Raw genomic sequence first — 115,343 nt, 5'->3', positions numbered from 1 at the left:
TACATAAGTTCTATCTAAATGATAAGTATGTAGTCTTAGACATATATAGTGGTGCTGTACACGTAGTAGATGAGATTATATACGACTTAGTTGATTACATGTCTAAGGGCTTAGATGAAGCTGTTAAGGCATTATCTACTAAGTATGAAGCTTGTGATATTAAAACTGCTTTTAAGGAAGTAGAGGAATTACACAAAGAAGAGTTGTTATTTACTGAGCCTATAGAGGCAACTCAGCTGGACTTAAGTAAATACAACATAGTAAAGGCTCTTTGCCTACATGTTTCACATGACTGTAACCTAAGATGTAAGTATTGTTTTGCGTCACAAGGCGATTTTAAAGGCAAAAGAGAGCTTATGAGCGTAGAAGTAGGTAAGAAAGCTTTAGAGTTTTTAGTACAAAACTCTGGCAATAGAAGAAATTTAGAGGTTGACTTCTTTGGAGGAGAACCACTAATGAACTTTGATGTTGTTAAAGAGCTTGTTACTTACGGAAGAAGTTTAGAAAAAGAATACAATAAGAATTTTAGATTCACTTTAACTACAAACTGTGTTTTATTAAACGATGAAATTATTGATTATTTAAATGAAAATATGTCAAACGTAGTTCTAAGTATAGACGGTAGAAAATCTGTTAACGATGAGATGCGTCCAACTACTAATGGAAAAGGTTCTTATGATATAATCGTTCCAAAGATTAAACGCTTTATTGAAAAAAGAGGCGATAAGGACTATTACATTAGAGGTACGTTTACATCAGAAAACTTAGATTTTTCAGAAGACGTATTGGATTTCTACAGAAACGGTTTTAAAAAGACATCTATGGAACCGGTTGTAACAGACCAAAAAGAACCTTATGCCATAAGACCAGAACATGTAGAGAGAATTAAGAAAGAGTATGAAAAATTATCAAAAGAATACATCAAGATTAAGAAAAAAGATGATGATTTTCTATTCTTCCACTTTATGATAGACCTTGATCAAGGACCATGCTTAATCAAAAGAGCAATAGGATGCGGAGCAGGATGCGAATATCTTGCTGTAACACCAAAGGGCGACCTTTTCCCTTGTCATCAGTTTGTAGGCGAAGAACAATTTAAAGTTGGTAATGTTTTTGAAGGCGTTACCAAAACTGATTTAAGAGAAGAATTTAAAAAATCAAACGTATTTAATAAAAAAGACTGCCAAGAATGCTGGGCAAAATTCTATTGTTCAGGAGGCTGTCATGCTAATTCATACTACAATACAGGCGACATAAACGGTGTATTTGAGATAGGCTGTGAATTAGAAAGAAAAAGAATAGAATGTGCAATCTCAGTTATTGCAAATTTAGATTAGGAGGCCAAAATGAAAAAGTTAAGCACACTTAAGATTGTGATAACAGTCATTTTAATTGCCTGCTTCGGATTAGTAGCTGTATTCGGCTTTGATTTTGCTGGATATCAAATTAAGAGCGCTAAAGACTCTATCAACTTAGGTCTTGACTTAGCTGGTGGGGTATATGTACTTCTTGAAGCTGATACAGACAAAACAGGAGAAGAGCTTAGCAAGGCTATGGAACAATCCAAGGCAATTATTCAACAAAGAGTTGACGGTTTAGGAATTTCTGAACCAAACATATCTATCGAAGGTTCAAACAGAATCTCAATCGAACTAGCTGGTGCTAAAAATGCACAAGACGCTATCGAAACAATAGGTAAAACAGCTCAATTACAATTTATCGATCCAGATAACAATGTAATTTTAACAGGTAAAAACATTAAAGAATCAAAAGTTGTTTATACACAAGATAACTTAGGTAAGTCAACACCAGTTGTTTCAATGGAGTTTGACGAAGAAGGAACAAAGAAATTCGCTGAAGCAACAACAAAGCTTTATAATGAAACAGTTCCTGAAAAGAAAATCTTAAAGATAGTTCTAGACGGTGAAGTAATTTCTGCACCTATAGTACAAAATTCACCAATTACAGATGGTAAGCCTATCATCGAAGGTGGTTCAAAAGGATTCTCAGTAGAAGAAGCATCAAAATTAGCTACATTAATTAGAGCCGGTGCACTTCCTATCGAACTTAAGGAAGTTAGATCAGAAATCATCGGAGCTTCACTAGGTATTGACGCTTTCCACAACTCAATGATGGCTATACTTATATCAATACTTTTAATCAGTTTACTATTAATCGTAGTATATAAGATTCCAGGTCTAGTAGCATCAATTTCATTAATTGCGTATACACTATTAGTTTTACTAGCATTTATAGTATTCCATATCAAGTTATCATTACCAGGCATATGCGGTTTACTATTATCAATAGGTATGGCAGTAGATGCTAACTGTATTATATATGAAAGAATTAGAGAAGAATTAATCAATGGTAAGACAGTAAGATCAGCTGTTGATGCAGGCTTTAAGAAAGCTATCGCAACTATCATGGACTCAAACATCACAACTATCATAGCTGGTGTTGTACTTTATGTTTATGGTATCGGTTCAATCAGAGGTTTTGGTATTACACTTATCATAGGTATAGTAATTTCATTATTGACAGCAGTTGTATTGACAAAATTCTTACTAAAGAACTTTGCTCAAATAACATCTAATGAAAATAAAAAGGCATATGGAGCATAGGAGGTAAATATGATTAATTTTAACAAATTGAAAAAGTTTTTTGCTCCAATACCATTCATAGTTATCATCGCAGGTATCATAGGATTCTGCATTCATGGTTTTAACTACGGTATCGACTTCTCAGGTGGTACTATCATGAGAGTTAATGCTGGACAATTTATTGAAGAAGCAAAAGTTTATGACATAGTTGGTAAAGTTGATAAGGGCGCAAGCGTTGTTTATGCTGGTGCTAACAAAGAAACTATCGTTATCAAGTCTACACTTGCTTTAACAAACGAGCAAAAGAATCAAATCAGCCGTGCATTTGAAGAAGAATACAAGGTTGACAGAAACAATATCGAAGACACAACTACTGGTCCATCAATCAGTAGAGAAATTAGACAAAAAGCTGTTATATCCATCATCATCGCATCAATCTTAATGCTTATCTATATAACATTTAGATTTGAATGGAAATATGGTGTTGCAGCTGTATTTGCTCTAATCGTTGACGTTTTAGTTATAGTATCCGCATACGGCATATTTAACCTACAAATCGATTCATCACTAATCGCAGCAGCACTAACTATCGTAGGTTATTCAATCAACGCAACTATAGTTATCTTTGATAGATTCAGAGAAAACAAGAGAATGCATCCAAGGATGGATAATGCTGAGCTTATTGAGTCATCACTTAACTCAACATTCAGAAGAACAGTATTAACAACAATTACAACACTTATCGCAGTTGTTGTTCTATACGTTCTAGGTGGTCACGTAATCGAGGCACTTTGTATTCCACTACTTGTTGGTATCGTTGAAGGTATGTTATCATCTACATTCATCGCACCATACACATGGGGATTACTTGAAAAGAACTTTGGCCACGGCGCAAAAAACAAAAGAGCTTAATTAATTTATATAAGGGGAGATGAGATGTCTCCTCTTTTTTTATAAAAATATAATATGGTATTAAAATTATTGTGATTTGGGTATGAATGTATTAAGTAAATGAATAATAAATATTTTTAATATAAGAAAAATTTATATCATAAGGAGGTTATTATGACAGAAATTTTAAAAGGTAAACCAGTTGCAGACATGATTAAGGTTGACATGACTAAGAAGATTGAGGCTTTTCGTGCGAAAGGCATTGCTCCAAAGATTGCCGTAGTTAGACTAGGCGAGGACCCAAGCGATATATCATACGAAAAAGCAATACTTAAGGTTAGTGCAAGCTTAAACATTGATTCAGAAGTATTTAATATACCTAGAGAATCAACAACTGAAGAGCTTCTTGCGCTTATGGATAAGCTAAATAATGATACTAAGATACATGGTATACTTGTGTTTAGACCGCTTCCTAAACAAATTGATGCAGAAAGAGTTGTTAATTTTATCAATCCAGATAAGGATATTGACTGCATGAACCCAATTAATCTTGAAGCTATATTTGAAGGAAAGAAAGATAGCTTTGAACCAGCTACACCAAGAGCAGCTGTTGAAATTTTAGGAAGAACTGGATATGATTACAAAGGCAAGAATGTTGCCATAATCAACCGTTCCATGGTAGTTGGTAAGCCACTTGCTATGATGCTACTAAATGAAAATGCCACAGTTACTATCTGTCACTCAAAGACAAAGGATTTAAAAGCTGTTTGTAAGAGTGCTGATGTAGTATTCACAGCGCTTGGCAGAGCGAAGATGCTTGACAAATCATATTTCAATGAAGACTCTATAGTTATAGACGTTGGTGTAAGTATGGATAAGGAAGGCAAGATTAGTGGCGACGCTGATTACGATGCTCTAGTTGATTACGTTGCAAAGATTACACCAGTACCTGGAGGAGTAGGCAGCATAACAACTACAATACTTTTAAATCAAGTACTAAAGGCAGTAGAAAAACAAAATAAATAAAAAATAAATAGCAGAATAAAAAATAAGTGCTAAGCAAAATTACATGCTTAGCACTTTTTATATGCAGAATAAATTATTTAAACGAGAAAAGATATATTTCTTCGCTAGTCACATCTTGATTTACTGCCATAGTGACTGCATATACCTTGTTTAACCCATCTTCTTCTTTTGTTAATATTTCCTTTAAGGCTACTGGATTTGCATCATATATACTTATTCTATCTTTATTGTCTGTAGAAAATTTCTGCTTTGCAAGCTTATATTCACCTCTGTTTTTCCAGTATATAGTGCCGTAGTAAGTACCGCTATCATCGACTCTTACAGTTTTCACATATACACTTGGTCCTCCAAGACTATTTCTAAGATCAATACCAGCATCATGTTCAAGCGGCTTAGTAATATCTACGTAGCCCTTCTTTACAAATTTATCTATGCTTGGCTCTTCAAGTGAGGCAAAGTCTTTCATCTCCTTCGAAACTCTAGCATAATCTATTTTATTTGATTTTGATATAAAATATATAGCTATCGCAGCAACAATCAGCACTATTGCAAGTACTAGCCAATATTTTCTTAATGATTTCCGACTATTCATAAGTCCATCTCCTTTATAAAAATAATTCTTTCTTATTAAATTATACCCATAATCTTAATGCATTATCATTGTAAATTTTTATATAAAAAGCTAAAAGTATAGATAAAAAAACAAGGCCTAAATTAAGCCTTGTTTATCTCTTTTAATCTATGGTAATATTTTTACCTCATTATCATCATTTTTCTTTTCTTCTTTTTTATCATCTTTTTTCTCTGGATTAATCAAATCTGTTATGACATCGTTCCAATTAGTACCTTCTTCGTTAAGATCAATGCCATGTTCTTGATTATAATTATTCAAATCTTCTTGAGTATCTGATTGAACTGGAGGGTAGTAACTGTAGTCTTTTGGCAAGATACCGTTGTGTTCGGAAGGCTTATAAGCAGGATTTAGAGCAGTGAATACCTTAGTAATTTTTAACTCTTCTGGAGTAAATTCAGTTGCTAGCTTATTGTTTGATGAGTTAACTTCTAAGGCTACGTGCACTTTACAAGTTTCAGTAGGCTCAGTTCCTTTAGCAAATATCTCCTCTCTGACGACGCCTCTTGGGTCAGATGAACAAAATTGATTTGGTTTTTTACCAGATTTAGTACATACATAAGCCTTTACTATGCCATCTGGCTGAGCAAATTGAGGTTTGCTTTCTTTGTCTTGATGAATTTTCGTCATTATGTGACCCCAAAGTTTTGCTGCTAACCACGAGTTTTGAGTTATGGTAATCTTCGGTGAGTCATTACCCATCCAAGTGGCTGCTGTATAGTAATTAGTGAAGCCAACGAACCAGAAGTCAGCATTGTAGTCAGTTGTACCAGTTTTACCAGCACTTGCTTGACCTTTTATGATGGCGTTTTTGCCAGTGTGTTCATAAGCAGTCGATCTAAGTATATCCTTCATTACATAAGCAATTTGTGGGCTAACAACCCTTCTTTGCTTAGCTTCTTTCTCAAGAACAATGTTTCCATCCTTGTCTAAAACTTTAGTGTAAATAATCGGTTCATTGTAAACACCATCGTTTGCGATAGCACTGTAGGCAGCAGTCATATCAAGAGGGCTAACACCCTTTGTCATACCACCAAGAGCTAAAGAAGCAAGGTTTTCATCGTTGTGAGTTTTGTTTTCACTAGATTGAACAAAATTATCCTTAGAAGGATTTTCTTCATTTATTATACCTAATTTTTTCAAATATTTTATTGATGTTGGTATACCAATCTTTTTCAAAGTTCTGGCAGAACTTACGTTTATGGAGTAGATTAGTGATTCTCTAAGAGTTGTGATACCTTTAAAACCAGTATAAACGTTGTTTGGCCATACCTTTCCATCAGCTGTAATCATCGGTATATCAAGTATAGGTGAGGCAGCTGTAAAGCCATTATCAAGAGCAGGTAAGTATACCGCAAGTGGTTTCATAGATGAGCCCGGCTGTCTAGCTGTGTCAGTTGCTCTATTTAAAATTCTTGAACCCTTTACATCACGTCCACCAATCATGGCAACGATGTGACCAGTTTTGTAATCCATAATCACAGTTGCTGATTGTGGCTGAACCAAACCAGTTTTATTATTATAGAAATATTCTGGATTTATAAATAAGTTTCCAGTTTCATTAACTTTGTAGAATTTATCGTTCTTTTCAAAAAATTCAGCTTTTATTATAAGGCTGTGTCTTGCTTGTCTTAAATAATATGCATCAGGAACTGCAAGACCGCCAACCCTGTGAGTTAGAAGGTTTTTCGAACCATCAATAGTATAGTAATCTTGTATGTCAGTTGATTTTTTATATGCCAATATTCTTGAGCTAGTAATGGCTAAGTCACCGTTGGCATTTATACTAAACTCACCCTTTGGAATAAATAGATAACCATCGTTAGTAAGTAGATTTTCTTTTTTGTAATAAACTAAATTGCCATCTTTATCAACGATATTACCAGCTTTATCTAAGTTTCTATCTACAAGTAGAGGAGCTTTGTATCTTTTAAGATCGCCTAAAAGTATCCCGTTAAAATTCCTATTGACCTCGTCAAGATCCTTTTGTACTTTTGTATCGATTGTTGAGTATATTCTTAAACCGCCTGTAAATAATCTTTCTTGAGCCTTTTGCTTAGTGATTTGATACTTTTCCATGAGGTCTTCAACAACTTGATTCTTAACATAATCAGTCGCATAGCTTGTAATTTCGGTTTCTTTCTTTGCACTTGGCTTTAAGCTTGCAACAATATCAAAATTTATTGCTTCATCGTATTCAGCTTGATTAATCTTGCCAAGTTCACGCATCTTTTTAAGTATAACTTTTTGTCTTTGAACAGATTTTGTGTTAAATACAAGAATATATTTTTCACCTAAAATTTCAGTCTCACCAATCTTTCTCATAGTAGCCTCATCAAACTTAAGAGGACTAACCCTGTAGAACGGTTGATAGATGTTAGGACCCTTTACGATGCCAGCAAGTAGAGCAGCTTGAGCGATATTGATCTCGTCAACATTCTTAGAGAAATATGTTCTTGAAGCCTCTTGAACACCGTATGAGTTTTGTCCTAAAGAAATCATATTTAGATAAGACTCAAGAATTTGATCCTTGCTAAGTTTAGTCTCTAAATTAAGAGCTAGATAAATTTCTTTAAGTTTTCTTGTGAGAGTTTGTTCATTAGATAAAAATGTATTTTTAATTAGCTGCTGAGTTATAGTTGAAGCACCACGAACAACGCCGCCAGCCTTAAAATTCTCGTAAAGCGATGACAAAATACCCTTAGGGTCAACGCCAGGGTGCTCGTAAAATCTTTCGTCTTCAATACTTATAAAGGCATCCTTCAAAAATTGAGGTACCTTATTTAATTTAACAAAAGTTCTGTACTCAGCAGTTTCTACTTTTTCTAGCAAATTCTTATCCTTATCAAAGATAAGAGAAGTTTCTTCAAAGCCGCTGTTAATTGAGTATGGATCAATCTCAGGGGCAGTAGTAAGTATATTAACAAAAGCAAGACCCACGCTACCAGCAAATAAAGTTAAGGATATAAGCACAGTCATCAGCGTGATGACCAAAAGCTTTTTCAGCGTAAACCTCGGCTTTCTTCTATATTTATTATTAGACATATTATCACTCCTAATATTAAGTATACTTGTATTATACCACATATAAGAGATTTTAGTATATATTTTAATAAAATATTAATATAATTATCTTCTTTATGATATAATATTTATTAATTTAGGAGGAAATATATGATAAACACATATAAAAATCATTTTCATAATCAAAATATATATCTAGAATTTGATATTGAAGATATGAAAAATATTAATACAGATACATTTAAAACGATTAGCAAAGAAAATCATGCACCCTTGCAAATGATGATAGATGGTAGTGAGACAGAAAAGAGAAATTTTATTCAAGAACATGGCTTTAAGAGGGCAAGAGTTTGCTATAGCATGACAGTAAGAAAAACTGATATGCTCTCAAAAGATATCTCGGGGCTAAAACTTCTTCACGCAAAAGAAGGTGAGGCAATTTACGATGAATTAGCAAAGATATATTTTGATTATTATAAAGAGACACACAAGAGCATAAATCCACTAAGCGTTGATTTCGACGAATTTAAAGAAATTTTAACAAAAGAACTTTATTATAACGATGAAAGTGGGATGAGCTTAGCTTTTGTAGAAGATAATGAAATTGCCTATGTTTACACAAGCGATTTGGATAAGGCAGGTGAATTTTTTAAAAGCCTTTGCGAAAAACTTTTTAATGATTACGAAGAAATATTTTTCGAAGCAGATGATGTAGATGAAAGTGCTATGCATTTGAAAAATCTATTTAATGGCGGTGTAGATGAGATTACAGAGACGTGGATATATAAATTAGATGATAAATAGTTTTGCACAAGAAAAACGATTAGCGTAGATAAATTTGTCTACGCTATTTTTATAAATAATAAATATTTTGACATTTAACACAGGCTTTGATATAATTACAAAGAGGTGCTATATGGAGAGAGCAATTATATATACAATTGAATTTGATTCAAAGACTGATGAGTATCTTGATGAGCTTGAGGCGCTTCTTGAAGCGTGCGACGCTGAGGCCATTGTCAGAGTGAAACAAAGTAAGGACGTTTTAAACCCTCGCTACTATATGGGCAAGGGTAAGCTTGACGAGATAAAAACACTTATCGAAGCGAATGATATTGACTTACTTGTTGTTAATGACGAGCTAAGTGGTGTTCAAACGAGAAACTTAGAGGACGAACTCGATATAAAAGTGGTTGATAGGACTAATCTTATACTTGATATATTTGCTCTAAGGGCTGAAACTGTTGAAGCGAAACTACAAGTTGAGCTTGCTCAGCTATCATATAGACTGCCAAGGCTTGTTGGTATGAATAATTATCTATCAAGAGAAGGCGGCGGCATCGGGACAAGAGGACCTGGTGAGCAAAAACTTGAAACTGACAGGCGTCACATACAAGAGCAAATTGATAGAATTAAAAATAAATTAAAGGAAGCTCAAAAATCAAGGGACAATATTTCTAAAAAAAGAAATGAAAGCGATGTTCCTTATGTGAGTATCATCGGTTATACTAACTGTGGCAAATCTACTATATTAAACAGCATGATTAGGCTATCTGAGAGTGGTGCTAAGGAAGTTTTGGCTAAGGATATGTTATTTGCCACGCTTCAAACTTTTGTTAGACAGATAAAATTCTCCTCTGGCTCTGAATTTATTGCCTCAGATACTGTTGGTTTTGTATCAAATTTACCTACAAAACTAGTTGAAGCATTTAAAGGCACTCTAGAAGAGCTAAAATATGCGGATTTAATTTTACACGTGGTAGATATATCTGATGAGAATATGCATCTACAAATTGAGACTACACTTGATTTAATGAAGTCTTTAGGACTTATGGACAAAAAAGTTTTAAGGGTATATAATAAGGTAGATAAACTTGATGAGCATAGAAGATCATCCTTAAAAGATGCTGATGATACAATTTATATATCAGCAAAAAATGATGACGATGTAAAAAAACTTATTGATAAGATAGAGGCAATCATTAAAGAGGATTATAAAGAGGTAACGATGAGGCTTGCTTTTAAGGATAGTGCCATCATCGATAGGCTTAAAAAGAGCTATGCTGTAGAAGTTACAAAGTACGACGAAGCTTCGATGTACATAAAAGTGAAGCTTTCTCAAAAAGATTACAATAAATATAAAGAATATGTGTGCGAATAAAGAGTATAGATCGGTCCTGGAGCAAGTAAGCGCCGAGGAACTGATAAATAAATCAAAGTTCATAGCAAACACAAAGCATGTTCTGAGCGAGGAAGAGGCCATAGCCTTCATTAACGAGATGAAGGATAAATACAAGGATGCGACTCATAACGTTAGCGCTTATATTATTAATAGTAATATTCCTACAAAGCGCTACGATGAAGACGGCGAGCCACAAGGTTCATCTGCAAGACCCATACTTTCAGTTATGGAGATGGAGGGGCTTTCAAATATCGTCTGCGTTGTGACTAGATACTTTGGAGGCATTAAGTTAGGCGTTGGAGGCCTTGTAAGAGCTTACTCAGGCGCGTTTAAGAAGAGCATTGAAGGCCAAATATATGACTATGGCAGCTTTCTTAAGTATAGATTGACTTTTCCATACGCAGAATTTGATAAAATTAAAAACTATTTATCACATACAGTCTATGATTTAGATAATTTAGAATACATGGAAAATATTAGTGCGGACATATACATAAAGGAAGAGGACAGCGAAGAACTTTTAGAAACGCTTAAAAATCTTTCGAATCGCGAGCTCGATTATGAGTTTGCAGATGAATATATAAAAGCGCATATTGATAAAAGGATTGTGAAATAATTGAAAGATTATGAAAAAATAGTTCAAGACATGGTATCTTGGCTAAGAGATAAAAGGGATAAAACTGGTTTAAAAGGAGCGGTTTTCGGGCTTTCAGGTGGAGTCGATTCAGCAGTTGTCGCAGGCCTTGCAAAACTTGCTTTTGGCGATGATCACTTAGCTATAGTCATGCCGATACACTCACTTGAAGAAGACGAAGTAGATGCAAAATTAGTCGCAGATAAGCTTGGTATAAAAACTACAAGGGTTGATTTAACAAGTACTTATGACGATTTTGTTAAAAGTGCTAAGGCAGATGACTTTTCTAAGATGAGTTTATCAAATATAAAACCAAGACTTAGGATGACAAATTTATATCTATATGGACAAAATTTATCATACATGGTACTTGGCTCATCAAACAAAAGTGAGTACTTAGTCGGCTACTTCACTAAGTGGGCAGATAGCGCATGCGATATATATTTATTAAGAGATTTTTATAAAAGAGAAGTTTATGAAATCGCCAAAGTTTTAGGCGTGCCAGATGAGGTAATAAACAAAAAACCATCGGCAGGACTTTGGAAAGGCCAAAGCGATGAGGACGAATTAGGCGTTTCTTATGATGATATTGAAAAATATTTCGAAGGCGAGGCCATTGCCAAAGAAAAAGAAGAAAGAATAAAAAAGCTATATAATTCAACCGAACATAAAAGATCGGATATAGATTATTTTAAAAACATATATTAGGAGGAATAAAATGTCAGGACATTCAAAATGGAAAACAATAAAGGCTAAGAAGGGTAAAGAAGACCAAAGGAGAGCCTCGGTATTTACAAAACTTGCAAGATACATCACTGTGGCGGTTAAAGAAGGAGGATCAAATCCAGAGTTTAACCCATCACTTAAATCAGCGATAGAAAAAGCTAAGGCTGAGAACATGCCTAACGACAACATTGAAAGAGCAATCAAAAAAGGTGAGGGCGGTGAAGGTGATGCAAACTATGAAAACGTTGTATATGAAGGATACGGCGTCGGCGGTGTTGCTGTTATAGTTGACTGCTTAACAGACAATAGAAACAGAACAGCTTCAGACGTAAGACATGCCTTTGATAAACACGGCGGAAACTTAGGTACAACAGGCTGTGTATCATATCTATTCGATAAAAAAGGCTTTATTGCTATAGAAAAAGATGATTCAGTTGATGAAGACACATTAACAATGGACGCAATCGACTTAGGTGCAGAAGATTTTAAAGCTTTTGAAGAAGGCTATGAAATTTACACATCAGTTGAAGATTTTAACAAGGTAGTTGAAGGCCTAAAAGATAGAGGCTACAAGCTAAGTGACTTTGACATAGCAAACATACCTCAAACAACAGTAAAACTTGACGAAGAACAAGCGATTAAGTTTGAAAAGATGGTTGACGACCTTGAAGAATCAGACGACGTTCAAAGCGTTTCACATAACTTAGAAGATTAAAATGAAGAATATTAAATTATCAGTTGCTATTATATTAACCCTTAATATAATAGCACTTATATTATGTCAAGCAATTCAAACAGTTTCCTATGACGAAAACGCTGTTTATATGAACGCAAAGCACTTAGATGACTTTGATTATATCGATAGATCAGAGGAAGAAGTCTTAGTTGCTTCAAAAGTTATAGCGGGCTACCTAAGAGGACAAAATGCAGATGAGCACCTAAGCTTAATTGGCTTAAACGAAAAAGAAATAAGCCACATGAGAGATGTAAGACATATATATAAAGTACTAAATATTATTAAAATTATAGCTGCAGCAATAACTTTATTTATAATACTCTTATACGCTTGGAAAAAGATTAACGTATTTAAGTTTAAAGAGCTAAGAAATACCTTGTTTATAGGATACTTAGTGCCAATAATTTTTGGAGCTCTATATTTAACAGACTTTTCTGGAGCCTTCGTAAAATTTCATGAGATATTCTTTAATAATCAACTATGGCAGCTCGACCCAAGCACAGACCTACTAATAAGACTAATGCCAGAAGAATTTTTTATAAGTGGCTTTATAAAAATCTTGGCTTATTATACAATATCGATATTCGTTATTCATATTTGTAGCTTTTACTATGTAGCAAAATGCAGAAGTAAAATGGAGAAGAAGGGAGTATAAAATTCATAAATGTTAGATATAGCTAAATTTTTAGATCAAACCAATTTAAAACAAGACGCAAGTGAGTCTGATATTATAAAGCTTGTAGAAGAGCAAAGAAAATATAATTTCAGATCACTATGCATAGCACCCTCATTTTTGCAAGTTGCTCGTAAAAACTTGCAAAATATTTACTTAAGTACAGTGATAGCATTTCCTAACGGTTATGCTACGACTGAATCAAAAATATTTGAAGCAAAAGATGCGATAAAAAATGGAGCAAATGATTTGGATATTGTTTCGAATATCGGAAGAATCAAGATGAGAGACTATGAATATCTGAGTAAAGAGGTAAATTGTTTAAGAGAAGCTTGTAAAGACCATATAATCAAATTTATTATAGAAACATCCTTTCTTAACAAGGAAGATATATATTTTATAACAAATATTTTAGTAAAAGAAGGGGCTGACTTTGTGAAAACATCAACAGGTTTTACGAAGTCCGGAGCAAATTTAGAAGACATAAAATTTATAAAAGAAAATTTTGGAGAGAAAATAAAAATAAAAGCCTCCGGAGGAATTTCTGATTATAAAACTGCGATTGAATTCATTAGCGCAGGTGCTGATGTTATCGGCACTTCACACGGTTTAGACATAATAAATTATAAAGAAAATTAAAATTTTTTTATTTAAAACATAAATCTAAATATGAATTTTTAGAAATAAAGCTTGCATTTTTATAAAAAATAGTGTAATATATATGTAACATATAGCCGTTATTATATGAAAAAAATTTTAAGGGGGAATATTAATGAAACTTAAAAAGACATTAGTGTTTTTATTAGTACTTTCTATGGTATTATCAGCTTTCGCATTCGCATGCGGTAAGAAGACTGACGAACCAGCAGAAAATGATACTGAAACAGAAGCACCAGCAGATGACGAAAATGCTGAAGAACCAGCAGATGACGAAACAGCCGAAAGACCAACTGAACCAAGTGGCCAATTAATCATTGGTACTACTACTGAAATGAGTGGAGACTTCTCAGGAGTATGGCAAAACAACGCATCAGATGCTGACGTTAGACGTTTAGTATCAGGATACGGTACAGTTGATCAAACTGACGAAGGTGAATACGTAATTGATGATTCAATCGTTGAAAAGTATGATACTAAAGAAAACGATGATAAGTCAAAAACTTACACTTTCACAATCAAACAAGGTCTTAAATTTGCTGACGGTAAAGAAATCACAGCAAAGAACTATGTAGCAGGAACATTACTATGGGCTTCAAAACTTATTGGACCAGACTTCTGCGGTGGTAAAAACACAGCAGGTATCGACCTAGTAGGTTATGATGCATTTAGCAAGGGAGAAAAGAAAGAATTTACTGGTATTCATCTAATCGATGATTACACTTTCTCAGCAACAATCAATCCTGATAATACTCCATATTTCTACGAATTAAACTCTGTATCAGCAGGTCCAGAAGATCTAGAATTTTGGTTAGGCAAAGATGTAGACATTAAAGATGACGGCGATGGATGTTACTTTGTTGAAGATATTAATACTGAAGAGTTCAAAAACGCAGTTAAAGCTGCAAGAGATAAAAAGACTCTACCTTCAAGCGGTCCATATATGTTAGAAAAATACGACGAAGCACAACAATTAGCAACTATGGTTATAAACCCTAACTATCAAGGAGATAGAATAGGTAGAAAACCACTAATTTCAAAAGTTATCCTTAAGAAGATAACTTCAGCTACTCAAATCGACGACTTAAAAACTGGTGGTGTTGATATAATCAAAAAAATCGGTGATGGTAAGACAATCAACGCTGGTATGGACTTAACAGAAGGCGAAGGATTTGCTTACACTGACTATCCAAGAGCTGGTTATGGTAAGATCGCATTCTCTTGCGATGTAGGACCAACTCAATTCGTAGAAGTAAGACAAGCACTTGCTTACTTACTAGACAGAAACGACTTCGCTAAACAATTTACAGGCGGATACGGTTCTGTTGTAAACGGACCTTATGGTACAGCTCAATGGTTCTTCCAAGAAACAAAGAAAGAACTTGATGAAAAGCTTAACTCTTATCCATATGACCCAGCTAAGGCTGTAGAATTATTGGAAAAAGCTGGCTTCACTCTAAACGAATCAGGCGCTGAATTTAAAGAAGGCGACGGAATCAGATACAAGAAGATGGATGATGGTAAGTTAATGCCACTAGAAATCAAATGGGCATCTACTGAAAACAACGAAGTATCTGACCTACTAGTTGTTAAACTAGCTGAAAACCCTGACCTTGTAAAAGCAGGTGTTAAGATTCAAAGAGATGCAATGAGCTTTGACGAATTACTAAACTGGTTATACAGAGACGCATCACAAGATGCTAAATACGGAGTTCCAACATATAACATGTTCAACCTAGCTACAGGATTCACTCCATGGTATGATCAAAAATACACTTACTCAACAAAAGAAGAAATGATCAAGATGGGTTACAACACTAACTTCATCTTCGATAAAGAACTAGAACAAGCTGCTACAGACATGGTAATGATCTCTCCAGATCAAAGAGACGTATTTAAGGACAACTTCGTTAAATTTGTAACTAGATGGAACGAAATGCTTCCTGACCTACCTCTATACTCTAACCAATATCATGATTTCTACAACTCAAGACTTAAACATTGGGTTACTTCAGAAATGAAGGGATTAACAGCAACTATACTAGATGCTTGGGTAACAGAATAGTAAAGATTAAAATTAAAAAAACATTTTGTGGAAGGCAATAGAAATATTGCCTTCTATAAAAATACAGATAAGGTGGATGATGATGGGAAAATATGTTATAAAAAGAATACTTTACATGGTATTCGTATTCTTTGTTATGTCTATTTTACTTTTCTTCTTATATAACATGATACCTTCTGACCCGGCTAGAGCAGAGCTTGAACCAATGAAGGCAAAATTAAAAGTAGAAGAGTATAATAAGAGATACAAAGACTTAAGAAAACAATATGGTCTTGACGATCCTATGATAGTTAGATATGGCAAGTGGCTTGGTAGATTACTACAAGGCGACTTAGGAGACTCAAGAGTATATAAAGACAAGGTTGTAAACGTTGTACAAGAACCTTTAAAACTTACTATATTTATTAATATTTTTGCAATAATTATAGGTCTAGGCATTACTATACCTTTAGGTATTGCGTGTGCCGTTAAAAAGAACTCAGTTTTCGACCAAGTAACACAGGTATTAACTGTTATAGGTTATTCTATACCAGTATTTATCACAGCACTATTGTTTATATATGTCTTTAGTGTTAAGTTACAGTGGTTCCCAGTTAGTGGTATGAGAACTGCAGGTAAGAACTATACAGGTATTAAGGATACACTTGATATCTTTAAGCACATTGCACTTCCTCTAATAATCATGACAGTTGGCTCACTTGGCGGTATGACAAGATATGTCAGAGCTGCTATGGATGACGCATTAAGCATGGATTATATTAAGACTGCAAGAGCAAAGGGCTTAAAGGAAAAAGCTGTAATTTATTCACACGCATGGAGAAATGCACTTTTACCAGTAGTTACACTAATTGTTGGCTGGTTTATGAGTATATTCTCTGGATCACTAATTATTGAGTCAATGTTTAATTTAAATGGTATGGGTAAGTTCTACATAGATGCTTTAAACAAAAAGGACTATGACTTAGCACTTGCAATTCAGTTATTCTATATAATAATAACTCTTATCGGAAACTTAGTTACTGACTTGACATACGGCTTAGTTGACCCTAGAGTTAGAGTAGAAAATTAGGAGGTTAAAATGGAAAAAGATAAAAAAGATCTAAAAGAAACAAAGCAAATACCTCCAAAGAAAAAAGGATTTAGTTTATTCAAGAAAAAGAAAAAAGACGTTATGGTTGAGGATGACATCCAAACTCCTTTTAGAACCATATTAAACGTATTCCTTTCAAACAAGGTAGCGATGACTGCATTTTTCATTTTCTTTGGTATATTCTTATTAGTATTAATAGGACCTTTATTTAATCCTTTAGATTTATCATATGTTGAAACAACACAAGCAAACATTGCTCCAGGTTTTGATATACTTCCTTTACCAAATGGACTTAAGAATATCAAGACACTAAGTGTTGGATCTACATTTAGTACTGCTGTTGATGAGAATGGCAAGCTTTTTGTTTGGGGTAAAACTAATATCTCAAAGAAAGTTGATATTAGAAAAGTACCTAAAGAAGTAAAGAAGGCTGGAAAAAATATCATTAAAGTAGCTTGTGGTACTGACCACGCTATAGCTCTTACTGATGATGGTAAAGTTCTTGGTTGGGGTAACAACAGACTACAACAAGCTAAGGCACCAGCAGAATTACTTGGAACAAAAATTGTTGATATCGCTGCTTCTGACCAAGTTTCTTATGCGCTAGATGAAGATGGATACGCATATGCTTGGGGTAATATGGGTGTTAATGACTACAAAGAAAACCACGACTATCAAGGAAATATAGCTAAGATAGTTCCAAACCCTAATACAGCTTGCGCTATCACAAAAGATGGTAAAGTTGTTCACTTAGGTGCTCAAGAGTCAGGTTTATCAAAGATACCTGAAATAAATGAAAAAGTTGTTGACCTAGCTTCAGCTTACAATACATTTGTTGCTGTTGGTGAGTCAGGCAAGATTTATATGTGGGGTAACCCAACTACAACTGGTGAGTGGGACGTTCCTGAAGATATACAAGGTAAGGTTAAGAATATATATGGACAAAGATATTCATACCTTGCTAAGTTAAACGATGATACTATCATTGAATGGGGTTCTAACTCATTAGGACAACTTAATGTGCCTCAAGAACTTAGAGGTAAAAAGGTAGATAAAGTTTATACTGGTTTCTATCAAACACATGTTGTTGATCAATCTGGAAAGGTATATAGCTATGGTCACAAAGGTTACCTACTAGGTACTGATGACCTAGGCAGAGATATCTGGAACAGAATTCTTAACGGCGGTAGAAAATCTATGACTATAGGTGCTATCGCAGTTATAATCTCGACTATCATCGGCGTAATCGTTGGTGGTATTTCAGGCTTCGTTGGAGGCTGGGTTGATAACGTATTACAAAGGGTTGCTGAAATGATAGGTTCACTACCATTCCTACCATTTGCGATGATATTATCAGCACTTGTTGGCCAAACAATGACTGCCGACCAAAAGATCTTTATGATCATGATTATACTTGGTTTACTATCTTGGACAGGACTTCAAAGACTTGTTCGTGCTCAAGTACTTTCAATTAGAGAGCAAGAATACGTTGTTGCTGCAAGATCACTAGGTATTAAAGAAAAGAACATTATATTTAAACATATATTACCAAACACTATATCTATAATTATAGTTAACGCTACACTATCATTCGCATCAAGTATGCTTACTGAAGCATCACTATCATTCCTAGGTTTTGGTGTTCCAGCACCATATCCAACTTGGGGTAATATGCTTAACGGTGCTAACAACTCTATAATTATTCAAAGATACTGGTGGAGATGGGTATTCCCTTCTATCATACTAGGTGTTTGTGTAATTTGTATTAACTTAATAGGTGATGGCCTAAGAGATGCTATCGACCCTAGATCAGCTGAAAGATAGGAGGTAAGATTAATGGCATTATTAGAATTAAAAGACTTGCATACCTTTTTTACAACAAAAAAGGGAATAATCAAAGCTGTTAATGGCGTTTCCTATTCAGTAGAACAAGGTAAAACATTAGGAGTAGTAGGAGAAAGTGGTAGTGGTAAGAGTGTTTCTGCCATGAGTATCATTAAACTACTTGATGGTAATGGATATATTGACAGTGGTGAAATTTGGTTTAACGGAGAAAATATTACTGATATACCTAAGAACAAGATGGGTCATATCAGAGGTAATGATGTTTCTGTTATATTCCAAGAGCCAATGACTTCACTAAACCCAGTATTTACTGTTGAAAGACAAGTTAGTGAACCGTTCATTATTCACCAAGGTATGGATAAAAAGCAAGCAGCTGAAAAAGTTGTTGAAATGCTTAGCATGGTTAAGATACCAAATCCAGAGACTGTTGCTAAACAATATCCTCACCAATTATCAGGTGGTATGAGACAAAGAGTTATGATTGCCATGGCGCTTGCTTGTGTTCCTAAGCTTCTTATAGCTGACGAGCCAACAACTGCTCTTGACGTTACTATTCAAGCTCAAATACTTAGATTAATGAATGATCTTAAGAAGAGAATCGGTACTTCAATACTATTTATCACTCATGACCTTGGCGTTATTAACCAAATGGCTGACGACGTTGCTGTTATGTATTGTGGTCAAGTAGTTGAAAAAGCACCAAGAGATATTATCTTCGAAGGAAAGAGTAAATTCATGCATCCATATACAGAAGGACTTATGGTATCTATACCAAGATTGGATACTCCTCAAGGCATGAAGCTAGATGCAATACCTGGCGCTGTTCCACATCCACTAAATTTACCTAAGGGCTGTAAATTTGCACCTAGATGTAAATATAGAACTGAAAAGTGTGACAACTATCAACCAGATTTAGTTAAAGTAGATGACAATCATGAAGTAAGATGTTTCTATCCTGAAAAGGGGGTAAGATCCGATGGAAAATAGAGAATTACTATTTAGAATACAAAACTTAAAACAATACTTCCCTGTACAAAAAGTAGGTAAGGAAGTTAAATATGTAAAGGCTAATGATGACATCTCATTGGATATTTACAAGGGTGAAACTATCGGCTTAGTTGGTGAATCTGGTTGTGGTAAATCTACTTTTGGTAGAACATTACTACAATTATACAAACAAACTGACGGTAGAACTATTTATTATGGTAGAACTAGATGGGAAGTAAATCCTAAATATGTATATAAATTAATAAATGGTTTCGCTAGCCATAAGAATAAACTAAAAGAGCTTAAAGCTGAGATTGAGAAGGATACAACAGCTTATGAAGCACTTGCTGAAGGCAAAGAAAAGGGAGAAGCGCTTAATAAGCTTAGAGAAGCTGAAAAGCAATATAAACTTCTTTACAAAGACCTTGCACAAATAGCTGGAGCTTTAATATATCATGACAATGAAAGTGAAATTAAATCTTTACTTTCAAAGGAACAAGAATTAAATAACAAAATATTTCTTGCTAAGAAAGATGGAAAAGAAGATTCAGCATCTGAGAGCGAATTAAAAAATGTTGAAGCAAAACTTGATTCTCTTAGAGAAGAAGTTAAGGGACATGCTGAATACGAAAAAGCTGAGGGATATAGAGATGCTGGTGTAAACCTAGCTGAACTTGAATATGAAGAGATGAGACACTTAAGAAAAGATATGCAACTTATCTTCCAAGACCCATATTCATCACTTAACCCTCGTATGACTGTAGGTCAAATTATATCTGAAGGTTTAGTAGCTCACGATATCTACAAACAAAAAGATAAGGCTCTACAAGATTATGTTGTTAAGGTTATGCAAGACTGCGGTCTAGCTCATTACTTTATTCACAGATATCCTCACCAATTCTCTGGCGGTCAAAGACAAAGAATTGGTATCGCTAGAAGTGTTGCTTTAAAGCCAGACTTCATCGTTTGCGACGAAGCAGTATCAGCTCTAGACGTATCTATTCAATCACAAATTATTAACTTGTTGATTGATTTAAAAGAAAAAGAAAATCTAACATATCTATTCATATCACATGACTTGTCAGTTATTAAATACATTTCTGATAAGGTAGGTGTAATGTACTTAGGAAATATAGTTGAATTTGCTGACTCTAAGGAGTTATATGCTAGACCAGTGCATCCATATACAGAAGCACTTTTAGGCGCAATACCAACTACTGATTCTAAGAAAGAAATACAAATTCTAGAAGGAGATATACCAAGTCCTATCAATCCACCTAAGGGCTGTAAGTTCCACACTAGATGTAAATATGCTACTGAAGAATGTAAAACAGTTGTTCCAGTATTCGAAGAAGTAAGACCTGGACACTTTGTTGCATGTCATCATAAGCTAAATTTGGATAAGTAATGTTTTTTCAAAAGAAAATTGATCGTTCGTTCGAAGAGCTAAAGAAAAAATCTGGCAAGTATGATGAAAAAGGAAACTTAATTCATACTGAGCAAGAAGAAACTGAAAAAGGCGATGTTTCTGCTATGTTTTTAGCGGCAGCCAAAGTATTCGGACCAATCTTTATAGTTTTGATTATAATTTTAATATTAACTAGACCAAGATAAAGAGTAAAGCTACGAGTGATCGTAGCTTTATTTTTTATCTATATAAGTATTATCAAAGCTATATAAACGAATAAATAATTTAATAATTCTTGTTTAGTTTAACGCGCTTAAGGGTAAATAAAGAATAAGAATAAAGGAGGTTTTCTTATGAAAAGGAAAGTATGTTTATTATTAATATTATTACTTATGTTTACGAACGTAGCTTATGCTGCTGATCTTAAAGTTAGCGTGCCGAATGGCTATGTGCTAAATGATGCAGAAGTAGAAAGACTTAACTTAGTCATTAACAATAAGATGAAAGAAGAAAACAACGAAAGAGAAGATTTAGTTGGATATGTAATACCAGTTTATAATCTTTCTACAGAGTACTTATTTAATAATGCTAACAAGACTTTAGAAGATTCCTTTGTCAATAAAGGAAACGCCATTATGATAATAAAGGACAAGATTGGACCATTTATGCAAGTTGGCCTTGTTAAGTCAAACAAGGGACTTATAGTTGAGACATATTCAGACATAAGTGATGGTCTACTTGAAGCCATAACTTTAGTTAAATCAAAAAACATGAGTAATGTTAGATATCTAAGCATTGATCAAACAAGCAAACCAAGCATACTACTTGCAAGCGAAGGCAAGGTCAATAAGGCGATAGCAGTTGATTTATTAAATGATAGAATAAAAAATAATACAAAGGCCGAAGATGCAATACTTGAAACAAAAGATGTCTATGAGCAAATTAAGCAAAATAAGATAGCTGATATGGAATTAACTGTTGAAAATCTTAAGAAAGGCGAGCCATATAAGACTGATCAAGTGCCATTATTTAAGCCAGTAGAAGCTAAAAAATCTGATAAAAAGAGCCCGGTTAAGCTAATAATCATACTTATACTAGTAGTTTTATTAGTAGTAGCTGCTTACTTTGTTTTAATGAAGATGTCTTCAAAGAAAAGTACAATAAAGAAGAAAAAAGCAAAAAAGACAGATGATGATTATGATGAAGGAGATTTTTAGCCTAAACTAGTCAAAGAATTTACAAGGGGTGGGTAAGTACATGTTTTTATACAAGTTAATTATGCTGATATCTACAGCTTTTATTCCACTTTTACTGATAGTAATAGGAAAGATATTTGCAAAATATCCAAGCAAAGAGCCAAACATAGCTATAGGTTTTAGAACAAAGCTTGCTATGATGAACAAAGAAACTTGGGACTATGCACAAAAACTTTTCCCGATAGTATGGATAAACTTAGGAAGAAGATTACTTTTCCTTAGCCTTGTTACATTATTTTTGTTTTATAGTAATGACAACGACTACACAGGAAGGCTAGTTATTATAGTCATGCTAGTTCAAGAGGCACTAATGCTTGCATCAATATTTTATGTAGATTTAAAGCTAAAGAAAACTTTCAATAGCGACGGAAGCCGCAAACAAATTAATTAAAAAATTAAGGTCAAAGTTTATTTCTTTGACCTTTTCTTGTGGGTTGACCACAATAAAACCCCCAGCTATGCTGGGGGAATCAGTAGCTTTAGCTTCAAGTTAAAACTCCTTTCATGATATAATAAAAATAGTCTACCAAACTACAATAAATATCAGAAAGGAGTTAATCCAATTGGATAAGAATATTTTATCACATACAACTTGGGATTGTAAATACCATATTGTATTTGCGCCAAAATATAGAAGGCAAATAATTTACGGAAGAATAAAAGAAGATATAGGAAAAATATTAAGAGACCTTTTGTCAAGAAAAGGAATAGAGATAATAGAGGCAGAACTGTGTCCAGACCACATTCATATGTTAGTAAAAATACCACCAAAATTTAGTGTTTCAGAAATTATGGGATATTTAAAAGGAAAAAGTAGTCTAATGATATTCGATAGACATGCCAGTTTGAAATATAAATATGGCAACAGAAATTTCTGGTGCAGAGGCTACTACGTAGATACAGCAGGAAAAAATGCTAAAAAGATACAAGAGTATATACGCAATCAACTTAAAGAAGATTTTACAAAAGATCAAATAAGTCTTAAAGAATATATAGATCCATTCACTGGAGAAAAGACAAATAAGTAAAAAGAAGTAAAGAGGCGCTTTAGCGTCAGTTGAGAAAGTAGTGCAAGTGGTAGACTTTCAGCGTGCACAAGGTGCACAGCAGGTAAAAGCCCCTTGCAGGGGCAGAGCAAACCACCGGCTACGCCGATGGTTATGATTTTTGTTTTATCCCTTAATTTCATTTATAAATGGACTTATATCGTAGTCCGTGTTGTTTCTCTCTTTAAAAGCGAAGATATTTAAATTTTCTTTCGCTCTAGTCATTCCAACATAGAAAATTCTTCTTTCTTCTTCAAGTTCTGCATCGCTCGCATTATTTGAGCCAGGTATTTCATCATCAACTATATCAATCAAAAACACTGTGTCAAATTCAAGACCTTTAGCACCGTGTATTGTTGACAGTATCACATTCGATTCATTTTGTGAGTAAATTTTATTTTTCAAAACATTGAGCCTTAGCTTAAGCTCATCCATATTTTTAGTATAAAGAGCTATTTGCTTTAAAAAGTAGAGCATAGTTAAAAGTTTGTTGAAAGACTCACTGTTGTCACGGCCCTTTGTTCTCAAGTAGCCTCTGTAATTCATGTCATTTTCAATATAATCAATGATATTTGATGGCTTCATCTTTCTTATGGCTTTGAAGTCCTTCATCAGTTCAAGAATATAATCTTTTTTATAGCTTTGAATCGATTCGGATCTATACAGAGTCTTTAAAACATTGACATCAGTTAATGTGTATATCTCATTTATGTCTTGCTTTGATAAATATCCTTTAATTTTATAATAAATCTTTCTAAATAGACTAGCGTCATTCATATTTTGAGAAAAATTATATATATCAAAGATGTCTTCAATAATCCAGTGACTAAAAAATCTATCTTTTTTATCATAAGAAGTAAAATTAATCATGTAGCGCTCTAAATACTCAGCAAGCGGTATTTGAGAAATATTATTTCTATATAAAACTGCTACAGTACCAGACGCGTCCTTCAAGTACTTTGCTATATAGCGGTACTCGTCGAGGTCTTTGCCAAAGAGTTTCACATTGACAGGAGCACTTCCTCTTTTAGACGCATTTAATTCTTTTACATATCTTAGCTTATTGTTCTTAATCAGTCTATTAGAAGCAGTGATTATGCTTGGCGTAGACCTATAATTTTCGCTAAGCCTATAGATGTAGGCGCCTTTATAATGCTTTTCAAAATTTAGTATCCTCTCAGGGCAAGCGCCTCTAAACCTATATATAGATTGGTCATCATCAGCAACAACGAAAAAATTATTATCTTTATTAATAAGCTTATCAAGTATCATAAACTGTATGGACGAGGTATCTTGGCCTTCGTCAAGAAGAATGTATTCGTATTTGTCCTTAAATTTTGAAATAATATGTCTATCTTTTTCAAGTAAATCATTTGCCATCACAAGCATATCGTCAAAATCGATGAGACGCTTTTTCTTTTTATAAGCTTCAAAATCATCGACCACGATCTTATATTCAAAAGGTCCATCTGCATCGATATAGTCTTCGTTGGTGTTTTTAATATAACCAAGTATTGACTGTATCTGATCAAGCTCTTCTTCGCTTGGAAATGTTTTTAGCTTATCCACATATATCTTTCTAAGAATATTTCTCGATTTAGGTGCATTTTCAACATCAAGTAGGGTGTATTTAATTTTTTTATATCTCTCAAACTCTCTAATAATCTTGTATGACAGGGCATGAATGGTTAAAACGCCGACCTCTTTTGAATAATTTTCGTCAAGCGCTTCAAGTATTCTTCTTTGCATATCAAGCTGCTGGGACTTAGCAAAGGTTATAGCAAGAATCTTATATGGGCTAATGCCTTTATCTTCGATAAGATATTTAATACGATTCACTATAACAGTAGTTTTGCCAGAGCCAGGAACAGCTAGGACAAGGGCGGGGCCTTTATCATGTCTAGATGCTTCGAGCTGATTTGGATTTAATTTCATTTAATCACCATAGATATTATATAACAAATTTAAAGAAAAATAAAGGTTTGCTAAGTAAGTCCACATGTGGTATAATAAAAGCGTAAGTCATAATTTTACATATTATTTTAAGGGGGAGATATATTTTGTTAATGAATAATTTTCTAAAAACTAGAAAATCAGTGAGAGATTTTAAACTTAAGCCGCTAAGCGATGATACACTTGTTAAAATCAAAGCTATATGCTCTGAAACATCTAAGGAAGATGGACAAAGCTCTGTAAGCTTTAACATTGTTAAGGACGGAAAGATGGTTTACGAAGCTTTAGATGGTCACGCTGGCTACTCAGGTGTTATGATTAAATCACCTCACTATATCGTTATCAATAGAAGCGATGACTCAGCAAAATCAATGATCTTGCAAAGTTATTACACAGAAAGTTTAATCACAAAGCTACATGGTCTTGACATTGCTACTTGCTGGGTTGGTTTATTTGGCGTATCCGAAGATAAAAAGAGAGAAGTTTTTGATATGTATGCAAACAATTCAGACTTCGTTCTAGCTATTGGATATGAAAAACCATCAAACCCATTCGACCTTGATAAATATTCTGAAAGAAAACCAGTTGAAGAAATCGTTTTCGATGGCAGTTTTGCTAACAGCATGGATATAGAAATGCTTGAAAATTTAGGTTTAGACGATGTTTTCTATTATGCAAGATTTGCACCATCAACATCAAACCTTCAACCATGGAGATTTATAATCAAAGGAAGCTATGTTTATCTATATATTGACGATAACAATGGAAAGCCATCATATGTTGACGCAGGTATCATGATGTACTACTTAAGAAGTATGCTGCTTATGAGAAATGACAAAAACATGTGGGAACTAGCTGAAGACGAAGAGATTGTTGACGGCTTTAGATTGATAGCAAAGATTAGGCTATAGGAGGAAATATGAAACTATTTATTGATACAGCTAATGTTAATGAAATTAGAGAGATCGCTAATTGGGGCGTAGTTGATGGAGTTACTACAAACCCAAGCCTTATCGCTAAAGAAAAAAGAGATTTTAAAGAAGTTGTTACTGAAATAACTGGCATTGTAGATGGACCTATATCTGCAGAAGTTGTTTCACTTAAACATGATGAGATGGTAGAAGAAGCAAAAGAACTTGCTAAGATACACAAAAACATAATTATAAAAGTACCTATGACTGAAGAAGGACTTATAGCTGTTAAAGAATTACACGCTATGGGCATAAAGACAAACGTAACACTTGTATTTACTTCAACACAAGCACTTCTAGCTGCAAAAGCTGGAGCTAGCTATGTAAGCCCATTCTTAGGTAGACTTGATGATATATCAACAGACGGACTTAATTTAATCGAAGAAATCATGGATATATTTGATAACTATGATTATGATACTGAAGTTATAGCAGCATCTGTAAGACATCCAATGCATGTAGTTGAATGCGCTAGACTTGGCTGTGACATAGCTACAGTGCCATATAAGGTATTTAAACAAATGCTTCACCACCCATTAACAGATAGTGGTATAGAAAGATTCTTAAAAGATTGGGAAAGTGTTAAATAGGAGAGAATTATGGATAGAAATTTAGTAATGAATTTAGCCAGAGTTACTGAAGCAGCAGCATTAAGCTCTGCTCCATGGCTTGGAAGAGGCGAAAAGAACGCTGCTGACGGAGCTGCAGTTGAAGCTATGAGAAGGATGTTCGATACTGTTGACATAGACGGAACTGTAGTTATAGGCGAGGGCGAGATTGATGAAGCGCCTATGCTATATATAGGCGAAAAGATCGGTGATCGCAAGGACGGAGCAATTAAAGTTGACATAGCTGTAGACCCACTAGATGGAACAAATTCCATTGCCAATGGTATGCCAAATGCTATATCAGTTGTAGCTGTTGCACCAGCTGGTTGCCTTTTACACGCTCCTGACATGTATATGAATAAAATTGCTGTTGGACCTAAGGCTAAGGGCGTTGTTGACATAGAAAAGTCTGTTACAGAAAATTTAAAAGCAGTTGCTAAGGCGCTTAACAAAGAAGTTTCTGAAACAACTGTAGTTATGTTAAATAGACCAAGACACGACGCTATAGTTAAAGAGCTTAGGGACAATGGCGCTAGAATTAAATTTATAAATGATGGCGACGTTATCGCTGCAATACAAACTTGTTTTGAAGATACTAACGTTGATATGCTTCTTGGTAGCGGCGGTGCACCAGAAGGAGTTTTAGCTGCAGCAGCACTTAAGTGCATGGGCGGCGAAATGCAAGGTAAACTTTTACCAAAAGATGAGAAAGAAAAAGAAAGATGCATCAAGATGGGCATAAATCCAGATAAAATACTTCATCTTGACGATCTTGTTAAAGGCGATGAAATTGCTTTCTCAGCAACAGGTGTATCACACGGCGAATTACTTGATGGAGTTAAATTTATCAAGAAAAACGTTTGCGAGACAGAAACACTAGTACTAAGAGCTGAAACAGGCACAATTAGATTTATCAAAGCAACTCATATACTAGATAAAAAGCCGGAGTACGCTAAATGATTGTAGATAATCACTTAGATGATTATAAATTAGTAGAGCTACAAAATTTTGCTAAAAGCTATGGGCTAAAAAACTTTACTAAGTTAAAAAAACTTGAGCTTATCGAATATATTCTTAAGAGCATCCGCACAAATCATGATGAGGATGCTTTTAAGTCGTGTAAGAATTTGGATGAATTTTTTAAAAAAATTAATAATGGCAGCGCATGTATTGAAAAAAATAAATCAAAAGAAGACAAAACTGATTCAAAAACAAATAAGGATAACTCTATAGATGGTATTGAAACTGTTGAAGTAACGGGCATCTTAGAGATACTTCCAGATGGTTTTGGATTTTTAAGAAGAGAAAATTATTCACAAAGCGACAATGATTATTATGTTTCGCCAACTTATATAAAAAAGTTTTTATTAAGACAAGGCGATGAAATTACTGGTAAGGTCAGAAAAAAAGACGAATCAAATGAAGAAAATTCTAAAAATGCCATAGTTTATATCAATAAGGTCAATGGCGATAGTCTTGATACTTGCTTTAAGAGAGCGGACTTTGATGATTTGGTTCCAGAGTATCCAGATGAGCTTATTAAGCTTGAAACGACTAAAGATGAACTATCGACAAGGTTTATTGATTTAATCTCACCTATAGGCAAGGGACAAAGAGGACTTATCGTTGCGCCACCAAAGGCTGGTAAGACTACTTTAATCAAAAAGATAGCCAATGCCATTAATATAAATCATCCAGAGATAAAACTTATAGTTCTTTTAATTGATGAAAGACCAGAAGAAGTTACCGATCTTAAGAGAAGCATTAATGGCGATGTGATTTACTCGACTTTTGACGAAGATCTTGAAAATCATATAAAGGTATCGCAAATGACGCTTGAGAGAGCGAAGAGACTTGTCGAGCATAAAAAGGATGTAGTTATACTTCTTGATAGCATCACAAGACTTGCCAGAGCATATAACATGATGATAACGCCAACAGGTAGATCACTGTCTGGCGGCTTGGATCCAGGCGCTTTATTTGGACCGAAGAAGTTTTTTGGAGCGGCAAGAAACTTCAAGGATAAAGGCAGTCTAAGTATACTCGCAACTGCTTTGATTGATACTGGCTCGAGGATGGATCAAGTTATTTACGAAGAGTTTAAAGGCACTGGTAACATGGAGCTCTACTTAGATAGAGACCTATCAAACATGAGACTCTTCCCAGCCATTGACATATTAAATTCGGGCACAAGGAAGGACGAATTATTATTAGATGAAAAAACTTTAAAGATTCAAAGAAAGTTTAGAGCTATGATGAATAAGAACGGAAATGAATACGCGGTTGAATATTTACGTAAATTCATGACAAATACATCATCTAATAAGGAACTTGTTAACAGTTTAGACAAAGCTTTAATTAAGAATGATTAATTTTATAAAAGACTTGTAAATAGTCTTATTATATGATATAATATATAAGGTAATATTTTGCATTGAAGAGTGGCTCGCCACTCTTTATTTTATAATGAGGGGTGAGAGGTATGAATTACAAAAGTTTAAAAGAAAAACTTAGTCCAAGTGTAGCTAAGGCGCTTGAAGATTTAAAGGCGGAGCTAGTTGATATTGCTTTTACAAGACAAAAAGGCGAGATGACGGTAACTGTATTTGTATACAAGAAGGATGGTCTTGATATAGATCTGCTTCAAGAGGCATCAGAAAAGCTAGATCCAATTTTTGAAGCAGAAAAAGAACTCAAGGACAAGTATTATTTAGAAATATCATCTCCGGGTATAGATAGACCTATAGAGACGGATGATGATTTTAGAAGAAACATGGACATAAAACTCGATGCAAAACTAAAAAATAACGAAAAGCACATAGGCATACTTAAAAATTACGATGAAGAGTCATTCACACTTGATTGTGATGGAAAAATTATTGAAATCAAAAGAGTCGATGTAAGAAAACTTACGCAGGCTATAGAATTTTAGGAGGGTATGATGAACAAAGAGTTTATAGAAGCTTTAGATGAATTAGAAAAAAGCAAGGGTATATCTAAAGATGTTATTTTTGATGCTTTGGAGACTGCATTAGTATCAAGCTTTAGAAAAAATTTCCAAACTGAGCAAAATGTTGTAGTTGACATCAACAGAGAGACAGGAGATATAAAACTTTATTCGCAAAAAACTGTTGTTGACGAAGTAGAAGACGATGTCAATGAAATATCATTAAAAGATGCTAAGAAAATTAGCTCCAAATATAAAGTTGGTGATACAGTTAATTTTGAAGAAGCTCCAAAGGAGTATGGCAGAATAGCTGCTCAAACAGCTAAACAAGTTGTAATACAAAAGATAAAGGACGCTGAAAGAGAAAAAATTCACGATGAATTTATAGTAAGACAAGGCGAAATTATTACAGGACAAATACAAAGAATATCAAATAAGAACATCTTCATAGACATGGGTAAGGTAGAGGGCATAATTCCACCAAGCGAACAAATCCCAAATGAAGTCTATAAGATGGGAGACAGATTAAAGCTAGTTATATCAGAGATTAGAAAGACTAGTAAAGGACCACAAATAGTTCTTTCAAGAGCTAAGGCTATACTAGTTAGAAGACTTTTTGAACTAGAAGTTCCTGAAATAACTGAAGGACTTATCGATATCTACTCAATCGCTAGAGAAGCAGGATCTAGATCAAAGATTGCTGTTTACGCAAAAGATGATAGCATAGATCCACTAGGCGCTTGCGTTGGACAAAAGGGTCAAAGAGTTAACTCCATAGTTGAAGAGCTAAATGGAGAAAAGATAGACATAATTATTTACAATGAAAATCCAGAGATATTCATAAAAAATGCTCTATCACCAGCAGATGTAGTTAGCTGCGAAATTAACGAAGAAGAAAAATCAGCCATCGCCATAGTACCTAACTCACAAATCAGTTTAGCTATAGGTAAGCAAGGACAAAACGTAAGACTCGCTGCTAGACTTACTACTTGGAAGATAGATATTCACCCAGAAGATCCTAGCACATTTACAGGACCAACAAGTGAGCCGTACTACGATGCTGACAATCAAGAGATATTAAATGATTCATTAATTGATTTATTTAGAAATGGCGAAGAATAAAACATTTGAGAGAAAATGCGTCGCATGCAGGTCATTTCACAATAAATATGAAATGCTTAGACTAGCTAAGACTGAGGAGGGCGTATTTATTGACAAAGATCAAAAAATACAAGGCCGCGGAAGCTATGTGTGCAATAACGAAGAATGCATTAATCATGCAATTGAAAAGAATTTATTTAAAAAATCTTTAAAATGTAATATAGATAATGAAACCTTAGAGGAGCTAAGAAATGTAAAGAAGGAGTGATTATATGAAGACAAGAGTTTACGAATTAGCGAAAGAATTGAATATGGAAACAAAAGAACTACTAGATAAACTCCAAGAACTAAATCTACCGCCAATGACTCACTTAAGTGGTGTAGATGAAGAAACAGCTAATATGATAAGAGATCTTTTTATAGAAGAAGATAAAATAGCTGTCAAAGAAAAACCAAAGAAAAAGATACACAAAATTAAAGAAGAAAGTGAAATAATAGATAAAAAAGCAAGTGATAAAAAAGCTAATAAAGCAAAGAAGGGCGCGAAAACTGAAGAAAAGCCTGAATTAAAGAAGGCGGAAGCAAAAAAGGAAGAGGTTAAGAAGCCTGAAGCAAAAAGACATGAAATAAAGAAAGAAACAAAGCAAGAAGCAAAAAAGGAAAGCGCTGAGAATAAGAATAAAAATAAGGATAATAAAAACAATAATAGACAAGCAAACGCTGGAAACAAGAAAAACGCAAACAAGAACACAAGTAAGCAAAACAAGAAAAATGACAATAAAGCTCAAGAAGTAAAAGAAGAAAAAGTAGAAGCTAAAAAAGCTAAAGATGAAGTGGTTTATATCACTGATCCTATCGTTGTTAAGGACCTTGCTGAAAAGCTTGGTGTTGGTGTAAATCAATTAATTACTAAGCTTATAATGCTTGGACTTATGCTTAATCAAAACCAAAGTATTGACTTCGATACAGCATCACTTATGGCTGATGAATTTGGCGTAAAAGTTGAATTAGAAGTACCTCAATCAGAAGAAGAAGCACTAGAACTTGATTTTGAAGACAGTGAAGACACTTTAGTTACTAGACCACCAGTAGTTACAGTTATGGGACACGTTGACCATGGTAAAACATCACTTCTTGATGCGATTAGACAAACTAAGGTACAAGCTGGAGAAGCAGGTGGTATTACTCAAAGAATTGGTGCCTACAGCATCAATGTTAAAGGCAAAAAAATAGTTTTCCTAGACACACCTGGCCACGAAGCTTTTACGCAAATGAGAGCTAGAGGAGCGCAAATCACTGATATATCAGTAATAGTTGTCGCAGCAGATGACGGTATCATGCCACAAACAAAAGAAGCCATATCACATAGTAAGGCAGCTGGCGTACCTATCATAGTAGCGATAAACAAGATAGATAGACCAGAAGCAAATATTGAAAAAATATATCAAGAGCTAGCAGATAACGATTTACTTCCAGAAAAATGGGGTGGATCAACTATTACAGTAGAAGTATCTGCAAAGAAGAGAATCAATATAGATGAACTACTTGAAATGATCACACTAGTTGCCGAGATGGAAGACATCAAGGCAAATCCTAACAGAAGAGCAATGGGTACAGTAATTGAAGCTCAACTTGATAAAGGACAAGGACCTACAGCGACTGTTCTAGTACAAAAGGGAACTCTTAAGAAGGGCGACTACGTTGTATCAGGAACATCTTGCGGTAAAATTAGACTTATGGTTGATGATAACGGTAAGGGCATCATGAAGGCGACACCAAGTACACCAGTTAAGATCATGGGCTTAAGCGAAGTTCCTGAAGCAGGCGAATTTTTCTACGCAGTTGAATCCGAAAAGAAGGCTAGAGCCATAGCTGAGATGAGAAAAGAAAAGCAAAGAGAAGAAATGATTACAGCTACTCAAAAAGTTTCTTTGGACAATCTATTTGACAGAATCAAAGAAGGCGAGCTAAAAGATTTAAATGTAATCATTAAGGCAGACAACAAGGGTTCAATCGAAGCCATCGCTTCATCACTTACTAAACTTTCAAACGAAGAAGTTAAGGTAAGCGTTATACACAGCGGTGTAGGCGGAATCAGTGAGTCTGACGTAATGCTTGCTAGCGCATCAAACGCCATCATCATAGGCTTTAACGTAAGACCAAACAATGGTGCGATGGACTTAGCAAACGCTGAAAGCATTGAAGTTAAGACATATAGAGTTATTTATGACATCATAGATGATATCAAAAACGCTGTTAAGGGTATGCTTAAGCCAAAGACTAAGGAAACTGTTTTAGGTAGAGCAACTGTACGTGCTACATTTAGATTACCTAATGGACAAAGCATTGCTGGTATCTATGTTGACAACGGTAAAATTACAAGAAATTCAAGCATAAGACTTCTTAGAGACGATGTGGTTATTCATGACGGAGGCATTTCTTCATTAAAGAGATTTAAAGATGACGCTAAAGAAGTAGCTACTGGATATGAAGCTGGTCTAGGTCTTGAAAATTACAACGATATCAAGGAAGGCGACGAAATGGAAGCCTACATCATAGAAGAAGTTAAAGCTTAATAGGTGATATTATGGACAAGAGAAGATTATATAGAGTACAATCTGAAATACAAAGAATTATCTCTGAGTTACTAATCGAAGGACTTAAGGACCCTAGAATTGATCAAATGACTAGCGTATCTAAGGTTGAGCTATCTAACGATACTTCTGTGGCTACTATATATTTCTCGATTTATGGCAGCCAAAAAACTAAAGAAGATACCTTAAGCGCCTTAGAAAATGCTAAGGGCTATATCAGATCACGTCTTGCAAAAGTTTTAGAGATCAGACAAGTTCCTGAACTTAGATTTAAAATTGATGAAAGCGTTGAATATAGTATAGAAATTCAAAAGATACTAAATAAATTAAACTTAGAGAGCGAAGAAAAATCAAACGAAGAGCAAAAAGAAGATGAAGAGTAATAACAGTATAAAAGATATTGGTCTAGCGATTGAAAATGCATCTAGCGTAAACATTATTTCTCACAAATCTCCGGACGGGGACAACATGGGGTCAACGCTTGGCCTTTATCTCTCACTTAAAGAAAAATATAAAAATAAAACTATAAATATAATTAAGCCAGATGATATTCCTAGTAAATACAAGTTTATCGAAGAAACAAAGTTTTATGACGATGACATGAGCGAGTGCGATGTGCTTTTAGTAATTGATTGCGCTGACGAGAGAAGACTTCTTAATGAAGATAATTTAAAATTTGCGAAAAAAATTATCAACATAGATCATCACAAGAGCAATAAGTATTTTGGCGATATAAATTATGTTCTAGAAGAGTATTCATCAAGCGCTGAGATAGTTTATGATATCATAAAAGAACTTGATCTTCCTATGAATAAAGAAATTGCCACTATGCTCTACATCGGCATAGATACTGACACAGGAAGGTTTATGTACTCGTCGACAACAGATGAGACTATGCAAAAAGTTTCTAAACTTATGAGCTATGGCATTGATATAAATGAGATAAATATAAAGCTTTATAGAAGCATGAGTAAAAATATTTTTGATTTATATAAACTTGCTATTAATAAAATAAATTTCTATAAAGATTTTGCTTATTTAGTTTTGGAGAATGATGATTTTTTTAAGACTAATACAAGCAGGGACGATACTGACGATATACTTGCATTTTTACAAGGACTTGAAGATTATGACATGATTGCCATAATCAAAGAAGTTAAAGATATTTACAAAGTTTCTTTAAGAAGCAAGTACAAATACGATGTAGGTAGCATTGGAGAAGACTTTGATGGCGGCGGACATAAATACGCTGCTGGATTAACTTATAAAGGCAGTTTAGATGAGCTAGTTAAGAGATTGAAGGGATATGTTGACAATGCAAACTAGCGGAGTAGTCAATGTTTTTAAGGAAAAAGGCAAGTCTAGTAGATATTATACAAATAAGGTAAAGCATCTGAGCAAGATGAAGACAGGACATATAGGCACCTTAGATCCTATGGCTTTTGGCGTGCTTCCCATAGCAGTCGGTGAAGCAACTAAGTTTATAGATTTTCTGGATTTTGATAAAAAAGCTTATATTTATAGAATAATTTTTGGCAAAACAACAGAGACTCTAGATGCTGAAGGAGAATTTACCGATGAAGAAGCATGGGACTTTGAAAAAAATGATTTATTAAGAGTCTTGGATGAGATGGAAGGCGCTTACGAGCAAGTTCCGCCAAAATATTCCGCGAAAAAGATTAATGGAGTGCCTATGTATAAATTAGCCAGAGAAAATATAGATATAGACACAGCTTCAAGAGCAAAAACTGTTCAAATTTATAAAAACAGACTTTTGAAATTTAACAAAGAAAAATCTTATGCCATAGTCATGAGTGATGTCTCAACAGGAACTTATATCAGGACGCTAGCCTTTGATATAGCGCAAAAATTAGGAACTATATCATATATAGATTATCTTATGAGGTATTATAGCGGTCCATTAAAGATTGATGAGGCTATCTGCATAGATGATATGGAAGAGGATGACCTTATTCCAGTCGATACGCTCATAGATTTGCCTGTACTAAAACTTCAGGAAAAAAGGTTTAAAGCCGTTCAAAATGGTATGAATTCTTATGTGAATGACGCGTACAATGAAGAATATTACAAGGTTTACTGCGCTGATAAATTTTGCGGCGTGGGATATGTAAAAAAAGATGAGAGTGGCAGAAAGAATATTTATATGAAAAAGGTTTATAAATATGAGGATAATTAACTTAAAAGATGAGTTTACAAGTGAAAAATGCTATATAGCTCTTGGTTACTTTGATGGAATGCACTTAGGACACTTAAAAATAATTAAGACTTGCATAAGTGATACCAAAAGAGATAAAGTTTTATCATCTGTTTTATTACTCGATTTAAAAAATGCAAAGAGCATAACGACTATAGATGATAAGATCAAGATACTTGAAGAGCTTGGTATAGATACAGTCTATGTGATTGATTTTACAGATGAACTGAAAAGAACAGAGCCAAAAGCCTTTGTTAAAGATATATTATTAGATAAGTTAAAAGCGATAAAAACTTATTCAGGCGAGGACTATACTTTTGGACTTGACAAATTAGGAGACACAGCCCTTCTTAAAGAGATGATGAAAGAGAGTGGCGGCGAAGCCGTAGTACTAAATTTTGAACTAGACGAAAAAATGCAAAAAATTTCATCTAGCAATATTAAAAAATTGATACTATCGGGCGAAGTGATGAGTGCAAACAAAGAATTATCAAGGTACTATTCGATAAAGTCAAAGGTTATCCATGGCAAGAAATACGGCTCAACAGTTGGCATACCAACAGCAAATCTAAATATAAACACAGGCTACATCATTCCATATCAAGGCGTATACGTAACAAAGATTAAGATTAAAGACCAAATATATAAATCAGTTACTAGCGTTGGCAAAAACTTAAGTTTTAATGAAGATTTTGTAAGCGTTGAGACAAACATTTTCGATTTTGAAGATGACATATACGATGATACTGTAAGATTATACTTTATTTATAGGATCAGAGATATGTTAAATTTTGAAGATAAAGATGATTTGATTAAGCAAATCAAGAGCGATATAGATTTTGCAAAAAATTTTGAAGATTATTTATAATTATGAGTATAAAATGCTTTACAAATGCTAAAGTTCATGATATACTAATATAGGTACCTTATGCTATGTATATCGTTCCCGTCGATACACTTGGCTGAGGCAAATATTATTAAGGGGGAAACAAAATGTTATCAAAAGAAGAAAAATCAAAAATCATTGATGATTTTAAAATGCACGAAGGGGACACTGGTTCTACAGAAGTACAAATAGCTATATTTACTAAGAGAATCAATGACCTTACAGAACACTTAAAGACACACAAGAAAGACCATCACTCAAGAAGAGGTTTATTTAAAATGATCGGTCAAAGAAAGGGTCTTTTAAAATATTTGTATAACACAGATATTGAAAAATATCGTGAATTGATAGACAGATTAAATATCAGAGGATAAAGAGGGCGGGGATATCCCGCTCTTTTATTAGATTAAAGGAGATGTGAGATGCAAGAAAATTTTAAAACTACCTTAGCAGGTAGACCTTTAGAAATTGAAACAGGAAAGATGTGCGAGCAAGCTGGTGGCTCTTGCTTAGTTAAGTATGGAGATACTTATGTTTTAGTTAATGCGACAAGCACAAAAGCACCAAGAGAAGGGGTAGACTTCTTCCCATTAAGTGTTGATTACGAAGAAAAATTTTATTCTGTTGGCAAGATACCAGGAGGATATATAAAAAGAGAGGGAAGACCTTCAGAGAAAGCAGTTTTAACTTCAAGGCTGATTGATAGACCAATTAGACCTTTATTTCCTGAGGGCTTTTTTAATGACGTACAAGTCATAGCAACAGTACTTTCAGTTGATCCGGACAATAGTCCAGAAATTGCTGCTATGATCGGTTCATCAGTAGCTTTATGTATTTCTGATATACCATTTAACGGACCAACAGCAGCTGTTTACGTTGGACTTATAGATGGCGAATACGTTATCAACCCAAAACAAGAAGAGATGGAAAAGTCTGATATAAACCTATGTATTTCAGGCACAAAGGACGCTATCATGATGGTAGAATCAGGATCAAATGAAGTTTCTGAAGATCAAATGATAAAGGCTATACTAAAGGGACACGAAGCTATCAAAGAAATTTGTGAATTTGAAGAAGAAATTATCAAAAAGATAGGTAAAGAAAAATATTCATTTGAAAAATTTGAAGCAAAAGAAGAAATTTTTAATGAAATCGATAAAGAGTTTAGAGAAGACATTAAAGACTCTATATTTGAAGCTGATAAAATCCAAAGAATTGAAAACAGCGAATCACTTAAGGATACTATACTAAATAAATATCTTGAAAAATATCCAGAAGATCAAAAGAGCATACTTAAAACTATTGATGATATCACTAGCGAAGAGTTCAGAAAAGGCATACTTGAAAGAAATTTAAGACCTGACGGAAGAAATACTGAACAAATCAGACCACTTTCTGCAGAAGTTGGCTTATTACCTAGAGCTCATGGATCAGGATTATTCAAAAGAGGTCAAACTCAAGTTTTAACTATAGCTACACTTGGCTCATTTGGCGACAGTCAATCACAAGACGGCTTGGTTGAAGAGGGCGAAAAACACTATATGCATCAATACAATTTCCCTCCATATTCAGTTGGAGACGTTAGACCGCTTAGAAGCCCAGGCAGAAGAGAGATAGGCCATGGAGCCCTTGCTGAAAGAGCTTTAGTTCCAGTTATACCAACACTTGAAGAGTTCCCATACACTATAAGACTTGTATCAGAAGTACTAAGCTCAAACGGTTCTTCATCACAAGCAAGTATATGCGGTTCAACACTTGCTCTTATGGATGCTGGTGTACCAATCAAAAAACCGGTAGCAGGTATTGCTATGGGACTTATTAAATCAGATGCAAATACTAAAATATTAACAGACATTCAAGGACTTGAAGATCACCTTGGTGATATGGACTTTAAAGTAGCTGGCACTAAAGATGGTATCACAGCTATGCAAATGGATATCAAGGTTCAAGGTATAGACGAAGAGATCATGAAAGTGGCTCTAGAACAAGCTAAGAAAGCTAGATTTGAAATACTTGGTGTAATCACATCAGCTATTAGTGAACCAAGAAAAGAATTATCTGAATATGCACCAAAGATTGCAACAATCAAGATAGATCCAGATAAGATTAGAGACGTTATAGGCTCAGGCGGAAAGGTAATTAACAAGATTATCGAAGAAACTGGCGCTAAGATTGATATAACTGATGATGGTGACGTATACATCTCAGCAGATACTACTGAAGGACTTAACGGTGCTAAGAAGATGATAGAAGACATCGTTAAAGAAGTTGAAGTAGGCGAAGTTTACTTTGGTAAAGTTAATAGAATAACTAATTTCGGAGCTTTTGTTGAAGTGTTAAATGGCAAAGAAGGTTTATTACACATTTCACAAATTTCTAAGGAAAGAGTAAATAAAGTTGAAGATGTATTAAAGCTTGGCGATGAAATTATGGTTAAGGTTACATCTATTGATGAACAAGGCAGAATCAATCTTTCAAGAAAGGCCTTGGTAGAAAATTCTGACGGGGAATCAAAATAATAGGATAAAATTATGGCAACTATTAAGATAATAAATAAGAGTAAAAATGAAATACCAAAATACCAAACAGAAAATTCAGCTGGCGTTGACATAAGAGCTTCACTTGATGAAGACCTTGTATTAAAAGCTGGTGAGTTTAAACTAGTAAGTACAGGTATCTACTTAGAGATACCTTCTTCTTACGAGGTTCAAATCAGAGCAAGATCAGGACTTAGCATTAAGCACGGCATTGGCCTTGTCAATGGTATCGGAACTATCGATAGTGACTATAGAGGCGAAATAAAGGTTCCTCTAATAAATTTTTCGAAAGAAGATTTTACTATTGAAAATGGTATGAGAATCGCTCAAATGGTTTTATCAAAATACGAAAAAATAAATTTTGAAGAAGTAGATGAGCTTTCAGACTCTGAAAGACAAGATGGCGGCTTTGGTTCAACAGGAGTAAAATAATGACATTAATTAAAGCAATAATACTCGCTATAATTCAAGGCATAACAGAGTTTTTGCCAATAAGCTCATCAGGTCACTTGGCCATAGTTCAAATTTTATTTAATATAAAAGAAGGTAATGTATTTTTCTCACAAGTTTTGCATTTTGGAACCTTACTTTCAATTTTGCTTGTTTATCATAAACAAGTTATAAACATGATAGTAGAGTTTTTTAAAATGCTTGCTTCATTAATCAAAAGAGAAAAAATAGAGCTAAACCATTATCAAAAACTAGCTCTATACATCATACTAGCGACTATACCTACAGTTTTCATCGCTTTATATATAGAAAAGTATCTAGATCAATTATATATGTCATTATCACTTATAGGTGTATTTTTCATCATAACAGCAATATTGATATATTATATTGATATTAATTTGTATAGTAAAACAAGGAGAATCACTAAGGCTGGAGTACCAAGAGTGCTTGCAATTGGAGCAGTACAAGGCATTGCTGCACTGCCAGGCATATCAAGATCAGGCTCAACTATATTTATTTCACATGCATTAGGAATAAATAAGAAGGATGCAGTCGATTTTTCATTTTTACTAGCAATACCTGCTATGTTTGGCGGCTTTATACTTGGATTAAAAGATATATATAAAGAGGGAGCGACTGTAAGTTTTGATTTAAACGCGATAGTCGGACTTATAGTAAGCTTTATAACAGGAGTACTAGCGATTAGGTTAATAAAAGTACTTGCTAATAATAAGAAATTCCATGTATTTTCTTATTACTTAGTAGTATTAGGAATTGTTTGTATTGTAGCAAACTACTTATAAAAGAGATGTAAGCGAAGGGATTGTATGAAAACTACAAAAAAAAGAACAAATATAAAAAATAAGAGCAAAATAAATAAAAAGGTAGATAAGAACGAATCTTTATTGATATCAGGCCTAATAATACTTTTTGCGTCCGTATTTTTGCTAATTTTTGCAAATAGTGATGCAACTGGTGTTTTTGGTAGATGGATAAAGAGTGGTCTTGTCTACCTTTTTTCACTTGGATACAATATATTTTTATTTTATCTATTGGTAATAGCTTTGGTTTTATTGATACCAAAGTCTAGACCATTTGCAAAAAAATTAATAATATCATTAAGCATTATATTTTTAAGTCTTTTAATTATTTTTGATTCATCTACATCACTTATGAGTTCATTCTCAGCACACGTTTCTCAAGCGACTGAAGCAGCGGGAGAACTTGCTTCTGGCGGACTAATAGGCGGTGTATTTGGTTTTCTTTTTTATAGATTATTTGGTGGCGTTGGTACTGTTATCATTTTAGTTATTATTAATATAATTAACATTTATACGCTAACAAGCATTAAAAGAGCTGATATTATCCAAAAAACTGATGACACTATGAATAAAATTCAAGATGGAATTGAAAATAGTGTTGAAAAAATTAAAATTAAGAGACAAGAGATGAGAAATAAAAAGATATTTTCTTCGGATGATATTTTTAATGATGAAGATGATATCAAGACTATATCTGATACGAATACCGTTACAAACACAAATGATATCAATCTTGAAGGCTTTGACAATGATTTTATCGATATAAAGATAAACGATTCATCAAATACTAAAAATACAGAAGCAGTAGATAAAAAAGAAGACGATCTTAAGGCTAAAGAAAATCTAAAAACTGATAAAAAGCCTAAGACTATTAAAAAAGAGATAGAAAAAACTCAAAAAACTGAAGATACAGAAGATAATAACGAAGAAATTGATATTGAAAAAGAAATTCATAAGGAAGATATAGTTCATTATGAGTTTCCGTCACTTGATCTATTAAAAGAGGTTGAAGTTACTAACACAAATTCAAAAGGTAAAGAGATTAAGGACAATATCAAGATTATTCAAGATACGCTTAACAATTTTGGCGTTGATGCTAAAGTTATTGGGGTTAACAGCGGCCCAACTATTACCTCTTATGAGATAAGTTTAGCTGCTGGCGTTAAAGTTAGCAAGATACTAAGTCTATCAGATAACTTAGCTCTAGCACTTGCAACGACTGATATAAGGATACTTGCGCCTATACCAGGCAAGAGTGCGGTCGGCATAGAAGTGCCTAATAAGAATAAGGATACGCTTTTATTAAAAGAAATTCTGGATAGCGACGAATTTAGAAATTTAAAATCAAAATTGCCGCTTGCTTTAGGAAAAGATGTTACAGGTAATACCATCATCAGCTCCATTGCCAATATGCCACACTTACTTATCGCTGGTGCAACAGGTTCAGGTAAAAGTGTTTGTATCAACACCATAATCATGAGTATACTTTATAAGGCAAGACCTGATGAAGTAAAATTAATTATGATTGACCCAAAAGTTGTTGAATTAAATGTTTATAATAATATTCCTCATCTTTTGATACCAGTTGTTACAAACGCTAAAAAAGCGCAATTCTCGCTAAACTGGGCAGTTCAAGAGATGGAGAAGAGATACCAATTATTCGCTAAAAACAATGTCAAGGACATGCAAAGCTATAATGAACTTGATACTATCACAGAAAAAATGCCACAGATAGTCATCATTATAGACGAGCTTGCTGATCTAATGATGGTTGCTGCAACAGAGGTCGAAGACGCTATCTGTAGACTTGCTCAAATGGCGAGAGCAGCTGGCATGCATTTAATTGTAGCGACTCAAAGACCATCGGTCGATGTTATTACAGGAACTATAAAAGCGAACATTCCTTCGAGAATTTCCTTCCAAGTTTCTTCGCAAATTGACTCAAGAACTATACTTGACATGAGCGGTGCTGAAAAATTATTAGGCAAGGGCGATATGCTTTACTATCCATCGAACCTTTCAAAGCCAATTAGAGTTCAAGGCGCCTTTGTCAGCGATAAAGAGGTTAAGAGAGTTTGCGATTTCATAAGAAATCAAGGCGAAGCAAATTATAATCAAGATGCTGTTGAATCCATAAGCACGAATAATACTAGCCAAACAATGCAAGATGATAAGGACGATTTGTACGATGAGGCGGTTAAGCTGGTTGTAGCGGATGGACAAGCATCTATATCATATTTACAAAGAAAACTTAAGATAGGCTACTCACGTGCTGCTAGAATCGTTGACCAAATGGAAGAGATGGGCGTTGTCAGCGGCTACGATGGATCTAAGCCAAGAAAAGTTTTAATTGAAGAAGAAGATTTAGAAAATTTATACGGTGAAAGCGGTGAAGGACTTGAATAAAGTATTTATACTTACTATGGGCTGCTCAAAAAATGATGTAGACTCAGAAACAATGGCATATAAACTTAAGAATAACGATTATACCATAATAAATAATCCATCTGATGCTGATTATATAATCATAAACACTTGTTCATTTATAAATGCAGCGAAAGAAGAGTCCATAGACGCTATATTTGATATGATTAATCAAAAGAAGGATGGAGCTAAGATTATTGTTAGCGGATGCCTTGCTCAAAGATACTCAAAAGAGCTAAAAGAAGAGATTCCTGAGATAGATATCATAGTTGGTACAGGTAATTTTCAAAATATTTCCGAAATAATTAAAGAATATGAAGAAAATAATAAAGATGATGTTTATATCGATAACATAAACGCGGATATTGAATATATAGAAAAAGATGTTGCGGACATCACTGAATACGTTAAAATTGCTGAGGGCTGTAACAATAACTGCTCTTACTGCATAATACCAAAGCTTAGAGGTAGACTTAGATCAAGGTCCATTGACGATATAGTTAATGAGATTAATCATCTACATAAGCTTGGCACAAAAGAAGTTATTCTTATCGCGCAAAACACAACAGACTACGGCATGGACATATATTCTAGGCCATCACTTGATATGCTTTTAAAAGCAATACTAGAGAGGACTAAAATGCCTTGGATAAGGATTATGTATCTATATCCAGATAATATCACAGATGATTTAATCGAAACATTTAATTCATCAGATAGAATACTTAATTACATGGATATACCGCTTCAACACGCTTCAGATCACGTTCTTAAGATGATGAATAGACATATTGATAAAGATGAAATTCATGAATTAATCACAAAATTAAGAACTAAGATAGCTGATCTAGTTTTAAGAACTACATTTATAGTCGGCTTCCCAGGTGAGCGAGAAGAAGATTTTGAAGAGTTACTTAATTTTATTAAAAAAGAAAAATTTGATAAGCTTGGCGTTTTCGAATATAGCGATGAAGAGGGTACAAGGAGCTACTCTTTCAATGAAAAACTTGATGAAAAGACAAAAGCTGAAAGAAGAGAAAAAATTATGGACGCGCAAATGGATATCTCAAGAGCGAGCCTTGAAAAAAGAGTTGGAACTGTGATGAAATGTTTAGTTGAAGATGGTGAAGCTGGCGAATACACTCTAAGAAGCTTTATGGATGCACCTGATGTAGATGGACAAGTTTACGTAACGAGCGATAAAGACCTAGAGATAGGAAGCTTTGTAGATGTAAAGATTATTGAAGCGCTTGAATATGATTTAAGAGGTGAAATTTATGAACCTAGCAAATAAAATAACAATGTTTAGAATATTTTTGCTGCCAATTTTTGTAATAAGCTGTTACTATGATCAAAGCGGCATATCAAGCCTAATTATATTTTTACTTGGCTCATTTAGCGATTTTCTAGATGGATATGTCGCTAGAAAATACAATATGATCACAGATTTTGGTAAGTTTATAGACCCTATTGCTGACAAGATACTTGTTTTAAGCGCCTTCATCATGTTTATAGACAGGGGCTTCGTTGAGCCATGGGTAGTCATAGTAGTTTTATTTAGAGAATTACTTATATCAGGCTTTAGAATGCTTGCAGCGAAGAAAAATATATCCATAGCAGCTGACATTTTTGGTAAGCTTAAGACGACAACACAGTTTTTCTCGGTAATATTTTTCTTCTTAACAATTATATTGATAAATAGAAATATGTATATAATAGGAAAAGTATTATTATACGTCTCAGTAGCGCTAACAATATTATCGATGATAAATTATCTATATAAAAATAGGGAAGTATTCAATGGAACAATGCAATAAAATTATTGAAATTTTAAAAAATAATAATTTAAGCATATCAGGAGCAGAGTCAATAACAGGTGGACTAATATCAAGCGAACTTGTTAAAGTCTCTGGCGCATCTGATGTTTTTCGTGGCACACTTGTTTCTTATCAATCATCGGTTAAGATAAATACACTAAAGGTTAATAGCGAATTGATTGATAAATACACACCAGTATCTATTGCGGTACTATCTTCTATGCTTGATGGAGCGAAGAATTTATTTGATACTGACATCGTTTACGCCATAACAGGAAGCGCTGGGCCAACGTCATATGATGGGATTCCGGTTGGACTTGTTTATTATGGTATAAGCTATAAAAATCATCAATATTTACATAAAAAGGTTTATACAGGCCCAAGATGTGATATAATAAAAGAAGCAAAGAACGATTTAATCGATTTAATTTTAGAAATAATAATTAAATAATAGAGGTGAAGAAATGGACATGAACGAAAGAGAAAAAGCTCTTGATGAAGCTTTGAAAAAGATTGAGAAAGATTTTGGTAAAGGTTCAATAATGAGACTTGGCGATCACGCTAAGCTAAATATTGAAAGCATTCCAACTGGATGCTTATCACTTGACATGGCTTTAGGTATAGGCGGTATACCTAAGGGAAGAATCATTGAAATCTACGGACCAGAATCAAGTGGTAAGACTACATTAACACTACACATTATTGCTGAATGTCAAAAAAGAGGCGGCACAGCTGCTTTTATAGATGCAGAACACGCTTTGGACCCACAATATGCAAGAAACTTGGGAGTTGATATCGATAAACTTATAGTATCTCAACCGGATAATGGCGAGCAAGGTCTTGACATAGCAGAAGCACTTGTTAGGAGCGGCGCCGTTGATTTAGTTATTGTTGACTCGGTTGCAGCACTTGTACCTAAGACTGAGATTGAAGGAGCTATGGGTGATGCAACAATCGGTTTACAAGCAAGACTTATGTCACAAGCGATGAGAAAATTATCAGGTGTTATATCAAAAACAAATTCAACAGTAGTATTCATTAACCAATTAAGAGAAAAAATTGGTATCATGTTTGGTAGCCCTGAGACAACTACTGGTGGTAAGGCATTGAAATTCTATTCATCAGTTAGACTTGACATAAGAAAATTTGATGTAATCAAGCAAAAAGAAGAGACAGCTGTTGGCAAAAAAGAAGATGTCATCGTAGGTAACAGAGTTCGTGTGAAAGTTGTTAAGAATAAAGTTGCTCCTCCATTTAAGGTAGTTGAATTTGATATTATGTATGGAACAGGCATCTCTAAGGAAGGCGACATCCTAGACGTTGCAGTTGATAGAGGTATAGTTGAAAAAGCTGGCGCATGGTTCTCATACAATGGGGAAAAACTTGGACAAGGAAGAGAAAATGTTAAACAATTATTCAAAGAAAAACCTGAACTTATGGAAGAGATAGAATTAAAGGTTAGAGAAGCAAGTAAAAAAGAAGACGAAGCTTTAGAAGCAGAAGAAAATACAGAAGAATAAAGTTGATATAATGAAATTTGTATTTATAACAGATACACATATAAAAGAAAAAAATCCTATAAATAGACTTGATAATTATTTTGAAACGGTAATTAATAAGATTGACGAGGCTGCTCATTTTGCAGTTGAAAACAAGGCCAATTTTATAGTTCACGGTGGAGATCTTTTTGATACTCCAACCGTTTCAACTATTTGTCTTGTCAAATTTAATAGGATTCTTTTTTATTTAAAAGAGAATAATATAAAATTTTATGTGGTTAGCGGTAATCACGATATATATGGCCGTAATCCAGATACGCTTCCAAGAACGCACCTAGGTCTACTCGAATCATTTGGCGCTATTGAGATGCTTGATAGAGAAAATACTATTGAAGAAAAATTTTCTAATGGCAATAGAGTTAAAATTATTGGCACACCATATATATACAAGATGGACGCTGAAGATAAAGAAGCCTATCTACTTAGTGAATATGATAAAAAAGATGGCGAGTTTCTGATAAATGTCGTTCATGGCATGCTATTAGAAAAACCATTTATAAAAGAGATAGAACACACTGTTGTTACCGATATAATCAACACTAAGGCGGATTTAACATTATCAGGTCACTACCACACAGGCTTTGGCATAATAAGCCTTAACGATAGAATATTTTTAAATCCTGGTTCGCTTACAAGGTGCTCAAACACGACTGAAGAGTACAAGAGGATGCCTCAGTACGCTCTAATCGAGATAAATGATGACCTAAAACCAGATATCAAGCTTATTGATGTGAAGTGCGCAAAACCTGGCTATGAAGTTTTAGACAGAGAATATATCGAAAAGCATAAGAATGATAAATTAGAAGTTCTTAATTTTGAAAACACCATAAAAGAAGCGGCAGACTTTGATAAGTACGATTACTACAGCGTTTTAGAAGAGATTATTGAGGCAGAAGGCGTTGAAAAAGAAGTTATAGACGAGGCAAAAAAGCGCTTAGAGAAGGCGGAGGAAGATATTCATGGTCAAGATTAAAAAGATAGATCTAATTAATTTTCAATCGCATAAATTTACTTCGCTTGATTTTGCGGATGGACTAAACGTAATCGTCGGACCATCTGACAACGGCAAAACATCGATACTAAGAGCAATACGCTGGGTATTTTTCAATGAACCGCAAGGACTTGGTATGCTTAGAAATAACGAAGATTTTGTATCTGTCAGAATTTATTTTAATAATGATTACTCAGTTGAGAGAAAGCGTTCGAAAAAAGAAAATTTATATATCATATATAATGAGAAGACTGGCGAAGTTCAAGAGTTTAATAGCTTAAGAACAGGGCTTCCACCAGAAGTATCAAACGTGATGAAGATAAAAAAGATTACGCTTGATAAGGCGAGTGACATCAACTTCAATATACAGTTTCAGCATGATGGACCTTTCATGTTTAGCTATACAGCGACACAAAAGTCAGCTCTTATCGGTAAGATGTATAATTTAGATGTAGTTGACAAAGCCATTGATGATACAAACAAGGATATAAAATCTCAAAAGTCTGATATCAAGAGGATAAATGAAGAAATTAAAGAGCTTGATGAAAAAATTTTAATATATAAAGATATAGAAAAAGAAGAACAATTACTTAAAGATAGAGAGACACTTACAAAAAATATAGAAGAATCAGTAGAAAAACTAAATTTAATAAATTCACTTAAAAATAAACTTGATGAGAACAAGAAAAATAAAGACTATTTAATTGAAAAGATAAAGGATTTCGATAAAATTTTATCCAACGAAGCGCTTATAGAAAATATTTCTAAGTCTTATGAAATTTTAAATAAATATAAATCTTATCAAAATAAACTAGCTTTGATAAAATTAGATATCGATAAAACCGAAGCCATTTACAAGAAAAGTAAAAATATAACAGAAAAGCTTGATATAGACAATACCATAATCAAAAATTTAAATGCATTTAATAAGCTTAATGAATTAAAAAAACGTTTAAACGAATTAAATGGGTCAATTGAAAAAGGTAAGTACTTCATTAAGGAAAACGATGACAATTTAAATAAAGACTTAAAAGAATACACAGAACTACTTATCAAGCTAAAGAAGTGCCCATATTGCAACTCAGACGTTGACAAGGCACACATCGACTTGATTGTGAAAGAATATTTATAAAAGGTGATATTATGGATTATACAAATAGACTTGAGGCCTTGAAAGACAGTTTAGACAAGGCAAAACTAAATAAGGTAAAGTATGAGGAGAGGCTAAACATTCTTCTTAATGATAGGGAGAACATCATTAAAGAGATAAAAGCGCTTGGCATAGAGCCTGAAAACCTTGAAGCAGAGATAAAAAATTTAGAAAATAAAATAGCTACAGATATTACAAAGGCAGAGGAGCTTTTAAAAGACAATGATTAATTACGCTTTAGAGATCGATAGAATTAAAAAATTTAATAAGTCTCTAGAAAATAAAATTTTGCAAGATAAAACCAAGAGGGAGATGCTTCTCGAGAAAAAAGCTTCACTTATGAAAGAAGCAGAGCTATTGGACGAGAAGAACATGGTCTTCGAAAAAACGAAGCTGCTTTTAGAAAAAACTAGTGATTACGCTAGAAAACAAGCAATTAAGAGCATCGAGAGCATGGTTACAGGCGCACTTCATGAAATTTTTGCCTCGCAAAGCAAGTTCGTGATTGAAGAGAAGAGCATCAATGGTAAAGTCGCTGTCGATTTCTTTCTAGAAGATGAAGTAGATGGCGAGAAAGTTCTTACAGATCCGCAAGAGCAAAGAGGCGGGGGATACGTTGACATCATCTCACTTGCGCTTCGCTTTGCGATGATAGAAGTATTTAATCCCAAGATTGAAGGGCCGATACTGCTTGATGAGCCAGCAAAATTCGTTTCAGAAGATTATATCTACAATGTTGCTGAATTTTTATCCAAGGTGAGCGAAAGCTTTAAGAGGCAGATAATTATGGTTACGCACTCAAAATATCTATCAAACATAGGTGACAAGACCTTTGAAGTAATTAAGCGCGATAATGTTTCGGAAGTAGTGGAGAAGTAGGCTTATGATTATCAAAATCTTAATTGGCTTAGTTAAGATAATCTTCATGATAGCCTTTTTCCCTATAATATTAATTTTATCTTTGTTTAGTGATAAAAATACTGCAAAGCAAAAGAAAAATAAAAAGCAAAAGAAAAAAGATGATCTAGCTTGGATAGATCGACTTGAAGAGCTAGATGCCCTTATAGATGATTAAGTTAATAGTAAAAGATGTCCTATATAAAGCACAAAATTGTGTTTTATATAGGATTTTTTATTTGGTGGCTAAGTTAATTATACAATCTTCCAAAAAATAATAATTTCAAAAATATATGTCTTATCGTGATAGCGTTTTTTATTGACAAAAGATAATATCTATGCTAGACTTAATAAGTTAGCGTTTGCTAACAAATATTATCATAGGAGGTAAAATATGAGCAAAATTAAAAGAATTTTATCTGTATTTCTTGTTCTAGGAATGATATTAACAAGCTTTGTAGATGTTTTTGCAATTGAAAATAATGCGCAAAGCTATGAAGAAAAACTCGTAGAACTTAAAGAGATAGACGATAATGAATTCGTAGACGCAATTATTAAACTAAACAAGGAACTTGATTATTCTAGGATAGATAGCTTTGTTCAAAACAAAAGCTATGGAAAATCCAAAGAAGAGATTCAAGACGCAATCAGAGAGGAGATTGTCGAACAATCTGAAAGACTTGCTGAAAACTCACAAAAAAGCATAGTAGATATACTTGAAAGCGAAAAAGAAACAGGACAAGTCAAATTTTACGAGTCATTTCATATAATAAACTGTATTAATGTAATTGCTAAAAAATCATTACTATCTAGTTTAGCTAAAAGAAGTGAAGTTGAAAAGATAGTTTTAAATAAAAAGATAAAAGCTGATAAAAAAGAAAAGAACGCACCTGAGGTAAGAACTTATTCAATGAACTCAGCAAACGGAAAGCATGTTCCATGGAATTTAAAAGCTATTGCTGCTGATAAGGCTCAAGAACTTGCAAGCTCGTCAAATAACGAAGTGGTTGTAGCTATCATTGACTCTGGTGTTGATGGAAGTCATCCTGCAATTAAAAATAATTATAGAGGAAATGACCAAAATTTAAAAAAATATTCTTGGTATAATGTTGTAACTGAAAAGACTGGAGATAAAGAAGAACCTTATGATGATAGAGGACATGGGACTCATGTTTGCGGAACTATCTTGGGCCAAAGAGAAAACTCTCTTTTAGGTGTTTGTCCAAGTGCTAAGTGGATGGCTGTAAAAGTTTTTGATTCAAATGGTGAAACAGATAATGCTAAGCTTTTAAAAGCTGGTGAATGGATTATGGCACCTAAAGATGAAAATGGTACACCTCATCCAGAAATGGCTCCAAAAGTTGTAAATAACTCATGGGGTGGTAATTCAACAGATGGATTTTATCAAGATATGGTTAAAAAATGGAGAGAAGCAGGAATTTTTCCTGTATTTTCTGCAGGGAATGTAAGTCAATTTAATGATGGAGGGGAGGATTCTATAGGGACACCTGCTTCATATCCAGAAGCTTATGCAGTTGGAGCTATTAGACAAGATGAAATAGTTGCAAAATTTTCTCTAAGAGGGAAATCTAACTATACAGAAAATTTTAAGCCGGATATTGTTGCGCCTGGAGTTAATATTTTATCTTCAATTCCAAATGGAAAATATACAATTTATACTGGAACTTCTATGGCAAGTCCTCATGTTACAGGTGTTGTTTGTTTGATGCTTAAAGCTAATCCAAATTTAAGTGTTGATCAAATTGAAAAGATTTTAAATGAAACTGCAACACCTTTAAAAGACAATAACTATACAACAACTCCAAACCATGGTTATGGGCATGGAAAAGTTGATGCTCTTAATGCAGTTAAGCTTTCTGTAGGTCAAAAAAAGGGAAAAGATATAGATATTTCAAATATGAAACTTTTACAAGGTCGTATTCTTACAAATGGAGTGGATAATGAAAAACCAGTTATAAATCACACTCCGATTAGTAAGATTTTTACAACATATAAAACAACTTTTGATGCAAATGTAAAAGATAATGTTGGAGTCGATAGTGTAAAACTTTATTTAAATGTTGGTAGTGAATATAAATCTTATGATATGCAACTTAAAAACGGAAATGGACTTTCCGGTTATTATAGTATAAATGTTCCAGTTAGTACATTTAAAAATGTTAAAAATGGAAAATATTATATCGAAGCTACAGATATTAATAAAAAAATAACTAAGAGCGATGAAATTTCTTTTGAAGTTCAAAATGGAATTGGAATTGGTTATACACAAGATTTTGAAAAAGATACTTCAGGTTTTGAGTTGGGTGGACAATCAAAATTATTTAAATGGGGAAATATTAAAAAAGATGAAGCAAATAAAAAATTAATAGGGATAGAACCTTATAAAAATGTTCGTGGAAATTCTATTTTTGTTATGCCTCCAATAGATTTAACAGAAGAAACTAGAAATCCGGCTTTAAGTTTTAAACATTTTTATGACCTTGGAAATTACGAATCTGCCTTTTTTGATACTGCTGAGGTTTGGATTGCAGAAGCTAAAGAAGATAGTGATCCAGATAATTTAAAATGGGAATTAAAAAGAATTTATAAAAATTCTTCAAAAGAAAAGTGGGCTGATGAATACATTGACCTTTCAGCTTACAAGGGTAAGAAAATTTGTGTAATGTTTGGATTTAGACCTAATGGAGAATATAAAAGTAGTGGTAATGGTTGGTATATTGATGATATAAAAATAGAAGAAGCGTCAAAAGAAATACCACAAACTCCAAGTAAAGATTTAAATTTAAAAGATAAAAAAGATGGTAAATTAACTTACACATTTTCTCCTATAAAAAATGAAAAGATTACATCTTATGAATTATATAGAGCAACAAATGAAAATGGACCTTTTGAACTTATAAAAAAAGTTGAAAAGGGAGATTCTAAAAATGGATTTGGAAAATATTCTATTGATTTAGTTGATACTCCAAAGCCACAAAAAGGAACTTATTATTACTATGCTGTTGCAAAGATTGGTGAAAATAAAAGTGAACCTTCTAAAATTTTATCTCATACTTTTACAGAAGGGAAAGAATTCAAAAGTTTTGATTTTGAAAAAGAACAAGATGGATGGACTAGTGTAGAAAGTGATAAAGAAACAAAATGGGATTTTGGTAAATTAGAATATGGAGATCAATATAGTATAAACTATAAAAAACCTACTATTAATCAATCATTAGGTAAAAATGACGGTATGAATGTTTGGGCGACAAATTTAAATGATTATAGAAAGCCTAACACAAAATATTCACTTATCTCTCCAAGTATGGACTTGTCAACTTTAAAAGATGCTACGCTTTATTATCAAAACTGGTTTGGTTCAAGTGGAAAAAGAAAAACTGATGATTATGGTTCATATAATCAAGATATAGGAGAAATTTATTTTTCAAAAGATGATGGAACAACTTGGGATAAAGTTTATACTTTAGATGAAAGTGAAGTAGATAAGCATATAAAACATGCTTGGTTTACAAATGGTGTTGAAATTAAAAAAGATTATTTAACAGATAAATTTAAAGTTAAATTTGTTCTTGATGCAGGAAGTGATAAAGGAAATACAGATCCGGAGCAATGCGGAGGTTGGTATATTGACGATATTACTATAAATACTAAAGATGTAAAAAATGACAATATATCTCCATTTAAGCTTTTAAATATGGAAAATTTAAGTGAAGAAAACGCAAAAAAAGATATACTTCCATTAGTTGGGAAAATTACAATTAAAGAAACAGGAAAAACTGTTAATACAGAAGCTGGAACAGGTAAATTTAGTATAAAGCTTCCGGCTGGTAAATATACTGTAGTAGTTAGTGCAGATGGCTATAAGGACAAAGAAGAAGTTATAGACCTTACAAATGATGTAAATAAAGATTTTTATTTAGATAATTTTAAAAAAGTTTCTATATCAGTTAATGTAAAAGATTCTGATTATGAGTCAATAAACGGAAATGTAAAACTTTATAAAGAAGGAAAATTAGAACCCTTAGCAGAAGAAAATGGAGAAACTGTTAGATTTACAAACTTAACATCTGGAAATTACACTTTAGTTGCAACAAGCGATGGTTATAAAAGATTAGAAAAAAATATTAAAATTCCTGGAACTGGAACTGTAACTATGTTTTTAGAAAAAGTTTATCCAGAAAGTCAGTTAAATGTAGGTTATACAGATGAAAACGCAACTACACTTTCAGGAATGGACCTAAAGGATAGAGCGTTTGCAAATAAAATTTCAAATGATAAACTTGTAGATATAAAAGAAATTTCATATTTTATTACAAAAACTAAAAATGTAGATTTAACTAATAGTAAATATAGAATTTCTATTTATGATAAAAATACTGAAGATGAACTTCCTGGTAATATTTTATTTTCAAAAGATTTAACATTCGAAAAAGAAGGCTGGAATAAACTTTCTATTTCAAACGTTCAAGTAAATGGTGATTATTACATTGCATTTACAAAACTAGATGGAGAAATTGCACTTGGAATGGATGATAGTAAAGATGGAATTAATTCTTTCCAAATGTTTAACAGTGCTTGGGATGAACCTGAAACTAAAGGAACATATATGATAGGAGCCAAGGTTAATACATTATCTGATAAAGAAGTGAAACAAGTTACAATTAGTTTTGATAAAAACGGTGGTAGCGGAGAAATGCAAGCTGTAAAAGTAAAAGCTAATGAAGATTATAAATTACCAGAGTGTACATTTACAGCTCCAGACAATCAAGAGTTTGATGCTTGGCAAGTAAATAATGAAAGAAAAAATGTATCAGATACAATAAAAGTAGATAAAGATTTAACAATAAAAGCTCTTTGGAAAGATAAGAAAAATGAAAATCCACAAGAAGAAAAACTTGACCCTATAATGCCAAATCCACTTTTAATGACTACAAATGTAAATGATTTTACTCATTTTATAACTTATTCTAATGATAACAAATCTGATGAGTATTTAAAATCAGCCCAAAAAGTTATTGTAAATCACAAAGGAAAGATAAGTGAAATAACTGATGTTAAAGGCATTGACTCTACAGATTTCGCATCTAATCCAAATAAAAAACTACAATTTTCATTTACTGAAAAATTAGATAAAGATGATACTATAACTATTGTTTCAAGTAAATATAAAAATGTTGTTATAAAAATAACAATGGATAACCTTGTCGGAAATGATGTCTATTATGGAATAAGTGCAAATATTGAAGGTAAAAAGGTAGTTTATAAAGTTACTTTTGATAAAAATGGTGGTAGTGGAGAAATGAAAGATGTAGAAGTTGAAAATGGAGGAATTTTTACAGTTCCAGAATGTACTTTTACAGCACCTTCAGGTATGGAGTTTGATAGTTGGGAATATATGAATGAAAAAACAGAGGTAGGACATCAATATCAAATTACTAAAAATATAACAATAAAAGCTCTATGGAAGAAATTAGCAGATCAAAGCTTTGATGTAAAATTCAATCCTGGCGAAGCTAGTGGTTCTATGGAAGATGCTAAAGCGTATGCAAATGAAGACTTCATTGTACCTGAAGCAAAATTTATAGCTCCGGATGGAAAAGTATTTGATTATTGGCAATTAGATAATGAAAAATTACGTCCAGGTCAAAAGATTGTTTTAGATAAAGATATTGAGCTTAAGGCTATGTGGTATGATTTATCGCTTAACACAAAAGATCCTTCTGAACCAATTCTAGAAGAAATAGAATCAAAAGATTCATCTTATACTAAAGAAAATTGTAAGCACAGCATTGCATATAAGCCAAGCGACAAGGAATATCTTGATGCTATCAGAGAAATAAGTATAAAAAGAAAGAGTGGAGATATAAATAATTATCTATTTACTCAAGAAGCAGGACAAGATATGAACGGACAAGATATTTTAAATCTTGTATTTACAAATAAAACTTTCTTTGAAAGAGATGATGAGATTATTATTTCAGCAAGAGGATATAAAGATTTAAGACTTCACGTATTATATAGTGAAGATGCTGGCGCGAGCGCTTCATATGGTCTTGAAATTGTATCAACAATTAAATTTGAAACATTTGGCGGCACAGAGATTGAAGATCAAACCGTAAGAGTGGACTCTTCATCAATCAATGGGCTGGTAAAACCAAATCCAGATCCTAGTAAAGATGGTTATAAATTTATTGGATGGTGTAAAGATAAAGAATGTAGGGAAAATTTTGATTTTAACTCAGAAAGACCTATCACAGATACAACTGTTTATGCGAAATGGGAAAAAGAAGAGGGAGTAGCACCACAGCCAGGACCAAGTCCACAACCAGGACCTGAGCCACAACCAGAACCAAATCCACAACCAGGACCACAGCCAGGACCAAGTCCACAGCCAGGACCAGGACCAAGTCCACAACCAGGACCAGAACCACAGCCAGAACCGAAACCAGAGCCACAACCAGAGCCAAGACCAGAGCCAAGGCCATTACCATTACCAGAAGATGATGAAAGACCAATTAGGCCATACAGACCTAGACCAAAAACTGAAATTACAGAAGAGAAAAAAGTTAAGGAAGAAACACCTAGCTCCAAGCCTATTGAAAATAAAACTCAAGAAAATCTTTCTACTAAACCTATTGAAACAAAGAAGGAAGAAGGTATTATAATCGAATACCCTAAACAAGAAGTTAATCTTAAAGACGTTTCAAATGAGCCAAAAGATGAAGCTATAAGAAACATGGTAGAAAGAGGCGTTCTAAAAGGCATGGGCAATGGTGAGTTTAAAGCAGATTTAAGCATTAATAGAGCCATGGTAACAAAAGTATTCATGACTATATCTTTAGACAAAAACATAAACGCTGTGAATACATTTACCGATTTAGAAAATGATAAGTGGTATTACGAATCTATGTTGTGGGCTACATCTAAAGGCATAATAAACGGCTATAGTGACGGAACTGTTAAAGCAGAAAAGAAAGTTACTAGACAAGAGTTTATAGTTATGCTATACAATCTTATTAAGGCAAATAATATAAAATTATATGATGTAGTTAGCGTAGATGAAAATGAGTTTAAAAACCTACCACAATGGTCAAAAGAAGCAGTTATAGCGATTAAAAAGACTGGACTACTTCAAGTTGAGCCAAAAGGCAAGTACGCACCTGAATCTGAATTTACTAGAGGCGAACTTGCTTATACACTTGATATGCTTATAAAACTATTACAATTACAAAATAAATAAGCTGCATAAGTAAGACAAAGGCTATGAGTTGACTCATAGCCTTTTACATTGTAAAATTATTTAATTTTTTCTAAAAATATATTTTTAATTCTATCTAATTCTTTTTCCGCCTCGTCTTCATTTTTTGTTCTTATAGAGAAATAGAATTTAATCTTAGGTTCTGTGCCAGATGGCCTTATCGCTATCCATGAGTAATCATCGATGTAGTACTTAAGTACGTTCGATTTATCAAGGCCAGTTTCGTCATTTAAGTAGTCAATCCTTTTAATAAATTTAAGTCCACCTATCTCGCTCTTATAATTATTTCTAAAATTATCCATAATCTTATCCATCTTGTCCTTGCCATCAAGTCCTTCGAAGACTATGGACTCTTGCGTTTGAACAAAGTAGCCATATTTTTTGTATAGTTCATTTAAGTGGTCTAAGACGTTTATATCATGCTTTTTATAATAAGAAGTCATTTGAATAAGTATCATAAAAGCGTTTACAGCATCTTTGTCTCTAACAAAATCTTTATATACATAGCCGATACTTTCTTCAAAGCCGAAGAAAAAGTGCTTGTCACTCACATTTTCAAAGTCATTAGCAAGCTTACAAATGTTTTTAAAACCAGTCAAAACATCTTTAGACTCAAGACCATGGTCCTCGGCAATGGCTTTTGCAAAATCTGATGTAACGATTGATTTAACAAGATATGAAGTTTTTTCGGCCTTTTTATGATTAAGAATGAAGTCAAGCATAAGCGCGCCAAGCCTATTGCCATCTAAAATTACGTAATTATCATTTTTCTTCACAGCCATATTGATTCTGTCGCAGTCAGGGTCACTAGCAAATATCGCATATGCATTTTTTTCTTTAGCCAGCTTTATCGCCTCGTTAAAAGCTTCTTTAAACTCAGGATTAGGGTAAGGGCAGCTAGTAAAGTCAGGGTCTGGATGCTCTTGAATTTTAGGTATATGATAATTTTTAAAGCCAAAATCCTTTATCACTTTGACAATTGGCTTAAGACCAGTACCATTGAGAGGTGTGTAGACAAAATTTAAATTTTTATCCATATCTACATCAAGTTTAATAGAGTAGAGATCCTTATAATAAGAGTCAAAAAACTCATCATCAATCATTTTAAGATAATTTTCATTATTATCTGTAATAGAAATATTATCAAAATTTACAGTCTTCATCTTACTTTGAACAAGCTCAGCCATATCTTCAAGAATTTGCGATCCGTGCTCGTTATAGACCTTGTAGCCATTGTAATCTTTTGGATTGTGGCTCGCAGTTACCATGACCCCAGCAGAGGCTTTGTAATGCCTTATGCCATAGCTTACGAAAGGCGTTGGCAATGCATCATCAAAAAGATAAACCTTAATACCTTCTTTTGTGAAAATGTTTTTGCTAAGATGAGCAAATTCACGAGACATATGTCTTGTATCGTAGCCAATAACTACAGATGGCGCATCAAACTTTTCTTTTAATACTAAGGCGATGGCTTTGGCAGCAAGTTTAACTGTATATACGTTCATCATATTTGTGCCAAGACCAAGCTTACCTCTAAGACCAGCAGTTCCAAATACTAGGTCAGTCGCAAAATTATTTTTAATTTCATCTTCACTCATCTTTTTAAGAAGAGCATCGTCATCGCTACTTAAACTTGAATACGAAAGCCAAGTTTTGTATTTGTCATTAGTACTATTAGTTCTAATTTTCTTTTTATTTGAGAGCAAATAATATTTCATATTAAAAATCCTTGTAAGATCATCCATTATCTTAAGAATCTTCTTGCTTGCATAGCTCGTTTCTATGTAGACATTCACAAGCTTGTAAGGCCTTTTAAAATCAGAGCTCTTAGTAGATGAAAGATTATTCTCATCAAAATACATGTCTATGCTATCTTTATAATAATAAGTAAGAACCTTAAGCAAAGTCTCATACGCTTCGTAATAACTATTAACCTCATAAGCTTTTCCATTTATATATATATAAGAAAGAATAAGTCCGCTTTTATAATTAGCATAAGTGAAGCAGTATGGCTTAGTCGTTATGATTTGTGTATATGATTTATTTTTATTTATATCGTCATCGCTGTTTTTGAATTTCAAAATTTTGCTCATTAAATCACTCCTTTGTATATATTATAATACATATAGGGAAGATAAACAATAAAAAAGATCAAACTACAATAGTTTGATCAATATATGGCGGGAGTATGTGCGAATCGAACACACCTATGAAGCTACAAACCCCACATGCACGGTTTTGAAGACCGGAGAGCCCACCAGGACTCATCTACCCCCAGACCTATATATTATAGCATAATTGATATGAATTTACAAGTCATTTATATTTATTATGAGAATTTTTATAAAAAATCAATAAATATTAAAAAAAGTCTTGCTATTTCCAAAAATTTATGGTAAAATATCAATGTTATGAAATTTGGAGGTGAGATTATTGGCAAACATTAAATCTGCGAAGAAAAGAATATCAGTTATTAAGAATAAAACTTTAGTAAATAAATCTAGAAAAACTGAGCTTAAGAACCTTATAAAGAGATTTGAATTATTGGTTAGTGAAAGCAAAACAGACGAAGCTAGAGAAGTACTTAAAGTTATAGATAAAAAGTTAAAGAAAGCAGAACAAAGAAACTTATTCCACAAGAATAAAGTTGCTAGAAAGATGAGTAGATTAACTCACAAGTTAAATAAGGCTGTTTAGTTAAAAGAGACCTTATTGTCTCTTTTAACTAATTTTAAATTTTTTAAAAAATTTTTAAAAAACCCTTTACAAATCAAAAATCTTGTTGTATAATAGTAAAGTAGTTTTGGACCATTAGCTCAGATGGTAGAGCAACTGACTCTTAATCAGTGGGTCTAGGGTTCGAGTCCCTAATGGTCCACCACGAAGAAACGTGTTATTGCACGTTTCTTTTTTTATGCTTATATTTATTAATAAGTATAATAATTGAGCGTATTTGTGATTCTAAGCAATTGACAAATACCCCATTTAATGTTAAGATATTAGCAGGTGATTATAATGGAGAATTTTGTAATTATAGACGGTTCGAGCCTACTTAACAGGGCTTTTTATGCAATTAGATTATTAAGTAACAAAAAAGGCATATTTACTAACGGTATCTATGGCTTTTTAAACATGCTCGACAAGATTAATGCTGACTACGAGCCAAAATACATGTGCGTGGTCTTTGATAGAAAAGAAAAAACTTTCAGAAAAGATATCTATGATGATTACAAGGGCAATAGAATGAAGTTCCCTGACGAACTAAGCGTTCAATTCCCAATACTTAAGGATATACTTACTAAGATGGGTATTAAGGTTTTAGACAAGGCTGGCTTTGAGGCAGACGACCTTGCAGGCACATTAACTATGATTGATGATAAAGATATTAAGAAGTTTTTAATAACTGGTGATAAGGACTATCTACAATTAATTAAAGATGATACAGACGTTATTATCACTAAGAAGGGCGTTAGTGAGTTTGATACATATAATATTGAAAAGATGAACGAGGTTTATGGACTAAGCCCTGATGAATTCATCGATCTAAAGGCTCTTATGGGTGATCAATCGGACAATATCCCTGGCATTTATGGTATTGGTGAAAAGACTGCTCTTAAAATTCTTAGCGAGTATAGGACTATAGAAAATCTTTATAATCACATTGACGAGCTTAAAATTAACAAGACTAATCAAAGGATAATTGATGGCAAGGACATGGCTTTCTTATCTAAAAAGCTTGCGACTATCGTTAAAGATGTTGATATACCGATGAATATCGATGATTACAAAATTAATGATGCTGATAGTGATGCACTTAGAGAAGTTTTTGAAGAATTAGAACTAAATTCAAGATTAAATTCCTTAGAAGGTAGCAAAAAAATAGAGGTAGCGGAAAATAATTTAGATGTAGAAATTATTGGTGAAAATAATTTAAATGCACTTGAAAATGTTAAAAATGAATTTATATTTAGCATCACTACTGATACTGATAAATATTTCACTTCAGATATTTTATATATCACTTTTATACTAGATAAAATTTATATCATCAAAACTAACAATTTATCTTGTATAAAAAATATTTTAGAAGACGAAAATATTAAAAAAATTTCACATGACATAAAAAAAGCTTATGTTTTAGCGCAAAAAGAAGGCATCAAGATTAAAAATTTTGCTTTCGATACTGCCATCGCCTATTATTTAATTGATTCAAACAAATCAAACTATAGCATACAAAATATGGCTATGGACTATTTGCAAAGACAAATTAATGCTTTTGATGACATTTATAAAAAGGAAAAAATTAGAGATAAAAGGGTCTCAATCATTGACATGGATGTGGCAAGTGAAGTTTTAAGTAATGAGATTAAAACTATAAAAGATGCTTATCCAATACTTAAGGAAAAGATTGATAGTTTAGACGAAAGAACTCTTTTCTACGACATAGAGCTTCCTCTTAGCGAGGCTTTGGCTGACATGGAATTTACTGGATTTAGGGTCGATAGAGATGAGCTTTTAAGGCTTGGAGATGAATACGACGAGCTTATTAAGGAAAAGGAAAGAATTATATTTAGCTTAGCAGGTGAAGAATTTAATATAAATTCGCCTAAAAAGCTATCTGAAATATTATTTGATAAGCTTGGCATAAAGCCTATCAAAAAGACTAAGACTGGCTATTCAACTGATGCTGAGGTTTTGGAGAAGCTTTCAAACAAACATCCAATTGCAGATCAGATAGTTGAGTACAGAACTTATCAAAAACTTAAATCAACATACATTGACGGACTTAAGGACTTAATCGATGATACAGGAAGAATTCATTCTTATTTCAATCAAACAAATACAGCAACTGGAAGGATTTCATCGCAAGATCCAAATCTTCAAAACATTCCTATAAGGACTGAGGCTGGTAGAAAGATTAGAAAAGCTTTTGTTAGCAAGGATGGCTACACACTAGTTGACAGCGACTACTCACAAATCGAGCTAAGGATACTTGCTTACATCGCAAAAGATGAAAAGATGCTTCACGCGTTTGAAGAGGGCTTTGACATACACAGAAAAACTGCGTCAGAAGTATTTAACATACCATTTGATGAGGTTGATAGTGAGCACAGAAGCAGAGCAAAGGCAGTTAACTTCGGTATTGTTTATGGTATAAGCGATTATTCATTGTCACAAGACTTAAAGATTTCACGAAAAGAAGCTAAAGAATATATCGACAACTATTTTGAAAAATTCTCAGGCGTTCACAAATATATGAATGATGTAGTTGAAAAAGCTAAAGAAGATGGCTATGTTAAGACACTTTTCAATAGAAGAAGAAATATACCAGAGCTTCAAAATTCAAACTACAATATAAGAGCTTTTGGCGAGAGAGTTGCGCTAAATATGCCTATACAAGGCACTAGCGCGGACATAATCAAGATTGCCATAGTTAAGATATTTAATAAATTTAGAGAATTAGGTATCGATGCGCACATCATAGTTACTGTTCACGACGAAATCGTTGTTGAAGCAAAGAATGAAGAAGTGGACAAGGTTAGAAAGATTATTAAGACTCTTATGGAAGATATCGATGGACTTGATATGAATCTAAAAGTTGATATTAATCAAGCGGATAATTGGTACGATGCAAAATAATTATATATTGACAGGATCTATTGCTTCAGGAAAATCATCAGTTTTAAAGATTATAGCTGAAGAAGGATACAATACCATCAGCGCGGATGGAGTAGTTAAGGGACTTTACGAGGACGAAGAGTTTTTGAGGAGCTTTAAAAAAGAAATTGGTGAAAAATTTTTTACAATTGATAAAAAGCTTGACAAAGATAAATTAAGAGAGACTCTTTTTAAAGACATATCCTTAAAAAATAGAGTGGAGGCCTTCGTGCATCCACTTGTTTATGAAAAAATAAAAGAAATGCTTTTAGATGGATTTAATTTCATCGAAGTGCCAATGTTTTTTGAGGCACGTGAATATTTTCTTGATTCTAAAATTGAGATTAAAGGCATTATCTTTGTAAATATTGATAAAAAAATACAAGTTTCAAGACTTATGCATAGAAATAAAATTAGTGAAAAAGAGGCTATAGCCATGATAGACACTCGCGTTACGAGCGAAGAAAGGATTAAAGCGTCTAATTATATTATAAATAACAATGCCTCAGAAGACGATTTAAAGAGAGAAGTCTTGAAAACTTTGGAGAGAATAAATGAAAAAGCTAATTAAATTTATAATAAAGCTATTTATAATAATATTTTTGGTGGAGTTAGTTTATCTATACTTCATACCCAAAAAGTATGATGATATTATTGACAAATACTCAAGTGAATACAATGTCGATAGATCATTAGTTAAAGCGGTTATATTCAAAGAATCACGCTTTAAAGAAACAGCAGTTTCATCAAAAGGCGCAATCGGCCTTATGCAGCTAATGCCGTCGACAGCGCTTTGGCTTATGAACAAGCTAAAGATAGAAGATTATAAGATAGAGTCTGCCGACAATAACATTAGGCTAGGAACATATTATTTGTCATACTTAATGAACCTTATGGACTCAGATGAAGAGCACGCGCTTCTTGCATACAATGCAGGACCAGAAAATGCTAAACGCTGGGTCAATTCTGAAGGATACAGTAAAGAAGATATGGACAACTATGTTGACTTTAACGAAACAAGAAAATATGTTAGAGAAATCAAATTAACAAAAAATATAATTAGTTTTATGGATAAATATGGTATTTTTCTTGGTGAGCTTTCAAATTTATTGGAGGACTACATAAGATGAAAAAGAAAATATTTTTATTAATAATGGTTTTTGCGCTTTGCATCAATTTTGTAGCTTGCAATAAAAGTGATGATAAAGAAGACGCGAATAAAGAGGGTGGAGAAGCATATTTATTGTCACAAGGAGGCAATATCAATCTGCCGCTAACACCATTTAAAACATTTAATCCAATACTTAATGATAACTTGTATTATTTTTATTTCAAAGATTTGATATATTCAAGCCTTTTAGAAATTAATGACGATTCATCACTAAATAATTTGTTAGCAAGTTCAGTCGAAAAAATTGACGACAGAACTTATAGAATAAAGTTAAGAGAAGGCATTAAATTTCATAACGGCAAAGTTTTAAGCGCAGATGATGTAATTTTTTCATATAATTATATATTGAATAATAAGGATAGATCATTTTATTATAACTTGATCAATGACGAGTCAAATAAAATTTTTAATGGCTCGCAAAACTTTGCTATGAATAGAGTTGATAATAACACTATAGAAGTGAGATTTGCAAGCGCAAGTAAAAATAATTTATATAAATTAACTTTTCCTATAATATCATCGTCTGATGATTATAAAAATTATACGCCTAATGGCACAGGACCATTCAAGTTTAAGTCTTATGAAAATAACAAGACGCTTATTTTGGAGAAAAATAAATCTTATTTCAATGGTCAAGCATCAATTGATACAGTTACAGGCATTGTCATAGATAATCCTAGTAACTTTGAAGGCATTTTTGAAACAGGAAAGCTTGATATATACACGGCTTTTGATACAAATTACTCAGAGTTTTTAAACAGCTCTAAGTATGCTGCACTTGAGTTTCCATCGAATAAGCTTTATTATATAGGATTTAATTATAAAAAGAATCCATCACTTGACTTAAGAAAAGTAATTGAGGCTAGTATTAATAAAGATATAATAAATAAGGAAGTTTTTTCTACTAATTTATCACTATGTCAAGGATTTTATCCTGAAGAATCAGTATTTGGTCTTCACGATATAAAAGAGAAAGAAGATTTATCTAAGCTTAGTGTGAAAAAGAATGAAAATCATCAGTATGTCGATGAAAACAATAAAATTATTAAATTAAATATACTTTATAACAAAAACGATGCCAAGAAAAGAGCTATAGCCAACATAATCTATACACAGCTTGATAATGCTGGATTTAAGGTTGAGATGCTTGGTAAAAATGCAAATGACATTAGCTTTACTGAAAACTACGACATCTATGTAGGAGAGTATTTAGTAAATAATTCATTTGATTTAAACTATAGGTTTTCAAACAGATCAGAAGCAAATTTTACTAGTTACTCTGACGATAGATATGAAGCTTTACTTAATAATTTATATGCTAATAAGATTGAATACAAAGAAATAAATAATTTTCTTCAAGATGAAAAGATATATATACCGCTTGGTTATGAGAAGAACGCTTTAGTTCTTAAAGAAAATATGATTTATGATGGCAAAATTAATTTTCAAAATGTTTATTCGAAGATAAAAGATTTAATTATTGTGAGCGCAAAGTCTTGATATTATTCGAATTTAATGTTATAATATTTATTTGTGAAATGGGGTGATTTTATGTCAATACTTAAGACCTTTGCTGGAGGCGTTCATATGCCCGAGTATAAGGAACTATCAGAAAAACAAGCAATTGAAGAGCAAAAAGAGCCAAGTAAAGTTGTTATTCCACTAAACCAACACGTAGGCGCTGAATGTACACCACTTGTTAAAAAAGGCGACTTCGTTAGAGAAGGCCAAAAGATTGGTGACAGTGATGCATCTTTATTTGCACCTGTTCATGCTAGTATTTCTGGTATAGTTAGAGATATTGGCAAAGTTTACACTACTGGAGGCTGGCTTGTAAATTCAATTACTATTGAAAAAGCAAGTGATGAAGAATTAGAGGCCTTAGGCAATCCAAATTGTAGTGAACTTTTAATGGAGGGTTACGGTGACTTTAGAAATCTATCTAAAGAAAAAATCATCGAACTAATTAAAGAAGCAGGAATTATAGGTATGGGTGGAGGAGCGTTCCCATCGTTTGCAAAAATACAATCGTCTGACGATGGCACCATAGACACTATAATCATCAATGCTGCTGAATGTGAGCCGTTCTTGACATGTGACCACAGAATGATGCTTGAATATTCAGACAGAATGATAGGCGGACTTAGGATAGTTATGAAATATCTTAACGTTAGCAGTGCTTACATAGGAATTGAAGATAATAAAAAAGACGCTATTGACCTACTAGAAGAAAAGCTTAAAGATGATAAGTTTATCAAAGTAGCAGTACTTAAGACAAAGTTCCCTCAAGGAGACGCTTACAGAATGGTTGACTCAATCTTAGGAAGAAAAGTTCCTCAAGGAGGAAGAACTAAGAATGTTAACACATTTGTAAGTAATGTTGGTACATTCGTTGCTATTTACGATGCAGTAACATTTGGTCACGCATCACATAAGAGGGTAGTTACAGTTACAGGTAACGGTGTTAAAGAGCCAAAGAACATCAACGCATACGTTGGAACATCTATTAGAGACCTAGTTGAAGAAGCTGGCGGATTTAATGGAGACGTTACAAAAGTTATTGTTGGTGGACCAATGACTGGTGTTGCACAATATTCATTAGATACACCTATATCTAAGAACACATCAGGCATAATCCTTTTAACTGATAACGACTATAAAGATCAAGAAGAAAGCCAATGCATTAAATGCGGTAAATGTGTTGACGCTTGTCCAGTACACTTAATGCCACTTTATATCTCAAGATATCAAGAGTTAGGCAATTTAAAGATGTGCGACAAGTACAATGCTCAAAGCTGCATAGTATGCGGATCTTGTTCATTCGTTTGCCCTGCAAAGAGATTCTTAGCTGAAAGGATTTCAGTAGCAAAGAGAGAGATAAAACAGTCTCTAAGAAGATCTAGATAGGAGGGAAATATGGAAACAAATAAAAATGTTCAAAGTGAAAAGCTTTATAGAGTAAGCTTAGCTCCATATTTGCGTTCTAAGTCTACTACACAAAAGATGATGCTAGACGTTATCATAGCTATGCTACCAGCTCTAGCAGCAAGCATTTACTTCTTCGGCATGAACGCTTTGATGTTAACTGTTGTATCAGTTATTTCATGCGTTGTAGCAGAAGTATTTATGCAAAAATTATTCAAAAAGAAAGTTACAGTAAGCGATTTATCGGCTGTAATTACAGGAATTTTACTAGCATTTAACTTACCAGCAAGTGCACCTTGGTGGATGCCTGTATTTGGCGGATTCTTCGCAATATGCATAGTAAAGCAAATCTTCGGCGGAATTGGTTCTAACTTTATGAACCCAGCACTTGCCGCAAGAGCAGCTATCATGGCATCTTGGCCAGGACTAATTACTAATTACATTACACCTGATGGAGTAGCATCAGCTACACCACTTCAATTAATGAAAGCTAGAACAACAGGTGAATTGCCATCACTTATGGATATGGCAATTGGTAATATCGGTGGAGTTATAGGCGAAACTTGTTCAATACTATTAGTTTTAGGAGGAATCTATCTAATAGTAAAGAAAGTTATTGATTGGAAGATACCTTGCCTATACATTTTAACAACAACAGTATTATTAGCAGCATTTGGCGTTGACATAAGCTTATTGCCATACCATATACTTGGTGGAGGTCTTATTTTAGGAGCCTTCTTCATGGCAACAGACTTCGTTACTTGTCCAGTAACACCAAACGGAAGAATTATATTTGCTATAGGATGCGGTATAATCACAGCTATAATCAGAGTGTATGGCGGTATGGCAGAAGGTGTTTCATACGCAATCATACTTATGAACACAGCTACACCTCTAATCGAGTCATTAACTACACCTAAGGTATTTGGGGAGGTTAAGAGCAAATGAAAGAAACAATAAAACTTGGTTTAATATTATTTATCATTGCGGCTTTCTCAGGAGGAATACTATCTTATACAAACAGTTTAACTAAACCTATCATTGACGAAAGAGAATACGAAGAAACTCAAGCTGCATTTAAAGAACTAATTCCAGATGCTGATAGTTTTGATGAGCTTGACGCAGCAAAATTAGAAAGCTTAAAGAGTGAAAATAAAAAAATACAAGATATATATGAAGCAAAGAAAGATGGTTCAGTAATTGGATATACATTCAAAACTGCTGGATCAGGTTATGGCGGAGACGTTGTTATATTAACAGGTATTGCAGAAGATAAAATTACAAAGATACTTGTTTTATCACACAAAGAAACACCATCACTAGGAGATAGAATCGAACATGATGAGTTTAAAGATCAATTTGTTGATAAAGATGCAAGTCATGAACTAGTTTTATCAAAGAGCGCTTCTGGAGAAGAGATACAAGCTATATCAGGCTCAACAATTTCTTCAAGAGCAACTGTAGAATCTGTTAATCAAGCAATTGACGCTTTGAGTAAGTTAAAGTAGAGGTGCGAGATGAAAATATCAAAAATATTTAAAAACGGTATGATTGATAATAATACAATATTATCACAATTAGTTGGTCTATGCTCAGTACTTGCCATCTCTAGTACTCTAAAAAACTCAGTTACAATGGCAGCTGCAGTTTTAATAGTTACAATTCTTTCGAACTTTTTCATATCCTTATTAAGAAAGGTAATACCTTCAAAGATAAGAATACCTATATATATAGTTATCATAGCAACATTTGTTACTATCATTGACTTAGTATTGCATGCATATTTACCAGATATGTACAAGCAATTGGGCTTGTTTATCCCACTTATAGTAGTAAACTGTATGATACTTGCTAGAGCTGAAAGCTTTGCATCAAAGAACAATGTTTTTTACTCGATAATTGACGGCTTAGCATCTGGCTTAGGTTATGCTATTGCAATATGTGCATTAGGTTTTGTTAGAGAGTTAATAGGCGCAGGTTCTATATGGGGTAACCAAATATTCCATGGAGCTTCTCTATTCGTACTACCTCCAGGAGCATTCATTGTTCTAGGTATATTTGTAGCAATCTTTAACATATACTTATTGAAAAAGAAGAAGGAGGAAAACTAGATGGGAACAATATTTAAGATTCTTATTTCTACAATTTTTGTAAACAACTACGTTTTCGCTCAATTCTTAGGAATTTGTCCGTTTTTAGGTGTTTCAAGTAAAGTAGAAACAGCGACAGGTATGAGTGTAGCCGTTACATTCGTAGTAACACTTGCTTCAATCATTACTTATTATGTACAAAAATTATTATTAGATCCATTTAATCTAGGATATTTACAAACAATAGTTTTTATACTTATCATAGCATCACTAGTACAATTTGTTGAAATGGTTATAAAGAAAATTTCTCCAGCTCTTTATGGAGCGATGGGTGTTTTCCTACCACTTATTACAACAAACTGTATGGTACTAGGTGTTGCAATACTTAACATACAAAGTGGATACAACATCTTTGAGGTAATAACAAACGCTATTGGCGCATCACTAGGTTTTGGCCTAGCACTAATACTACTTTCATCATTAAGAGAAAAACTAGAACTTGTTGATGTACCAGAACCTCTTAAGGGAATGCCTCTTGCATTAATCGCAGCAGGACTTATGTCTATTGCGTTCATGGGCTTCTCAGGACTAGTATAGGAGGTACACTATGGAAGTATATTTAATACCTATAGCAGTCTGTGGTATCATAGGCTTGATTTTTGCTGTTTTACTATCAATAGCTTCAAGAGTTTTTGAAGTAAAACTAGATCCAACAGTAGATAAGGTTTTATCTGCACTACCAGGAGCTAACTGCGGTGCCTGCGGTTTTCCAGGATGTGAAGGACTTGCCAATGCAATTGCAAAGGGAGAAGCACCTGTTAACACATGTCCAGTAGGTGGAGCAACATGCGCAGGTAAGATAGCTGCAATACTTGGTGTTGACGCAGGTAGCACTGAAAAGATGGTTGCCAACGTATTATGTCAAGGCGACTGCGATAAAACTAAAATAAAATATGATTACAAGGGCATAGAAAGCTGTTCATTTGCATCACAAATCTCAGGCGGACCAAAGTCTTGTGAGTTTGGTTGCGTTGGATGCGCTTCATGCGTTAAAGCATGTCCATTTGATGCTATCGAGATGGTAAATGGCGTTGCTCATGTATTAAAAGAAAAATGTAAATCTTGTAAGATTTGCGTTGGAACATGTCCAAAGAAAATTATTGAGATGGTTCCATATAAGAGCAAGGTATTTGTTAAGTGTAAAAACACTAACATGGGTAAAAAAGTTAAAGAAGCATGCGGTATAGGATGTATCGGATGTAAGATTTGTGTTAAGAACTGTCCAAAAGATACTATTGCTTTTGAAAATAACTTGGCTCACATTGTTTACGAAGGATGTATTAACTGTACTATATGTGCACAAAAATGTCCTACAAAGGCAATTCATGCTGAGAATTTAAAACCAAAGCCAGCAGCTCCAAAGCCAGCAGCACCTAAGGCTGAAGTACCAAAAGCAGATGCACCAAAAGCAGAAGCTCCTAAGGCAGAGGCTCCAAAGGTAGAAGCTCCTGCAAAGGAAGCTGAAACTGCTAATAGAGAAGCATAATTAGATAATTATCTTTTAAGGGTATGGTAGAGCCATACCCTTAAAACGATAAAAAGAGGTTTATTAAATGAAAAAATTAGATGTCGTTTTAATAATTTTTTTAATATTATTTTCATTTATCTTTATCGTTAAAGATAAATTTTTCGCGTCTAATTCAAATGATAAGTACATAGCCATCTCTGTTGATGGCAAAGAATATAAAAATCTTGAATTTAAGGATAAAACATATATATATCCTTTAAAGACTAAGTATGGATTTAACAAGATAGAAATTGCTAAGGACTATGTAAGAGTCTTAGAGGCTGACTGTCCAAATAAACTTGATGTTTTACAAGGAAAGATACATTCAATTAATCAAAGTATAGTTTGTATACCAAATAGAATGATCATTGAGATAAAGTCAAGGACAGATAAAAAAGATAGTGAAGAATTGGATGCAGTGATTAAATGATGAAGACGAAAGATTTTATTTATATTGCTTTATTCACTGTATTCGCAGTGGTTTTAAGCATCATAGAAAACTTCATACCGCTATCGTTTAGCATACCAGGCCTAAGGATAGGTCTTGCAAACATCGCAGTTCTTGCAGTTTTGTATCTATACTCTTTTAAATACGGCTTATTTATAATAATCATAAAGAATATTTTAGTTTTTCTTCAATTTGGAAACATCATCGCCTTTTTGATGTCGATGAGTGGAGGTATATTAAGCGTTATATTTATGTATATATTTAAGCGATACTTAAATAAGTATTTTAGCATTTATGGTGTGAGCGCTGTTGGAGCTTTTTTTCACAATTTTGGACAAATTTTATGCGCATCAATAATATTATCAAATAAGATTATTTTTGCATATTTACCAATACTAGTCATCATAGGAACATTTACATCTATAGTAATTGCCAAAATTGCAGAGCTTTTTATCAATAGATTTAAAAATATAAGAGGGTTTATCAATGAATAATATAGAAGAGAAAAAAATAATGATGCAAGACATTAAGCTTGACGACAGACCAAGGGAAAAGCTTATAAGCCGTGGTAGAGAAGCACTTGAACTTGCTGAAATCTTAGCTATAATCATAGGCACAGGCACAACAAACTATAGCGCAATTGATTTATCTAAAGAGATTTTAAAGAGGTTTAATAATTTAAATGGCTATGCATCTTTAAAGGTAGAGGACTTAACTGAAATTAGCGGTGTTGGAAAGGCTAAGGCCTGTCAAATCATAGCTGCGCTTGAACTTGCTAGGAGACTGACTGGACCATCAAGTCTATATGAAGCTGAAAGTCTAAACGATCCAAAAAAAGTTTACAGGGCATATAGAAATGAGTTTATGAACGAACCTCAAGAAAAATTTATAGTGCTTGCACTTGATACAAAACTTAAACTAATTAAAATAATTGAAGTTTCGAAAGGCACAGTAAACTCAACACAGGTGCATCCAAGAGATGTATTTAGAGATTTAGTTAAGTGCAATGCAAGTAGCTGCATACTTATTCATAACCACCCAAGTGGTGATTCGAGTCCATCACACGAGGATAAACTGCTAACGAATAGACTAGTAGAGTGCTCGAAAATTATTGGTATATCTATTTTAGATCATTTAATTATTGGAGATACTTTCTTTAGTTTTAAAGAACATAATCTCATGGAGTGATATAATGAATTTTATTAAAAAACATAAAGTAATTTTAACAATTTTAGTTTTACTATTAGCCATAGTTCTTATTATTACCATAAATAATAAGAAAAAGTCGCTTAATAGCGTTGAGTCTGCGCCTAGTGATATCATGTCTAAGATATCATCGTTTTTCTATGGCGGCGCGAACAGAATTTCTAACGGTTTTAAAGGTTTATTTTCGAAAGATGATTCAAAGAGCAAGATAAAAGAGCTTGAAGAAAAAGTAAGTATACTTGAAGATAAGAACAGAGAGCTCGAAACTGTGATTATGAAGTCATCATATCTTAAAAAAGAATACAATTTATTGCAAAATACAAAATACGATTTAACGAAGGCCAAGATAGCGTCCATGGATCCTGATGAATGGTACAAGAGATTTACCATAAACAAAGGAAAAAAAGATGGTGTTAAAGACGGAGACATAGTTATAGGCGCTTCTGAAATACAAAACAACGTATACATCGAAGGACTCTTGGGTAAAATCACAGACGCATCAAAGGATTCATCAAGAGTTATTTCTCTTAATGATGATAAGTTTAAAGTAAGTTTTAATATACTTAGAAACAATGAATCAGGCGTTATGGGCGGAACTTTCGATTCTAAGATTGAAGGCTATATGTTTGATTCAAATGCCGATGTTTTAGTTGGCGACAAGCTTATCACATCAAGTTCATCAGATGAGTACCCACCAAACATTTATTTAGGGGAAGTAGTTGAAGTTATAAACGATGAATCAAATTTAAAGAAGCTTATAAAGGTAAAGGCGGCAGTAGATATAAAAGATGTTTCAAATGTATTTATAATTAAAAGGTAATGAGATGAAAGTTTTAGCATTTTTAATTTTTTTATTTATAAACTATATTTTAAAAGCAGCCATATTACCAAACTTTTTGCCAATTAATTTTATATTTAACATGACGCTTTGCTTAGTCGTGTCGCTTGCATTATTAGCAAAGAGCAGAGAAGGCTTAATTTGGACCATAGTTGTAGCAATTTTAAATGATTTACTTGCTCATGAGGTTTTGTTTTTAAATTTATTTTTATTTACAATAATTTATTTAATAATATATTTTATTAGAGATAACATTAATATGGAAAATTTATTAAGTATAGCTATAGTAAACATAGTAGTGTATTTATTTTATATAATATTCTCATACATACTATTAAGTTTTATGGGTGTAGACATTATTATTTCGCATCTTGCTAAAAATATCTTTTCTATAAAGATAGTTTTTGTAGCGCTATATGGAGTGCTAAGCTATCTTATATCAAAGAAGATATTTAGGTATAAAAATTATGACATCTAGGTGATATCATGAATAATCTTGAGAAGAATAAGAGATATACATTTATAAATTTTGTGATTATAGTTATTTTGAGCATTTTAGTATTAAAGCTTGCTCATTTAACTTTAGTTGAAGGCGATCACTACAGGTATATTTCTGACAATTCTAAAATTAGAACGATAACTGTTACAGCTCCGAGAGGCGAGATTAGAGACAGGTACGGAAGGTTAATAGCTGGCAATCTTCCTTCTTTTACTGTGCAAATTTTTAAGGATGATATGCTAAACTTAGAGGCTGAAGATAGAAATAAAGCTCTTCTTGAGCTAGCAACAAGTCTTGAGGAGGATGGAGTAATATATCAAAACGACTTTCCTGTAGATTTTAATTATTTTGCGTATAAGGATGATGCTGACTACATCAGCAAAGATAAGTCACCTATAAAAACTGTGATAGATTTTATAAAAAATAAAGATGTTTTAGATAGCTGCTTAGACATGTACATGACTTTTAATAATGATGAGAAGAGTTATGATGTAAGACTTGCTAATAGAGCTTTATATGCGATAAAATCAAAATTTGTTGACTTTCCAGTTGAATATAAAAATACTGGAGATAAATATGAATTCGTAGCAAATGATAAATTTCTTGATTTTAAGCAAAAGAACGAATTTAATGAAGGACTAAGCCCAAGAGGGCTAGTTACTGAGATCATAGTTAGTGATGACACAATTCTTAGCAGAATTCTATCTCATCCTATGATTAGAAAGCTTGTTTATGAAAAATTTAAAGATAATGGTCTTGAAAAAATTGCGCTTAAGGACTGTGTAAACACATTTTATGAGTCATATCTTGAGCAAAAAAGAGCACTTATGAAGCAGTATCCAAATTTTATTACTTATGACACAAGTGCTAAAGACGATTTTATCAATATTTTCAAAAACACATCACTAAAGAATATGCTGGGAAAAGCATATAAGAACGAAGATGATGAAATTATTGCTCCAGGAAAGATTTTGATCGACCTAATCAGATCTAAGAATATTGAAACAAAGGTTGAGGCTATAATTAATCCGGATAGCTTAGATGTTTTATATAGATATAAAGACGAAAAATTTGATTCAGATACACCAGCTATTGACGAACTTATTAAAGAAGCTGACAATAAGGAAATTATGAATCAGTTTATTAGTAATAATAAAATTAGGCCATATGCTCAAAAATGCTTACTCGAAGATGAAGTACAAACAAGGATTTCTATAGCAGGTGATTTTGAGTATGTGGATTTAATTCAGTACAGGACATTCTTGGAGAGAATTTTCAAGTTTAAAGACAAATTCGAAGACAAAACTCCAGAAGAAACACTTCGTAAAGCTATGGAAAAATACAGCATTGACGAGGATTATGCTCGCTATGAAGCAAAGACTCTTCTTAGCATATATGAGCTATTTTTAAAGCAAGGTCAACTAGCTTATCAACCGATAAAATTTGCTTATGGCATTAAACCACAAACAGTTGCTAAAATCGAAGAAAAATTATATTTAAATACAGGTATAAATATTTCTATCGAGCCAATTAGGTATTACCCGATGGGCTCAGTTATGTGCCACGTTATAGGCTCTTTAGGAAAGATATCAACCGATGCCGAAATTGAAAAATATATAAATCAAAAGAAATATTTACCTGACTCAATCATCGGTAAAACTGGTATTGAAGAATCTTATGAAGATGTACTCAAAGGTAAAGACGGCGAGATGGTTGTCGAAGTCGATAGAATTGGTAACAAAACTAGAGTTATTTCAGAGACAAAACCTGAAAGAGGCAATACCATCTATCTAAGCATTGACGCTGAATTACAAAAGAAGTGCGAAAAACTTCTTGAAAGAACAATAAAAACTATACCAAGAAGCGGCACCTTCGCTAGTAAGTATGGCGATTTCAAGATGGGGTGGGACAGAAAAAGAAAGAGAACTTATGATAATACAAGCTCTGGATCCATCGTTTTAAATAATCCAAACACAGGTGAAGTATTGACTATGGCAAGCTATCCTGGATATAATCTAAATTTATTCGCAACAGGTATTAGCAAAAGTGACTGGGACAGCTTGGGCCCTATAGAAGTTAAAAACCCATTAGCAGCAAGACCGCTACTAAATGTAGCGACACAAACTGCGGTGCAACCGGGTTCTATATTTAAGATATGTACTGGACTTGCGGCACTTGAGAAAGGTCTTAGCCCTCAGACAAAAATTAGGGACATGGGATACGCAGAGCTTGGCACAAAGAAATTTAGATGCCTTTTATGGACTGATTATCACAGGACGCATGGCGATGTCAATTTAAGTGATGCTTTAAAAGTTTCTTGTAACTACTTTTTCTATTCTTTAGCAATGGGAGAGAACCAAAGATTAGGAAAGAAACTTGAAATAAAGCTATCAATTGATGATATTGTTGATATGGCGAAAAGATTTGGCCTTAATGACAAAACAGGTATTGAGATTAACGTTCCAAACGAATTTTCTGGCGGCGTTCCAAATCCTGAAAAGAAATTACAAAACATGAGATTTTATTTAAGAAACTATTTGAATGACAATCTCGCAAATTATGTGAAAAATGGCGTTAGATATGATGAAGTCTTTAGAGACAAGGCGATAAATGAAATATTATCTTGGCTTGAAGAGGGACCAAATATGACAAGAAATCAAGTTATTGAAGAGCTTGATAAGCTTGGCTTTGATACAGAAAAGAAGCTCCATGGCAAGCGTGAGGGCTTAGCTGATATAATTAAGTACACTTATTTAAATCAAGCTAAGTGGAATCTTGCTGATACACTTTATGTAACTATCGGTCAAGGTGATTCATCATATACACCAATACAGATGTCAAATTATGTTGCTACCATTGCCAATGGCGGTGAACGCAATAAATTAACTTTAATTGACTCAATTAAGTCTTATGATGGACTTGAAGATGTATATAATTTTGAAAGAAAATTTGAGGATATTGGACTAAAGAGTAAAAGCGAATTAGATGTTGTTAAAAATGGTATGTACAAGGTAAGTAAGTTTGGTTCGGCAAAACCACTTTTCCAAAATTTCCCTATCAATGTGGGATGTAAGACTGGTACAGCTGAAAAGGATGGTGTAAATCCATACACAAACAAGCCATACGATTCATTCTCATGGTTTGTGGCTTTTGCGCCTTATGAAAAACCAGAGATAGCTGTAAGCGCCTTAGTTTTCCAAGGCGGCATGGGTATAAATGCTGGACCTATGGTAAGAGAAGCCATAGCAGAGTACCTTGGCATGAATAAAGAAAATATTTCAAATGACCTACCACTTGTAACAAAGGTCTTAAAGTAAGGAGAATATATTGATTAATAGAAAGAAATTAGAAAAAATACTTAAGCTTGTGGAAAAACCCGCAAGATATATAGGTATGGAGAAAAACTCAATAGTTAAAGATTTTGATAAAACTAAGGTGAAGTTTGCTTTTTGTTTTCCAGATAATTATGAGCTTGCAATGAGCTATTTAGGACTTCATATACTTTATTTCTTGATAAATCAAAATGAGGATTATCTATGTGAGAGAGCTTTTTTGCCTAGCTATGATATGGAAAAAATGATGAGAGAAGAAAATCTTGAGTTTTTCTCACTAGAAAATAAAGAAGAACTTAAAAATTTTGACGCAGTAGGCTTTACTTTGCAATATGAGATGAGCTTTGCTAATATATTAAGAATGCTAGATTTAGCTAATTTAGAATTAAAGAGCATAGATAGAAAAGAAAGTGATCCAATCATAGTAGCTGGAGGACCTTGTGCAGTTAACCCTGAACCAATTGCTGAAATTATTGACGTATTTCAAATAGGTGAGGGCGAAGAGATGATGCTAAGATTCTTGGAGCTTTTAAAGATTAAAAAAGAAAAAAATCAAAGCAAAGATGAATTTCTTGAAACGCTTGCTAAAGAAGATGGCTTTTATGTGCCAAAATTCTATAAACCCCATTACAATGAGGACGGAACTATAAAAAATTATGAAAAATTAAATCCAAATTGTAAAGACAGAGTAAAAAGAAATTATATCTCAAGCGTTGACAAGATGTTCCAAATCGATCGAATGATAGTTCCATACATCGACGTGGTTCATAAAAGAGCTGTAGTTGAGATATTTAGAGGATGCACAAAGGGATGCAGATTCTGCCAAGCAGGCATGCTTTATAGACCTATCAGAGAAAAATCTGAAGAAAATATTAAAAATATTGCAAAAACTATGATAGATAATACTGGCTACGACGATGTTAGTTTGTTTTCGCTAAGTACTTGTGATTACACTAATCTTAGAGAAGTAGCGGGTAAGATGAAAGAGTATTTTGTGAAAAATAATGTAAGTGTTTCGCTGCCATCATTAAGACTGGATTCGCCGAGCATAGATGTTTTAAAAGACCTTTCAGACGTAAGAAAGTCTTCTTTAACATTCGCTCCTGAGGCAGGCAGTCAAAGGCTTAGAGACGTTATAAATAAAAATGTTACTGAAGAAAATTTAGTTGATGTAATGACTTATGTTTTTGGTGAAGGCTGGTCCAAGATTAAATTATATTTCATGATAGGCCTTCCAACTGAGACAGAAGAAGATATTAGAGGCATAAAAGAACTTGCTTATTTAGTTAGAGACCTATTCTTCAAAAGAGATAAGGAAGATATTAAGGGAGATTTTAGGCTTGTTGTGAGCACATCATGCTTTGTACCGAAGCCATTTACACCATTCCAATGGTTTAAGCAAGACAGCATAGATGAATTTTATGAAAAGATTGGCATACTTCGCTCAATTATCAAAGATAAAAAGGTCGAGTATAATTATCACGATCCAGAGCTTAGCTACATCGAAGCAGTTTTAGCAAGGGGCGATAGAAAATTATCAGATGCACTTATTTATGCATATAAAGAAGAGAAAAAAGCAGAAAAACTAGACAACGAATTCATTTATGAAAATTATTTAAGTGCATTTAAAAAATATAATCTTGATCCAGACTTTTATGCAAGACGTGAAAGATCTTTTGATGAAGTTTTGCCTTGGGATATAATTGATGTTGGCGTCAGCAAAGAATTTTTGAAAAGAGAGTATGAAAAATCAATTAAGGCAGAAACTACAAAAGACTGTAGAATTTCTTGTAACGCTTGTGGTATAAAGAATTGTGAAATGAGGGGTAAGCATGAAAATTTTGTGTAAATTTACAAAACTCGGATACTTAAAATTCATCTCACACTTAGACCTTGTAGATTTATTTCAAAGAACACTTTTTCAAAATAAGGTTGACGTAAAATTCTCAGAAGGCTTCAATCCGCATCCAAGGATGTCTATAGCATATCCATTGCCACTTGGAATTGAGTCTAACAGCGAGTACATGGAGATTTATCTTAATTCAAGGATTGATTTAAAAGATTTTTTGATAAAGATGAATGAGAGACTACCAGCTGGAATCAAGATTATTGAAGCAATGTATGATGACGATGAGTCCATATCAAATAAAGTGAAATCAGTTGTATATGCCTTTAAATTATTAAATACATTTTTTGATAAAAATAAAGACATCGATATAGCTAAAGAACTTGATAAAATCAACTCCATGGACATAGTTGAAATTGAAAGAAAGAGAAAAAAGGGTAAAAGAAGAATTTTTGTTAAAGAAAATGCAAAAGAGTATCTTAAGCGCTTAGAGCTTAAAGATGATGCTATATACGCATACATCAAAATGAGTGAGAATGGCTCATTAAAGCCCGCGCTCATCTTTGATATACTAAATAATTATACAAATATAAATATGGATGAACTTGATATTGACCTTGAACGCATAGGTTTATACCAAGATGAAGATGGATTAAAGGAAATATTTCTTTAATTATAAAAAATATTTATAAAAGACTTGTAAATTATAAATAATAATGATATAATATGAATTACAGAGTAGAGGAAATGCGCTAGTGTTAAAAGATGGGATGTAGCTTTTAAACGAATGGCATTGAGCCGCGGTGTTTCTTCGCTTCCGCTGTATAAATATTATATTATTTAGAACAGCCTCTGGAATTTTATTTTAGGAGGATTTTTTTATGCAAAAAGGAAGATTTACGACTAAGAAATTAGTTCTAAGTGCATTGTTCGTTACATTAACAATTTTAATGTCTAAATTTTTGAAGATTAAAATTGCTACTGGATTAGTTTTCTCGTTTGGAGGATACCCACTAATGTTTGGTGGTATGGTTTTAGGACCTTATTATGGTTTCATGATGGGTATAGTTTCGGACGTTATTAAATTTATGCTATCACCAAGCCAATTTGGTTTTAACGTCTTCTTTACAATATTAGAAGGACTTTTAGGATGGTTCCCAGGATTTATTCTTTGGAAATTATCAAAAGGCGAAGGTTTCTCAGCTATGCTTAATGACAGAAAACTACAAAATAAAGTAATTATATCAACAAGTTTATTCAGAGCAATATTTATTAACATTATCTGTAATTCAGCGCTTTTACACATATATATGGGAAAAGCACTAGTAGCACTAATGACAGCAAGAATACTAAAGAACACTATCGAAATATTCTTAGTGTACTTCATTCTTACAGCTATAGTAGAAGCTTTTAGAGTTAGAAAAGTTAAATTTGAAGTTTAATTAAAATTTTTAAAAAATATAAATGCCTCATAACATTCCTGTGAGGCATTTTACATAAGATAAGGCAGAGTACTAAGCTCTGCCTTTAATTTATTTATTTTCTCTATCTTTTAAAATAGACTGAACTGCTTCATCAATAACCTTTTCGTTAGTCTTTCTGAAATTACCATCAACAAGGTAGATATCATCTTTAAATCTAAATACAAGAGTAGATATGTGATGCACGCTCGCGATATATGATTCTACATATTCATCATCGAATTCATCAAAATTTAAATATTCGATCTCGCCTTGATTATTAAAAATGTTTCTATCTTTAATAACTTTGTAGATATAGTCAAGTATCTGAGTTTTTTTGCCGTGGTAGTGTTCGCTAGTCATAGTTAAGACCTCACCGATATTATTCTTATCGGTAGTGTAGCTATAGTTTTTTGTATACTTGTCTATAAAAAAGTTTTTGCTAATGAATTTATTGTTATTGTAATAAGAGTGTTTGCTAATATTGCTATCAACTTCAAATATTTCTTGATCCATAGCGTTGTTTATGGGCATATCTAAAAGTTTTGTCTGTAAATTTGTTACCATAAACAAAGATATTGCAATGAATAAGAATCTTGGGAAAAATTTATCAAAAACTTTCTCAATAAGTAATTTATACAATAAAAATGTTAGGGCTGAGCCGATTAGGAAAAAGTATGACGAGAATAACTTGATTAAAGTAATGTTTCCTACTGAATAATTGTAGATATCAAGTCCTACATAAGAAAGCCCCATAAGTATTATAAGCGTGATTAGGATAACCATCAAAACTCTACCGAATTTAAAAGCTTTATCGCTGTTAAATTTTTTACGTAAGGCTTTTGAGTAAAAATAGATGATTCTTCTTAAGTACATAATTGACAAAGTTAAGAATATTAGCGGTATGAAGACCATAAACATGAACTGTTTTAGATTTATAAACTTGTCAATGTTTGGCCAGAATAAAAATATGCTGCTCGCTAAAAATATCATGAATAATGATATAAAAACAGATATTGAGAAGAATCTTATGTTTGAGATGTTCTTCCAGCTACTCTCATCAGCGTCATTTATTGCTTTTTTGCTAGCATTGTGATTTTCAAATATGTTTATATCTTTAAAGCCACAGACGAATTTAAATCCAGCACTCTCCATATCATAAAGATGAGTGGAGAAGGCGCCAAATTTATTCTTTCTAGACTTTGTAAATGGATAGCTTTCACAAAAATATTCAAAATTATTAGCATCGACAGCTTTTTCTAAGCTAATCGATGCTTTTTTAATATCTTTAATCTTGTATCCTTCTTTTCTTAAATTATTAAGATGCTCCTCAAGGCCTTTGTAGTCAATGTTTTGAAAGAGCATTATCTCTTTTATTTTTGCATTTTTTTGCATAAGTTTTCACCTTTTTTATATAGTATAAAGCCTAATGGAACGAGTATTATCGATATCCATTGTGATGTTGAGAAGAATAAGAAGTGTCCTCTTACGTCATCGTATCTTAAAAATTCAACTAAAAATCTTCCTATACCATATAGCATCATATAAAGACCTGTAACTTTACCCTTTGATCTGTCTTTTTTTGAGTAAATAAATAATATTATAAATATTATCACGTTGCCTAAAGAGCTTAATAATTGAACAGGGAAGAGCTTTACGCCGCTTAGCCCAACGCTTTCCTTTGGAAATATCACGCAAAATTTTCTATCCCATGGCATTCCGTAGCAGCAACCAGCCATAAAGCAGCCGATTCTGCCAAATGCATGAGCAAGTGGCACTTCTGGAGCCATCGAGTCTGTTATATCTAGATAATTAAGCTTGTATTTTTTAGCGTAAATATATAAAGCTATGAGAGCGCCTATGATACCGCCGTAAAAAACATAGCCGCCAGCTAGTATATTACTTAGCGTTGTAAATATATCTTTTGAATTCTTAAAACTTTCTATAACAAAGTTAAAATCTGTAATTAAGTAGAGAAGCTTAGCTCCTATGAAGCCTCCTATCATACCATAGACAATTGAATAAAAAATAGTTTCTTTATCTGCTGGATATTCTTTTTTTCTATACCAATAAACAAGGCTTGCCACAACGATGCCAAGAGCTATAAGCGAGCCGTAACTAGCAAGTCTTATTCCAAATATTGTGTAAAATGGTTTCATAGTCTACCACATATAATTCATAAGTGAACAGCCAATGCATGATATACAAGCTATGCAGGCAACTGTAACTAATAAAGTAGCTGCAATACCTATAGTATTAAGTATTATGCCTGTCTTTGCATATGTTCTGTCACCTTTGTTTCTTGCGTCAACACCCATAATCAAGCCGACTATGGCAAGTATAGTTCCTATAAAAGATGCTTGACCTAAGAAAATACAAAACAATGATATAACACCAAGAACTAAGGATGTCATGCCCTTGTTAGTACCACTGTCATATCCAGCATTATTCTTATAGTCATAGTTATAGTCGTTTCTGTTGTAATCATAGTATTGACCTTTAGCTCTTTTTCTTTCTTGTCTTTGTTTTATTTCTTCTTCACTTAAAACTTCTTGTTCGTTGAAATTATTATCTTCATAATTATTATTCATATTATCCCTCCTATATTGTTATATACCCAATTAATAAATATTATACATAAAAGAAAGAAAAATTACAAGAATAAAAATATTAAATTTATAAAATATATGGTATAATAAATACTAGAGGTGATTTTATGAGTTTTACGCATTTACACTTACATACTGAATACTCCTTGCTTGACGGCTCTAACAAAATAAGTGAGCTTATTGACAGAGTTAAAGAGCTTGGTATGGATGCATGTGCCATAACTGACCATGGCAATATGTATGGCGTAATCAAATTTTATAAAGAAGCAAAGGCAAAGGGCATCAAGCCAATCATTGGTTGTGAGGTCTATGTTTGTGATGATAAACTTGTTAAAGACAAGGAAACACCTTATTATCACTTGATACTTCTTTGTGAAAATGAAAAAGGATATAAAAATCTTATAAAAATAGTTTCAGACGCCTCTATCAATGGTTACTATTATAAACCTAGAACTGATTTTAAATATCTTTATGAGCACAGCGAAGGACTTATAGCACTTTCAGCATGTTTAGGCGGAGAAGTACAGAAGATGATACTTGACCAAAACATGGATGGAGCAAAAAAAGCAGCTCTTAGGTATAAGGATATATTTGGAGAAAATAATTTTTTCTTAGAGCTTCAAGATCATGGCATAAAAGAGCAAGCTTATGTGAATAATTATTTGATTGAACTGTCAAAGGAATTAAATATTGGCTTAGTCGCAACAAACGATTGCCATTATTTAAAAAAAGAGGATGCTAAGGTTCATGACGTGCTTTTATGTATACAAACTCTTTCTAAAATTGACGATGAGAACAGAATGCGCTTTCCAAGCGAAGAGTTTTACGTTAAGAGCCCTGAGGAGATGGCAAAATTATTCTCTTATGTGCCTGAGGCAATAAAAAATACAGAAATTATTAAAGATAGATGCAATATAGAAATTGTATTTCATCAAAAACATTTGCCAAACTTTGAGATAGATGAGGACATCACTCACGCTGAATATTTACACAGACTTTGCGAAGAAGGCTTGGTAAAGAGATATGGTGAAGTAAGTAGCGATATAAAAGATAGGTTGGAGGAGGAATTTAACATAATTAACTCCATGGGCTATGTTGACTATTTTCTAGTTGTTAGAGACTTTATTACGTATGCTAAAGAAAATGGTATACCAGTTGGACCCGGAAGAGGTTCAGCTGCAGGAAGTGTTATTTCATACGCATTAGGCATTGTTGACGTTGATCCACTAAAGTATGATTTACTTTTTGAAAGATTTTTAAATCCAGAGAGGGTTTCAATGCCCGATATAGACGTTGACTTTGGATACGAAAGAAGATCTGAAGTAATTGATTATGTTATTAATAAATATGGTGAAGATAAAGTTAGCCAGATAATTACCTTTGGTACACTTGCCGCAAGAGCTGTTATTCGTGACGTTGCTAGAGCTTTAGATGTACCTTTAAACAAGGCGGATACGCTTGCTAAGATGGTTCCAAGAGACTTAGACATCACCATCGACAAAGCATTGGAGAGAAATCCAGAATTTAAAAAAGCTTATGATGAAGATGAGGAAGCGAAAAAGATAATCGATATATCAAGGCAATTAGAGGGACTGCCAAGAAACATCGGTACTCACGCAGCTGGTATTTTGATTACAGAAGAAACAATTACAAATCATTTGCCATTGGTTAAAAATAAAGAATCAATATCAACTCAATTCACAATGACGGAGCTTGAAGAATTAGGCTTTTTGAAGATGGACTTCCTTGGACTAAGAAACTTAACCGTGATTCAAGACGCTCTTGATATGATAGAGAAAAATTATGCTACTAAAGTTGATTTTGAACACATGGAATACGATGACAAAAATGTAATGAATTTATTTACAAATGCAGAAACTATTGGAGTATTTCAATTTGAATCGGTAGGCATGAGAAGGTTCTTAAAAGAGCTTAAAGCACAAAAGTTTGAGGATTTAATCGCTGCCAACTCATTATTCAGACCAGGACCTATGCAATCAATACCGAAGTTTGTTGAGTCAAGGCACGATCCATCGAAGATAACATATCTTGATCCGCATCTTGAGCCTATTTTGAAAGAAACATACGGCTGCATCGTATATCAAGAGCAGGTAATGAGGATATTTAGAAACTTAGCTGGATACTCACTTGGCGGCGCTGACATAGTTAGAAGAGCCATGAGCAAGAAAAAGATGAAGGTCTTGGAGCAAGAGAGAAAAAACTTTATCTATGGCAAGGACGATGGAGATGAAGTTATAATCAAAGGTGCTGTGAGAAATGGAATTAAAGAAGATGTAGCTAATCAAATTTTTGATTATATGCTTGATTTTGCTAATTACGCTTTTAACAAATCTCACTCAGCTGCTTATTCAGTCGTTGCTTATAGAACTGCTTATCTAAAATATTATTATCCAAAAGAATATATGGCGAGCCTACTTAGCTCAGTTATGGGTAATACAACAGATGTTATAAAATATCTTGAAGAGTGTAAAAGACTTGGCATAGAAGTTTTAAGACCAGATATAAATAAATCATTTAGAAAATTCACAACAGAGGATGATAGCGTAAGATTTGGCCTTTCAGCAATTAAAAATGTTGGCACGAACGTGATAGACTCGATACTTAAGGCAAGAGGCAAAATTGATGGCTTCACATCATTTGAAGATTTTTTAACAAAGACAAACGCTGTAGACAAAACTGCCATGAATAAAAAGTCAGTTGAGTCATTGATTATGGCTGGAGCACTTGATTCTTTAGGACTTAATAGAAGTCAAATGCTTGGCTCATACGACTACATTTTAAAGAGTATACAGAAGGACGCTAAGAACAATGCTCAGGGACAGATGGGCTTATTCGGCCTTGGTGAAGATACCTCTTCAAATGTCGGTTACAAAATACCTTATGCAACAGAGCTATCGAAATTTATGCTTCTCGATGGAGAAAAAGAGATGACGGGTATATATTTCTCAGGCCATCCGCTTGAAGAATTTACTAAGGAGCTTAGAACAAACAGTGATTTTAGCTCAATTGAGATGAAGGAAAAAGTTCTTGACGAGACGGATACAGACCTTAGAGACAATATGCTTATTTCTTATGCAGGAATGATTTCATCTGTCACAAAGAAAGTTACTAAAAACAATCAAATGATGGCATTCATTGAGCTTGAAGACCTTTATGATAGCATAAGAGTAGTTATATTCCCAAGAATTTATGAAAATTATAGAAATCTTATTAAAGAAGGGGAAAACGTTGTAGTTAAGGGAAGACTACAAATAAGTGCCAATGATGAGATAAACATCATTGCAGATAGAGTGAAAAAACTTGAAAAAAGAAAAGAAACTCTTTATTTAAGAATAAAAAAAGATTTAGGTGAAGATGAAAAGAAAAATATTTTAGATATATTAAAGAAATATAAGGGAGACAATCCGGTTGTTGTCTACTTTGAAGAGACAAAATCAAGTATTGAATCAAACGATAGCACAGCCATTGAAATAGACAATGAAAAGCTATACGAAGATTTAAAAATGTATTTAGATGAAGATGATATAGTTATAAAATAGGAGGAAGAATGAAGACTATTGCTATACTAACAAGTGGTGGCGATGCACCTGGCATGAATGCTGTAATAAGATCAGTTGTGAGAACAGCTATATATAACGATTTAAAGGTTCTAGCAATAAAAGAAGGATACAACGGTCTTATTAAGGGCGATATTGAAACGATGACGTTATCAAGCGTTGCGGACATCATACACAGAGGCGGAACTATACTTAGAACTGCTAGAAGCGAAGAATTTATGACTGAAGAAGGCATGGATCAGGCTCTTGATGTGATAAAAAAATTTAAAATAGATGCCATAGTGGTTCTTGGTGGCGACGGAACATTTAGAGGAGCTAGGGAACTAGCTAAAAGAGGTATTAAAGTTATAGGCATTCCGTGCACTATAGATAACGATCTTGGCTATACTGACTACACTATCGGCTTTTTGACTGCGGTTGAGACGGCTGTTTCTGCTATAAGTAAATTAAGAGATACGTCTGAGTCACATGGCAGGGCAATAGTGCTTCAAGTAATGGGAAGGAATTGCGGCGATATCGCTCTATACTCAGGTATAGCGGGCGGTGCTGAATCAATCGTTGTACCAGAAGTTAAATTAGATATAGACGCTATTATTAATAAGATAAAAAATGGTAAAAAGAGGGGCAAAAAACACCATATAATCGTTGCAGCTGAAGGGGCACTTGATGCTTATGAGCTTGAAAAGATTATCGAAGAAAAGAGCGGCATAGAGACTCGCGTTACTGTTCTTGGCTATGTTCAAAGAGGCGGTGTACCGACAGTTCAAGATAGGATACTAGCAAGTGACTTTGGTTATGACGCTGTGAATTTATTAATAAATGGCAAGTCAGGACTAGTTTTAGGATATAAAAATGGCAAGATTATAGAATTAGATATAGATGAAGCACTTGAAGCAAAAAAAGAATTTAACAAAGATTTATTAAAGATGGTTGATATATTATCAATTTAGGAGAAAATATGAAAAAAACTAAGATAGTTTGTACAATTGGGCCAAGCTCTGATACTTATGAAGTCTTAAAAGCACTTATAAATGAGGGCATGAATGTGGCTAGACTAAATTTTTCACATGGCACTCATCAAGAGCATAAAAAAAGGATAGAGACTATAAAAAAGCTTAGAGATGACTTAGATGAGCCTATTGGAATTATGCTTGACACAAAGGGTCCTGAGATTAGGATAAAAACTTTTAAAGATGGCATGATTAGGATCGAGCAAGGACAAGATTTTATTTTAACGAGCGAGGACATAGAGGGCGATGATACAAAGGTTTCTGTCACATACAAAGACATTGCCAAAGATTTAAAGGTAAATGACAGAGTCTTAATTGACGACGGCCTTGTTGAGTTCACTGTAAAATCAGTCGATGAGAACAATGTTTATATGAGGGCTGTTAACTCGGGCGAGCTAAGCGATAGAAAAGGAGTTAATCTTCCTTCAGTTAAAGTAAATTTACCAACGCTTACAGAAAAAGATATAGAGGATTTAATCTTTGGTATTGAAAATGATGTAGACTTCATTGCTGCTTCATTTATTAGAAGCGCAAAAGATGTATTAGAGATAAGAAAAGTTCTTGAGAGCAATGACGGAGAAGACATTAAAATAATTTCTAAAATAGAAAATCTAGAAGGTGTTCAAAATATTGACGAAATAATCGAAGTATCTGATGGAATCATGGTAGCTAGAGGCGATATGGGTGTTGAACTTGATGAAGAGGACATACCTTTAGTGCAAAAAGATATAATTAGAAAATGCAATCTTAAAGGCAAATTCGTTATCACAGCGACACAAATGCTTGACTCAATGATTAGAAACCCAAGACCAACAAGAGCAGAGGTAACTGACGTTGCCAACGCTATCTTAGATGGTTCGAGCGCTATAATGCTCTCAGGCGAGACGGCAGCAGGTGCTTATCCAGTTAAGGCATGTGAGATGATGAGAAAAATTGCTTTAAAGATTGAAGATAGCCTTGATTATAAAATTTTAGTAGATAGCACAAACGATGAACACGAGATCAATATCACAAACTCAATCGCTAAAGCGACTAGAGAAGCAGCTTATGATTTAAACGCAAAAGTTATTATAGCCGCAACATCATCAGGGCTTACAGCAAGAAATATTTCAAAATTTAAGCCCAAATCACCAATCATAGCAGCAACTACAAACGAAAAAGTCAGAAGACAATTATCAATTGAGTGGGGCGTCTACCCAATCAGAGCAAAACTTGCTTCAAGCATAGATGAATTATTTTATGAAGCAGTAAATATATTAAAGAATATAAAATTTGTAAAGGAGGGAGAACTAGTCATATTGACGGCTGGCATGCCGCTTGGAAAGACTGGTTCAACAAACATTATGATGGTAAAGACAGTTGGAAAACTATTGTGCAAAGGCATGGGCATAGGCAAGCACAAGATAAGTGCAAGAGCTTGTGTTGCAAAAAATGCTAAAGACTTAGAAGAAAACTTTTCAGATGGCGATATTATAGTAACGATAGGGGTATATAAAGATATGCTACCATTTATACAAAAGTCATCAGGTATAATTACAGTCGAAGGCGGTTTAACAAGTCAAGGTGCAATAGTTGGCATAAATTACCATCTAGCAACAGTTGTTGGCGTGGGCGATGCGATGAACAGTATTAAAACTGGTGATATAATCAGCATTGACGCAGCAACTGGAGAAATTTACGAAGGAAAAATTTTTAATGAAGAGGAAGTGATTTAATGGCAGACACAAGAAGCTCGTGGCAAGAGTATTTCATGTCAATCGCTCATATGATAGCTAAAAGATCTACCTGTGATAGAGCGTTCGTTGGCTGTTTATTAGTTAATAAGGATAACAGAATAGTCTCAAGCGGTTACAACGGCAGCATCAAAGGCAATCCGCATTGCTCTGAGATAGGCCACACAATGAGGGACGGCCACTGCATAGCGACTATACATGCAGAGATGAATGCACTTTTATATTGTGCAAAAGAAGGCATCAAGGTCGATGGATGCGTATGTTATGTAACTCATTTCCCATGTCTGAATTGTACAAAAGCCTTGATACAAGCAGGAATAAGTAAGATTTATTATTCAAACGCATATAGAGTAGACGATTATGCACTAGAATTACTCGATAAAAATCACATTGAACACATTCAATTAAATGTGGATATAGATTAAAAAATTTAAAACAGGGGGAGAAGAAAATGTTAAAAGAATTTAAGGAATTCATTTCAAAGGGTAATGTTATGGACCTAGCAGTAGGTGTTATCATTGGTGGAGCTTTCGGAAAGATTGTTAGCTCACTTGTTAATGACGTAATTATGCCACTTATAGGACTTATACTTGGTGGCACAGACATGAGCAATTATTTCCTTACACTAGATGGCGGCAAATACACAACACTTGCACAAGCACAAGAAGCTGGGGCAGCTACACTAAATTACGGTTTATTTATTACACAAGTAATAAACTTCTTAATTATAGCCTTTGTAATATTTTTAATGGTTAAGGCTGTAAACAAGGCTAGATCACTTACTAAGAAGCCTGAACCAGAAGCAGCACCAACAACAAAGGAATGCCCTTATTGCAAATCAACTATAGACATAAACGCTACAAGATGCCCTAACTGCACATCAGAATTAAAATAATAGGAGAGATTTATGACAATACTAAATAGAAACGAAGTTGATAAGAGTCTGACATGGGACACATCAGCTATATATAAATCAAAGGAAGATGCTAAAAAAGAGGCGGATACTGTTTTAGAAGCATCATTAAAATTAAAAGAGAATTATGAAGGCAAATTAAATGAATTTGACACAATAGTTAAAGCTTTTAAAGAATATGAAAAACTAATAGAAAGATTTTCTTTAGTTATTGATTATGCATATCTTAATAAAGATGTTGACTTAACAAATTCATCTGAGTTAGCGTTCTTTTACGAGCTACTAAACATGTATAACAAGCTTGATGAAAACACATTATTCGTAGAACTTGAGATAGCAAAGCTTGATATTTCAATGCTTGAAAAGCTAGAGAAAGTAGATGGATTAAAAGCATATTTCCATAGCGTTATATTAAAGAAGAAAACTTATTTAAGCGATGCGGAAGAAAAAGTTATACAAGCTTTTACACCATTAACAATGGCTCCAGAGCAATTGTATAACACAATCAAGCTTCAAGACTTGACATTTGAACCGTTTGAGGTCAATGGCAAAAAATATAATAACTCATACGCTTTATTTGAAGAAAAATATGAATACGATGAAGATAAAGACTTAAGAAGAGAATCATTCAAGCACTTCTATAAAGATTTATCAAAAACTGTCAATAGCACAGCTGCAGCATTTAACTTAAACATGCAAAAAGATAAAATCATCTCAAAGCTAAGAGGCTACGAGAGTGTAACAGATTATTTACTTGCTAATCAAGAAGTTCCTAGAGATATTTATGAAAATCATCTTGATACAATTATGAAAGAGCTTTCACCAGTTATGAGAAAGTTTGCCAGAACTTTAAAAGAAGGACTAGGACTAGAAAAGATAAATTATTATGATTTAAAAGCAAATATAGATCCAGAATTTGATCCAGAGATAACACTTGATGGAGCAAAAGATTATATCTATAGCGCATTAAATGTATTGGGTGATGAATATCTAGAACAAATTAAGAAAGTTTTAGAAGGCAAAAATATTGACTACGTTGAAAACAAAGGCAAATACACTGGAGCTTACTGCGCAACACCAGCTGGTTTCCCATCATATATACTAATGACATGGACAGGCAAGATGGATAGCGTATTTACTATGATTCATGAGCTTGGTCATGCTGGAAACTTTATGTTATCACAAAAGTATCAATCATACTTTGATGCTAACACAGCTATGTTCTATGCAGAGTCACCATCGACAATGAATGAGATGATGCTTGCAAATTATCTTATGAAAAAGACTGAAGACCCAAGAATGCTTAGATGGATTTATTTCTCAATCATTGCTAAAACATATTATCATAACTTTGTTACACACTTCTTAGAAGCATATTTCCAAAGAAAGGCATATAATTTAGTTGATGAGGGACAAAATTTAGATGCCGATACACTAAATAGATTATTTAAGGAAACACTAGAAGAGTTTTGGCAAGGTGAAGTCGAATTAAATGAAGGATGTGAAATGACTTGGATGAGACAGCCACACTACTACTCAGGACTTTACTCCTACACATACTCAGCCGGTTTATCGATAGCTACAAATGTTTCAAGAAAAATACTTGAAGGCGACGAGAAAGCTGTTAAAGACTGGTTAAACGCAATAAGACAAGGCGGTTTATATAATCCAGTTGAGTGGGCAAAACTTTCAGGCGTAGATATAACAAATACAGACTCACTAAAGAAGACTATAGAATATATTTCATCAATAGTTGATAAAATTGAAGAATTAAGTAAAAATTTATAAAAAATCAATGAAAATACTTGACAATTATATAAATTTGTATTAAAATACTTGTTAGTGTTTTAAAAAAGACCCGGAAACTTTTTTAAAAACAATGTTTTTAAAGGAGGAAGAAAATGAGTTCATTTATGGCCAATGCTCAAAATATTGAGAGAAAATGGTTACTTATAGACGCTGAAGGCAAAGTCCTAGGTAGACTAGCAAGCGAAGTTGCTAAGATTTTAAGAGGAAAACACAAAGCAACTTTTACACCACACGTAGACACAGGTGATTTCGTTATCATCGTAAACGCTGATAAGGTGAAATTAACAGGAAAGAAATTAATACAAAAGAAACACTATTATCACACAGGTTATCCTGGAGGACTTAGAGAAATCAGTTACCAAGATATGATGCAAAACAATCCAGAGATGGCTATCAGATTAGCTGTTAAAGGTATGCTTCCAAAGAACAGATTAGGAAGACAAATGTTTAGAAAATTAAAAGTATATGCTGGCCCAGAACATAACCACGAAGCTCAAAAGCCAGAAAAGTATGATTTTTAGGAAGGAGGACGAATAGATGGAAAAACTTATTCAAGGAACAGGCAGAAGAAAATCTTCAGTAGCAAGAGTAAGATTAGTGCCTGGAGATGGTAAATTTACTATCAACCACAGAGATATTGATCAATATTTAAAAGAAGAATTGTTAAAAAACATTGTTCGTGAACCTCTTAACTTAACAGATACACTTGGTAAATTTGATGTATACGTTTTAGTAAACGGTGGCGGATTTACAGGACAAGCTGGAGCTATAAGACACGGCTTATCAAGAGCTTTACTTGAAGTTGATCCTGAATACAGATCAATATTAAAGAAAGCAGGATTCTTAACTAGAGATCCACGTATGAAAGAAAGAAAGAAATACGGATTCAAGAAAGCTAGAAAGAGTTCACAATTCTCAAAGAGATAGTTTTATTACTATATATACAAAAGACCTTGCGGATGCAAGGTCTTTTTATGTGCGTCTACTTAAATTTAAATAAAAAATTGAACTAGATACTATAAATATTTTATCTAAATTACTAATTATTTAATCAAGAACTTTTTAAAATTATAATATTTTTGTGTTTATTTAGAAATAATTAAAATTTTTTGAAAATAAATAAAGAAAATTTGAAAATAATGGTAAAAATTAAATTTATATGGTATAATAATGATGAAGGTTTGTCTAGAGAACATAGTAAAGTGTTTTTTAGGAGATATCTTCATTAGTTTCAATAATTAACAATATTGTTTTACATGGAGGCCTTATATTATGTTCTTAGCTTTAGCATGAGACGTAATATTCCTTGTAATAATAAAAATATTGTATGTTATAATAGTAGATTAAGGAGGATAAAAAATGGAAGGCAAAAAAACTGCTTTATACGATGAACACGTAAGACTAGGTGGCAAAATCGTAAATTATGCTGGCTGGTTACTACCAGTTCAATACGCAGGTTTAATCGAAGAACACAATGCCGTAAGACAAAAACTTGGGGTATTTGATGTATCTCACATGGGTGAAGTTTGGGTTACAGGTAAGGATGCATTTGATTTTGTAAATCATCTAATTACTAATGACTTACACGCTATTGAAGATGGTCAAGTACAATACAACATTATGTGTTACGACAATGGTGGTGCTGTAGACGACTTACTAGTTTACAGATATAACCAAGAAAAGTTCTTCTTAGTAATCAACGCAGCAAACGTTGAAAAAGACTTTGAATGGATTACAAAACAAGCTAAAAACTTTGATGTTAAGGTTGAAAACGTTTCAGATCAAACATCTCAAATAGCTGTTCAAGGACCACTTGCGCAAAAAGCTGTACAAAAATTAACAGATGTAGATTTAGACACAATAAAGTTCTTCCACTTTGTTGATGGATTTGAGCTAGCTGGTAAAAAAGTATTAATTTCAAGAACAGGTTATACTGGCGAAGACGGATTTGAAATTTACACTGACAATGATTCAATAGTACATCTTTACAAGGAAGTATTAAAAGCTGGCGAAGAGTTCGGAATCGAACCATGCGGACTAGGATGTAGAGATACACTTAGATTCGAAGCAATGCTACCATTATACGGTCATGAAATATCACAAGATGTTTCACCAGTAGAAGGAGGATTAAACTTCTTTGTAAAACTTGATCAAGAAGCTGACTTTATTGGTAAAGAAGCTCTTAAGAAGATCAAAGCTGATAACAAGAGAATACTTGTTGGCTTTGAAATGATTGACAAAGCTATACCAAGAGAAGGATATGAAATTGAAAAAGATGGCAAGAAGATTGGCTACGTTACAACTGGATATCTATCACCAACACTTGGTAAAAAGATCGGTAACGCTTTAATCGATGCATCTTACAAGGAAATGGGCGCAGAATTTGATGTTATCATCAGAGGAAAAGCTCAAAAAGCTAAACAAATTAGCAGAAAATTCTTAAAAGAAGTTAAAAAATAAATATAAAATCACAGGAGGAAATTATTATGGAAATTAAAAAAGGATTACTTTACACAGAAGATCATGAATGGGTTAAGGTTGACGGAAACGTTGCTACTGTTGGTTTAGCTGACTATGCACAACACAACTTAGGCGACATAGTTTATGTTGAACTACCTGAAATTGATGATGGATTTTCAAAAGGCGACGCAGTAGCATCAGTTGAATCTGTTAAAGCAGCTTCAGAAGTTTTCACAGCAGCTAGCGGAAAGATCGTTGAAGTTAACGAAGCTCTTGATGATGAGCCAGCTCTAATCAATGAAGGACCTTATGATGCTTGGATATTCAAGATTGAAATGAATGATCCATCTGAATTAGACGATTTAATGGACGACGAAAAATACGCTGAATTCGCTAAGGAGGACTAATATGTATCCATATCTTAGTCAAACTCCCGAAAATATAAAAGAGATGCTTGACAAGATAGGTGTAAAGTCTGAAGAAGATTTATTTGACTGTATTCCTGAAAGTGTTAGATTTAAAGGTGAATTAAATCTACCTAAACACAAATCAGAATTAGAAGTTAGAAAGATCATGACTGAACTTGCAGATATGAACTGCTCAACAAATAAGAAAGTTTGTTTCTTAGGAGCAGGAGCATATGACCATTACATTCCTTCAGTAATTGGAGCTATAGCTTCAAGAAGTGAATTCTACACTTCATATACACCATATCAACCAGAAGTATCTCAAGGAACTCTTCAAATGATATTTGAGTTCCAAACAATGATGAGTAATTTAGTAGGACTTCCTATTACAAACGCTTCACTATATGACAATTCTAACGGCGTTGTTGAATCAGCTCTTATGTGCTGCAATACAACTCGTAAGAAACAAGTTATAGTATCAAAAGCATTAAGCCCATCAGCTAGAATGGTTTTAGACACATATACACACAGCCATAACATAGAAGTAGTTGAAGTTGATATCAAAGACGGCGCTACTGATTTAGACGATCTTAAGAATAAACTAAGTGATGATGCTGCATGTGTAATCATGCAAAATCCAAACTTCTTCGGTGTTATCGAAGATATGAAGGCTGCTTGCGACTTAACTCATGAGTACAAGAAAACATACTTCATCGCTGACGTTGACACTAACTCACTAGGTATACTTCAAAGACCTGGCGACTACGGCGCAGACATCGTTGTTGGTGAAGCTCAACCATTTGGTATACCACTATCTTATGGTGGACCATACTTAGGATTTATCTCATCAACTGATAAGTTTATGAGAAAATTACCAGGCAGAATCGCTGGTCAAACAGTAGATAGAAATGGTAAGAGATCTTGGGTACTAACATTAACAGCTAGAGAACAACATATCAGAAGAGATAAAGCTACTTCAAACATCTGCTCAAACCAAGGCTTAAACGTACTTTGTGCAACAATTTACATGGCACTTATGGGCAAGAAGGGCTTAAGAGAAGTTTCTGAACAATGCGCTAAAAAAGCTCATTATCTACAAAAAGAACTTTGCAAATCTGGTAAATTTAAATTATTATACAATAAACCATTCTACAAAGAATTCGTTATCACTAGCGATATTTGCGTAGATAAGATTAATGAAGCTCTTAAAGCTAACGGTTTCATGGATGCATTTAAGCTTTCTTGGTTCTACGGAGATGAATACAAGAACACATTTATGCTTGCTGTTACTGAAAAGAGAACAAAAGAAGAAATGGATAAATTAGTTAAGGTATTGGAGGGTGTTGAATGTTAGATAGATATGACAAAATAATATTTGAAATTTCAAGACCCGGTAGAACTGGATACAATTTACCAGATCTTGACGTTGATGATTTAAAATTAGATAGTGTAATTCCAAGTGATTATTTAAATAATGAAGAACTTGATTTACCTGAATTATCTGAGGTTGACGTAGTTAGACACTATACAAATCTTTCAATGAAAAACTACGGACTTGATACTGGCATGTACCCACTTGGATCATGTACAATGAAGTATAACCCTAAGATAAACGAAGAAATGGCAGGACTTGAAGGCTTTAGAGATCTTCATCCATACCAAGGAGACGGATGCACACAAGGCGCTTTAAAATTAATGTATGACCTTGCTAACGATTTAGCTGAAATCTCAGGCATGGACGGAGCAACTCTTCAACCAGCAGCGGGTGCTCACGGTGAGTTAACAGGTGTTCTTCTAATCAGAGCATATCATGAAGCAAGAGGAGATATGAACAGAAATAAGATGATTATTCCTGACTCTGCTCATGGTACAAACCCTGCAACTTGCTCTATGGGCGGATTTACTCCTATAGAAATTAAATCAGATGAAAACGGTTTAGTTGATCTTGAAGCACTAGATGCAGCTATGACTGAAGAAGTTGCTGGTCTAATGCTTACAAATCCAAACACATTAGGTTTATTTGATAAAAATATTGAAAAGATAGCTGAGATAGTTCATAAAAAAGGCGGTCTATTATACTACGATGGCGCTAACATGAACGCAGTTATGGGTCACTCAAGACCTGGAGACATGGGATTTGACGTTGTTCACTACAACGTTCACAAAACATTCTCTACACCACACGGCGGTGGAGGACCAGGCGGTGGACCAGTTGGTTGCAAGAAAGAATTGCTTCCATTCTTACCTAAGCCAGTTATAGCTAAGAACGGTGATAAATACTTCTTAGATTATGACAGACCACAAAGTATAGGTAAGGTTAAGGACTTCTACGGACACTTTGCTATCCTAGTAAGAGCTTACACTTATATCTTAACAATGGGTTCAGATGGTTTAAGAAAAGCATCAACAAACGCTGTTTTAAACGCAAACTATCTATTAAGCCAATTAAAAGAAAATTACAATGTTCCATACGATACAATTTGTATGCATGAATTTGTTTTAGGCGGACTTAAGAATACTGAAACAGGTGTAACAACACTAGATGTTGCTAAGGGACTAATCGACAGAGGATTCCATCCACCAACAGTATACTTCCCACTTATAGTTCATGAAGCATTAATGATTGAACCTACTGAAACAGAAAGTAAAGAAACATTGGATGCTTATGCAGCTGCTCTTAACGATATTGCTAAAGTAGCTAAAGAAAATCCAGAAGACTTACTAAATGCACCATTAACAACAATGGTATCTAGACCAGATGAAACATTGGCAGCTAGAACACCAGTTTTAACATATACAAAAGAAGAAAAATAGTAAGTAATATATGGGGGCATGTGTAAGTGCCCCTAATACATAAAATTTTGTAGGAAGGTATAATATGAACGCAAAATTAAAGTCTAATTTATTAATAGTTTTGGGAGCCTTTATGGTTGCCATAGCCGTTTATTTCTTTTTAACTCCAACTAATATGACTATAGGAGGAGCAACAGGCATTGCCATAGTCTTATCGTATTTATTACATTTACCAATGAGTTATGTTTTATTTGCGACAAACATAGTTTTATTCGCCTTAGGATTTTTATTCATCGGTAATAAGTTTGGAGTAAAAACTGTGCTTACTTCACTAGGCATATCACTTATTATATTTATTTTAGAAAAAATTGTTCCACTAGATGGACCTATAATCGATGATTTATTACTTCAAATGATTATAGCAGTTATCGTGTCAGCTGTAGGCATGGCAATTATACTTAATCAATACGCTTCAATTGGTGGTACAGACATCTTATCAAAGATTATAAATAAGTTCACAGGACTTGATTTAGGCAAGGGTGTACTTTTATGTGACCTTGTAATTACATTGTTTGTAGGTATAGTTTTTGGACTAAAGATAGGACTATACTCCTTACTTGGCATTATAATGAATGGACTTATTATAGATTTTACTATAGATGGTTTGAATACATCTAAAAATATCATCATAAACACTGAAAAACCTGATTTAGTTAAGGACTACATCGTTAAAGAGCTTAATCACTCAGCAAATCTTTATAAAGCAGTAGGCGCATACACAGGCATTGAGCGCACTGTTATTATGACTGTTTGCTCAAGAAGAGATTATTTGCTTTTGAAAAGATTTATTGAAAAGAACGCTCCTAACTCTTTCTTGGTTGTCATGAATGCAAGTGAGGTTTATGGTTTTAGATGGAGGAATATTTCTGACTAATAAATTTTGGAGGTACTATGTTTAATTTTGACGAAGTAATCGACAGAAGTGGTTTGTCGTGTGCCAAGTATGAAACTTCACGCGAAGCAGGTAATGATGAAACTGTCATACCATTTACAATTGCTGATATGAATTTTGCAACAGCTCCTGAAGTTAAAGCCGCTTGTTTAAAAAGAGCTGACAGAGACTTCTATAGCTATACTGTTCCAAGCGAAGATGTGTATGAAGCCATAATTAATTGGCAAAAGGATATGCATGAACTTGATATAAAGAAAGATTGGATCGTTTTTTCGCCAGGAACTGTCCCAGGACTGGATCTTGTAATTAGAAGTATAGTTGAAGATGGCGAGAAAATAATCATTCAGACACCAGCATATCCACCGTTTTTTAATTTCTCAAATTTAAAAAATATGGAGATACTTCAAAATAAGCTTATTTTTGAAGACGGTAAATATAAGATAGACTTTAAAGATTTAGAAGAAAAAGCAAAAGAAGCAAAAGCTATAGTTTTATGTAATCCTCATAATCCAGTTGGAAGGGTATGGACAAAGCCTGAATTAGAAAAAATTTCAGAAATTGCTTATAAATATAATTTATATGTGATAAGCGATGAAATGCATCAAGATTTTACTTTTAATGGCAATTATTATACACCTATGATGAGAGTGTTTAAAAATTATGAAAAAGTAGTTTCATTTATGGCACCATCAAAAACATTTAATATAGCGGGACTTAATACTGCTTATGCAATAATACCTGATGACAAGCTTAGAGAAAAAATAAACGATGTTTCTAGTAGATCTTTAATGGGTGCGGTTAATCCCTTTGGTTTATGCGCATTAAAGGCTGCGTATAATGATGGCAGAGCTTGGTATAAAGATATGATTAAGTACCTTGAAGGCAATATAAACTACGTTACGGAAGAATTTTCTAAGATAGATAAAATTAAATTTGAAAAGCCTGAAGGAACTTATTTAATCTGGATCGATTTATCAGATTTAAACTGCGAGCCAAAGAAAATGCATGAAATATTTGTAAAAAACAAGATATTCTTATCTGATGGGGCAATGTTTGGCGATGAAAAATCAGTTAGAATTAATCTAGCTTATCCAAGAGAGATCATAAACTTCTTAGTAAATAGTTTTAAGAAGTCTATAGAGGAGATAAAAGCATTAAATTAATATAAAAAGAAAAATATAGAGGTATGAGCCTCTATATTTTTTTGTATTCACTAGCTAAACTAGCTATATATTTATTTATTATATCTTTTATGTTATCATCTACGAATGGATTTTTAAGTCCGCTTAGTTTAATACTTGTCAAAAAGTCTTCTTTGCTTGCGTTATCCATAAGCGTGTTCATCTTTTTAAATGCATCTTTTTTGTCATCTAAGAAATTATTACAAAAATCAAGTCCACTAATATCGCCTATAGCATAGTTAATTGAAAGCATTGGTGTATTAAACAAGTTATTGTAGTTAAGCCACCACATACCAACATCAAACTCATTTTTATCAACCGAGATAAAAGGGAAGTACTCGGCGTGAAGTTTTCTAAATATTTCATATCTCTCTTCAATATCAGTTTTTATATCAAGATAAAGGCTCTCTTCAAATTCACTAATTAAGCAATAGAAGAGAATATCATATAAAACTTTGATTTTATAAGCTGTAGCATATTTCTTTGCATCATTAAGAAAAAGTTCATCAATAAAATTCATCACAATAAATGAAAAAGCAGTTGTATATGCACGAATGATGTCATCTTCAGGACTTGTATATTCTATGATTTCATTATAAGAACTTTGATAGTTTAGAAGGGCATAGCTTAGGCAAGTGATAAATTTATTGAATTCTGAGTGATTAGCCTCATAATTAGTAAATATAAAAGAAGTGTCAAAATTATGCAGATAAGAAGCAAAAGTAATTTTTGCCTTGTCCTTCCTCGGATTTAAATCAAGTGAACTATCATCAAACATTTTATCAATTACCTTTGATAAGAAAGGACTGTCATTTTTTAAATTTTCAGATATTTTCTTTAACAGTAGATATGGATCTTTTATTGGGATTGTATTGTGTTCTTTGAAGTAGACTCTCATATCATAAGTATATATATTGTCTACGCCAAGTTTTTTCTTTTGTATATCCGTAATTATATGCATATTACTTGCAAGATGCTTTTTTATTGAATTTCTAAAATTAATAATATCGTTATGGTCGTAATCAATCCTGCATCTGTCTTTATCTGAAAAGTCAAGATAGCCGTCAAAACCTAGTCTTTTAGCTATCTTGTGTCTAATAACAACAAGGTCTCTATACTTTTCCGCATAAAAGTCTTTGCTCTTGACATTATTTTTATTCATAGCAAGGGCAACTTTTTTCCTTTTTTCTCTGTCTGGTGATGTAAGATGAGTAATTAAGTTTCTGCTAGTAACAATTTCATTATCAATAGAGATTGATATAGCATTTCTACGATCGCTAATCTCTTTCAATATCTTATTTTCATTTATGTTTAAACCGATTACATCCTTATAATATAAGTTTTGCTTTATTTCAAGCTTATCAAAGAAATATTTGCCCCATCTTTTCTTAAGTTTATCTAAGTCATCGTCATCAAGCAAGGTTTGAGCAAATTTTACGCATGCTTTTTTAAATTCATCTTCATTGTCCTCAATGTATTTGAACTCACCATTAAAAAACTTATCGCTGCTATCCTGTGCAAACCTGATAAATACGTATTCATAGAAGCTATCGTATCGTCTTTTAATAATGTCAACCTCTCTGATTATAGAGTTTTTTTCATCAAAACTTTTAGTTCTAGCGAGGCGATTGGCATAAAAATTAATTAGATTTGCTTCACTAATTATATCTATTCTTTTATAAAGTTTTTTAATTTCATCAAATTTCATATAACTCTTCCTTTTATGTATATTATAATTAATTATATATCATTATTTGTACTTTTTCAATGAAATATGAATATTTACATAAAAAATTAAAAAAGTAGTTGACAAGCTAAAACATTTGTGATAAACTATGAATGTTAAAAATATACCGCGGCAAATATATTTTTAGAGGTGTTTTAATGTCAAGTTTAAACGGACCAAGAGTAAGAACGGTCAGAAGATTAGGCTTAAATGTCTATGGATTAGCGAAAGCTACAAAAGGTATGAAAAAAGGAGCTGCACGTTCAGATAAGAAATTATCTAACTACGGACTTCAATTACTAGAAAAACAAAGATTAAGAGCTTACTATGGAGTGCCAGAAGTTCAATTAAAGAAGGCATTCTTAAAGGCTAAGAAATCTAAGGATCAAACAGGTCACGCTCTTATCAAATTACTAGAAACAAGATTAGATGCATTTGTTCTTAGAGCAGGATTTGCTCAATCAATCAGACAAGCAAGACAAATGGTTGTTCACGGACACATCCTTGTTGACGGTAAGAGAGTTGATAAACCAGCTTATCAATTACAAGTTGGACAAAAGATCAGCTTAAAAGAAAAATCAAGATCAAATGAAATGTTCAAGGAAAACTTCCAAACAGTTGTTGGAAACTCATATCCTTACATTGAAAAAGATGTTGATAAATTTGAAGCAGTTTTATCTAGACTACCAGAAAGAGAAGAAATTCCAATAGAAATCGAAGACGTTTACGTAGTAGAATATTATTCTCATTAATAAATTAGCTCTCAGTACATGTACTGAGAGCTTTTTCATTGTAAATACTTATTTTATTTTGGAAAGGCGGACTAATCCGTCTTTTTTAGTATGTGAAGACCTTATCGTTTTCTGTTATTATAGCCTCATGAGTAGCTTCACCCATGTCTTGATTATATTTTTTCATTAAGTAGTCGTAAATTTCTTTCTTAGAATTAAATCTTAATAGTTGATATGGCTCTTGGAAGCTCAATTTTTCTAGAAAGTAGTATTTGCCTTGATTTTCATACATTAAACCAGTGTGGCCAATAAAGAGTATATTTCCATCAATCTCGTCATTTGAGTTTAAGTAAACAGAAATAACTTTTATCTTATCGTTATTAAATTTAATGCCTCTTTCACTAAATTCTTTAGTAATTAAATCTTCATAATTTGCTTTTTCATCCTTAACATTGATTGGAGCATAGTATGTGATAAACTTTTTCATATCATCTTCGCTTAATAGTGACTTATCACTAATTGCTTTTTTGTCAAAATCTAAAACAGAGGATTTATCTTCAAGCTCTTTATTTACATCCATGCTATTTTTCATAAGTGAAAATGTAGTTATTCTGCAGTTTATGCCTAAAAAGTCAGGATTTTTTTCAGTAAATTTGTCCATGCTATTGTTATAAGCTACATCGTCGCTATATTTAGTAAAGCTAGATGCTAGTTCGCTAGTGTCAGCACTTTCATTATAAGTATCAAGATTACTCATAAATGAATCTACATCGCCTTCATTAAGACCTTTATCAAGGAGCGCATTTTTTAATTCGTTCTTAGTCTCATCGCTTGAAAGATTAGTATACATTATGGTATCGTCATCTTTATCGTTTGGAGTTTCATTTTGCTTATCAACCTGACTTGCCTCATTACCATGATCATTTGTCTTAGGAGCACATGAAACAAAAAGTAGTGCCATGGTCAAAGTTAATAGTATTTTTAATATATTTTTCATATAATCACCTCATGTAAAATTATAGTTCACTAAAATTTAATTGTCAATTAGCTAAGCTTTACAAAATGGTAACAGTTTTTATATTATTATATTTACATAAATATTTAAAAAGCTCTATTTTTCTTTTTCTTGACATAAAATATAGCATAGTTTATAATTGTTATATAAAAGGGAGGAATCGATATGAATTCAAAAACTTTAGCAAAGGATTTAATCAAGTTTATTGATGCAAGTCCATGTGCTTTTTTTGCTGTTAAGGCGATGGAAGAAGAACTACATAAGAGTGACTATAAAGAATTAAAAGAAGAAGACAAGTGGGATTTAAGCTTAGGAGGAAAGTATTTTGTAAAGAAAAATGATTCAGCCATCTTAGCTTTTGAATTACCAAATACTAAAAAGGATCTTGCTTTTAAGATCATCGCTTCTCACTCTGATAGTCCATGCTTTAGAGTTAAACCAGAACCAGATATTTATCAAAATGGCTATCACAAGCTAAATACTGAAGTTTATGGTGGAGCTATCTTGCACACATGGTTCGATAGAGCTTTATCGCTAGCTGGTAGAGTATATACAAAGAATAAAGAAGATGCACTTCATCCAAAGATGCACTTAATTAATATTGACAAGGATCTTATGAGTATAGTAAGTCTTTGCATACATCAAAACAGAGAAGTAAACAAGGGTTTCGATATAAACGCTCAAAAGGATACTCTTCCAATTCTTGAGCTAATTAACGATACTGTGGAAAAACTTAAATTAGAAGATATCATAGCAAAGGAGTTAAAAGTATCTAGAGAAGATATTCTTGATTTTGATTTATTCTTATATGACAGAGAAGGCGGCAAGATTGTCGGCTTAAACGACGAATTTGTTCAAGTTGGCAGACTTGATAACTTAGCCATGGCTCATCTATCATATAAGGCGCTTATTGCTAATAAGGCTTCAAAGGCAATAAATTTAATTTATGTTTCTGATAATGAAGAAGTAGGCTCAATGACTAAACAAGGCGCAAACAGCCCATTCTTAAAAAATGTTATGAGAAGAATAATTTTAGCCCTTGGTTTAGATGATGAAGAATTTTATAGAGTAAAGGCAAAATCATTTATGATTTCATCTGACCTTGCTCACGCTTATCATCCTAATTATCCAGAAAAGTGCGATATAACAAACATGCCTAAGATGGGCGAAGGCGTTTGTATTAAGTACGCTGCAAATCAAAGCTATACATCAGATGCCGAGTCAGCTTCTGTATTTAAGCAATTTGCAGAAAATGCTGGAGCAAAGGTACAAGCTTTCTTAAATAGATCAGACGTTCGTGGCGGATCAACTATTGGCCCAATCAGTTCAACTCAATTAGATATAAAATCAGTTGACATCGGTAACCCAATACTTGGTATGCACTCAGTTAGAGAATTTGGAAGCGTTGAAGATCATTATAACTTGTATAAGATATTCACAGAATTTTTCAAATAATGAAGGGTAAAAAGACTAAAATCTTTTCTGTAATCGTAATTGCTTTATCTATAATAATAGTACTTTTAAGTGCATACTTTATTGACGGACCAGAGAAAATCATATCAACAGTTAGGCAAGCTAATGGATTTTATTTGCTATTAGCAGCCTTCTTGATATTTTTATTTTGGTTTTTTGGTTCACTTTCTCTTAATGCACTTTTAAAAGTGTTGGGTGCAAAACTTAGGCCAGTTGATGCATTTAAGGTAACTATGACAGGAGCCTTCTTTAACGCAATCACACCATCATCAACAGGCGGACAGCCTATGCAAGTTATGCGCATGAGAGACTTTGGTTTAGCTCCGGGTCTTTCATCGTCGGTAGTAATTTTATTACTTATAATAAACAATGTCGTTACACTTATCTTGGGATTGTTCTCGATATATTATTCCTATCATAGTTTAGGCAAGGCATGGTTCACTGGTCTTATGATGATTCTTGGCGTTGCTTTAAGCGTTTTAGTAACATTTTTAATAGCGAGCGTAATAATATTCCCAAGAAAGAGTAAAGAAATTATAGTTAAGATTGTAAGATTTTTTAACAAGAAGAATCCTAAAGAACAAATAGAAAGATTAGATAGACAGATAGATTCATTTTATGACTCATTTAGAGTATTTAAGATGGAAGGCTTATATAAACTTTTGCCTTGCGCAATATTTGTAGCATTACAAAACATATCTTTGTGGTCAATACCTCATGTAGTTTTTTCAGCCTTTGGCGGAATAACAGGCGATATAGTGCTAAGTGTGTGCGCTGCATGCATGGTCGCACTGATTTCAGGTTATGTGCCACTACCAGGAGCTGCGCTAGGAGCTGAAGGAGCATTCTTGGGTATATTTGGACCATTATATAAAAATATCTCGTCAATTGCCATAGTAGTGATACTTTGGAGAGTATTTACATTTTACGCACCAATCATAGTTGGAGCATTCTTTACAGTTAATTTCAAATCAGATAAAGAGGTAGAAAGAAATGAATAACGAAGAGAAAAAATATATACCAAGTGTCGATACAGTTCTTAGAAGACATGTACAAAAAGTTCCTGAAGCTGTTTATAGATGCTCAGGCATAAACATCATGGGAAGAAGGATTAAGTCCTTAGTATTTTCAACTGATGTTGCCATCATCAGAAATACTAATGCAGATGGAGTTATAGCTGTATATCCATTCACACCAGAGTTATCAATAACAAAGGCGATACTTGATGTTTCACCAGGACCAGTCTTTGTTGGTGTTGGCGGAGGCTTGACTACTGGCCAAAGAAGTATACAGATAGCTTTTCAAGCAGAGCTTCACGGAGCTTTTGGCGTAGTTGTAAACGCTCCTATGAAAAATGAAGTTATTAAAGAGATGTCTGAGTATATAGATATACCTGTAATTGCTTCAATCGCTTCATTTAATGACGATATTGAAGGCAAAATCAATGCTGGAGCAAGAATACTTAATATAGCTGGCGGAAGAGAAACAGCAAATTTAATTAGACACGTAAGAAAGATAGTCGGAGAGAAATTTCCTATCATAGCAACAGGCGGTCACAGCGATGAGCATATACTTGAGACAATAAATGCAGGAGCAAACTGTCTTTCATACACACCAAAAACATCGCCAGAGATACTTGAAGACATAATGATTGCTTATAGAGATAAATAAGATGATTCACCTCTATTATTAGAGGTGTTTTTCATGTTAGATGTGATTTTATTAGCTATATTATAGTTCTTATATTGACTAGACTTATATTGAAAAAAATTATTGTTTATGATATAATTATCATGAAATTTTATGAAGAGGTATTAAATGAACAATTTAGGAAAAACAATTGAAGCAAAAATAATTGCTAAGAATGGAAACGAATATACTCTAGAAGACTTTGATCATAACAGATATTATGCCAAGTCCGATGAAAAGCATCATGATATAGGCGATACTGTTAAAATTTTTAATTATCCAGTAGATAATGAAATTGTATCATCTTTTAGACTTCCATATATTGAAGTAGGCGAGATTAAGGCATTAAAGGTAGTTAGCAAAACAAAAATTGGCTACTTTTTAAACATGGGACTTGAAAAAGATGTTTTATTGCCATTTTCAGAAGCAATTAGAGATCCAAAACTTAACTCCATGGTACTTGTTAAGCTATATATAGACAAGTCTGGTAGACTTGCGACTACTATGAAGATAAGAAAGACTTTAGAGAGGTCTGATAATATTAAAAAAGGCGATATTGTTGATGGTATCATTTACAATATCTCTAGAGAATTTGGCTTATTCGTAGCAGTTGATGACAAATATGAAGCCATGGTGCAAAAGAAGGATGTCTTCGAAGACTATGAAGTAGGCGAGAGAATGAAGTTTAGGGTACAAACTGTTCGCGAGGACGGAAGGCTTTTATTAAGCACTAAACTTGAAAAGTCAGCTTATGACGAGCACAAGAGTGACTCGATTAAGGTATATGAAATTTTATTAAAGCATAAAGGTAAGATGAATTACGCAGATAAGAGCGATCCTGATGATATAAGGAAAGTCTTTAACATGAGTAAATCATCATTTAAAAGGGCAATCGCCATTTTGTATAGACAAAGAAAAATTATTATAAATGACGATTCCATCGAAATTAAGGAGGATTAATATGTCAGTAAAAATTAACACAGAAGTAATTGAGATGATGCTTTTCTTTTGGCAAAGCATTTCAGAGAGAGAAAAGGTTTCTGAAGACTACATTAGAAGCGTAGCAGAAAGAGATGAAATGAAATACACTTTCTGCGAAGGATTTAATGAAGAATCAGTTAGAAAAGTACTATCAGCTATATCAAATAATGAACTTTTAAGCGACGCTTCAAAAGAAGAAAAGAAGTTTTGGAACAACAATATGTGGATGACAGAGGATTTAGGCGTTGTAAACATGATGGTTGAGCCAATCAAAAAACTTAACTTAGACGGACTTAATGCTAACAAGACATTAATTTTCGTTCCAGGTCATTTAGAAGAAAAATATATCGATGGAGATACTATCGTAGTGAACTTCTTTAAGATAAATGTAGATATTTTCGGAGGAACAGGAGCAGTTACAGTTAACGGTAAAGACTTTAAAGACTATATCGTTGATTTAGTTCAAGGCAAATAATTAATAAAACATCAGGAGGCAGTATGGAGATATTAAAAGTAGAGCACTTATCAAATGCTTTTGATGGAAAAGAAATTTTAAAAGATGTAAATTTTACAGTTAATTCTGGAGAGATAATTGGCTATATAGGACCCAATGGTGCTGGTAAATCAACAACTATCAAGATAATCATGGGTCTTAATAGAGATTATTTTGGAGATGTAACTGTCTTTGGTAAAAATATTAAGGATTCACTTGACTATAAGAAAAAGATAGGTTACGTGCCAGAAGCGAGTGAAGTTTATGAGAATTTGACAGCAATTGAAAATATTGAGCTAAACGCAGCTCTTTATGAAATTGATATTGAAAGCGCTGTTCAAAGAGCTAAGACTATGCTAGAAGTGCTTGAGATGAAAGATGTGATGGATTCACAAATATCATCATTCTCAAAGGGTATGAGACAAAAGTATCTATTTGTTTTATCCTTATTGCACGACCCAGACATAGTATTTTTAGATGAGCCACTAAGCGGTATTGACGCAAACTCAGTTTTAGTAATAAAAGAAATACTTGCTTCGCTTAAAAATAAAGGTAAAACTATATTTTATTCATCACATATCTTAGAAGTAGTTGAAAAACTATCGGATAAGATAATTTTACTGCAAAATGGAAAAGTTATATTAAATGACAGCATTGACAATATTAAAAAGACTCTTAATAACAATGAAGGCAGTGATGAATCTCTTGAAAATATATTCAATGAAGTAACTGGATTTACAAATCATAAAGAATTAGCGGAAGAATTCGTTAAAGCCATGGGTGAGAGTGATGTTTAAATTATTCTCACTAAAAGTGCTTGATTTATTCAAGCCGCTTTTTAACGGACTTAAGGTTAACTATGAAAAGCTTAGAGCAATACTTAAGGCTAAGCTTATCATGGAAAACAGAAGAACATCTGCTTTTTCCAATAGCTTTTCGGGTCAAGAAAGCAATAGTAAAATATCACAATTCTTTCAAAATAGCAATTTTTTTAAAAGAGGCTATATATTATTTTTAATTTATGGACTAATACTAGCAGGACTTTGCGCTAGTATTGATGATATAAAAATAAGGTACACAGTTCTTTTTGCTGTAGGTATGTTTTTGTTCTTCGCAGGAATCATCGTAGACTTTACTGAAGTTCTTATAGATACAAGAGATAGAGACATTTTACTTTATAAACCTGTTGGCGAAAAAGAAATAAATTTAGCAAGGTTAATATCACTAATCATATATGTAGTGAAATTAGCCTTAATTATGTTTGGTCCAGCACTTTTGCTTACATTAGTAAAAAGGCCGCAAGAAGTGCCTATACTACTAGTTGAAGTAGTTATGCTATCTGTAAGCCTTGTAATGTTTGAATATATATTTTATTATGTATTATTTAGAATATTTAAAAATCTTAATATCAAATCTATAATAACAACAGTACAAGTACTGATCTTTGTTGTACTTATGATAGGCTTTCAAGTTTTTGGACACATTGTTGATAAAGAAATGGCGATAAAAATATTTTCAAGTGAAGCTTTTAAATATTTATTCATACCAATGTGGTTCACAGGACCATTTGAGCTATTATATGGCAATTTTGAAACTATAAATATAATTTATACAGTACTTTTAATTGTATTTTTCATTGGATTTATAGCGATAAATACAGCTATATCCAAAGATTTTGAAGAAATTTTATCCAAGAAGGATAAAGTTATTATAAATAAAAAGTCAAGCTTTTTACAAAGACTAACAAATAAGTTTTTTGCCAAGAATGATATGGAAAGAGCTGGGGTGAACATGGTATTTTGGATGAAGGGCTCTGATGAAAAACTAAAATTTCAATTAGGCTCTATATCACTTATGATAATTGTTTATCCACTAATCTTTTTATTTGCTGCGTTCAAGAAGGGCAGCGACCCAATGGCTGATATGGTTTTAAGAGATCATGCAAGGTTCGTGACTTTAATTAATTACATGTCATCTATGATGGCTCTGGGCATTTGGCAAATTTTAAATTATGCTACAAATTATAAAGCATCAGTAATACATTTAATCACAGGCAATCTAAGACTTAAAGAATTTAGAAATGGTGTAAAAAAGGGAGGATTATTTTGCTTTATATTTGTTCCAGTTTTGATAAATGCGATGCTTATGTCATTATTTGTAAAAAATGCTTGGTTTATTGACTATATCAATCCAATCATATTTATAATGCTATCAGGTATCATCGCTTCGGACCTTTTACTGAAGAATATACCATTCTCATTGGACATAACAAAGATTAAGAATGGACAAAAGGGATACTTTTGGGCTGGCATGGCGGCTATGTTTATAACAGCATTGCTTACAGGATTAAATGCTTTACTTATATTTTTAAACACACCATTTATATATTTATATTCATTAATTGGTTTAGGAGCACTAATATATTTACTTAAAAAATAGGGGAAACAATGAAAGCAATAGATTTGGACGAAAGACGAGACTTAATTCTTCATGGCGACATGAAAAAGACAATAATAACGCTCGCAACACCCATAGTTTTAAACAACATAATACAAACGCTCTACAATCTAGTTGATTCTTATTGGGTATCAGGTATTGGCGAGATAAGTTTCGCAGCGACTGGATTTATTTGGCCAGTTATGTTTTTGTTTATATCTATAGGTATCGGTTTATCAATAGCATCGACGAGTCTTATTTCTCAGCTCATTGGTAGAGGTGATATTCAAAAAGTAAAAACATATAAAGAAAATGTTTATATATTAACCATTATACTGTCTATCATATTAGTAAGTATAGGGATAGTTTTTTCTTCGACCATTCTTAAACTAATGGGTGCAGAAGGAAAATTATTCGTAGAGAGCAAGGCTTATCTGGATATTTTATATCTAGGTATACCCTTTGTATTTATATTTTTCTCGACGAATTCTATGTTTCAATCAGCTGGAGATACAAGAACTCCAACTATAGTCAGCGGTATATCAACAATAATCAATGCCGTACTTGATCCTATATTTATATATGATAAAATTCCATTCATTGGTCTACAAGGACTTAACATGGGGATTAAGGGAGCAGGGCTTGCGACTATATTGTCACAAGCTTTTATGGCAATAATTTTAATTATATGTGCAATTAAAAAAGGTTTAATTGATATAAACTTTTTTAAATATAAATTTGATAGTGCTGCCTGTAAAAAGATTATTTCTATAGGCGTTCCGTCATGCGTAGGTCAATCAGGTGAAGCACTAGGCTTTATCATACTTAATACTTTTGTTTTATCCTACGGTCAAGATACATTGACTGCTTTTGTAACAATAAACAGGGTCACATCAATCATATCGCAGCCACCAGGAGGTATAGGGCAATCAATAGTAAGCATAGTTGGTCAAAATAAGGGCGTTAAAAATTATGACAGAGTAAAACTTGCCTTTAGAACCGCTTGTAATATGTCAAACTTTATTTGCATACTAGGCTCAATAGTGGTTTGGATATTTAGAGATCAAGTTTTAGGAATATTTTTAAATAATGCAAGCGAAAATCTTATGTATCTTTCAAGAGAATATTTGTTTTTCATCTTGCTAACAAATTTTTGCATGGGTCTTTATAATGTTTATCAAGGACTTTTCCAAGGCTCAGGAAAAACTGATCTTGCGATGAAGATGCTTCTTGGAAGACTTTGGGTATTAAGAATACCTATGATACTGGTATTTAAACATGTATTTATGATGGGACCTATCGCAATATGGCTTGCGATGAGTTTATCAAATTTATGTACATCACTGTATGGCTACATACTATATAGAAAAGGTAATTGGAAAGGGGATATAATCTAATGAATCAAGCTATAATTCTAGCAGCTGGCGAAGGCTCTAGAATGAAATCATCTCTGATTAAGGTCTTGCACAAGATAAACGGAAAGGCAATGTTAAAGTATGTTTTAGATGCGACTGAAAGAGCTGGCTTTGACAAGAGATATTTAATTGTTGGCAACAACAAAGATAAGGTTATCGAAGAATTTTCTTCAGATAAAAGCATAGAGTTTATCGAACAAAAAATGGGGCCAGGTGAGCCTTATGGCACTGGTTATGCAGCATCACTTGCCAAGGGCCATATAAAAAATGATGATAATGTTTTAGTTATTTTTGGAGACACACCACTAGTTGATGAAGAGATATTAAAAGATTTTCTTAAATTTCATAAAGATAACGATAATAATATGACTATATTAAGTGCCATCTTAGACAATTGTGATGGTTATGGCAGGATACTTAGGGATAAAGATAATAATCTTACTAAGATAGTTGAGCAAAAAGATGCAAACGATGAGGAGCTTAAGATAAAAGAAGTTAATTCAGGAATTTATTGCTTCAAGGGCAAAGATTTTTTAGACGCAATAAATAATTTGAAGAATGATAACGTTAAAAAAGAATATTATCTAACCGATGCTGTTGCTTATCTATTGAGTAAAAATAAAAAGGTTGATGCATATATAAGCGGTGATCAAAATATTGCTCTAGGTGTTAACAATCAATTAGATTTATCCAAAATTGAAGAAATTGTAAGAAAAAAAATTATTACAAAATGGATGATAGAAGGTGTTTACTTTAAAAATCCATCCAATGTATATATAGAAGAAAATGTTAAAATTGGCAGAGACGTAGAGATATATCCAGACGTTATACTTGAAGGAAATACGATTATTGAAGATAATGTAAAGATATATGGCTACACTAGGATAAATAATTCACATATAGCAAAAGGAGTTACTATTGAGAGCTCATTGATTGAAGACTCATTTATTGATGAGAGGACAAAGGTGGGACCAAACGCACACCTTAGACCAAATTCAAAAATTGGAAAAGATTGTAAAGTTGGTAACTTTGTTGAAATAAAAAATGCTAGCTTAGGCGATGGAACGAAAGCTGGTCATTTAGCGTATGTGGGCGATGCAGATGTTGGCAGCAATGTCAATATCGGCTGCGGCGTAATCTTTGCAAACTATGATGGCAAGAATAAATACAGATCAAAAGTAGAAGATAATGCCTTTATAGGCAGCAATTCTAATTTAGTTGCACCAGTTGAGATAGGCGAGAACGCCTACGTAGCTGCTGGCTCAACCATAATAACAGAAGTTAAAAAGGATTCTTTGTCAATAGCAAGAGCTAGACAAGTTGATAAGATAGATTGGGTAAAAAATAAAAAAAATATGGAGGAAGAAAAATGAATTCATTTCTAGGACAACTAAAAGTTTTAACAGGAAACGCTAATAGAAAATTAGCAAAAGATGTATGCAAGCACTTAGGTGCAGAGCTTATTGATTCTGAAGTTACACATTTCTCAGATGGAGAAATAGCTGTAAATATCAAAGAAACAGTAAGAGGCGCTGACGTATTTATCATTCAACCAACACATGAACCAGTTAATGATAACCTTATGGAGCTTTTAATCATGATAGACGCATGTAAAAGAGCTTCAGCTGGCAGAATCAACGCTGTTATTCCATACTATGGATACGCAAGACAAGACAGAAAGACTAAACCAAGAGAACCAATCACAGCTAAATTAGTTGCTAATCTAATTGAAAAAGCAGGAGCAGATAGAGCTGTTCTTATGGACCTTCATGCAGGACAAATACAAGGCTACTTTGATATACCAGTAGACCATCTATCAGCTATAAAACACTTAGCAGAGTACTTCAAGTCATTGAATCTTAATGATGTAGTAGTAGTTTCACCAGACCTTGGCGGAGTTACTCGTGCAAGAAATTTTGCTAATGAATTAGACGCTCCTATCGCTATAATTGAAAAGAGAAGACCAAAGCCAAACGTATCAGAAGTTATGAACGTTATAGGTGACGTTGAAGGCAAAACTTGTATCTTAGTTGACGATATCATAGATACAGCAGGAACTATTTGTCATGCTGCTGAATATTTAACTGAAAAGGGCGGAGCAAAGAAAGTTTATGGCTGCGCAACTCATGGTGTATTGTCAGGACCAGCTATTGAAAGGCTTATCTCTAGTAAGCTTGAAGAGTTTATAATTACAGATACAATTCCTCTAAACATAGGCAATGTTACTGATAAAATCAAAGTTGTAAGCATAGCTGATCAACTAGCTAAGGCAATCGAAAGAATTCATAACAACGAATCAATAAGTTCGATATTTGATTAATGAAACTCATAGTAGGACTAGGCAATCCTGGAGATCGCTTTGATGGAACTAGGCATAATGCTGGCTTTGAAACGATTGACATCTTAGCTGATGAGTTAAATCTTAAGCTAAACAATGCTAAGTTTCATGCACAATTTGGCTACACGACATATAATGGAGATAAGCTTTATCTAATGAAGCCTATGACATATATGAACGAGAGCGGTATTGCTATAAGAGAGTTTATGGCATACTATAAACTTGATATCAAAGATTTAATTGTAATAGTTGATGATATCGATATAAATTTTGCTACGCTTAGGATAAAAAAGTCGGGAAGTGCTGGCACACACAACGGTTTAAAGTCAATTGTTTATCAGCTTAACAACGATAAATTTACTAGAGTAAAGATTGGTGTAGGCAAAAAGTCGGAACATTTTGATTTGGCAGACTTTGTTCTGTCTAGATACTCTAAAGAAGAAAAAGTAGATATAGAAAAAACATATAAAAACGCAGCTAAAGCGTGCCTTTGTATACTTGATAAAGGCGAAGATTATGCGATGAATATGTACAACGGAAAATAGGTGGAATATGGATATTTTACAAAAAGGCTTATTAGCTTTTCAATACAAAGATATAGTTAAGGACGTTAAAAACTGTTTAAGTCCAATATTTATTAATGGTCTTGTAGAAGAAGCTATAGGTGTTAGCGTTAAAACTATCCAAGATGAAACTGATACTAGCTCAATCATCATCACATATGATGAAGCAAGAGCAAGAAGAATTTATGAGGATCTAAAAAATTCTCATGCCAATGTATATTATTTAAAAAAGAGAGAGATGCTTTTTTATAATGTTAGCGACTCCTCTTTAGAAACTGAATATTCAAGGATACAGACGCTTATGTCTGTACTCAAGGACAAAAACTCTATCTTGATAATGGATGTAAAAACTCTTGATGAAGAGCTTATCTGTCAAGATATCTACGAGAGCCTAAGTTTTAGCTTAAAGACTAGTCAAATCGTTAATATTGATGAATTAACTAGTTCTTTAACTGAGCTTGGATACAAAAGAGCAAGTATCGCCTCTAATAAAGGTGAGTTTGCTCTTAGAGGCTCTATTGTGGATATATTTGACTCGATTTCTGATATGCCATTTAGGATAGAGTTTTTTTCTGATGAAATTGATTCTATAAGAATATTTGATAAAGACACACAGAAAACTATTGCAACGACTGAAGAAATTATTATTAATCCGGCGAGAGAAATTTTAATTCTTGATAAATATAAAAAAAACATTATTGATAATTTAAAAAAAGATTTTGACAAGACAAAAGAAGCTAACAAAAGCTCATACTCACTTATGAATGAGAAGTTTAAAGAATATTTTGAGATGCTTAAGGAAGATAGTTTTGATAAGAACAGATCATTGCTATTAAGATATATTCCTGATAAATTCAAGTGCAGCATCTTTGATTATTTTGATGAAAATACTTATATTTATTTAGATGAGAGTAAAAGACTTGAAGAAGAGTATGATAAGTACATAAATTTTCACTCTCAAGAGATGGAGTCCTTATATAAGAACGGCGAGATACTACTAAAAGAGTTTAACGCCATCATGTCATATGGTGACGTTCTTAGTAGGATTAAGAAGAATAATTTACTTTTATTGTCAAATATATTATTAAATACAAAAGATTTTAATCCAAAAGCTATTTACAATTTACATTTAAATTCTGTAACAAAGTATAATTCTAAGTATGAAGCACTTATTGATGATTTAAGGCATTATAAGCTAAGAGGCTATAAGATACTTTTATCGATTAAGGACCTTGAAAGATATGATAGAGTTTATTCTCTATTAAAAGATAATGACATAGCTTTTATACAAGAGGATGAAGTAGATGACAAGATT

General features: G+C 33.2%; 103 protein-coding genes, 2 tRNA genes and 1 riboswitch (2 of these 106 cut by a window edge). Of the genes, 95 read left to right on the top strand and 10 right to left on the bottom strand.

The annotated features are described in order from the left end of the window. The 4 genes from scfB to AC2UOP_RS02565 all read left to right on the top strand — a co-directional run. Nucleotides 1-1,337 carry the 3' portion of a thioether cross-link-forming SCIFF peptide maturase gene (scfB, locus tag AC2UOP_RS02580; protein ID WP_484832518.1) on the top strand. It extends 19 nt beyond the left edge of the window, so only the last 1,337 of its 1,356 coding nucleotides appear in the window; its start codon lies beyond the left edge, outside the window; its stop codon occupies nt 1,335-1,337. A gap of 9 nt (nt 1,338-1,346) precedes the next feature. Next, on the top strand, nt 1,347-2,624 hold the full coding sequence (gene secD / locus AC2UOP_RS02575; protein ID WP_019213750.1) for a protein translocase subunit SecD: 1,278 nt from the start codon (nt 1,347-1,349) through the stop codon (nt 2,622-2,624). Between the two features lie 9 nt (nt 2,625-2,633). Next, on the top strand, nt 2,634-3,515 hold the full coding sequence (gene secF / locus AC2UOP_RS02570) for a protein translocase subunit SecF (protein ID WP_085840038.1): 882 nt from the start codon (nt 2,634-2,636) through the stop codon (nt 3,513-3,515). 153 nt (nt 3,516-3,668) lie between these two features. After that, complete coding sequence (locus AC2UOP_RS02565; protein WP_484832517.1) at nt 3,669-4,520, top strand: bifunctional 5,10-methylenetetrahydrofolate dehydrogenase/5,10-methenyltetrahydrofolate cyclohydrolase; 852 nt, start codon at nt 3,669-3,671, stop codon at nt 4,518-4,520. 73 nt (nt 4,521-4,593) lie between these two features. Here AC2UOP_RS02565 and AC2UOP_RS02560 read toward each other — a convergent pair whose 3' ends face one another. Both AC2UOP_RS02560 and AC2UOP_RS02555 read right to left on the bottom strand, forming a co-directional pair. Next, nucleotides 4,594-5,112: a hypothetical protein gene (locus tag AC2UOP_RS02560; protein ID WP_484832516.1), complete on the bottom strand. Its 519-nt coding sequence runs from the start codon at nt 5,110-5,112 to the stop codon at nt 4,594-4,596. Nucleotides 5,113-5,259: 147 nt separating this feature from the next. Beyond that, a complete protein-coding gene (locus AC2UOP_RS02555) occupies nt 5,260-8,196 on the bottom strand; it encodes a transglycosylase domain-containing protein (protein ID WP_484832515.1) in 2,937 nt (978 codons plus the stop codon). A 129-nt stretch (nt 8,197-8,325) separates the two neighbouring features. Here AC2UOP_RS02555 and AC2UOP_RS02550 point away from each other — a divergent pair, with 129 nt between their 5' ends. From AC2UOP_RS02550 to tnpA, 16 genes are all read left to right on the top strand, one after another. Further along, a complete protein-coding gene (locus AC2UOP_RS02550; protein ID WP_484832514.1) occupies nt 8,326-8,979 on the top strand; it encodes a hypothetical protein in 654 nt (217 codons plus the stop codon). A 112-nt stretch (nt 8,980-9,091) separates the two neighbouring features. Further along, nucleotides 9,092-10,336, top strand: a complete 1,245-nt coding sequence (hflX, locus tag AC2UOP_RS02545) for a GTPase HflX (RefSeq protein WP_484832513.1) — start codon at nt 9,092-9,094, stop codon at nt 10,334-10,336. Continuing rightward, nucleotides 10,323-10,973, top strand: coding sequence for an IMPACT family protein (locus AC2UOP_RS02540; RefSeq protein WP_484832512.1), 651 nt, complete (start codon nt 10,323-10,325; stop codon nt 10,971-10,973). Before hflX ends, AC2UOP_RS02540 begins: the two co-directional genes overlap by 14 nt. Next, nucleotides 10,974-11,699, top strand: a complete 726-nt coding sequence (gene nadE / locus AC2UOP_RS02535) for an NAD(+) synthase (protein ID WP_484832511.1) — start codon at nt 10,974-10,976, stop codon at nt 11,697-11,699. A gap of 10 nt (nt 11,700-11,709) precedes the next feature. Then, complete coding sequence (locus AC2UOP_RS02530; protein ID WP_019213733.1) at nt 11,710-12,432, top strand: YebC/PmpR family DNA-binding transcriptional regulator; 723 nt, start codon at nt 11,710-11,712, stop codon at nt 12,430-12,432. Between the two features lies 1 nt (nt 12,433). Next, nucleotides 12,434-13,108 (top strand): TIGR01906 family membrane protein, encoded by a 675-nt coding sequence (locus tag AC2UOP_RS02525; protein WP_484832510.1) that lies wholly within the window; start codon nt 12,434-12,436, stop codon nt 13,106-13,108. Nucleotides 13,109-13,117: 9 nt separating this feature from the next. Next, nucleotides 13,118-13,765, top strand: coding sequence for a deoxyribose-phosphate aldolase (deoC, locus tag AC2UOP_RS02520; protein ID WP_484832509.1), 648 nt, complete (start codon nt 13,118-13,120; stop codon nt 13,763-13,765). A gap of 133 nt (nt 13,766-13,898) precedes the next feature. Then, a complete protein-coding gene (locus tag AC2UOP_RS02515) occupies nt 13,899-15,848 on the top strand; it encodes an ABC transporter substrate-binding protein (protein WP_484832508.1) in 1,950 nt (649 codons plus the stop codon). A gap of 82 nt (nt 15,849-15,930) precedes the next feature. Beyond that, entirely contained in the window at nt 15,931-16,917 is a 987-nt protein-coding gene (locus AC2UOP_RS02510) for an ABC transporter permease (RefSeq protein ID WP_484832507.1), read from the top strand. A gap of 9 nt (nt 16,918-16,926) precedes the next feature. Continuing rightward, nucleotides 16,927-18,762: an ABC transporter permease subunit gene (locus AC2UOP_RS02505; protein ID WP_484832506.1), complete on the top strand. Its 1,836-nt coding sequence runs from the start codon at nt 16,927-16,929 to the stop codon at nt 18,760-18,762. A 12-nt stretch (nt 18,763-18,774) separates the two neighbouring features. Next, nucleotides 18,775-19,770: an ABC transporter ATP-binding protein gene (locus AC2UOP_RS02500; RefSeq protein WP_106017701.1), complete on the top strand. Its 996-nt coding sequence runs from the start codon at nt 18,775-18,777 to the stop codon at nt 19,768-19,770. Beyond that, a complete protein-coding gene (locus AC2UOP_RS02495) occupies nt 19,760-21,178 on the top strand; it encodes an ABC transporter ATP-binding protein (RefSeq protein WP_484832505.1) in 1,419 nt (472 codons plus the stop codon). The genes AC2UOP_RS02500 and AC2UOP_RS02495 overlap by 11 nt, the downstream gene beginning before the upstream one ends. Then, nucleotides 21,178-21,384, top strand: a complete 207-nt coding sequence (locus tag AC2UOP_RS02490) for a hypothetical protein (RefSeq protein ID WP_480019711.1) — start codon at nt 21,178-21,180, stop codon at nt 21,382-21,384. Before AC2UOP_RS02495 ends, AC2UOP_RS02490 begins: the two co-directional genes overlap by 1 nt. A 147-nt stretch (nt 21,385-21,531) precedes the next feature. Further along, nucleotides 21,532-22,395 carry a hypothetical protein gene (locus AC2UOP_RS02485; protein ID WP_480019710.1) on the top strand — a complete coding sequence of 288 codons (864 nt, stop codon included), beginning with the start codon at nt 21,532-21,534 and terminating at the stop codon, nt 22,393-22,395. Between the two features lie 40 nt (nt 22,396-22,435). Beyond that, nucleotides 22,436-22,825, top strand: a complete 390-nt coding sequence (locus tag AC2UOP_RS02480; protein ID WP_484832504.1) for an SdpI family protein — start codon at nt 22,436-22,438, stop codon at nt 22,823-22,825. A gap of 172 nt (nt 22,826-22,997) precedes the next feature. After that, nucleotides 22,998-23,462 carry an IS200/IS605 family transposase gene (gene tnpA / locus AC2UOP_RS02475; protein ID WP_085839356.1) on the top strand — a complete coding sequence of 155 codons (465 nt, stop codon included), beginning with the start codon at nt 22,998-23,000 and terminating at the stop codon, nt 23,460-23,462. Nucleotides 23,463-23,606: 144 nt separating this feature from the next. Here tnpA and AC2UOP_RS02470 read toward each other — a convergent pair whose 3' ends face one another. Next, nucleotides 23,607-25,415: an ATP-dependent helicase gene (locus AC2UOP_RS02470; RefSeq protein ID WP_484832503.1), complete on the bottom strand. Its 1,809-nt coding sequence runs from the start codon at nt 25,413-25,415 to the stop codon at nt 23,607-23,609. Between the two features lie 131 nt (nt 25,416-25,546). Here AC2UOP_RS02470 and AC2UOP_RS02465 point away from each other — a divergent pair, with 131 nt between their 5' ends. The 27 genes from AC2UOP_RS02465 to AC2UOP_RS02335 all read left to right on the top strand — a co-directional run bounded on the left by AC2UOP_RS02465 (nt 25,547) and on the right by AC2UOP_RS02335 (nt 56,665). Beyond that, nucleotides 25,547-26,344 carry a nitroreductase family protein gene (locus tag AC2UOP_RS02465; RefSeq protein WP_484832502.1) on the top strand — a complete coding sequence of 266 codons (798 nt, stop codon included), beginning with the start codon at nt 25,547-25,549 and terminating at the stop codon, nt 26,342-26,344. Between the two features lie 8 nt (nt 26,345-26,352). Continuing rightward, nucleotides 26,353-26,994 carry a fructose-6-phosphate aldolase gene (gene fsa, locus AC2UOP_RS02460; RefSeq protein WP_019213719.1) on the top strand — a complete coding sequence of 214 codons (642 nt, stop codon included), beginning with the start codon at nt 26,353-26,355 and terminating at the stop codon, nt 26,992-26,994. Nucleotides 26,995-27,003: 9 nt separating this feature from the next. After that, complete coding sequence (glpX, locus tag AC2UOP_RS02455; protein WP_019213718.1) at nt 27,004-27,972, top strand: class II fructose-bisphosphatase; 969 nt, start codon at nt 27,004-27,006, stop codon at nt 27,970-27,972. After that, nucleotides 27,969-29,384, top strand: coding sequence for a transcription termination factor Rho (gene rho / locus AC2UOP_RS02450; protein WP_484832501.1), 1,416 nt, complete (start codon nt 27,969-27,971; stop codon nt 29,382-29,384). The genes glpX and rho overlap by 4 nt, the downstream gene beginning before the upstream one ends. A 110-nt stretch (nt 29,385-29,494) precedes the next feature. After that, nucleotides 29,495-29,944: a hypothetical protein gene (locus AC2UOP_RS02445; protein ID WP_484832500.1), complete on the top strand. Its 450-nt coding sequence runs from the start codon at nt 29,495-29,497 to the stop codon at nt 29,942-29,944. Between the two features lie 9 nt (nt 29,945-29,953). Beyond that, on the top strand, nt 29,954-31,081 hold the full coding sequence (gene nusA, locus AC2UOP_RS02440; RefSeq protein ID WP_484832499.1) for a transcription termination factor NusA: 1,128 nt from the start codon (nt 29,954-29,956) through the stop codon (nt 31,079-31,081). Then, nucleotides 31,053-31,328 (top strand): RNase P modulator RnpM, encoded by a 276-nt coding sequence (gene rnpM / locus AC2UOP_RS02435; RefSeq protein ID WP_484832498.1) that lies wholly within the window; start codon nt 31,053-31,055, stop codon nt 31,326-31,328. The genes nusA and rnpM overlap by 29 nt, the downstream gene beginning before the upstream one ends. Nucleotides 31,329-31,332: 4 nt before the next feature. Then, nucleotides 31,333-33,636 carry a translation initiation factor IF-2 gene (gene infB / locus AC2UOP_RS02430; RefSeq protein WP_484832497.1) on the top strand — a complete coding sequence of 768 codons (2,304 nt, stop codon included), beginning with the start codon at nt 31,333-31,335 and terminating at the stop codon, nt 33,634-33,636. An 11-nt stretch (nt 33,637-33,647) separates the two neighbouring features. After that, entirely contained in the window at nt 33,648-34,037 is a 390-nt protein-coding gene (gene rbfA / locus AC2UOP_RS02425; RefSeq protein WP_070598922.1) for a 30S ribosome-binding factor RbfA, read from the top strand. Continuing rightward, nucleotides 34,027-34,980: a DHH family phosphoesterase gene (locus AC2UOP_RS02420; protein WP_484832496.1), complete on the top strand. Its 954-nt coding sequence runs from the start codon at nt 34,027-34,029 to the stop codon at nt 34,978-34,980. The genes rbfA and AC2UOP_RS02420 overlap by 11 nt, the downstream gene beginning before the upstream one ends. Then, complete coding sequence (gene truB / locus AC2UOP_RS02415) at nt 34,970-35,851, top strand: tRNA pseudouridine(55) synthase TruB (protein ID WP_484832495.1); 882 nt, start codon at nt 34,970-34,972, stop codon at nt 35,849-35,851. The genes AC2UOP_RS02420 and truB overlap by 11 nt, the downstream gene beginning before the upstream one ends. Continuing rightward, complete coding sequence (locus tag AC2UOP_RS02410; protein ID WP_484832494.1) at nt 35,838-36,737, top strand: bifunctional riboflavin kinase/FAD synthetase; 900 nt, start codon at nt 35,838-35,840, stop codon at nt 36,735-36,737. The genes truB and AC2UOP_RS02410 overlap by 14 nt, the downstream gene beginning before the upstream one ends. A gap of 125 nt (nt 36,738-36,862) precedes the next feature. Then, nucleotides 36,863-37,129 (top strand): 30S ribosomal protein S15, encoded by a 267-nt coding sequence (gene rpsO / locus AC2UOP_RS02405; RefSeq protein ID WP_019213707.1) that lies wholly within the window; start codon nt 36,863-36,865, stop codon nt 37,127-37,129. Nucleotides 37,130-37,177: 48 nt separating this feature from the next. Then, nucleotides 37,178-39,274, top strand: coding sequence for a polyribonucleotide nucleotidyltransferase (locus AC2UOP_RS02400; RefSeq protein WP_106017711.1), 2,097 nt, complete (start codon nt 37,178-37,180; stop codon nt 39,272-39,274). Between the two features lie 12 nt (nt 39,275-39,286). Then, nucleotides 39,287-39,724 (top strand): dUTP diphosphatase, encoded by a 438-nt coding sequence (gene dut, locus AC2UOP_RS02395; RefSeq protein WP_106017712.1) that lies wholly within the window; start codon nt 39,287-39,289, stop codon nt 39,722-39,724. Next, nucleotides 39,724-40,548 carry an undecaprenyl-diphosphate phosphatase gene (locus tag AC2UOP_RS02390; RefSeq protein WP_106017713.1) on the top strand — a complete coding sequence of 275 codons (825 nt, stop codon included), beginning with the start codon at nt 39,724-39,726 and terminating at the stop codon, nt 40,546-40,548. Before dut ends, AC2UOP_RS02390 begins: the two co-directional genes overlap by 1 nt. Nucleotides 40,549-40,572: 24 nt before the next feature. Next, on the top strand, nt 40,573-42,972 hold the full coding sequence (locus AC2UOP_RS02385; RefSeq protein WP_484832493.1) for an FtsK/SpoIIIE family DNA translocase: 2,400 nt from the start codon (nt 40,573-40,575) through the stop codon (nt 42,970-42,972). After that, entirely contained in the window at nt 42,965-44,284 is a 1,320-nt protein-coding gene (gene rimO / locus AC2UOP_RS02380; RefSeq protein ID WP_484832492.1) for a 30S ribosomal protein S12 methylthiotransferase RimO, read from the top strand. Before AC2UOP_RS02385 ends, rimO begins: the two co-directional genes overlap by 8 nt. Then, nucleotides 44,268-44,807, top strand: a complete 540-nt coding sequence (gene pgsA, locus AC2UOP_RS02375; RefSeq protein ID WP_484832491.1) for a CDP-diacylglycerol--glycerol-3-phosphate 3-phosphatidyltransferase — start codon at nt 44,268-44,270, stop codon at nt 44,805-44,807. Before rimO ends, pgsA begins: the two co-directional genes overlap by 17 nt. Beyond that, nucleotides 44,791-45,258: a CinA family protein gene (locus AC2UOP_RS02370; protein ID WP_484832490.1), complete on the top strand. Its 468-nt coding sequence runs from the start codon at nt 44,791-44,793 to the stop codon at nt 45,256-45,258. The genes pgsA and AC2UOP_RS02370 overlap by 17 nt, the downstream gene beginning before the upstream one ends. Before the next feature lie 19 nt (nt 45,259-45,277). Then, nucleotides 45,278-46,327, top strand: coding sequence for a recombinase RecA (gene recA, locus AC2UOP_RS02365; RefSeq protein WP_484832573.1), 1,050 nt, complete (start codon nt 45,278-45,280; stop codon nt 46,325-46,327). A gap of 10 nt (nt 46,328-46,337) precedes the next feature. Further along, the gene (locus AC2UOP_RS02360) at nt 46,338-47,339 is read left to right on the top strand and encodes a metallophosphoesterase family protein (protein ID WP_484832489.1); all 1,002 of its coding nucleotides are present in this window, start codon (nt 46,338-46,340) and stop codon (nt 47,337-47,339) included. Continuing rightward, nucleotides 47,326-48,489, top strand: a complete 1,164-nt coding sequence (locus AC2UOP_RS02355) for an AAA family ATPase (RefSeq protein ID WP_085840078.1) — start codon at nt 47,326-47,328, stop codon at nt 48,487-48,489. The genes AC2UOP_RS02360 and AC2UOP_RS02355 overlap by 14 nt, the downstream gene beginning before the upstream one ends. An 11-nt stretch (nt 48,490-48,500) precedes the next feature. Further along, the gene (locus tag AC2UOP_RS02350; RefSeq protein WP_484832488.1) at nt 48,501-48,737 is read left to right on the top strand and encodes a hypothetical protein; all 237 of its coding nucleotides are present in this window, start codon (nt 48,501-48,503) and stop codon (nt 48,735-48,737) included. Beyond that, nucleotides 48,730-49,386, top strand: coding sequence for a P-loop NTPase family protein (locus AC2UOP_RS02345; RefSeq protein ID WP_019213695.1), 657 nt, complete (start codon nt 48,730-48,732; stop codon nt 49,384-49,386). The genes AC2UOP_RS02350 and AC2UOP_RS02345 overlap by 8 nt, the downstream gene beginning before the upstream one ends. 4 nt (nt 49,387-49,390) lie before the next feature. Then, the gene (locus tag AC2UOP_RS02340) at nt 49,391-49,582 is read left to right on the top strand and encodes a hypothetical protein (protein WP_484832487.1); all 192 of its coding nucleotides are present in this window, start codon (nt 49,391-49,393) and stop codon (nt 49,580-49,582) included. A 216-nt stretch (nt 49,583-49,798) separates the two neighbouring features. Beyond that, entirely contained in the window at nt 49,799-56,665 is a 6,867-nt protein-coding gene (locus AC2UOP_RS02335; RefSeq protein WP_484832486.1) for a S8 family serine peptidase, read from the top strand. A 56-nt stretch (nt 56,666-56,721) separates the two neighbouring features. Here AC2UOP_RS02335 and AC2UOP_RS02330 read toward each other — a convergent pair whose 3' ends face one another. Together AC2UOP_RS02330 and AC2UOP_RS02325 are read right to left on the bottom strand one after the other, a co-directional pair. Beyond that, the gene (locus AC2UOP_RS02330; protein WP_484832485.1) at nt 56,722-58,776 is read right to left on the bottom strand and encodes a phospho-sugar mutase; all 2,055 of its coding nucleotides are present in this window, start codon (nt 58,774-58,776) and stop codon (nt 56,722-56,724) included. 85 nt (nt 58,777-58,861) lie between these two features. Next, nucleotides 58,862-58,959, bottom strand: a tRNA-Sec gene (locus AC2UOP_RS02325). A gap of 157 nt (nt 58,960-59,116) precedes the next feature. On the opposite strand from AC2UOP_RS02325, the gene rpsT reads away from it, so the two are divergent. The 21 genes from rpsT (at nt 59,117) to AC2UOP_RS02220 (ending at nt 79,705) form a co-directional block, all read left to right on the top strand. Further along, nucleotides 59,117-59,380 (top strand): 30S ribosomal protein S20, encoded by a 264-nt coding sequence (gene rpsT / locus AC2UOP_RS02320; protein WP_019213692.1) that lies wholly within the window; start codon nt 59,117-59,119, stop codon nt 59,378-59,380. A gap of 108 nt (nt 59,381-59,488) precedes the next feature. Then, nucleotides 59,489-59,564 (top strand) — tRNA-Lys (locus AC2UOP_RS02315). A 134-nt stretch (nt 59,565-59,698) separates the two neighbouring features. Next, the gene (polA, locus tag AC2UOP_RS02310; RefSeq protein WP_484832484.1) at nt 59,699-62,323 is read left to right on the top strand and encodes a DNA polymerase I; all 2,625 of its coding nucleotides are present in this window, start codon (nt 59,699-59,701) and stop codon (nt 62,321-62,323) included. After that, nucleotides 62,313-62,912, top strand: coding sequence for a dephospho-CoA kinase (gene coaE, locus AC2UOP_RS02305; RefSeq protein WP_484832483.1), 600 nt, complete (start codon nt 62,313-62,315; stop codon nt 62,910-62,912). The genes polA and coaE overlap by 11 nt, the downstream gene beginning before the upstream one ends. After that, entirely contained in the window at nt 62,896-63,471 is a 576-nt protein-coding gene (locus AC2UOP_RS02300; protein WP_480019689.1) for a lytic transglycosylase domain-containing protein, read from the top strand. The genes coaE and AC2UOP_RS02300 overlap by 17 nt, the downstream gene beginning before the upstream one ends. Continuing rightward, nucleotides 63,468-65,012 (top strand): ABC transporter substrate-binding protein, encoded by a 1,545-nt coding sequence (locus AC2UOP_RS02295; RefSeq protein WP_484832482.1) that lies wholly within the window; start codon nt 63,468-63,470, stop codon nt 65,010-65,012. Before AC2UOP_RS02300 ends, AC2UOP_RS02295 begins: the two co-directional genes overlap by 4 nt. Before the next feature lie 51 nt (nt 65,013-65,063). Beyond that, on the top strand, nt 65,064-66,419 hold the full coding sequence (gene rsxC / locus AC2UOP_RS02290; protein ID WP_249242167.1) for an electron transport complex subunit RsxC: 1,356 nt from the start codon (nt 65,064-65,066) through the stop codon (nt 66,417-66,419). Nucleotides 66,420-66,428: 9 nt separating this feature from the next. Beyond that, on the top strand, nt 66,429-67,385 hold the full coding sequence (locus tag AC2UOP_RS02285) for an RnfABCDGE type electron transport complex subunit D (protein WP_484832481.1): 957 nt from the start codon (nt 66,429-66,431) through the stop codon (nt 67,383-67,385). Then, a complete protein-coding gene (locus AC2UOP_RS02280; RefSeq protein ID WP_070600001.1) occupies nt 67,382-67,945 on the top strand; it encodes an RnfABCDGE type electron transport complex subunit G in 564 nt (187 codons plus the stop codon). The genes AC2UOP_RS02285 and AC2UOP_RS02280 overlap by 4 nt, the downstream gene beginning before the upstream one ends. A 9-nt stretch (nt 67,946-67,954) precedes the next feature. Beyond that, entirely contained in the window at nt 67,955-68,548 is a 594-nt protein-coding gene (gene rsxE, locus AC2UOP_RS02275) for an electron transport complex subunit RsxE (RefSeq protein ID WP_019213684.1), read from the top strand. Continuing rightward, entirely contained in the window at nt 68,549-69,124 is a 576-nt protein-coding gene (gene rsxA, locus AC2UOP_RS02270) for an electron transport complex subunit RsxA (RefSeq protein ID WP_249242165.1), read from the top strand. 10 nt (nt 69,125-69,134) lie between these two features. Then, a complete protein-coding gene (locus AC2UOP_RS02265) occupies nt 69,135-70,073 on the top strand; it encodes an RnfABCDGE type electron transport complex subunit B (protein ID WP_484832480.1) in 939 nt (312 codons plus the stop codon). 67 nt (nt 70,074-70,140) lie between these two features. Continuing rightward, the gene (locus AC2UOP_RS02260; protein WP_106017733.1) at nt 70,141-70,524 is read left to right on the top strand and encodes a NusG domain II-containing protein; all 384 of its coding nucleotides are present in this window, start codon (nt 70,141-70,143) and stop codon (nt 70,522-70,524) included. After that, nucleotides 70,521-71,036, top strand: a complete 516-nt coding sequence (locus AC2UOP_RS02255; protein ID WP_484832479.1) for a Gx transporter family protein — start codon at nt 70,521-70,523, stop codon at nt 71,034-71,036. Before AC2UOP_RS02260 ends, AC2UOP_RS02255 begins: the two co-directional genes overlap by 4 nt. Next, complete coding sequence (gene radC / locus AC2UOP_RS02250; protein ID WP_480021261.1) at nt 71,029-71,730, top strand: RadC family protein; 702 nt, start codon at nt 71,029-71,031, stop codon at nt 71,728-71,730. The genes AC2UOP_RS02255 and radC overlap by 8 nt, the downstream gene beginning before the upstream one ends. 4 nt (nt 71,731-71,734) lie before the next feature. Beyond that, nucleotides 71,735-72,568: a rod shape-determining protein MreC gene (mreC, locus tag AC2UOP_RS02245; RefSeq protein WP_484832478.1), complete on the top strand. Its 834-nt coding sequence runs from the start codon at nt 71,735-71,737 to the stop codon at nt 72,566-72,568. 4 nt (nt 72,569-72,572) lie between these two features. Next, nucleotides 72,573-73,064, top strand: a complete 492-nt coding sequence (locus tag AC2UOP_RS02240; protein WP_484832477.1) for a hypothetical protein — start codon at nt 72,573-72,575, stop codon at nt 73,062-73,064. 8 nt (nt 73,065-73,072) lie between these two features. Next, entirely contained in the window at nt 73,073-76,402 is a 3,330-nt protein-coding gene (locus AC2UOP_RS02235; protein WP_484832476.1) for a penicillin-binding transpeptidase domain-containing protein, read from the top strand. A gap of 10 nt (nt 76,403-76,412) precedes the next feature. Then, the gene (locus AC2UOP_RS02230; protein ID WP_484832475.1) at nt 76,413-78,266 is read left to right on the top strand and encodes a TIGR03960 family B12-binding radical SAM protein; all 1,854 of its coding nucleotides are present in this window, start codon (nt 76,413-76,415) and stop codon (nt 78,264-78,266) included. Then, nucleotides 78,250-78,936: a TIGR03936 family radical SAM-associated protein gene (locus tag AC2UOP_RS02225; RefSeq protein WP_484832474.1), complete on the top strand. Its 687-nt coding sequence runs from the start codon at nt 78,250-78,252 to the stop codon at nt 78,934-78,936. The genes AC2UOP_RS02230 and AC2UOP_RS02225 overlap by 17 nt, the downstream gene beginning before the upstream one ends. Before the next feature lie 59 nt (nt 78,937-78,995). Next, nucleotides 78,996-79,088, top strand: a riboswitch (THF riboswitch). Nucleotides 79,089-79,144: 56 nt separating this feature from the next. Further along, nucleotides 79,145-79,705, top strand: a complete 561-nt coding sequence (locus AC2UOP_RS02220; RefSeq protein ID WP_019213675.1) for a folate family ECF transporter S component — start codon at nt 79,145-79,147, stop codon at nt 79,703-79,705. Between the two features lie 90 nt (nt 79,706-79,795). On the opposite strand, the gene AC2UOP_RS02215 is transcribed toward AC2UOP_RS02220, so the two are convergent. From AC2UOP_RS02215 to AC2UOP_RS02205, 3 genes are read right to left on the bottom strand one after another with little or no spacing between them, the layout of a single operon-like run. Then, nucleotides 79,796-81,118 carry a hypothetical protein gene (locus AC2UOP_RS02215; protein ID WP_484832473.1) on the bottom strand — a complete coding sequence of 441 codons (1,323 nt, stop codon included), beginning with the start codon at nt 81,116-81,118 and terminating at the stop codon, nt 79,796-79,798. Further along, the gene (gene lgt / locus AC2UOP_RS02210; protein ID WP_484832472.1) at nt 81,097-81,882 is read right to left on the bottom strand and encodes a prolipoprotein diacylglyceryl transferase; all 786 of its coding nucleotides are present in this window, start codon (nt 81,880-81,882) and stop codon (nt 81,097-81,099) included. The genes AC2UOP_RS02215 and lgt overlap by 22 nt, the downstream gene beginning before the upstream one ends. Nucleotides 81,883-81,885: 3 nt before the next feature. Beyond that, nucleotides 81,886-82,314 (bottom strand): DUF4190 domain-containing protein, encoded by a 429-nt coding sequence (locus AC2UOP_RS02205; protein ID WP_019213671.1) that lies wholly within the window; start codon nt 82,312-82,314, stop codon nt 81,886-81,888. Nucleotides 82,315-82,439: 125 nt separating this feature from the next. Here AC2UOP_RS02205 and AC2UOP_RS02200 point away from each other — a divergent pair, with 125 nt between their 5' ends. The 14 genes from AC2UOP_RS02200 (at nt 82,440) to AC2UOP_RS02135 (ending at nt 99,150) form a co-directional block, all read left to right on the top strand. Further along, the gene (locus AC2UOP_RS02200) at nt 82,440-85,892 is read left to right on the top strand and encodes a DNA polymerase III subunit alpha (RefSeq protein WP_484832471.1); all 3,453 of its coding nucleotides are present in this window, start codon (nt 82,440-82,442) and stop codon (nt 85,890-85,892) included. A gap of 8 nt (nt 85,893-85,900) precedes the next feature. Further along, a complete protein-coding gene (pfkA, locus tag AC2UOP_RS02195) occupies nt 85,901-86,860 on the top strand; it encodes a 6-phosphofructokinase (protein ID WP_484832470.1) in 960 nt (319 codons plus the stop codon). A gap of 8 nt (nt 86,861-86,868) precedes the next feature. Continuing rightward, nucleotides 86,869-88,635 (top strand): pyruvate kinase, encoded by a 1,767-nt coding sequence (pyk, locus tag AC2UOP_RS02190; RefSeq protein WP_484832469.1) that lies wholly within the window; start codon nt 86,869-86,871, stop codon nt 88,633-88,635. After that, a complete protein-coding gene (locus AC2UOP_RS02185) occupies nt 88,635-89,078 on the top strand; it encodes a deoxycytidylate deaminase (protein ID WP_070599981.1) in 444 nt (147 codons plus the stop codon). Before pyk ends, AC2UOP_RS02185 begins: the two co-directional genes overlap by 1 nt. A gap of 26 nt (nt 89,079-89,104) precedes the next feature. After that, nucleotides 89,105-89,548 carry a large conductance mechanosensitive channel protein MscL gene (gene mscL, locus AC2UOP_RS02180; protein ID WP_484832468.1) on the top strand — a complete coding sequence of 148 codons (444 nt, stop codon included), beginning with the start codon at nt 89,105-89,107 and terminating at the stop codon, nt 89,546-89,548. 12 nt (nt 89,549-89,560) lie between these two features. Continuing rightward, entirely contained in the window at nt 89,561-91,354 is a 1,794-nt protein-coding gene (gene pepF / locus AC2UOP_RS02175) for an oligoendopeptidase F (protein WP_484832467.1), read from the top strand. Nucleotides 91,355-91,467: 113 nt separating this feature from the next. After that, a complete protein-coding gene (rplM, locus tag AC2UOP_RS02170) occupies nt 91,468-91,896 on the top strand; it encodes a 50S ribosomal protein L13 (RefSeq protein ID WP_019213664.1) in 429 nt (142 codons plus the stop codon). A gap of 16 nt (nt 91,897-91,912) precedes the next feature. Continuing rightward, the gene (gene rpsI / locus AC2UOP_RS02165; protein WP_019213663.1) at nt 91,913-92,302 is read left to right on the top strand and encodes a 30S ribosomal protein S9; all 390 of its coding nucleotides are present in this window, start codon (nt 91,913-91,915) and stop codon (nt 92,300-92,302) included. 432 nt (nt 92,303-92,734) lie between these two features. Further along, the gene (gene gcvT, locus AC2UOP_RS02160) at nt 92,735-93,835 is read left to right on the top strand and encodes a glycine cleavage system aminomethyltransferase GcvT (RefSeq protein ID WP_019213661.1); all 1,101 of its coding nucleotides are present in this window, start codon (nt 92,735-92,737) and stop codon (nt 93,833-93,835) included. Nucleotides 93,836-93,861: 26 nt separating this feature from the next. Further along, nucleotides 93,862-94,242, top strand: a complete 381-nt coding sequence (gene gcvH / locus AC2UOP_RS02155) for a glycine cleavage system protein GcvH (RefSeq protein ID WP_484832466.1) — start codon at nt 93,862-93,864, stop codon at nt 94,240-94,242. A 1-nt stretch (nt 94,243) separates the two neighbouring features. Then, nucleotides 94,244-95,596 (top strand): aminomethyl-transferring glycine dehydrogenase subunit GcvPA, encoded by a 1,353-nt coding sequence (gcvPA, locus tag AC2UOP_RS02150; protein WP_019213659.1) that lies wholly within the window; start codon nt 94,244-94,246, stop codon nt 95,594-95,596. Continuing rightward, nucleotides 95,590-97,056 carry an aminomethyl-transferring glycine dehydrogenase subunit GcvPB gene (gene gcvPB / locus AC2UOP_RS02145; protein WP_484832465.1) on the top strand — a complete coding sequence of 489 codons (1,467 nt, stop codon included), beginning with the start codon at nt 95,590-95,592 and terminating at the stop codon, nt 97,054-97,056. Before gcvPA ends, gcvPB begins: the two co-directional genes overlap by 7 nt. Nucleotides 97,057-97,120: 64 nt before the next feature. After that, on the top strand, nt 97,121-97,969 hold the full coding sequence (locus AC2UOP_RS02140) for a YitT family protein (protein ID WP_019213657.1): 849 nt from the start codon (nt 97,121-97,123) through the stop codon (nt 97,967-97,969). 17 nt (nt 97,970-97,986) lie between these two features. Further along, nucleotides 97,987-99,150 carry a MalY/PatB family protein gene (locus AC2UOP_RS02135; protein ID WP_484832464.1) on the top strand — a complete coding sequence of 388 codons (1,164 nt, stop codon included), beginning with the start codon at nt 97,987-97,989 and terminating at the stop codon, nt 99,148-99,150. Nucleotides 99,151-99,181: 31 nt separating this feature from the next. Here the strand turns inward: AC2UOP_RS02135 and AC2UOP_RS02130 are convergent, their stop codons facing one another. Then, on the bottom strand, nt 99,182-100,876 hold the full coding sequence (locus tag AC2UOP_RS02130; RefSeq protein WP_484832463.1) for a M3 family metallopeptidase: 1,695 nt from the start codon (nt 100,874-100,876) through the stop codon (nt 99,182-99,184). Nucleotides 100,877-101,052: 176 nt separating this feature from the next. Here AC2UOP_RS02130 and rpsD point away from each other — a divergent pair, with 176 nt between their 5' ends. After that, complete coding sequence (gene rpsD / locus AC2UOP_RS02125) at nt 101,053-101,646, top strand: 30S ribosomal protein S4 (protein WP_070599965.1); 594 nt, start codon at nt 101,053-101,055, stop codon at nt 101,644-101,646. Between the two features lie 85 nt (nt 101,647-101,731). Here the strand turns inward: rpsD and AC2UOP_RS02120 are convergent, their stop codons facing one another. Continuing rightward, the gene (locus tag AC2UOP_RS02120) at nt 101,732-102,622 is read right to left on the bottom strand and encodes a DUF4300 family protein (RefSeq protein ID WP_484832462.1); all 891 of its coding nucleotides are present in this window, start codon (nt 102,620-102,622) and stop codon (nt 101,732-101,734) included. A 183-nt stretch (nt 102,623-102,805) separates the two neighbouring features. Here AC2UOP_RS02120 and AC2UOP_RS02115 point away from each other — a divergent pair, with 183 nt between their 5' ends. The 12 genes from AC2UOP_RS02115 to mfd form a co-directional block, all read left to right on the top strand. Then, nucleotides 102,806-104,095, top strand: a complete 1,290-nt coding sequence (locus tag AC2UOP_RS02115) for a M18 family aminopeptidase (protein ID WP_484832461.1) — start codon at nt 102,806-102,808, stop codon at nt 104,093-104,095. Continuing rightward, nucleotides 104,095-105,114 carry a lysylphosphatidylglycerol synthase transmembrane domain-containing protein gene (locus AC2UOP_RS02110; RefSeq protein ID WP_484832460.1) on the top strand — a complete coding sequence of 340 codons (1,020 nt, stop codon included), beginning with the start codon at nt 104,095-104,097 and terminating at the stop codon, nt 105,112-105,114. Before AC2UOP_RS02115 ends, AC2UOP_RS02110 begins: the two co-directional genes overlap by 1 nt. After that, the gene (locus AC2UOP_RS02105) at nt 105,107-105,784 is read left to right on the top strand and encodes a hypothetical protein (protein ID WP_019213650.1); all 678 of its coding nucleotides are present in this window, start codon (nt 105,107-105,109) and stop codon (nt 105,782-105,784) included. The genes AC2UOP_RS02110 and AC2UOP_RS02105 overlap by 8 nt, the downstream gene beginning before the upstream one ends. A 147-nt stretch (nt 105,785-105,931) precedes the next feature. Further along, nucleotides 105,932-106,762, top strand: a complete 831-nt coding sequence (locus AC2UOP_RS02100) for a CvfB family protein (protein ID WP_484832459.1) — start codon at nt 105,932-105,934, stop codon at nt 106,760-106,762. A gap of 1 nt (nt 106,763) precedes the next feature. Further along, nucleotides 106,764-107,258, top strand: a complete 495-nt coding sequence (locus AC2UOP_RS02095; RefSeq protein ID WP_019213648.1) for a TDE2712 family protein — start codon at nt 106,764-106,766, stop codon at nt 107,256-107,258. Between the two features lie 23 nt (nt 107,259-107,281). Further along, nucleotides 107,282-108,073, top strand: a complete 792-nt coding sequence (locus AC2UOP_RS02090; protein ID WP_106017752.1) for an ABC transporter ATP-binding protein — start codon at nt 107,282-107,284, stop codon at nt 108,071-108,073. Continuing rightward, nucleotides 108,066-109,715, top strand: a complete 1,650-nt coding sequence (locus AC2UOP_RS02085) for a hypothetical protein (protein ID WP_484832458.1) — start codon at nt 108,066-108,068, stop codon at nt 109,713-109,715. The genes AC2UOP_RS02090 and AC2UOP_RS02085 overlap by 8 nt, the downstream gene beginning before the upstream one ends. An 8-nt stretch (nt 109,716-109,723) precedes the next feature. Continuing rightward, the gene (locus AC2UOP_RS02080; RefSeq protein WP_484832457.1) at nt 109,724-111,109 is read left to right on the top strand and encodes an MATE family efflux transporter; all 1,386 of its coding nucleotides are present in this window, start codon (nt 109,724-109,726) and stop codon (nt 111,107-111,109) included. Continuing rightward, nucleotides 111,109-112,500, top strand: coding sequence for a bifunctional UDP-N-acetylglucosamine diphosphorylase/glucosamine-1-phosphate N-acetyltransferase GlmU (glmU, locus tag AC2UOP_RS02075; RefSeq protein ID WP_484832456.1), 1,392 nt, complete (start codon nt 111,109-111,111; stop codon nt 112,498-112,500). Before AC2UOP_RS02080 ends, glmU begins: the two co-directional genes overlap by 1 nt. After that, nucleotides 112,497-113,447 (top strand): ribose-phosphate diphosphokinase, encoded by a 951-nt coding sequence (locus AC2UOP_RS02070; RefSeq protein ID WP_484832455.1) that lies wholly within the window; start codon nt 112,497-112,499, stop codon nt 113,445-113,447. Before glmU ends, AC2UOP_RS02070 begins: the two co-directional genes overlap by 4 nt. After that, on the top strand, nt 113,447-114,010 hold the full coding sequence (gene pth, locus AC2UOP_RS02065; protein ID WP_484832454.1) for an aminoacyl-tRNA hydrolase: 564 nt from the start codon (nt 113,447-113,449) through the stop codon (nt 114,008-114,010). Before AC2UOP_RS02070 ends, pth begins: the two co-directional genes overlap by 1 nt. Before the next feature lie 7 nt (nt 114,011-114,017). Continuing rightward, nucleotides 114,018-115,343: the beginning of a transcription-repair coupling factor gene (mfd, locus tag AC2UOP_RS02060; RefSeq protein ID WP_484832453.1), read on the top strand. The gene runs 2,151 nt beyond the window's last position; the window shows 1,326 of its 3,477 coding nt (coding positions 1-1,326); it begins with the start codon at nt 114,018-114,020; the stop codon falls past the right edge of the window.

The organism is Fenollaria sp., from assembly GCF_057222035.1.
This window is presented reverse-complemented; position numbering and strand designations above follow the sequence as displayed.

What these genes read in the sequence shown, in the direction of transcription:
- mreC (WP_484832478.1), top strand. Translation starts at nt 71,735, where the DNA reads ATGAATTTTATTAAAAAACATAAAGTAATTTTAACAATTTTAGTTTTA.
- AC2UOP_RS02095 (WP_019213648.1), top strand. Translation starts at nt 106,764, where the DNA reads ATGTCAGTAAAAATTAACACAGAAGTAATTGAGATGATGCTTTTCTTT.
- pepF (WP_484832467.1), top strand. Translation starts at nt 89,561, where the DNA reads ATGACAATACTAAATAGAAACGAAGTTGATAAGAGTCTGACATGGGAC.
- AC2UOP_RS02185 (WP_070599981.1), top strand. Translation starts at nt 88,635, where the DNA reads ATGGCAGACACAAGAAGCTCGTGGCAAGAGTATTTCATGTCAATCGCT.
- AC2UOP_RS02295 (WP_484832482.1), top strand. Translation starts at nt 63,468, where the DNA reads ATGAAAAAGAAAATATTTTTATTAATAATGGTTTTTGCGCTTTGCATC.
- rsxA (WP_249242165.1), top strand. Translation starts at nt 68,549, where the DNA reads ATGGGAACAATATTTAAGATTCTTATTTCTACAATTTTTGTAAACAAC.
- gcvPB (WP_484832465.1), top strand. Translation starts at nt 95,590, where the DNA reads ATGTTAGATAGATATGACAAAATAATATTTGAAATTTCAAGACCCGGT.
- AC2UOP_RS02280 (WP_070600001.1), top strand. Translation starts at nt 67,382, where the DNA reads ATGAAAGAAACAATAAAACTTGGTTTAATATTATTTATCATTGCGGCT.
- AC2UOP_RS02550 (WP_484832514.1), top strand. Translation starts at nt 8,326, where the DNA reads ATGATAAACACATATAAAAATCATTTTCATAATCAAAATATATATCTA.
- polA (WP_484832484.1), top strand. Translation starts at nt 59,699, where the DNA reads ATGGAGAATTTTGTAATTATAGACGGTTCGAGCCTACTTAACAGGGCT.
- AC2UOP_RS02445 (WP_484832500.1), top strand. Translation starts at nt 29,495, where the DNA reads ATGAATTACAAAAGTTTAAAAGAAAAACTTAGTCCAAGTGTAGCTAAG.
- AC2UOP_RS02220 (WP_019213675.1), top strand. Translation starts at nt 79,145, where the DNA reads ATGCAAAAAGGAAGATTTACGACTAAGAAATTAGTTCTAAGTGCATTG.
- nusA (WP_484832499.1), top strand. Translation starts at nt 29,954, where the DNA reads ATGAACAAAGAGTTTATAGAAGCTTTAGATGAATTAGAAAAAAGCAAG.
- rplM (WP_019213664.1), top strand. Translation starts at nt 91,468, where the DNA reads ATGAGTTCATTTATGGCCAATGCTCAAAATATTGAGAGAAAATGGTTA.
- infB (WP_484832497.1), top strand. Translation starts at nt 31,333, where the DNA reads ATGAAGACAAGAGTTTACGAATTAGCGAAAGAATTGAATATGGAAACA.
- pth (WP_484832454.1), top strand. Translation starts at nt 113,447, where the DNA reads ATGAAACTCATAGTAGGACTAGGCAATCCTGGAGATCGCTTTGATGGA.
- mscL (WP_484832468.1), top strand. Translation starts at nt 89,105, where the DNA reads ATGTTAAAAGAATTTAAGGAATTCATTTCAAAGGGTAATGTTATGGAC.
- AC2UOP_RS02385 (WP_484832493.1), top strand. Translation starts at nt 40,573, where the DNA reads ATGAAAACTACAAAAAAAAGAACAAATATAAAAAATAAGAGCAAAATA.
- AC2UOP_RS02515 (WP_484832508.1), top strand. Translation starts at nt 13,899, where the DNA reads ATGAAACTTAAAAAGACATTAGTGTTTTTATTAGTACTTTCTATGGTA.
- AC2UOP_RS02370 (WP_484832490.1), top strand. Translation starts at nt 44,791, where the DNA reads ATGGAACAATGCAATAAAATTATTGAAATTTTAAAAAATAATAATTTA.
- AC2UOP_RS02215 (WP_484832473.1), bottom strand. Translation starts at nt 81,118, where the DNA reads ATGCAAAAAAATGCAAAAATAAAAGAGATAATGCTCTTTCAAAACATT.
- AC2UOP_RS02260 (WP_106017733.1), top strand. Translation starts at nt 70,141, where the DNA reads ATGAAAAAATTAGATGTCGTTTTAATAATTTTTTTAATATTATTTTCA.
- rpsI (WP_019213663.1), top strand. Translation starts at nt 91,913, where the DNA reads ATGGAAAAACTTATTCAAGGAACAGGCAGAAGAAAATCTTCAGTAGCA.
- AC2UOP_RS02465 (WP_484832502.1), top strand. Translation starts at nt 25,547, where the DNA reads ATGAATAATTTTCTAAAAACTAGAAAATCAGTGAGAGATTTTAAACTT.
- AC2UOP_RS02490 (WP_480019711.1), top strand. Translation starts at nt 21,178, where the DNA reads ATGTTTTTTCAAAAGAAAATTGATCGTTCGTTCGAAGAGCTAAAGAAA.
- AC2UOP_RS02565 (WP_484832517.1), top strand. Translation starts at nt 3,669, where the DNA reads ATGACAGAAATTTTAAAAGGTAAACCAGTTGCAGACATGATTAAGGTT.
- AC2UOP_RS02300 (WP_480019689.1), top strand. Translation starts at nt 62,896, where the DNA reads ATGAAAAAGCTAATTAAATTTATAATAAAGCTATTTATAATAATATTT.
- AC2UOP_RS02480 (WP_484832504.1), top strand. Translation starts at nt 22,436, where the DNA reads ATGTTTTTATACAAGTTAATTATGCTGATATCTACAGCTTTTATTCCA.
- AC2UOP_RS02495 (WP_484832505.1), top strand. Translation starts at nt 19,760, where the DNA reads ATGGAAAATAGAGAATTACTATTTAGAATACAAAACTTAAAACAATAC.
- glpX (WP_019213718.1), top strand. Translation starts at nt 27,004, where the DNA reads ATGGATAGAAATTTAGTAATGAATTTAGCCAGAGTTACTGAAGCAGCA.
- AC2UOP_RS02200 (WP_484832471.1), top strand. Translation starts at nt 82,440, where the DNA reads ATGAGTTTTACGCATTTACACTTACATACTGAATACTCCTTGCTTGAC.
- AC2UOP_RS02350 (WP_484832488.1), top strand. Translation starts at nt 48,501, where the DNA reads ATGGATTATACAAATAGACTTGAGGCCTTGAAAGACAGTTTAGACAAG.
- AC2UOP_RS02555 (WP_484832515.1), bottom strand. Translation starts at nt 8,196, where the DNA reads ATGTCTAATAATAAATATAGAAGAAAGCCGAGGTTTACGCTGAAAAAG.
- AC2UOP_RS02135 (WP_484832464.1), top strand. Translation starts at nt 97,987, where the DNA reads ATGTTTAATTTTGACGAAGTAATCGACAGAAGTGGTTTGTCGTGTGCC.
- AC2UOP_RS02355 (WP_085840078.1), top strand. Translation starts at nt 47,326, where the DNA reads ATGGTCAAGATTAAAAAGATAGATCTAATTAATTTTCAATCGCATAAA.
- AC2UOP_RS02410 (WP_484832494.1), top strand. Translation starts at nt 35,838, where the DNA reads ATGAGGATAATTAACTTAAAAGATGAGTTTACAAGTGAAAAATGCTAT.
- pyk (WP_484832469.1), top strand. Translation starts at nt 86,869, where the DNA reads ATGAAAAAAACTAAGATAGTTTGTACAATTGGGCCAAGCTCTGATACT.
- AC2UOP_RS02235 (WP_484832476.1), top strand. Translation starts at nt 73,073, where the DNA reads ATGAATAATCTTGAGAAGAATAAGAGATATACATTTATAAATTTTGTG.
- AC2UOP_RS02400 (WP_106017711.1), top strand. Translation starts at nt 37,178, where the DNA reads ATGCAAGAAAATTTTAAAACTACCTTAGCAGGTAGACCTTTAGAAATT.
- glmU (WP_484832456.1), top strand. Translation starts at nt 111,109, where the DNA reads ATGAATCAAGCTATAATTCTAGCAGCTGGCGAAGGCTCTAGAATGAAA.
- rsxE (WP_019213684.1), top strand. Translation starts at nt 67,955, where the DNA reads ATGAAAATATCAAAAATATTTAAAAACGGTATGATTGATAATAATACA.
- radC (WP_480021261.1), top strand. Translation starts at nt 71,029, where the DNA reads ATGAATAATATAGAAGAGAAAAAAATAATGATGCAAGACATTAAGCTT.
- rpsO (WP_019213707.1), top strand. Translation starts at nt 36,863, where the DNA reads ATGTTATCAAAAGAAGAAAAATCAAAAATCATTGATGATTTTAAAATG.
- AC2UOP_RS02485 (WP_480019710.1), top strand. Translation starts at nt 21,532, where the DNA reads ATGAAAAGGAAAGTATGTTTATTATTAATATTATTACTTATGTTTACG.
- AC2UOP_RS02085 (WP_484832458.1), top strand. Translation starts at nt 108,066, where the DNA reads ATGTTTAAATTATTCTCACTAAAAGTGCTTGATTTATTCAAGCCGCTT.
- AC2UOP_RS02470 (WP_484832503.1), bottom strand. Translation starts at nt 25,415, where the DNA reads ATGAAATTAAATCCAAATCAGCTCGAAGCATCTAGACATGATAAAGGC.
- AC2UOP_RS02130 (WP_484832463.1), bottom strand. Translation starts at nt 100,876, where the DNA reads ATGAAATTTGATGAAATTAAAAAACTTTATAAAAGAATAGATATAATT.
- secF (WP_085840038.1), top strand. Translation starts at nt 2,634, where the DNA reads ATGATTAATTTTAACAAATTGAAAAAGTTTTTTGCTCCAATACCATTC.
- hflX (WP_484832513.1), top strand. Translation starts at nt 9,092, where the DNA reads ATGGAGAGAGCAATTATATATACAATTGAATTTGATTCAAAGACTGAT.
- AC2UOP_RS02265 (WP_484832480.1), top strand. Translation starts at nt 69,135, where the DNA reads ATGGAAGTATATTTAATACCTATAGCAGTCTGTGGTATCATAGGCTTG.
- AC2UOP_RS02335 (WP_484832486.1), top strand. Translation starts at nt 49,799, where the DNA reads ATGAGCAAAATTAAAAGAATTTTATCTGTATTTCTTGTTCTAGGAATG.
- rsxC (WP_249242167.1), top strand. Translation starts at nt 65,064, where the DNA reads ATGTCAATACTTAAGACCTTTGCTGGAGGCGTTCATATGCCCGAGTAT.
- AC2UOP_RS02525 (WP_484832510.1), top strand. Translation starts at nt 12,434, where the DNA reads ATGAAGAATATTAAATTATCAGTTGCTATTATATTAACCCTTAATATA.
- gcvT (WP_019213661.1), top strand. Translation starts at nt 92,735, where the DNA reads ATGGAAGGCAAAAAAACTGCTTTATACGATGAACACGTAAGACTAGGT.
- AC2UOP_RS02225 (WP_484832474.1), top strand. Translation starts at nt 78,250, where the DNA reads ATGAAAATTTTGTGTAAATTTACAAAACTCGGATACTTAAAATTCATC.
- AC2UOP_RS02500 (WP_106017701.1), top strand. Translation starts at nt 18,775, where the DNA reads ATGGCATTATTAGAATTAAAAGACTTGCATACCTTTTTTACAACAAAA.
- AC2UOP_RS02360 (WP_484832489.1), top strand. Translation starts at nt 46,338, where the DNA reads ATGAAATTTGTATTTATAACAGATACACATATAAAAGAAAAAAATCCT.
- AC2UOP_RS02240 (WP_484832477.1), top strand. Translation starts at nt 72,573, where the DNA reads ATGAAAGTTTTAGCATTTTTAATTTTTTTATTTATAAACTATATTTTA.
- AC2UOP_RS02540 (WP_484832512.1), top strand. Translation starts at nt 10,323, where the DNA reads ATGTGTGCGAATAAAGAGTATAGATCGGTCCTGGAGCAAGTAAGCGCC.
- AC2UOP_RS02070 (WP_484832455.1), top strand. Translation starts at nt 112,497, where the DNA reads ATGAATTCATTTCTAGGACAACTAAAAGTTTTAACAGGAAACGCTAAT.
- truB (WP_484832495.1), top strand. Translation starts at nt 34,970, where the DNA reads ATGCAAACTAGCGGAGTAGTCAATGTTTTTAAGGAAAAAGGCAAGTCT.
- pgsA (WP_484832491.1), top strand. Translation starts at nt 44,268, where the DNA reads ATGAACCTAGCAAATAAAATAACAATGTTTAGAATATTTTTGCTGCCA.
- AC2UOP_RS02285 (WP_484832481.1), top strand. Translation starts at nt 66,429, where the DNA reads ATGGAAACAAATAAAAATGTTCAAAGTGAAAAGCTTTATAGAGTAAGC.
- pfkA (WP_484832470.1), top strand. Translation starts at nt 85,901, where the DNA reads ATGAAGACTATTGCTATACTAACAAGTGGTGGCGATGCACCTGGCATG.
- AC2UOP_RS02205 (WP_019213671.1), bottom strand. Translation starts at nt 82,314, where the DNA reads ATGAATAATAATTATGAAGATAATAATTTCAACGAACAAGAAGTTTTA.
- fsa (WP_019213719.1), top strand. Translation starts at nt 26,353, where the DNA reads ATGAAACTATTTATTGATACAGCTAATGTTAATGAAATTAGAGAGATC.
- AC2UOP_RS02390 (WP_106017713.1), top strand. Translation starts at nt 39,724, where the DNA reads ATGACATTAATTAAAGCAATAATACTCGCTATAATTCAAGGCATAACA.
- AC2UOP_RS02105 (WP_019213650.1), top strand. Translation starts at nt 105,107, where the DNA reads ATGAATAACGAAGAGAAAAAATATATACCAAGTGTCGATACAGTTCTT.
- AC2UOP_RS02330 (WP_484832485.1), bottom strand. Translation starts at nt 58,776, where the DNA reads ATGAGCAAAATTTTGAAATTCAAAAACAGCGATGACGATATAAATAAA.
- AC2UOP_RS02340 (WP_484832487.1), top strand. Translation starts at nt 49,391, where the DNA reads ATGATTATCAAAATCTTAATTGGCTTAGTTAAGATAATCTTCATGATA.
- AC2UOP_RS02115 (WP_484832461.1), top strand. Translation starts at nt 102,806, where the DNA reads ATGAATTCAAAAACTTTAGCAAAGGATTTAATCAAGTTTATTGATGCA.
- rho (WP_484832501.1), top strand. Translation starts at nt 27,969, where the DNA reads ATGATTGTAGATAATCACTTAGATGATTATAAATTAGTAGAGCTACAA.
- AC2UOP_RS02110 (WP_484832460.1), top strand. Translation starts at nt 104,095, where the DNA reads ATGAAGGGTAAAAAGACTAAAATCTTTTCTGTAATCGTAATTGCTTTA.
- gcvPA (WP_019213659.1), top strand. Translation starts at nt 94,244, where the DNA reads ATGTATCCATATCTTAGTCAAACTCCCGAAAATATAAAAGAGATGCTT.
- AC2UOP_RS02255 (WP_484832479.1), top strand. Translation starts at nt 70,521, where the DNA reads ATGATGAAGACGAAAGATTTTATTTATATTGCTTTATTCACTGTATTC.
- secD (WP_019213750.1), top strand. Translation starts at nt 1,347, where the DNA reads ATGAAAAAGTTAAGCACACTTAAGATTGTGATAACAGTCATTTTAATT.
- gcvH (WP_484832466.1), top strand. Translation starts at nt 93,862, where the DNA reads ATGGAAATTAAAAAAGGATTACTTTACACAGAAGATCATGAATGGGTT.
- rbfA (WP_070598922.1), top strand. Translation starts at nt 33,648, where the DNA reads ATGGACAAGAGAAGATTATATAGAGTACAATCTGAAATACAAAGAATT.
- AC2UOP_RS02505 (WP_484832506.1), top strand. Translation starts at nt 16,927, where the DNA reads ATGGAAAAAGATAAAAAAGATCTAAAAGAAACAAAGCAAATACCTCCA.
- rpsD (WP_070599965.1), top strand. Translation starts at nt 101,053, where the DNA reads ATGTCAAGTTTAAACGGACCAAGAGTAAGAACGGTCAGAAGATTAGGC.
- AC2UOP_RS02090 (WP_106017752.1), top strand. Translation starts at nt 107,282, where the DNA reads ATGGAGATATTAAAAGTAGAGCACTTATCAAATGCTTTTGATGGAAAA.
- deoC (WP_484832509.1), top strand. Translation starts at nt 13,118, where the DNA reads ATGTTAGATATAGCTAAATTTTTAGATCAAACCAATTTAAAACAAGAC.
- lgt (WP_484832472.1), bottom strand. Translation starts at nt 81,882, where the DNA reads ATGAAACCATTTTACACAATATTTGGAATAAGACTTGCTAGTTACGGC.
- dut (WP_106017712.1), top strand. Translation starts at nt 39,287, where the DNA reads ATGGCAACTATTAAGATAATAAATAAGAGTAAAAATGAAATACCAAAA.
- AC2UOP_RS02510 (WP_484832507.1), top strand. Translation starts at nt 15,931, where the DNA reads ATGGGAAAATATGTTATAAAAAGAATACTTTACATGGTATTCGTATTC.
- AC2UOP_RS02100 (WP_484832459.1), top strand. Translation starts at nt 105,932, where the DNA reads ATGAACAATTTAGGAAAAACAATTGAAGCAAAAATAATTGCTAAGAAT.
- AC2UOP_RS02530 (WP_019213733.1), top strand. Translation starts at nt 11,710, where the DNA reads ATGTCAGGACATTCAAAATGGAAAACAATAAAGGCTAAGAAGGGTAAA.
- recA (WP_484832573.1), top strand. Translation starts at nt 45,278, where the DNA reads ATGAACGAAAGAGAAAAAGCTCTTGATGAAGCTTTGAAAAAGATTGAG.
- AC2UOP_RS02140 (WP_019213657.1), top strand. Translation starts at nt 97,121, where the DNA reads ATGAACGCAAAATTAAAGTCTAATTTATTAATAGTTTTGGGAGCCTTT.
- AC2UOP_RS02080 (WP_484832457.1), top strand. Translation starts at nt 109,724, where the DNA reads ATGAAAGCAATAGATTTGGACGAAAGACGAGACTTAATTCTTCATGGC.
- AC2UOP_RS02120 (WP_484832462.1), bottom strand. Translation starts at nt 102,622, where the DNA reads ATGAAAAATATATTAAAAATACTATTAACTTTGACCATGGCACTACTT.
- coaE (WP_484832483.1), top strand. Translation starts at nt 62,313, where the DNA reads ATGCAAAATAATTATATATTGACAGGATCTATTGCTTCAGGAAAATCA.
- AC2UOP_RS02345 (WP_019213695.1), top strand. Translation starts at nt 48,730, where the DNA reads ATGATTAATTACGCTTTAGAGATCGATAGAATTAAAAAATTTAATAAG.
- AC2UOP_RS02420 (WP_484832496.1), top strand. Translation starts at nt 34,027, where the DNA reads ATGAAGAGTAATAACAGTATAAAAGATATTGGTCTAGCGATTGAAAAT.
- AC2UOP_RS02560 (WP_484832516.1), bottom strand. Translation starts at nt 5,112, where the DNA reads ATGAATAGTCGGAAATCATTAAGAAAATATTGGCTAGTACTTGCAATA.